The sequence below is a fragment of the Labrys neptuniae genome (genome assembly GCF_040797145.1).
Lineage (GTDB): Bacteria > Pseudomonadota > Alphaproteobacteria > Rhizobiales > Labraceae > Labrys > Labrys neptuniae.
In genome coordinates this window covers 115344-228173 of sequence record NZ_JBFNQD010000005.1, presented here as the reverse complement: position 1 = coordinate 228173, position 112830 = coordinate 115344, and the positions used below count along the sequence as shown (strand labels likewise).

At 63.3% G+C, this 112830-nt stretch carries 105 protein-coding genes and 2 pseudogenes (2 of these 107 running past the window's edge); 52 read left to right on the top strand and 55 right to left on the bottom strand.

All coding sequences use genetic code 11. From position 1 onward, the window contains the following. Together ABXS05_RS17070 and ABXS05_RS17065 are read right to left on the bottom strand one after the other, a co-directional pair. Positions 1 to 632: the 5' portion of an ABC transporter permease gene (locus tag ABXS05_RS17070; protein ID WP_311937025.1), read on the bottom strand. The gene continues 373 nt to the left of window position 1, outside the view; the window shows 632 of its 1005 coding nt (coding positions 1–632); it begins with the start codon at positions 630 to 632; its stop codon lies beyond the left edge, outside the window. Positions 633 to 675: 43 nt separating this feature from the next. After that, positions 676 to 2154, bottom strand: coding sequence for a sugar ABC transporter ATP-binding protein (locus ABXS05_RS17065; RefSeq protein ID WP_367624761.1), 1479 nt, complete (start codon positions 2152 to 2154; stop codon positions 676 to 678). Positions 2155 to 2332: 178 nt separating this feature from the next. Between ABXS05_RS17065 and derI the strand changes: the two genes are divergently transcribed. The 10 genes from derI to dhaL all read left to right on the top strand — a co-directional run bounded on the left by derI (position 2333) and on the right by dhaL (position 14609). Continuing rightward, on the top strand, positions 2333 to 2794 hold the full coding sequence (derI, locus tag ABXS05_RS17060; RefSeq protein WP_367624760.1) for a D-erythrulose-4-phosphate isomerase: 462 nt from the start codon (positions 2333 to 2335) through the stop codon (positions 2792 to 2794). 110 nt (positions 2795 to 2904) lie between these two features. After that, positions 2905 to 3894 (top strand): ABC transporter permease, encoded by a 990-nt coding sequence (locus tag ABXS05_RS17055; RefSeq protein WP_367624759.1) that lies wholly within the window; start codon positions 2905 to 2907, stop codon positions 3892 to 3894. Between the two features lie 91 nt (positions 3895 to 3985). Beyond that, positions 3986 to 4984: an autoinducer 2 ABC transporter substrate-binding protein gene (locus ABXS05_RS17050; RefSeq protein WP_311937013.1), complete on the top strand. Its 999-nt coding sequence runs from the start codon at positions 3986 to 3988 to the stop codon at positions 4982 to 4984. Between the two features lie 185 nt (positions 4985 to 5169). Next, entirely contained in the window at positions 5170 to 6738 is a 1569-nt protein-coding gene (locus ABXS05_RS17045; RefSeq protein ID WP_367624758.1) for a sugar ABC transporter ATP-binding protein, read from the top strand. 5 nt (positions 6739 to 6743) lie between these two features. After that, positions 6744 to 7766 (top strand): ABC transporter permease, encoded by a 1023-nt coding sequence (locus ABXS05_RS17040; protein WP_367624890.1) that lies wholly within the window; start codon positions 6744 to 6746, stop codon positions 7764 to 7766. Positions 7767 to 7819: 53 nt separating this feature from the next. Next, a complete protein-coding gene (locus ABXS05_RS17035; protein ID WP_367624757.1) occupies positions 7820 to 8764 on the top strand; it encodes a carbohydrate kinase family protein in 945 nt (314 codons plus the stop codon). 566 nt (positions 8765 to 9330) lie between these two features. After that, the gene (locus ABXS05_RS17030; protein WP_367624756.1) at positions 9331 to 10275 is read left to right on the top strand and encodes a substrate-binding domain-containing protein; all 945 of its coding nucleotides are present in this window, start codon (positions 9331 to 9333) and stop codon (positions 10273 to 10275) included. A 76-nt stretch (positions 10276 to 10351) separates the two neighbouring features. Next, positions 10352 to 11851, top strand: a complete 1500-nt coding sequence (locus tag ABXS05_RS17025) for a sugar ABC transporter ATP-binding protein (RefSeq protein WP_367624755.1) — start codon at positions 10352 to 10354, stop codon at positions 11849 to 11851. Next, positions 11841 to 12806, top strand: a complete 966-nt coding sequence (locus tag ABXS05_RS17020) for an ABC transporter permease (RefSeq protein ID WP_311936993.1) — start codon at positions 11841 to 11843, stop codon at positions 12804 to 12806. The genes ABXS05_RS17025 and ABXS05_RS17020 overlap by 11 nt, the downstream gene beginning before the upstream one ends. Before the next feature lie 36 nt (positions 12807 to 12842). Continuing rightward, a complete protein-coding gene (gene dhaL, locus ABXS05_RS17015; RefSeq protein ID WP_367624754.1) occupies positions 12843 to 14609 on the top strand; it encodes a dihydroxyacetone kinase subunit DhaL in 1767 nt (588 codons plus the stop codon). A 221-nt stretch (positions 14610 to 14830) separates the two neighbouring features. Here dhaL and ABXS05_RS17010 read toward each other — a convergent pair whose 3' ends face one another. The 6 genes from ABXS05_RS17010 to ABXS05_RS16985 form a co-directional block, all read right to left on the bottom strand. Beyond that, on the bottom strand, positions 14831 to 15811 hold the full coding sequence (locus ABXS05_RS17010) for a sugar-binding transcriptional regulator (RefSeq protein WP_311936986.1): 981 nt from the start codon (positions 15809 to 15811) through the stop codon (positions 14831 to 14833). 244 nt (positions 15812 to 16055) lie between these two features. Then, positions 16056 to 16487 (bottom strand): PPC domain-containing DNA-binding protein, encoded by a 432-nt coding sequence (locus ABXS05_RS17005; RefSeq protein WP_311936983.1) that lies wholly within the window; start codon positions 16485 to 16487, stop codon positions 16056 to 16058. 62 nt (positions 16488 to 16549) lie between these two features. Further along, on the bottom strand, positions 16550 to 16876 hold the full coding sequence (locus ABXS05_RS17000; RefSeq protein ID WP_367624753.1) for a MoaF-related domain-containing protein: 327 nt from the start codon (positions 16874 to 16876) through the stop codon (positions 16550 to 16552). 27 nt (positions 16877 to 16903) lie between these two features. Continuing rightward, complete coding sequence (locus tag ABXS05_RS16995) at positions 16904 to 18103, bottom strand: MFS transporter (protein ID WP_367624752.1); 1200 nt, start codon at positions 18101 to 18103, stop codon at positions 16904 to 16906. A 12-nt stretch (positions 18104 to 18115) separates the two neighbouring features. Beyond that, positions 18116 to 18940, bottom strand: coding sequence for an aldo/keto reductase (locus tag ABXS05_RS16990; RefSeq protein ID WP_367624751.1), 825 nt, complete (start codon positions 18938 to 18940; stop codon positions 18116 to 18118). A gap of 18 nt (positions 18941 to 18958) precedes the next feature. After that, entirely contained in the window at positions 18959 to 19942 is a 984-nt protein-coding gene (locus tag ABXS05_RS16985) for a TIGR03571 family LLM class oxidoreductase (RefSeq protein WP_367624750.1), read from the bottom strand. A gap of 88 nt (positions 19943 to 20030) precedes the next feature. Here ABXS05_RS16985 and ABXS05_RS16980 point away from each other — a divergent pair, with 88 nt between their 5' ends. Then, a complete protein-coding gene (locus ABXS05_RS16980; RefSeq protein ID WP_311936972.1) occupies positions 20031 to 20951 on the top strand; it encodes a LysR family transcriptional regulator in 921 nt (306 codons plus the stop codon). Between the two features lie 72 nt (positions 20952 to 21023). Here ABXS05_RS16980 and ABXS05_RS16975 read toward each other — a convergent pair whose 3' ends face one another. After that, positions 21024 to 21617: a Urease operon accessory protein gene (locus ABXS05_RS16975; protein ID WP_311936970.1), complete on the bottom strand. Its 594-nt coding sequence runs from the start codon at positions 21615 to 21617 to the stop codon at positions 21024 to 21026. Between the two features lie 390 nt (positions 21618 to 22007). On the opposite strand from ABXS05_RS16975, the gene ABXS05_RS16970 reads away from it, so the two are divergent. The 5 genes from ABXS05_RS16970 to ABXS05_RS16950 all read left to right on the top strand — a co-directional run bounded on the left by ABXS05_RS16970 (position 22008) and on the right by ABXS05_RS16950 (position 26731). Beyond that, positions 22008 to 23255 (top strand): NAD(P)/FAD-dependent oxidoreductase, encoded by a 1248-nt coding sequence (locus tag ABXS05_RS16970; RefSeq protein ID WP_367624749.1) that lies wholly within the window; start codon positions 22008 to 22010, stop codon positions 23253 to 23255. Between the two features lie 187 nt (positions 23256 to 23442). Then, entirely contained in the window at positions 23443 to 24189 is a 747-nt protein-coding gene (locus tag ABXS05_RS16965) for a 3-methyl-2-oxobutanoate hydroxymethyltransferase (RefSeq protein WP_367624748.1), read from the top strand. A 12-nt stretch (positions 24190 to 24201) separates the two neighbouring features. Further along, positions 24202 to 25245, top strand: a complete 1044-nt coding sequence (locus ABXS05_RS16960) for a sterol desaturase family protein (RefSeq protein ID WP_367624747.1) — start codon at positions 24202 to 24204, stop codon at positions 25243 to 25245. A 2-nt stretch (positions 25246 to 25247) separates the two neighbouring features. Further along, a complete protein-coding gene (locus tag ABXS05_RS16955) occupies positions 25248 to 25559 on the top strand; it encodes a MocE family 2Fe-2S type ferredoxin (protein WP_367624746.1) in 312 nt (103 codons plus the stop codon). A 236-nt stretch (positions 25560 to 25795) separates the two neighbouring features. Next, positions 25796 to 26731 (top strand): sugar ABC transporter substrate-binding protein, encoded by a 936-nt coding sequence (locus ABXS05_RS16950; RefSeq protein WP_311936956.1) that lies wholly within the window; start codon positions 25796 to 25798, stop codon positions 26729 to 26731. Positions 26732 to 26815: 84 nt separating this feature from the next. Here the strand turns inward: ABXS05_RS16950 and ABXS05_RS16945 are convergent, their stop codons facing one another. Continuing rightward, a complete protein-coding gene (locus tag ABXS05_RS16945; RefSeq protein WP_367624745.1) occupies positions 26816 to 27826 on the bottom strand; it encodes a LacI family DNA-binding transcriptional regulator in 1011 nt (336 codons plus the stop codon). 352 nt (positions 27827 to 28178) lie between these two features. Between ABXS05_RS16945 and ABXS05_RS16940 the strand changes: the two genes are divergently transcribed. From ABXS05_RS16940 to ABXS05_RS16930, 3 genes are read left to right on the top strand one after another with little or no spacing between them, the layout of a single operon-like run. Further along, positions 28179 to 29276: an ABC transporter permease gene (locus tag ABXS05_RS16940; protein WP_376717679.1), complete on the top strand. Its 1098-nt coding sequence runs from the start codon at positions 28179 to 28181 to the stop codon at positions 29274 to 29276. 2 nt (positions 29277 to 29278) lie between these two features. Continuing rightward, the gene (locus ABXS05_RS16935; protein ID WP_367624744.1) at positions 29279 to 30058 is read left to right on the top strand and encodes an ATP-binding cassette domain-containing protein; all 780 of its coding nucleotides are present in this window, start codon (positions 29279 to 29281) and stop codon (positions 30056 to 30058) included. A gap of 9 nt (positions 30059 to 30067) precedes the next feature. Continuing rightward, positions 30068 to 30421: a hypothetical protein gene (locus ABXS05_RS16930; RefSeq protein ID WP_311936945.1), complete on the top strand. Its 354-nt coding sequence runs from the start codon at positions 30068 to 30070 to the stop codon at positions 30419 to 30421. Between the two features lie 130 nt (positions 30422 to 30551). Here ABXS05_RS16930 and ABXS05_RS16925 read toward each other — a convergent pair whose 3' ends face one another. After that, positions 30552 to 31481: a LysR family transcriptional regulator gene (locus ABXS05_RS16925; protein WP_367624743.1), complete on the bottom strand. Its 930-nt coding sequence runs from the start codon at positions 31479 to 31481 to the stop codon at positions 30552 to 30554. Positions 31482 to 31659: 178 nt separating this feature from the next. Between ABXS05_RS16925 and ABXS05_RS16920 the strand changes: the two genes are divergently transcribed. The 5 genes and pseudogenes from ABXS05_RS16920 (at position 31660) to ABXS05_RS16900 (ending at position 37170) form a co-directional block, all read left to right on the top strand. After that, complete coding sequence (locus tag ABXS05_RS16920) at positions 31660 to 32649, top strand: aldo/keto reductase (protein ID WP_367624742.1); 990 nt, start codon at positions 31660 to 31662, stop codon at positions 32647 to 32649. Positions 32650 to 32799: 150 nt separating this feature from the next. Continuing rightward, positions 32800 to 33558 (top strand): annotated as a pseudogene (locus tag ABXS05_RS16915) (carboxymuconolactone decarboxylase family protein); the annotation flags it as partial. Between the two features lie 339 nt (positions 33559 to 33897). Beyond that, positions 33898 to 34905 (top strand): inositol 2-dehydrogenase, encoded by a 1008-nt coding sequence (iolG, locus tag ABXS05_RS16910; protein WP_367624740.1) that lies wholly within the window; start codon positions 33898 to 33900, stop codon positions 34903 to 34905. Positions 34906 to 34907: 2 nt separating this feature from the next. Then, on the top strand, positions 34908 to 36344 hold the full coding sequence (locus ABXS05_RS16905; RefSeq protein ID WP_367624889.1) for an NAD-dependent succinate-semialdehyde dehydrogenase: 1437 nt from the start codon (positions 34908 to 34910) through the stop codon (positions 36342 to 36344). A gap of 10 nt (positions 36345 to 36354) precedes the next feature. Next, a complete protein-coding gene (locus ABXS05_RS16900; RefSeq protein ID WP_367624739.1) occupies positions 36355 to 37170 on the top strand; it encodes an HpcH/HpaI aldolase family protein in 816 nt (271 codons plus the stop codon). A gap of 167 nt (positions 37171 to 37337) precedes the next feature. Here the strand turns inward: ABXS05_RS16900 and ABXS05_RS16895 are convergent, their stop codons facing one another. Next, entirely contained in the window at positions 37338 to 38339 is a 1002-nt protein-coding gene (locus tag ABXS05_RS16895; RefSeq protein ID WP_367624738.1) for a Gfo/Idh/MocA family protein, read from the bottom strand. 30 nt (positions 38340 to 38369) lie between these two features. After that, complete coding sequence (locus ABXS05_RS16890; RefSeq protein WP_367624737.1) at positions 38370 to 39563, bottom strand: Gfo/Idh/MocA family protein; 1194 nt, start codon at positions 39561 to 39563, stop codon at positions 38370 to 38372. 368 nt (positions 39564 to 39931) lie between these two features. On the opposite strand from ABXS05_RS16890, the gene ABXS05_RS16885 reads away from it, so the two are divergent. The 4 genes from ABXS05_RS16885 (at position 39932) to ABXS05_RS16870 (ending at position 43855) form a co-directional block, all read left to right on the top strand. Beyond that, positions 39932 to 40672, top strand: coding sequence for an ATP-binding cassette domain-containing protein (locus ABXS05_RS16885; RefSeq protein ID WP_311936928.1), 741 nt, complete (start codon positions 39932 to 39934; stop codon positions 40670 to 40672). 7 nt (positions 40673 to 40679) lie between these two features. Beyond that, positions 40680 to 41720, top strand: coding sequence for an ABC transporter permease (locus ABXS05_RS16880; protein ID WP_367624736.1), 1041 nt, complete (start codon positions 40680 to 40682; stop codon positions 41718 to 41720). Between the two features lie 80 nt (positions 41721 to 41800). Next, complete coding sequence (locus ABXS05_RS16875; RefSeq protein ID WP_367624735.1) at positions 41801 to 42817, top strand: sugar-binding protein; 1017 nt, start codon at positions 41801 to 41803, stop codon at positions 42815 to 42817. Positions 42818 to 42985: 168 nt separating this feature from the next. Further along, positions 42986 to 43855 (top strand): MurR/RpiR family transcriptional regulator, encoded by an 870-nt coding sequence (locus ABXS05_RS16870; RefSeq protein ID WP_322432915.1) that lies wholly within the window; start codon positions 42986 to 42988, stop codon positions 43853 to 43855. A 72-nt stretch (positions 43856 to 43927) separates the two neighbouring features. On the opposite strand, the gene ABXS05_RS16865 is transcribed toward ABXS05_RS16870, so the two are convergent. The 3 genes from ABXS05_RS16865 to iolD all read right to left on the bottom strand — a co-directional run bounded on the left by ABXS05_RS16865 (position 43928) and on the right by iolD (position 47595). Continuing rightward, entirely contained in the window at positions 43928 to 44746 is an 819-nt protein-coding gene (locus ABXS05_RS16865) for an SDR family oxidoreductase (RefSeq protein ID WP_367624734.1), read from the bottom strand. A 4-nt stretch (positions 44747 to 44750) separates the two neighbouring features. After that, complete coding sequence (gene iolE / locus ABXS05_RS16860) at positions 44751 to 45650, bottom strand: myo-inosose-2 dehydratase (RefSeq protein ID WP_367624733.1); 900 nt, start codon at positions 45648 to 45650, stop codon at positions 44751 to 44753. Between the two features lie 100 nt (positions 45651 to 45750). Next, a complete protein-coding gene (gene iolD, locus ABXS05_RS16855) occupies positions 45751 to 47595 on the bottom strand; it encodes a 3D-(3,5/4)-trihydroxycyclohexane-1,2-dione acylhydrolase (decyclizing) (RefSeq protein ID WP_367624732.1) in 1845 nt (614 codons plus the stop codon). 198 nt (positions 47596 to 47793) lie between these two features. On the opposite strand from iolD, the gene ABXS05_RS16850 reads away from it, so the two are divergent. From ABXS05_RS16850 to ABXS05_RS16825, 4 genes are all read left to right on the top strand, one after another. Then, positions 47794 to 48762 carry a hydroxyacid dehydrogenase gene (locus tag ABXS05_RS16850; RefSeq protein ID WP_367624731.1) on the top strand — a complete coding sequence of 323 codons (969 nt, stop codon included), beginning with the start codon at positions 47794 to 47796 and terminating at the stop codon, positions 48760 to 48762. After that, complete coding sequence (locus ABXS05_RS34865; RefSeq protein WP_437178675.1) at positions 48749 to 49876, top strand: Gfo/Idh/MocA family protein; 1128 nt, start codon at positions 48749 to 48751, stop codon at positions 49874 to 49876. Before ABXS05_RS16850 ends, ABXS05_RS34865 begins: the two co-directional genes overlap by 14 nt. 133 nt (positions 49877 to 50009) lie before the next feature. Next, positions 50010 to 50552, top strand: a complete 543-nt coding sequence (locus tag ABXS05_RS16830) for a Chromate resistance protein ChrB (RefSeq protein WP_367624730.1) — start codon at positions 50010 to 50012, stop codon at positions 50550 to 50552. A gap of 28 nt (positions 50553 to 50580) precedes the next feature. Then, a complete protein-coding gene (locus tag ABXS05_RS16825; protein ID WP_376717671.1) occupies positions 50581 to 51780 on the top strand; it encodes an MFS transporter in 1200 nt (399 codons plus the stop codon). Positions 51781 to 51788: 8 nt separating this feature from the next. On the opposite strand, the gene ABXS05_RS16820 is transcribed toward ABXS05_RS16825, so the two are convergent. The 12 genes from ABXS05_RS16820 to ABXS05_RS16765 form a co-directional block, all read right to left on the bottom strand. Further along, entirely contained in the window at positions 51789 to 52265 is a 477-nt protein-coding gene (locus ABXS05_RS16820; RefSeq protein WP_311936904.1) for a DUF2127 domain-containing protein, read from the bottom strand. A gap of 296 nt (positions 52266 to 52561) precedes the next feature. Beyond that, complete coding sequence (locus tag ABXS05_RS16815; protein WP_311936902.1) at positions 52562 to 52996, bottom strand: NUDIX hydrolase; 435 nt, start codon at positions 52994 to 52996, stop codon at positions 52562 to 52564. Then, complete coding sequence (locus tag ABXS05_RS16810) at positions 52993 to 53790, bottom strand: ABC transporter permease subunit (RefSeq protein ID WP_311936900.1); 798 nt, start codon at positions 53788 to 53790, stop codon at positions 52993 to 52995. Before ABXS05_RS16810 ends, ABXS05_RS16815 begins: the two co-directional genes overlap by 4 nt. Continuing rightward, positions 53774 to 54640, bottom strand: coding sequence for a 2-aminoethylphosphonate ABC transporter permease subunit (locus tag ABXS05_RS16805; protein ID WP_311936897.1), 867 nt, complete (start codon positions 54638 to 54640; stop codon positions 53774 to 53776). The genes ABXS05_RS16810 and ABXS05_RS16805 overlap by 17 nt, the downstream gene beginning before the upstream one ends. Next, positions 54633 to 55757 (bottom strand): ABC transporter ATP-binding protein, encoded by a 1125-nt coding sequence (locus ABXS05_RS16800; RefSeq protein ID WP_367624729.1) that lies wholly within the window; start codon positions 55755 to 55757, stop codon positions 54633 to 54635. Before ABXS05_RS16800 ends, ABXS05_RS16805 begins: the two co-directional genes overlap by 8 nt. Positions 55758 to 55786: 29 nt before the next feature. Then, the gene (locus ABXS05_RS16795) at positions 55787 to 56815 is read right to left on the bottom strand and encodes a 2-aminoethylphosphonate ABC transporter substrate-binding protein (protein WP_367624728.1); all 1029 of its coding nucleotides are present in this window, start codon (positions 56813 to 56815) and stop codon (positions 55787 to 55789) included. A gap of 282 nt (positions 56816 to 57097) precedes the next feature. Continuing rightward, positions 57098 to 58111 (bottom strand): C-terminal binding protein, encoded by a 1014-nt coding sequence (locus tag ABXS05_RS16790; protein WP_367624727.1) that lies wholly within the window; start codon positions 58109 to 58111, stop codon positions 57098 to 57100. Between the two features lie 7 nt (positions 58112 to 58118). After that, positions 58119 to 59465 (bottom strand): (R)-1-hydroxy-2-aminoethylphosphonate ammonia-lyase, encoded by a 1347-nt coding sequence (pbfA, locus tag ABXS05_RS16785; protein ID WP_367624726.1) that lies wholly within the window; start codon positions 59463 to 59465, stop codon positions 58119 to 58121. Positions 59466 to 59499: 34 nt separating this feature from the next. Next, positions 59500 to 60624, bottom strand: a complete 1125-nt coding sequence (locus ABXS05_RS16780; RefSeq protein WP_367624725.1) for a TIGR03364 family FAD-dependent oxidoreductase — start codon at positions 60622 to 60624, stop codon at positions 59500 to 59502. 6 nt (positions 60625 to 60630) lie between these two features. Then, positions 60631 to 62085 (bottom strand): phosphonoacetaldehyde dehydrogenase, encoded by a 1455-nt coding sequence (phnY, locus tag ABXS05_RS16775; RefSeq protein ID WP_367624724.1) that lies wholly within the window; start codon positions 62083 to 62085, stop codon positions 60631 to 60633. Next, positions 62082 to 63341 carry a phosphonoacetate hydrolase gene (gene phnA, locus ABXS05_RS16770; RefSeq protein WP_311936873.1) on the bottom strand — a complete coding sequence of 420 codons (1260 nt, stop codon included), beginning with the start codon at positions 63339 to 63341 and terminating at the stop codon, positions 62082 to 62084. The genes phnY and phnA overlap by 4 nt, the downstream gene beginning before the upstream one ends. A gap of 29 nt (positions 63342 to 63370) precedes the next feature. After that, positions 63371 to 64564 (bottom strand): 2-aminoethylphosphonate--pyruvate transaminase, encoded by a 1194-nt coding sequence (locus ABXS05_RS16765; protein ID WP_367624723.1) that lies wholly within the window; start codon positions 64562 to 64564, stop codon positions 63371 to 63373. Positions 64565 to 64701: 137 nt separating this feature from the next. Between ABXS05_RS16765 and ABXS05_RS16760 the strand changes: the two genes are divergently transcribed. The 4 genes from ABXS05_RS16760 to ABXS05_RS16745 all read left to right on the top strand — a co-directional run bounded on the left by ABXS05_RS16760 (position 64702) and on the right by ABXS05_RS16745 (position 67553). After that, positions 64702 to 65586, top strand: a complete 885-nt coding sequence (locus tag ABXS05_RS16760; protein WP_367624722.1) for a LysR substrate-binding domain-containing protein — start codon at positions 64702 to 64704, stop codon at positions 65584 to 65586. Between the two features lie 494 nt (positions 65587 to 66080). Next, positions 66081 to 66290, top strand: a complete 210-nt coding sequence (locus tag ABXS05_RS16755; RefSeq protein WP_311936865.1) for a hypervirulence associated TUDOR domain-containing protein — start codon at positions 66081 to 66083, stop codon at positions 66288 to 66290. Positions 66291 to 66299: 9 nt separating this feature from the next. Continuing rightward, complete coding sequence (locus tag ABXS05_RS16750) at positions 66300 to 66860, top strand: DUF488 domain-containing protein (protein WP_367624721.1); 561 nt, start codon at positions 66300 to 66302, stop codon at positions 66858 to 66860. Between the two features lie 21 nt (positions 66861 to 66881). After that, positions 66882 to 67553, top strand: coding sequence for a uracil-DNA glycosylase family protein (locus ABXS05_RS16745; protein WP_367624720.1), 672 nt, complete (start codon positions 66882 to 66884; stop codon positions 67551 to 67553). Positions 67554 to 67652: 99 nt separating this feature from the next. Here the strand turns inward: ABXS05_RS16745 and ABXS05_RS16740 are convergent, their stop codons facing one another. The 8 genes from ABXS05_RS16740 to ABXS05_RS16705 all read right to left on the bottom strand — a co-directional run bounded on the left by ABXS05_RS16740 (position 67653) and on the right by ABXS05_RS16705 (position 75653). Then, complete coding sequence (locus ABXS05_RS16740) at positions 67653 to 68453, bottom strand: 3-methyl-2-oxobutanoate hydroxymethyltransferase (RefSeq protein ID WP_367624719.1); 801 nt, start codon at positions 68451 to 68453, stop codon at positions 67653 to 67655. Between the two features lie 10 nt (positions 68454 to 68463). After that, positions 68464 to 69561, bottom strand: a complete 1098-nt coding sequence (locus ABXS05_RS16735; RefSeq protein WP_367624887.1) for a fatty acid desaturase family protein — start codon at positions 69559 to 69561, stop codon at positions 68464 to 68466. Between the two features lie 67 nt (positions 69562 to 69628). Continuing rightward, entirely contained in the window at positions 69629 to 70810 is a 1182-nt protein-coding gene (locus ABXS05_RS16730) for an aldose 1-epimerase family protein (protein ID WP_367624718.1), read from the bottom strand. Positions 70811 to 70812: 2 nt separating this feature from the next. Next, positions 70813 to 71595: an ATP-binding cassette domain-containing protein gene (locus tag ABXS05_RS16725; protein WP_367624717.1), complete on the bottom strand. Its 783-nt coding sequence runs from the start codon at positions 71593 to 71595 to the stop codon at positions 70813 to 70815. Beyond that, complete coding sequence (locus tag ABXS05_RS16720; RefSeq protein ID WP_367624716.1) at positions 71592 to 72599, bottom strand: ABC transporter permease; 1008 nt, start codon at positions 72597 to 72599, stop codon at positions 71592 to 71594. The genes ABXS05_RS16725 and ABXS05_RS16720 overlap by 4 nt, the downstream gene beginning before the upstream one ends. 54 nt (positions 72600 to 72653) lie before the next feature. Continuing rightward, a complete protein-coding gene (locus ABXS05_RS16715; RefSeq protein ID WP_367624715.1) occupies positions 72654 to 73592 on the bottom strand; it encodes a sugar ABC transporter substrate-binding protein in 939 nt (312 codons plus the stop codon). A gap of 18 nt (positions 73593 to 73610) precedes the next feature. Next, positions 73611 to 74525: a sugar phosphate isomerase/epimerase family protein gene (locus ABXS05_RS16710; RefSeq protein ID WP_367624714.1), complete on the bottom strand. Its 915-nt coding sequence runs from the start codon at positions 74523 to 74525 to the stop codon at positions 73611 to 73613. Between the two features lie 36 nt (positions 74526 to 74561). Further along, on the bottom strand, positions 74562 to 75653 hold the full coding sequence (locus ABXS05_RS16705) for a Gfo/Idh/MocA family protein (RefSeq protein ID WP_367624713.1): 1092 nt from the start codon (positions 75651 to 75653) through the stop codon (positions 74562 to 74564). Between the two features lie 271 nt (positions 75654 to 75924). Here ABXS05_RS16705 and ABXS05_RS16700 point away from each other — a divergent pair, with 271 nt between their 5' ends. Then, the gene (locus ABXS05_RS16700) at positions 75925 to 76947 is read left to right on the top strand and encodes a LacI family DNA-binding transcriptional regulator (protein ID WP_367624712.1); all 1023 of its coding nucleotides are present in this window, start codon (positions 75925 to 75927) and stop codon (positions 76945 to 76947) included. A 30-nt stretch (positions 76948 to 76977) separates the two neighbouring features. Here ABXS05_RS16700 and ABXS05_RS16695 read toward each other — a convergent pair whose 3' ends face one another. From ABXS05_RS16695 to ABXS05_RS16675, 5 genes are all read right to left on the bottom strand, one after another. Continuing rightward, entirely contained in the window at positions 76978 to 77859 is an 882-nt protein-coding gene (locus ABXS05_RS16695) for a dihydrodipicolinate synthase family protein (protein WP_367624711.1), read from the bottom strand. A gap of 30 nt (positions 77860 to 77889) precedes the next feature. Beyond that, complete coding sequence (locus ABXS05_RS16690) at positions 77890 to 79509, bottom strand: ABC transporter ATP-binding protein (protein WP_367624710.1); 1620 nt, start codon at positions 79507 to 79509, stop codon at positions 77890 to 77892. Further along, the gene (locus tag ABXS05_RS16685; RefSeq protein WP_367624709.1) at positions 79502 to 80425 is read right to left on the bottom strand and encodes an ABC transporter permease; all 924 of its coding nucleotides are present in this window, start codon (positions 80423 to 80425) and stop codon (positions 79502 to 79504) included. Before ABXS05_RS16685 ends, ABXS05_RS16690 begins: the two co-directional genes overlap by 8 nt. 11 nt (positions 80426 to 80436) lie before the next feature. Beyond that, positions 80437 to 81351, bottom strand: coding sequence for an ABC transporter permease (locus tag ABXS05_RS16680; protein WP_367624886.1), 915 nt, complete (start codon positions 81349 to 81351; stop codon positions 80437 to 80439). A gap of 86 nt (positions 81352 to 81437) precedes the next feature. Beyond that, a complete protein-coding gene (locus ABXS05_RS16675) occupies positions 81438 to 82928 on the bottom strand; it encodes an ABC transporter substrate-binding protein (protein WP_437178676.1) in 1491 nt (496 codons plus the stop codon). A gap of 241 nt (positions 82929 to 83169) precedes the next feature. Here ABXS05_RS16675 and ABXS05_RS16670 point away from each other — a divergent pair, with 241 nt between their 5' ends. Genes ABXS05_RS16670 through ABXS05_RS16660 form a run of 3 tightly spaced genes read left to right on the top strand, consistent with a single transcriptional unit; the run spans position 83170 to position 86441 of the window. After that, positions 83170 to 84366 (top strand): sialidase family protein, encoded by a 1197-nt coding sequence (locus ABXS05_RS16670; RefSeq protein ID WP_367624707.1) that lies wholly within the window; start codon positions 83170 to 83172, stop codon positions 84364 to 84366. Beyond that, positions 84363 to 85319 carry a 4-hydroxythreonine-4-phosphate dehydrogenase PdxA gene (gene pdxA, locus ABXS05_RS16665; protein ID WP_367624706.1) on the top strand — a complete coding sequence of 319 codons (957 nt, stop codon included), beginning with the start codon at positions 84363 to 84365 and terminating at the stop codon, positions 85317 to 85319. The genes ABXS05_RS16670 and pdxA overlap by 4 nt, the downstream gene beginning before the upstream one ends. A gap of 3 nt (positions 85320 to 85322) precedes the next feature. Further along, positions 85323 to 86441, top strand: coding sequence for an iron-containing alcohol dehydrogenase (locus ABXS05_RS16660; RefSeq protein WP_367624705.1), 1119 nt, complete (start codon positions 85323 to 85325; stop codon positions 86439 to 86441). 84 nt (positions 86442 to 86525) lie between these two features. On the opposite strand, the gene ABXS05_RS16655 is transcribed toward ABXS05_RS16660, so the two are convergent. From ABXS05_RS16655 to ABXS05_RS16640, 4 genes are all read right to left on the bottom strand, one after another. Continuing rightward, entirely contained in the window at positions 86526 to 87227 is a 702-nt protein-coding gene (locus ABXS05_RS16655) for a FadR/GntR family transcriptional regulator (protein WP_367624704.1), read from the bottom strand. A 3-nt stretch (positions 87228 to 87230) separates the two neighbouring features. Then, complete coding sequence (locus ABXS05_RS16650; RefSeq protein ID WP_367624703.1) at positions 87231 to 88256, bottom strand: four-carbon acid sugar kinase family protein; 1026 nt, start codon at positions 88254 to 88256, stop codon at positions 87231 to 87233. A gap of 8 nt (positions 88257 to 88264) precedes the next feature. Continuing rightward, positions 88265 to 88426, bottom strand: coding sequence for a hypothetical protein (locus ABXS05_RS16645; RefSeq protein WP_367624702.1), 162 nt, complete (start codon positions 88424 to 88426; stop codon positions 88265 to 88267). A 94-nt stretch (positions 88427 to 88520) separates the two neighbouring features. After that, positions 88521 to 89537: a LacI family DNA-binding transcriptional regulator gene (locus ABXS05_RS16640; protein ID WP_367624701.1), complete on the bottom strand. Its 1017-nt coding sequence runs from the start codon at positions 89535 to 89537 to the stop codon at positions 88521 to 88523. 148 nt (positions 89538 to 89685) lie between these two features. Between ABXS05_RS16640 and ABXS05_RS16635 the strand changes: the two genes are divergently transcribed. Next, the gene (locus ABXS05_RS16635) at positions 89686 to 90522 is read left to right on the top strand and encodes a phytanoyl-CoA dioxygenase family protein (RefSeq protein ID WP_367624700.1); all 837 of its coding nucleotides are present in this window, start codon (positions 89686 to 89688) and stop codon (positions 90520 to 90522) included. A gap of 23 nt (positions 90523 to 90545) precedes the next feature. Here the strand turns inward: ABXS05_RS16635 and ABXS05_RS16630 are convergent, their stop codons facing one another. Further along, positions 90546 to 91244, bottom strand: a complete 699-nt coding sequence (locus ABXS05_RS16630) for a GntR family transcriptional regulator (protein ID WP_311936804.1) — start codon at positions 91242 to 91244, stop codon at positions 90546 to 90548. A 440-nt stretch (positions 91245 to 91684) separates the two neighbouring features. On the opposite strand from ABXS05_RS16630, the gene ABXS05_RS16625 reads away from it, so the two are divergent. Then, the gene (locus tag ABXS05_RS16625; RefSeq protein ID WP_367624699.1) at positions 91685 to 93109 is read left to right on the top strand and encodes an amidohydrolase; all 1425 of its coding nucleotides are present in this window, start codon (positions 91685 to 91687) and stop codon (positions 93107 to 93109) included. Positions 93110 to 93176: 67 nt separating this feature from the next. On the opposite strand, the gene ABXS05_RS16620 is transcribed toward ABXS05_RS16625, so the two are convergent. After that, a complete protein-coding gene (locus ABXS05_RS16620; protein ID WP_367624885.1) occupies positions 93177 to 94064 on the bottom strand; it encodes a haloalkane dehalogenase in 888 nt (295 codons plus the stop codon). 121 nt (positions 94065 to 94185) lie between these two features. Between ABXS05_RS16620 and ABXS05_RS16615 the strand changes: the two genes are divergently transcribed. From ABXS05_RS16615 to ABXS05_RS16575, 9 genes are all read left to right on the top strand, one after another. Further along, positions 94186 to 95079, top strand: a complete 894-nt coding sequence (locus ABXS05_RS16615) for a LysR family transcriptional regulator (protein ID WP_367624698.1) — start codon at positions 94186 to 94188, stop codon at positions 95077 to 95079. A 331-nt stretch (positions 95080 to 95410) separates the two neighbouring features. Then, positions 95411 to 95920 (top strand): hypothetical protein, encoded by a 510-nt coding sequence (locus ABXS05_RS16610; protein ID WP_367624697.1) that lies wholly within the window; start codon positions 95411 to 95413, stop codon positions 95918 to 95920. Positions 95921 to 95962: 42 nt separating this feature from the next. After that, positions 95963 to 96511, top strand: coding sequence for a hypothetical protein (locus ABXS05_RS16605; RefSeq protein WP_367624696.1), 549 nt, complete (start codon positions 95963 to 95965; stop codon positions 96509 to 96511). A 507-nt stretch (positions 96512 to 97018) separates the two neighbouring features. Then, complete coding sequence (locus ABXS05_RS16600) at positions 97019 to 97525, top strand: RNA polymerase sigma factor (protein WP_367624695.1); 507 nt, start codon at positions 97019 to 97021, stop codon at positions 97523 to 97525. 149 nt (positions 97526 to 97674) lie between these two features. Further along, positions 97675 to 98637: a FecR family protein gene (locus tag ABXS05_RS16595; protein WP_367624694.1), complete on the top strand. Its 963-nt coding sequence runs from the start codon at positions 97675 to 97677 to the stop codon at positions 98635 to 98637. Positions 98638 to 98758: 121 nt separating this feature from the next. Further along, on the top strand, positions 98759 to 101152 hold the full coding sequence (locus ABXS05_RS16590) for a TonB-dependent siderophore receptor (RefSeq protein WP_367624693.1): 2394 nt from the start codon (positions 98759 to 98761) through the stop codon (positions 101150 to 101152). Between the two features lie 4 nt (positions 101153 to 101156). Then, entirely contained in the window at positions 101157 to 102092 is a 936-nt protein-coding gene (locus ABXS05_RS16585; protein ID WP_367624692.1) for an ABC transporter substrate-binding protein, read from the top strand. Then, on the top strand, positions 102085 to 104073 hold the full coding sequence (gene fhuB, locus ABXS05_RS16580; protein WP_367624691.1) for a Fe(3+)-hydroxamate ABC transporter permease FhuB: 1989 nt from the start codon (positions 102085 to 102087) through the stop codon (positions 104071 to 104073). The genes ABXS05_RS16585 and fhuB overlap by 8 nt, the downstream gene beginning before the upstream one ends. Continuing rightward, entirely contained in the window at positions 104070 to 104927 is an 858-nt protein-coding gene (locus tag ABXS05_RS16575) for an alpha/beta hydrolase (protein WP_367624690.1), read from the top strand. The genes fhuB and ABXS05_RS16575 overlap by 4 nt, the downstream gene beginning before the upstream one ends. 61 nt (positions 104928 to 104988) lie before the next feature. Here ABXS05_RS16575 and ccoS read toward each other — a convergent pair. The 8 genes and pseudogenes from ccoS to ccoN all read right to left on the bottom strand — a co-directional run. Next, positions 104989 to 105144: pseudogene (gene ccoS / locus ABXS05_RS16570) on the bottom strand (cbb3-type cytochrome oxidase assembly protein CcoS); the annotation flags it as partial. Beyond that, positions 105141 to 107390 carry a heavy metal translocating P-type ATPase gene (locus ABXS05_RS16565; RefSeq protein WP_367624689.1) on the bottom strand — a complete coding sequence of 750 codons (2250 nt, stop codon included), beginning with the start codon at positions 107388 to 107390 and terminating at the stop codon, positions 105141 to 105143. The pseudogene ccoS and the gene ABXS05_RS16565, both read right to left, overlap by 4 nt. Beyond that, complete coding sequence (locus ABXS05_RS16560) at positions 107387 to 108175, bottom strand: DUF2189 domain-containing protein (protein WP_367624688.1); 789 nt, start codon at positions 108173 to 108175, stop codon at positions 107387 to 107389. Before ABXS05_RS16560 ends, ABXS05_RS16565 begins: the two co-directional genes overlap by 4 nt. Before the next feature lie 10 nt (positions 108176 to 108185). Next, entirely contained in the window at positions 108186 to 108407 is a 222-nt protein-coding gene (locus ABXS05_RS16555; protein ID WP_367624687.1) for a hypothetical protein, read from the bottom strand. Beyond that, positions 108404 to 109273, bottom strand: a complete 870-nt coding sequence (gene ccoP / locus ABXS05_RS16550; RefSeq protein WP_367624686.1) for a cytochrome-c oxidase, cbb3-type subunit III — start codon at positions 109271 to 109273, stop codon at positions 108404 to 108406. The genes ABXS05_RS16555 and ccoP overlap by 4 nt, the downstream gene beginning before the upstream one ends. 3 nt (positions 109274 to 109276) lie before the next feature. Further along, positions 109277 to 109447 carry a cbb3-type cytochrome c oxidase subunit 3 gene (locus ABXS05_RS16545; protein WP_311936764.1) on the bottom strand — a complete coding sequence of 57 codons (171 nt, stop codon included), beginning with the start codon at positions 109445 to 109447 and terminating at the stop codon, positions 109277 to 109279. Position 109448: 1 nt separating this feature from the next. Further along, positions 109449 to 110204: a cytochrome-c oxidase, cbb3-type subunit II gene (gene ccoO, locus ABXS05_RS16540; protein WP_311936760.1), complete on the bottom strand. Its 756-nt coding sequence runs from the start codon at positions 110202 to 110204 to the stop codon at positions 109449 to 109451. Between the two features lie 4 nt (positions 110205 to 110208). Beyond that, the gene (ccoN, locus tag ABXS05_RS16535; protein WP_367624685.1) at positions 110209 to 111867 is read right to left on the bottom strand and encodes a cytochrome-c oxidase, cbb3-type subunit I; all 1659 of its coding nucleotides are present in this window, start codon (positions 111865 to 111867) and stop codon (positions 110209 to 110211) included. A gap of 250 nt (positions 111868 to 112117) precedes the next feature. Here ccoN and ABXS05_RS16530 point away from each other — a divergent pair, with 250 nt between their 5' ends. Then, positions 112118 to 112830, top strand: partial view of a caspase family protein gene (locus ABXS05_RS16530; RefSeq protein ID WP_367624684.1) — the start only. It continues 1375 nt past the right edge of the window; the window shows 713 of its 2088 coding nt (coding positions 1–713); it begins with the start codon at positions 112118 to 112120; its stop codon lies off the right edge, out of view.

The window sequence follows — 112830 nt, the reverse complement described above, 5'->3', positions numbered from 1 at the left end:
GCATAGATGTAGCGGCCGAAGCGCGTACGGTTCAGCACCCACCAGGACAGGGCGAACACCACGGCGAGCAGGACGACCGGCGCAGGAATGCCGAACAGGCTGCCGGTGCCGATCCAGCGGAATTCGGGCGTGAGCGCGGGCACGGGCCGGCCCCCACCATAGATGAGCGTCAGGCCCCGCGCTGCCGAAAGCATGCCGAGCGTGGCCACGAAGGCGGGGACGGCAAAGCGCGAGACGATGATACCGGCCACGGCGCCGCAGGCGATACCGACGAGGAGGCCCGCCGCCAATGCGAGATAGAACGGATAAGGCGCGCCCGGCAGGCCCGCCGTCGACGAGGTGGTGGCGAAGCTGGCGGCAATGATGCCCGTAAGCGCCGCCACCGATCCGACGGACAGATCGATCCCTCGCGTCAGGATGACGAACGTCATGCCCACCGCCAGCACGCCGTTGATGGCCGTCTGCAGCAATACGTTGGAGATGTTGCCCGCGGTGAGAAAGTACTGGTTGGAGACCGTAAGGACCAAGGCAAGCAGCAAGAAGGCGATGAAGATGCCGTATTCCTGGATGATGAGCCGACGATGCTCCCTGCCGGGCCAGATGCTGGTGGAAGGATTCTGGTTAGCGGACACGTGGATTTCCTTTTTGTGCCGGGCATACGCCAGGGCGCCGGTCTCAGGTGGACAGATGCACGAGCGACTGCGCGTCGGTTTCTTCACGCCGTTGGATCCCGGCGGACCGTCCCTGCCGCATCACCAGGATGCGGTCGGACATGCCGAGCACCTCGTCTATTTCGGATGAGATCATCACGACCGTGCCGCCTGCTGCCGCGAAATCGCAGATGATGCGGTAGATCTCGCGCTTGGCGCCGACATCGACGCCGCGCGTGGGTTCGTCCAGCAGGAGAAGCTTGGGCTGGCGCAAGAACCACTTGCCGAGCACGACTTTTTGCTGGTTGCCACCCGACAGGCCGGAAACAGGCATGGTATCGCGCGCAGCCTTGATGCCGAAACGCGCGATCATGTCTGCCGAGGCGGCCCGTTCCTGCCGGCGCTGCATGGTGAAACCCGGACTCAGCTCCGGCAGGCTCGCCAGACAGATGTTGTTGCGCACGCTGTCGGAGAGATTGAGGCCGGTGAGCTTGCGGTCTTCGGTGACGAGCGCGATGCCTGCGCGCATGGCATCGGCGGGACGGGAAATGGCCAGCGGCTGGCCGTCCAAAGTGATGCTGCCGGCCGTCGGCTTGTCCAGGCCAAACAGGCAGTCGAAGATCTCCGTACGCCCCGACCCCATCAGACCGTAAATGCCGAAGATCTCACCCCGTCGCACGGAAAATGAAATGTCGTCGATCTTGCCGGGAGCCGAGAGGCCCTTGACCTCGAAGCTTACCGTCTCCGCGGGGATGTTGGTCTTGACATATTCCTCCCCGAGCTCCCGGCCGACGATCATGCGGATCAACTCGGGACGGTTGATATCGGCCAAGGCGCCGCTGCCGACATAACTGCCGTCCCGGAAGACGGTGTAGGAGTCGGCGATCTGGAAGATTTCCGACAATCGGTGGGAGACATAGACGACCCCCTTGCCGGCGGCCTTGAGACGCTCGATGGCCGAGAACAGATGCTGAGCTTCCTTCTCGCCGATGGCGGAGGTCGGCTCGTCCATGAAGATGACCTCGGCATCGTGACTGAGCGCCTTGGCGATCTCCACGAGCTGCATCTGCGCCACCGAGAGATTCATCATGTATTGGCTGGCACGGATGTTGAAGCCGAGCTGATCGAACAGCGCCTGGGCCTCCCGGTTCATCTTGCGGAAATCGATGCCGCCGAAGCGTGCCGACGGTTCGCGCCCGAGGAAGATGTTCTCGGCCGCCGTCATGTGGGGAACCGGGCTGAGCTCCTGTTCGATGATGGCAATGCCGGAGGCAAGCGCTTCGGCCGGACTGGAGAACTCCACGGCCTTGCCGCGGCGGCGGATCGAGCCGGCGTCTCTGCGATGCAGCCCCATCAGGATCTTCAGGAAGGTGGACTTGCCCGCGCCGTTGCCGCCGCACAAGGCATGGACGGAACCAGCATGGAGCTTGAAGGCGCCATTTCGCAAAGCAGCAACGCCGCCGAAGGACTTTTTGAGCCCTTCCACCTCAAGCAAGAGATCCACGCTTCCTCTCCTCCTATGCGCACGCCGCCTGGCCGGCGGGCACGTCGACGTCACGAGAGCCAAGCTCGAGCGTCGATATTGACAATTGTCAAATAAGGATCGACAAATGTCAAGAACTGCAAAAACGAACAAGAACCATGGCCGTCGGGCAGCCGGCTTGCCTTGGGAGGGAACCACAATGAAGATTGCTCTTGGCGCGGACGGCGCAGGAAAGCCCCTGCTTGATGTCATCGCGCATCATCTGGCCGGTAGGGGTGACATCACGGTTACCGATCTGAGCCGGCCGGGCTACTACGCCGACATCTCGAAGGTCCTCGCCGAAAGCGTGGTCAACGGCGAATACGATCGGGGGCTGTTGTTCTGCGGCACCGGAATCGGCGTGTCGATTTCGGCGAACAAAGTGCCAGGTATCCGCGCCGCCCTGACCCATGACACCTATTCAGCGGAAAGAGCCGCAAGGTCCAACAATGCTCAGATCATTGCCATGGGCGCCCGTGTGATCGGTCCGGAACTGGCTAAAGCCATCGTCGACGTTTTCCTCGCATCCAGCTTCGATCCAAACGGGCCGTCGGCGGACAACGTCAAAGCGATCGATCGTTTGGATGCAGGCAAGGCAAATGCATCCGATGCTCGAGGCTGAACGATGGAGCGCGGCAATGAACTCTTGCACAACCGACAAAGAAGTTGCCCTGCCGGCGGACCTGGCCGGCCTCGCCGGAAAAACGCAGCCTTCGGAAACGGGAGGAAAAAGTGTCGTCATATAGCCTGAACCGGCAGGCGCCTTTTCTGCTGTTGATCAATTGCGCGGTGCTCGCTGCCGGGGCTCTGTTGGCGGGCTCCAGTTTCATCGACAGCTACAATCTGCAATCCATGGCGTCGCAGGTTCCCGAACTCGGCCTTCTGGCACTCGGCGTCATGCTGGCCATGATCTCGGGCAATGGCGGTATCGATCTGTCGGGTATCGCTTTGGCGAACCTTGCCGGTATCGCCGCCTTTCTGGTGACGAGCCACTTCATCGTCGCCGATGACGCGCCGACCCTGTTTTTCTGGAGTTTCACCGGTCTGGCGCTTCTCGTGGGCCTGGTCGGCGGCTTCGTAAACGGAAGCGTGATCGCCTATGCGCGGCTGACACCCCTGATCGCGACACTGGGGACGCAGCTCCTGTTTACCGGCATTGCGGTGTTCCTGACCAACGGCTCCGCGATCACCATGGGCTTTATCGAACCGCTGGATGACTTCGGCAACATGCCGGTATTCGGTATTCCTGTGTGCTTTGCGCTGTTTCTGGCGATCGCAGCCGGACTGGCATTTCTTTTGAAATACACGCCCTTCGGCATGAAACTTATGATGCTGGGAAGTAATTCCAAGGCAGCACGGTATGGCGGCATCAATGAAAAGCGCATGCTGCTTGTTACCTATACTCTATGCGGTGTGCTGTCTTCCGTTGCCGGGGTCATTATCGCGGCCCGCAATTCCTCGGTGAAATGGGATTATGGCGGCTCCTACGTGCTGATCGCCATTCTGATTGCCGTTCTGGCCGGCGTTAAGCCCGAAGGCGGATACGGCAAGGTGGTCTGTGTGCTGCTGGCTGCGACGGCGCTGCAGATTCTCTCGAGCCTGTTCAACTTCATGAACATTTCGAATTTCTTCCGCGACCTTGCCTGGGGCGTCCTGCTGTTGGCCCTCCTGGCCTTTTCGTGGGTGCACCTGGGCGTCTGGCTCAAGCCGAAGCGACGATAGCCCGGTTCGCGATCGGCTCGGCACCGTCAAGATCCCATAGAACCGGCAGTGCCGATCCTAGAAGACGATTTTGCTTAAAATGGAGGAAACTATGAGCAAAATTACCAAACTGGCAGCTTGTACGATGCTGGCAGGCGTGTTGATGGCCGGGGCTTCGTTTGCCCAGGACAAGCCATCCATCGTGACGGTGGTCAAGGTCACCGGCGAAAACTGGTTCATCCGCATGAATGAAGGCGTGGATGCGTTCGGCAAGGACAACCCAAGCTTAAGCGCCAGCCAGATCGGCCCCGCCAAGGCAGACGCGGCTCAGCAGGCCCGCATCATCGAAGATCTCGTCGCCAAGAAAGTATCGGCGATCGCCGTTGTTCCGATGGACCCGTCGGCACTCGAAGGCGTGCTTCGCCGAGCCTCTCAGCGTGGGATCAAGGTCATCACCCATGAGGGGGACAGCCTCAAGAATACCGATGTCGACATCGAAGCCTTCGACAACAAGGCCTTCGGTGCGCGTATCAACGAAAAGCTCTCCGCCTGCATGGGCAAGTCGGGCAAATGGACGTCGTTCGTCGGCTCGCTGGGCAGCTTGACGCATAACCAGTGGGTCGATGCCGGCGCGGAAAATGCCAAGAAATATCCGGGCATGGAACTGGTTGCCGCCAAGAACGAATCCTTCAACGACGCCAATCGCGCCTATGAAAAGGCCAAGGAGATTCTGCGCAAATATCCGGACATCAAGGGCTTCCAGGGCTCCTCTGCCATTGACGTGATCGGTATTGGCCGCGCCGTGGAAGAAGCCGGGCTTCAGGGCAAGGTCTGCGTCTACGGCCTCGGTCTTCCCAAGGATACCGGACCCTATCTGGAAAGCGGCGCCGTCAATCAGATCTTCTTCTGGGATCCCAAGGATGCCGGCTACGTCATGAACAAGGTCTCAGAGATGGTCTTGAAGGGCGAAGAGATCAAGGACGGGGTCAATCTCGGCGTGCCGGGCTACGAAAAGATGACCGTCATCAAGGGACCGGGCAAGGGCATCATCATGCAGGGCCAGGCCTGGGTGGATGTCGACAAGTCCAACTACAAGAAGTTCCCGTTCTGACAACGAGCATCGCTCGCCGATGCGTCTTCCGCCGGGCATCGATCCCGCGCCGGAAGGCGCGTCGGGGAGTTCTAGAGCAAGGCGCGTTCAGGTGTGAACACTTGTTTGCTCTAACTCTTTGGTTCGACGCGTCTTTGCGATTTGAAGCGATTCAATCAAATCGCAAAACGCTATAGGAATTTGCCATGCACGCGACCGATCCCACGCCGCACTCTGTGCCGCCGTTTCTCGAGGTCAGAAACGTCCGGAAGTCCTTCGGCGGCGTCGTGGCGCTGAAGGATGTCAGCCTCACGATCCAGGCGGGGCAGATCTATCACCTGATGGGGGAGAATGGCTGCGGCAAGAGCACGCTGATCAAGATCCTTTCCGGCGCCCAGCCTGCCGATGAGGGGCAAATCCTGATCGACGGCCAGTCGACCGGAAGCCGGGCCGGCGACCTGGGCGCGATCGGGGCGCTGCGGGCCGGCATCGAGACGGTCTATCAGGACCTGTCGCTCCTCCCCAACCTTTCTGTTGCCGAGAACGTCGCGTTTACCGAGCAGCTCGTCGAGGCGTCGGGGCGTCTGGTCCGCAGGCTGAATGTCAAGGCGCTGCATGAAACGGCGCGCCGGGCCCTGGCGGAAGTGCATCTTCCGACCAGCAGCGATTTTCTCACCCGCCGCACGGACACGCTGCCGCTTGCGACGCGCCAGTTGATCGCCATTGCCCGCGCCGTCGCCTCCGAAGCGCGCCTGGTCATCATGGATGAGCCGACGACATCCCTTACGCGCCAGGAAGTCGAAAATCTGCTGGGCGTTGTCGAGCGGCTGCGCGCCAAGGGTGTCGCGGTTTTGTTCGTCACGCATAAGCTCGACGAGTGCAAATTGCTCGGGGGCCGCGCAATCATCATGCGCGACGGGCTGAAGGTCGCCGAACTCGATGTCGCCGATCACAGCAAGGCTGAATTCAGCCGGTGGATGACGGGCCGCGAGATCGGCGAGACACGCTATCGCACCGACCCGAAACTTGGCGATGTCCTGCTCCAAGTCGAGAATCTCGATGATGGCCGGGCTTTTCGAAACATCTCGCTGAGCGTGAGAAAGGGCGAGATATTGGGCGTCACGGGGTTGCTGGATTCCGGCCGCAACGAGCTGGCTCTGGCGCTGGCCGGCGTGAAGCCGGCGATTGGCGGCAAGATACGCCTGGCCGGCAAGACGATCGCGCCTCAATCGACGCTGCAAGCCATACAAAACGGCATTGGCTATGTGCCCGAGGATCGCCTTACCGAGGGCTTGTTCCTTGAAAAGTCGATCCAGGACAACATAACGCTGCCGATCCTGGATCGTCTGCGCAATGCGCTCGGCATCGTCAGTTCCCGCAGTGCTCGTCGCACCGCGGAAGCCAGCGTCGCCGACCTGCAGATCGTCGCGCCGGACGTGGCGGTTCCGGTTCAGTCCCTTTCCGGCGGCAACCAGCAAAGGGTGCTCATCGGGCGGTGGCTCACCATCAACCCGAAACTGCTCATCCTGCACGGGCCGACCGTCGGCGTGGATGTGGGGTCGAAAGACACGATCTTCCGGATCATCCAGCGCCTGGCCGATGAAGGCATGGCAGTCATCATCATCAGCGATGATTTGCCGGAGCTTCTGCAGAACTGCGACCGCATTCTCGTCATGCGCCACGGCGGCATCGTGGCCGCGCACAAGGCCGAAGGGCTGACGGAAGACGCGATCTATCAATCCATGGCCGGCACGTCGAAGGAGATCGCGCAATGACCGAGATGGCATCGCCGACCGCTGCCGCCCCCCAGCGCCGCGGCTTCCTGCTCCGCGGGTGGGACTTGATGGGGCGCCGGCCCGAGCTCTTCACCTTGGCGCTGACGATTGCGACCTGCTTGGTCGTGATCGCCGCCAATCCCGACTTCCTCCAGATGAGCAATATCGTCGACATATTGCGCGCGTCGGTGGTGCGCGGGCTGTTTGCGATGGGGGTGCTGGTCGTGCTGGCGTCCGGGGGCATCGACGTGTCGTTCACGGCGATTGCCGCCTTCGTGATGTATGTCCTGACCATGGTCGTCACGAACTGGTTCCCGGGCATGCCGATGACGGTCATCCTGATCCTTGCGGCCCTCGGCGGCGCGGCCTTTGGAATCGTAAACGGGCTGCTCGTGCAAAAACTCCAGGCCCCGTCGCTGATCGTCACGATCGGCACGCAATATGTCATCCGCAGTTTCCTGCTGACCTTCATCGGGACCGCCCTGTTCATGAACATCCCGGCCGCGATGGATGCTTTCGGCAAGGCCTCGCTGTTCACCCACCGCGCCTCGAATGGCGTTGTGTCCGTGTTGCCCGCGACCGTTCTGGTGCTGGCCGTTGCCGCTTTCGTCACATGGTACATCCTGGAGCGCACGCTGATGGGCCGCGCCATCTTCGCCATCGGCGGCAATTCTGCGATTGCCGAACGTCTGGGCATCAATCTGTTTCGCGTGCGGGTGTTCGTGTTTGCCTATGCCGGGCTGCTCGCCGGCATTGCCGGTGTGATCCACGTTTCGAGCAATCGCCTCGCCAATCCGTTCGATCTGGCCGGCATGGAGCTTGAAATCATCGCGGCCGTCGTTCTGGGTGGCGCCCGCATCACGGGCGGCTCCGGATCGGTGATCGGGACGCTGCTTGGCGTGCTCCTGATAACGCTGGTCAGCAACGTGCTGATCTTCGTGGGTATTCCAAGCACGCTGCAACTGGCCATCGTCGGCATCTTCATCCTGATCGCGGGCACCATTTTCGCCTTGCGCAATCGTAGCTAGCAGGCGCCTGCAGCGCCGCCAGCCAATCATGTGTCTTATTTGATGAGGTTTCCATGTCTCACGACGTGTCGGTCATTGGGCTTTATATTCTCGACGTGCTCGGACGCCCGGTCGATGCCATTCCAGCCGGCGGCAATGTGGAGTTCATCGACGAAATCAGGCTGACCGTTGCAGGCACCGCCGGTGGAACGGTGGTGGATCTTGCAAAACTTGGGCTGAATTGCCTTGCAGTCGGTGCCGTGGGCGACGACGAGAAGGCAGATTTCGTTCTTGCAACTCTTCAGCGCTTCGGCGTCGATACGGCTCAGATGCAGCGCCTGACAGGTGTGCCGACATCGTCGACCATCTTGAATATCCGGCGCAATGGCGACCGGCCGGCGCTCCATGCCCGAGGGGCCTCCGATCACTTCGAGGTTGCCGAAAGCGCCCTAGATGCGGTGCTGGCTCCGGCGATCATCCACCTGGGTGGTACCGGATTGTTGGCCAGACTCGACGGAGAGCCGAGCCGCAAATTGCTGGCCGAGGCAAAGGCGCGTGGGCGGACGACAACGTTCGACCTGCTCGGGGCCAATGACGGCACGCTCGATCTTATTGCGCCCCTGTTTCCCTATATCGACTATTTCATGCCCTCCATCGAGGAAGCGCGGCAGATTTCCGGCGCGTCCGAGATCGAGAGTGCGGGCCGGTTCTTCCTCGATCGCGGCGTGAAGCATTGCGTATTCACGCTCGGCGGCGATGGCGTGTGCTTCATGGACGCTCACGGCGAGATCGTTCGCCAGCCGGCCTTCCAGATCGAGGTGGTGGACACGACCGGATGCGGCGATGCGTTCGATGCGGGTTTCATCACGGCCCTGCATCGCAGGATGGACCTGAAAACCGCTTTGAATTTTGCCCAGGCATCGGCGGCACTGGTGGCGACGGGGCTCGGCTCCGATGCAGGCATTCGGTCGTTCGATGACACGTTGGCCTTCATGAATACCGTGCCGATCAAGCACTGAACCGGAAGCGTCCCGCAAATCCGGCCCTCATGACCCAAAGGCGGGCGGCAGCCTCGGGCAACGACGCGCTTCGTTCGGCAGAGGAGGCACGTTTGCCGAAAGGCTGGCCGCGAGGCTTGGATCCCTGCGATCCAGGATCTGCAGACCGTCGGCCTCGCGCCTGCTGCGCAGGCGAGGGGATATAGTTCCGCGCCGCTCGGGTCAGCGGCCTGCGTGATCGAAACGGCTTCGCCCCATCCTGCGTTCGACTTGATCAGGGGCCGTTGCCCGGCGCTTCATGCCCGCCCCACGGCATGCCAGTGCGGCCAGGGAGACGTCAAACGCCGCCGCAAGGCCGCCGATCGAGCCAGACGATCCTTCTCCAGATCCTGCAACTCAAAGACCCGGCCCCCGGCCGTGAGGCGCCCGATGGCTCCCGCGGATGCCTCTATCCATACACTCCTATAACTCTTGTAAAAATGAAAATACATGTGTATCGATTGCCGAAGGTGGCCGGAACTGACTGCAGTCAGCCGGTACGCCGCAGGCGGACTTGTTCTGCCTGTCGACCATAGAGGGAGGACTCCATGAATAAGCTCGCGACGCTGATCGCATGTGCCGCTTTTGCTCTGCCCGCTACAGCCCTGGCTCAAAGCGCGCCCGGTACCGTCAAGAAGGATAGCTATCGCTTTGTCATCGTGCCGAAGGTCGTCCATCCCTGGTTCGACAAGGTAAATCAGGGCGCCCAGCAGGCTGCGGCGGCACTGAAGGCGCAAACGGGCGCCAATGTCGAAATCGTCTATTCCGCTCCCCAGTCCGCGGATGTCGTGCAACAGAACCAGATCCTGGACAGCGCGCTCGCCACGCATCCCGATGGCCTGGCGATCGATCTTCTGGATCCTTCGGGCAACCGCGCTTCGCTGGAAGAAGCCCAGGGCCAGAAGATCCCGCTCGTCCTGTTCGATTCCGTGCCGCCCGAGGGCATGTCGATCACCCATATCGGATCGGATTTCTGCGAACAGGCCAAGATTGCTTCGCGCCGCCTCGTCGAACTTCTCGGCGGCAAGGGCGAAGTCGCCATCATGATGGGCGTGCCGACCGCGCCCAACCATGCGATCCGGGCTGATTGCCATCGCAAGGTGTTTGCCGAAAATCCCGGCATCAAGGTTGTGGCCGAAGGGATCGACAACGACAGCATCCAGACCGCTCAGCAGCAGGCCGCCGCCATCATGCAGGCGCATCCCGATCTCAAGGGCTGGGTTGCCTCCGATGCCGCGGGGCCGATCGGCATCGGCCAGGCCATCGTCGAAGCTGGCAAGCAGGGCAAGGTCACGCTTGTCGGCCTCGATAACCTGCCGGAAATGCTCGATATGATCCGCAATGGCGTCGCGGAGAGTTCATCGGCGTCCCAGCCTGAACTGCAGGGTTACTGGTCTGTGATGATGTTGTGGGCAAAGGCGACCGGAGCGCCCGTTCCCGATTTCATCGACACCGGCAACGCCTTCCTGACCAAGCAGAATGTGGGCGGCTGAGCATCTTTCGCAAGTAGTAAACAGGCGCGGGTTCCTTGGCCCGCGCCTTATTCGTCCACAGTGAAAGACTTGGTCCATGGCCTATCTTGAAACCACCGGACTGGGCAGGGACTTTCCCGGCGTGACTGCGCTCAATGGGGTCGATCTCAAGGTCGAGCTCGGGCGCACTCATATCCTGGCCGGCGAAAACGGGGCCGGCAAATCGACCCTGGTCAAGATTCTCACCGGCACGGAACATCCCTCGCGGGGGACCATCAGGATCGATGGTCGCGATCCCACCGAAGAGCCCTCCCTTTATCGAAATATCGCCTATGTGCCTCAGGAGCTCACGCTGTTTCCCCAGATGAGCGTTGCTGAGAACCTCTTCATGCCCCTGAACCGCACGGGCCACGGTGGCATGCTGTTCAACCGTCGCGCCCTGATGGCGGAGGCGCAGGCCTATCTCGACCGTTTCGGCATCGAGGCCCGCCCCCAGGATCTCGTGGCCAATATTTCGGTCTCGGATCAGCAACTGCTCCAGATCGCACGCGCTTCCACGAACAAGAATATGAAGGTGCTCATCCTCGATGAGCCGACCTCCGCGCTTACCGGCGTCGAAGTCGAGCGTGTCTTCAAGGTCATGCGCGGCTTCCTCGATCGCAACCACGCGATTATCTTCATCAGCCACAAGATGGATGAGGTTTTTGCCATCGGCGACGACTATACGGTTCTGCGCAATGGCGAGAAGATCGAGAGCGGACAGATCGCCGATATTTCGGAGCCGGATCTCATACGCGCCATGTCCGGTCGTCATGTGGCGCTGGACGAGCATTTCCATCCTGCGGGCAACGCGACGGATACGATCATGGAAGTCAGGGGCCTGACCGGTCCGCGCTTCAGCGATATTTCATTCGATCTTCGCCGCGGCGAAATCCTTGGTTTCGCCGGCCTTGTCGGGGCAGGGCGCTCCGAAATCATGCAAACCATCTTCGGCTATCGCAAGGCGACCGCCGGCAAGGTCATGGTTGCCGGTAAGGACTGGCAGCTCAACGATACGTCCCGCTCGGTCGAGGCCGGCATGCTCTATCTGTCCGAGGAGCGCAAGCTTCACGGCATATTCCCGCAACTTTCGCTGCGCGAGAATATCGGCATCTCCATCCTGTCGCTCACCGTCGGCCCCTTGGGCATCAGCCAGAAGCGAGAGCGCGGTGCGGTCCAGACCATCATCGACGAGTACGGCATCCGCACCGCCGGCATGGGCAAGCGTATCTCGCATCTGTCGGGCGGCAATCAGCAAAAGGCGATCATCGGCCGCGCTTTGGCCACGCGGCCGCAGATCCTGATTTTCGATGAGCCGACCAAAGGCATCGACATTCGCACCAAGACCGAAATCTACCGGATCATGAAAAGGCTGGCCGAGGAAGGTGTGGGAGTCATTCTCATTTCTTCCGAGATCGCCGAACTGCGCAAATGTGCCAGCCGCATCATAACCATGCATAACGGGCGCCTGACCGGCCAATACGTCACGGCCGACACGGCCACGGAAACGCTGGTGGGCGCCATATTTGGAACCGAGATGAACGCCGATGTCGCCTAAATCACTTGCCACGGTCCTGCGCGATCCGCTCGCGGGAGTCCTTGCGGCCCTTGCGGTCATCTTCGCCTTGTCGGCGATCGTTTCACCTTATTTCCTGACCTCCTACAACATGTCCGTCGTAGCACGCGGCATCGCCTTCGTCGGGCTCATCACCATCGCGCAGTCCATGCTGATGGTGCTGGGCGAACTCGACCTGTCGCTGGGCGTGATAGGCGGCCTCTGCGGGATCGCCTCCGGTGTCCTGATGATGAAGTTCGGCATCGAGCCCTATACGGCAATGCTGCTCGCCATCGCCCTCGGCGCGACCCTGGGGTTTGCCAACGGGCTGCTTGTCACCGGCTTGCGGCTGCACTCGCTCGTCCTGACGATCGGCACGGCGGGCATTTATGGCGGCGCGAATCTGGTCCTGACGCGCGGCGTCGCCATCACCGGTATTCCGCAGCAGATCCAATATCTCGGCCGCGGCGACCTGTTCGGCGTGCCTGTTCCCTTCGTGGCGATGATCGGTGCCCTCCTCGTCGCCACCTTCGTCATGGTGAAAACGCCGTTCGGCCGCTACATGTATGCGATCGGCAACAACCGGGGCGCCGCGCGCATGCTCGGGATCCGTGTCGACCTCGTCCGGCTGATCGTCTTCGTGGCGGCCGGCGCTCTCGCGGCGCTGGCGGGTGTCCTCATGGTGGCGCGCCTGGGAACGGCCCAGCCATCCATCGGCGATACCTGGGTGCTGGCCCCCATCGCGGCGTGCGTGATCGGCGGCGTCGCCACCACGGGCGGCGTGGGCAGCCCGATCGGAGCCATTCTCGGCGCCGGTATCATTGCCATCATCGAAAATATCATCGTCCTGTTTGGCGTATCGCCCTACTGGCAGGGCATTGTCTCGGGTGCGATCGTCGTGCTGGCAATCTCCTTTGATGCCATCTCTCGTCGCTATCTGCGCGGCGAAGCAGCTTGAACGGACATGATTGAAGAATTCGCGGAACAAGAAACGATGAACGAACAAGTCTCCACCAAGAAGCTGATCAATGCGCCCGAACAGATCATCCAGGAAATGATCGAGGGCATGACGGGCGCACATCCCGACCTGCTGCGCGTGGACGGGCAAACAGGCCGCGCCATTGTCGCCGTGGACGGACCGCGCGCCGGCAAGGTCGGCATCGTGATCGGCGGGGGATCCGGCCATGAGCCTGCCTTTGCGGGCTATGTGGGGCGCGGCCTTGCGGATGCCGCAGCGGTAGGCAATGTCTTCGCTTCTCCGTCCCCGGCGCACATCGTCGAAGCGGCGCACGCCGCCGATGGAGGCGCCGGCGTGCTGCTGCTCTATGGCAACTATACCGGCGACGTGCTGAACTTCACCATGGCGGCGGAGGAACTGGCCGGAGAAGGCGTGAATGTGCGCCAGGTCGCCGTGGCAGACGACGTTGCCTCCGCGCCGCCCGAACGCAAGAACGAGCGTCGCGGCATTGCCGGCGATTTCTTCGTTTTCAAGATCGCCGGCGCTGCCGCCGATCTCGGCGAGCCCCTCGCACGGGTGGAAGCGCTGGCCCGCGCGGCGAATGACGCAACCTGCTCCATGGGCGTGGCGCTCAGTCCCTGCTCCCTGCCGCAAACAGCCAAGCCCAATTTCACCATCGGTGCCGAAGACATGGAAATCGGCATGGGCTTGCATGGCGAGCCGGGCATTCGGCGCCAGAAACTGGCGACGGCCGACGTCGTCACCGACGAACTGATGGACAATCTGGCCAGGGAGCTCGCACTCAAGCAAGGCGACCGGGTCAGCGTCCTGGTCAATGGCCTCGGCGCCACATCGCAAATCGAACTCTATGTGATGTTCCGGCGCGTCAAGCAGCGCCTCGATGCCCTCGATGTGAAGATCCACGCGTCCTGGGTGGGCGAATACGCGACGTCGCTGGAAATGGCAGGCGCTTCGGTGACGCTGATGAAGCTCGATGACAGGCTCCAGGCTCTGCTTGACCATCCCTGCCGGACTTTGGCCCTGACCGTCGGCGCAATGGAACCGGTCGCGGAGAAGGGCAGGGTGCGGCGCCAGCCGGAACGGACACCCGATCGCAGCGCGACGACAATGGAAGCCGCTCGTGAACTCATCGCCGATGGCGACATCACGCCCGCCCTGTTCCGGGCCATGATGCAGAATGTCGGCGACCAGATCATCGCGGAGAAGGATTGGCTCTCCGAGCTCGACGGGGTCATTGGCGACGGTGACCACGGCGTCACCATGGAAGTCGGCTGGCGGGCGGTGCAGAAGGCTCTTGACGATGGGCCGGACAATGAGGCGATCGAGGGCATATGCAAGCGCATGGCCAAGGCCTTTCTCGATGCCGTCGGCGCTTCTTCGGGGCCGCTTTACGCGACCGCTTTCCTGCGGGCAGGCACGGCGGTCGGCAATCGTCTCAATCTCGATTCCGAAGCCTTGGCGGCCTGGCTTTCCGCGGCCTGCCAGGGGATCCGCGACCGTGGACGCGCCGAGCCCGGTGACAAGACCATGATCGATGCCTGGGTGCCGGCCGTCTCCGCGGCTCTGGAGCGCGCGCAGGAAAAAGGCTCGACACTCGATATCCTGATTGCCGCAAGGGATGGTGCCAAGGATGGCATGGAGGCTACGGCGGCAATGGAGGCGCGGCGCGGCCGCGCCGCCAAACTCGGGAAGCGCTCCATGGGGCATATCGATCCGGGTGCGGCTTCGACCTATGTCATGTTGAGGGCCATGTCCGAAGCGCGCGAGCGCGCCGTCGGCTGAATACCGACAAGGCGGCGCGCACGTCCTGGTCAGCTTGGCCGAAGTGTTGAAAGAAACGGGACATTTGTCGCCGCCGGGCCTGCCCCGGCGGCCTAGCCAACGGCCACGATGTTTGGCCCGCTCGCAAGGACGATGCTTGGTCGGTCAAGCATTGATGCTGTAGGTTATCGTTGTCGCATCGCTTTTGCCGAAAACCGGCATCCACTTTTCGGCACGATGCTCTAGCGTGGCCCCTGCAGAAGGGCTCTGGCAACCGATTCATTGGTTACGAGGCGGTTGACATATCCTGCCCGCAGGATCGCCCGGATAATCGGGATCTTGTCGGTGCCTCCCGAAACCAGCACCGAGATCGGCTTTATCTTGAGCTTGTCAGGCGGCAGGGCGATGGTCGACTCGTTGAGAAAGTGGTCGACGGGGCGGCCTTGGTAATCCAGGAAGCACCCCATGAATTCGCCGACGGCACCCAGATTGAGAATGGCGTCGAGATGATCCTTCACGACCCGGATCTGCGTGAGCGAAGTGTCATGCGATAGCGGGCCGCAGGAAACGAGGCCGATGTCGGCAATTTCCGTGCGCGCCAGGACATCAGTCAACTCCTCGTTCAGAAGCACCGCGTTGCGGCTTTCCGGATTGGCGCAATAGATCGGCGCCGTCAAATAGTGGCATTCCACGCCGAGGGAGCGGGCGAAGGCCGTCGCCACCTCGAAGGTATTCGTCGAGGAACCGCTGGTGACACCGCCCGTCAGCCCGACCACCCAGCTCGTCGGTCGCAGCTTCGCCGTCAACGCGCGCACGGCATAGCTGAGCGTGCGGCCCGAACCGATGCCCACGCCCATGTCCTGGCCATTGATCAGGGAACTGGCGAGCATGCCGGCCGCCTCGCCGATGACGCGCTTCTGCTCGAGATAGTCCGTCACGTCCGGCACCACGACCGACTCGACCAGGCCGTATCGTGCCGAAACCCTCTCCGCGAGATCGATGCAGTCACTCAGCGGCAAGCTGACACGGATCTGCACCTTGCCTGTATCCCGGACCTGGCCGATGATCTTGTTCACCTTCAGCCGGGTGATGTTCATGCGCTCGGCGATTTCCTGCTGGGTCTGGCCTCCCACGAAATAGAGCCAGGCCACGCGGGCGCGCTCGAGTTCCTCGGCAAGATTCGCCCCGGCTGGCATGGTATCTTCGAACTCGCTGCTGGGCACGGGGCGATCCTGTAGAATGGGGCATCCGGTATAGCCGTGCGGCGTAAGCCGTTGCAAACCTTGTCACAGGTGATCCGGTGCCGAAACAGGGTTTTCCTCCCTTTCTGCCGAGAGCTGCGCCCCGGCTCGGCGCATCGTTTTGCGTCAGCTCATGCTGCCCTGCGCAACGCGTTCGGCGCGGAACGCCGCGTCCCGGGGAAAGACCGCCGATCGGGCCGCGAGTGCGGGATCCGCGATCTTTGCGTCAGAGCTGCAGCACATTCGCGCCGATCGACGGATCGAGCGCCCGCTCCAGTCGCGTCGGAAAGACCGACACATGGATCTCCAGCGAGCCACGACCGACCTCGAGCGCAAGCAGGTGGCCGCCGAAGGTTTGGAAGGTGCTGTCCGCCGCCACGCCGTGGGCGTGAATCGCGGGCTCGCCATCCTTCCAGGCCAGGGTGCCGGTCATGTTGGCGAGCTCCAGATTCTCGATGGTTTTCGGGCGATAGGCCTTGTTGTCGAAATCGAAGAACCCGAAGGTCGCTTGCCGGAGAAATCCGAAGCCGACAAAGCCGGCAGCCGGAACCGCTTCCTCCTTCATCAGGGCTTCAAGCCGCGCGAAGACGTCGTCGCCCTGCCGCAGGACCATGAAATAGCCGTCCGGCGTTTGAATGTAGCGCCTGTGCTCGAGCATTCCAGGCCTCCTGGACCGTTGCTGCAGGCCTGGTTGCGCCGTCGGCACCAGGCCTGCCACCCTTATGATGCAGCGAGCGGCCGCAGGCTGCCTTCCAGGCGGAAGAACGTGCCATCCGGCGTCGTGAAAAAGGCGAGCGAGCGCCCCGCTTCGAAGTCGTCGATATGGACGACCGTGGAGCCGTCGGCCTCCTGCCAGGAGATGGCATAGGACTGTCCGGCCAGTTGCCGCCATTCGAAGCCGACAGTCGCCTTGTTGCCGGTCAGCGGTCCCTTGGTGATCTCATAGCGGAGTGAGGGGCCATCCGATGCATAGGCATTGGTGGCGACGAGGTCGCCGTAGTCGACCTCGAACTGCTGTCCGGCCAGAGGAAATGCGATAGGATTCATGTTCGTTTCACCTTTGCGATCGTTGGCTCAGGCCTGGCAGGCCAGGGCAGTCCGTGTCCGGCCGAGCCACACCAGCGCCAGGCCGGCTGCGGCAAGCGCACCGCCGGCCACGGGAACCGCCGCGTAGCCCCAGCCAAGGCTGATGACCCCGCCGCCGACAGCCGCACCGACCGCATTGCCGAGATTGAAGGCGCCGACATTGATCGAGGAGGCTAGGCCGGGTGCTTCCGCCGCCGCCTGCATCACCCGCATCTGTACCGGCGGGACGATGGCGAAGGTTGCAGCACCCCAGGCGAGCAGCCCGATCGCCGCCCCGACATGGCTCGTCAACACCAAGGGCAACAGCACCATGATAAGCGCGAGGGCGGCGAGGAAGATCTTGGTGGCGCCGTCGAGAGACCAGTCGGCGAGGCGGCCTCCCAGGCCGTTGCCGAGGGTGAAGCCGACGCCGATCAGCACCAGCGCGAGCGTGACGAAGGTGTCCGAGGCGCCGGTGAGGTCCGCCAGCACCGGAGCGACATAGGTGTAGAGCGTGAACATGGCGCCGGCACCCATCACGGTCGTCGCCATTGCCAGCAGGACGGCCGGGCGGATGAGGACGCCGAGCTCGCGCTTGACGTCCGGCACCTTGCCGGGCTCTCCCTTCGGCAGCGCCAGCCACAGCGAGGCGATGGCGAGGAGGCCGAGCACGGCCGTACCGGCGAAGGCCATGCGCCAACCGATCTGCTGGCCGATCCAGGTGGCTGCGGGTACGCCGCCGATATTGGCGATCGTCAAGCCCATGAACATGGTCGCGACCGCGCTGGCCTGCTTCTCCTTGGGCACGACACTGGCGGCAACCACGGCGCCGAGACCGAAGAAGGCGCCGTGGTTGAGGCTGGTGACCAGCCGCGCGAGCAGCAGGGTGGCATATCCCGGCGCGAGCGCCGACAGGATGTTGCCGACGGTGAAAATGCCCATCAGCAGCATCAGGGCGGCGCGCTTGCCGAAACGACTGAAGGCGAGCGTCATGATCGGGGCGCCCAGCATCACGCCGATCGCATAGGCACTGACGAGCATGCCGGCCGTCGGGATCGTGACACCCACGCCGTCGGCGATGACCGGCAGCAGGCCCATGGGCGTGAATTCGGTCGTCCCGATGCCGAAGGCGCCGATGGCCAAGGCGAGCAGGGGCCAGTTGAACCCCTGCCGAAGCTCGTCGCCGGAAGCGACACCGTTCGTGCTCATCATCGATCCTCCTCAGGCGTCCCAGGCCGGGGCGAGACCCGGAGGGTTGACGAGGCGTCCATCCGGACGGGCGAGCGCGCCGATCACCGCCATGTCGTCCTCACTCAGGACGAAGTCGAAGATCGCGACATTCTCGGCTACGCGCTCGGGCCTGGCGGTCTTGGACAGTGCCACGAAGCCCTGCTGGACCAGCCAGCGTAGCGCAACCTGCGCGGCGCTCTTGCCGTATTTCGCGCCGATGCGCTGGAGCAGCGGATCGCGGGGCACAGCGCCGTCGGCCATGCCGTAATAGGCGCTGACGACCAGGCCCATGGACTTGGCGGCCGCGGCGAGGGCGCGTTGGTCGAGATAGGGGTGAAGTTCGACCTGGTTGGTGACGATGGGCGCCTGGCTCAGTGCTACCGTCTCCTTCATCTGGGCGATATTCTGGTTGCTCACGCCGATGAAGCGGGTCTTGCCGGCGGCCTGGACGGCGTTCAGCATTTCGACCTGATCGGCGATGGCGACCTTGTCACCCGGCCAATGCAGCAGCAGGAGGTCGACCTGGTCGACCTTCAGCCTGTCGAGGCTTTCATCGACCGAGGCCGCGAACCTGGCCCGGCTGTAGTTGTCGACCCAGACCTTGGTGGTCAGGAACAGCTCCTCGCGGCGGGCGCCGGCGGCCTGGAGGGCGCGGCCGAGCGCGGCCTCGTTCTGATAGATCTGGGCTGTATCGAAATGGCGGAAGCCGGCTTCGAGGGCAGCGGGAACGACGCGCTCCACTTCGGCATCCGACATGCGGAACACGCCGAAACCGAGGGTGGGGATCACAGCGCCATGGACACTGATGGTCTGCATTTTCGTCTCCTGGGATCGTCAGGCGGCCAGCGCCGCGGGTTTCCTGGTCAGCATCGGCATGACGTCCGATGCGAGTTCATCGAGGACTTCGGCAGGCGGGCGGGCCGACTGCCGCAGATTGATGGCGACGTGATCGACACCCGCCGCCGCCAAGGCGCGGAAATGCGCGACAAGGCCCTTGCGGCCGACACGGGCGCCGAAGCGGATCGGCGTCGCCGGTGCGTCGGCCTGGTCGAGCAGATCGAGGTGGAAAGCGCTGATGAAAGCGCCGTGCCCGGCCGTCGCATCGGTCCAGCCGCGCGCCTGCCGGGCGGTCTTGTCGAGGCTGCCCGGATAGACGAAGCGACCGTCCATATGGGCGGCGAGCCAGGCGTCGTCCTGCCGGGCCTGGCCGGCCACCACCAGGGGAATCGTCGGCTGCACCGGCCTCGGCAGCAGGTCCAGCGCCGGCGTACGCTCGCCATTCACCGGCAGGCCGCCGGGCTGCCAGGCCGCCCGCAGATAGGTGACCGCCTCCCGGAAGGCTTCGCCGCGGGCCTCGAAATCAAGGCCGAGCAGTGGATATTCGACCGGCCGGTCGCCCGAGGCCACGCCGAGGATCAGGCGGCCGCCGGAGAGGGCGTCCACCGAGGCCGCCGCCTTGGCCGTCATCAGGGGATGGCGGATCGGCAGGACGACCGCGGCGGTACCGAGGGCCACCCTGCGGGTCACGCCGGCGAGAAAACCGAGCAGGGTGAAGACATCGTAGACCGAGCCGGCATCGCCCATGTTCACCTGGTCGAAGACAGGCACGTCGCGCATCCAGATCGCCGAGAAACCGAGGTCGTCGGCCCTGCGGACAAGATCGGTCTGCGCGCTGAGATCGGGAACGCCGCGCGGGCGCCCTTGCGCCGCTCGCCGGGCCTCGCCGGCGGGCGACCAGTCATTGTCGAGCGGCAATTCGATGCCGAGGGTCATGTGATCCGGCTTGCGGATCAGTTCCAATGCGGAATTCTTTTTCATGAATGGTTAGATATGTGTTTGGATCCGGCTTGATAATCGCCTCACTTTCCACATTATCTGTGAAGTCAGTTCACAGATTGGGCGTCGCATGGACAATCGCGTCGGCGAAATGCAGGTCTTCCTGCGCGTGGTGGAGAGCGGGAGCTTCTCCGAGGCTGCCCGGTTGCTGTTGATGACGCCCTCAACGGTCAGCAAGCTGATCGGTCGCATCGAGGAGCGCCTGGGCGTGCGCCTGCTCGAGCGCTCCACGCGCCGGCTGTCGCTGACGGCCGAGGGCCAGATCTTCTATGAGAAGAGCCTCGCCTTGCTGGCGGAACTGGACGAGATCGAGCGCGGCCTGTCCCAGGGCGCGGCCAGTGCCGGCGGCACCGTCCGGGTCAACGCCTCGGTCGCTTTCGGCGTGCTGGGCCTGGAGCCCTTGCTGCCGGCGTTCTGGGAGGCTCATCCCAACATCGTCGTCGATGTCTCCCTCTCCGACGAGATCGTCGACCTCTATCTCGACCGTACCGATGTCGCCTTCCGGGTGGGCGCGCTGCAGGATTCCGCCATGATCGCACGCCGCATCGGCGTGGCCAGGCGCAAGATCGTCGCTGCTCCGCGCTATATCGAGCGCCGGGGGGAGCCAAGGACCGTGGAGGACCTCGCCGGGCACAATTGCCTCGGCTTCAATTTCCGGCGGGCCGCGCCGGTCTGGCCGCTGAGGGAAGGGGGACGCATCGTCGATCGCGTCGTCGGCGGGCCTCTGCTTGCCAATAATGGCGAGACCGTCCGGCGGATGGCGGTGGCGGGAGCCGGGTTGGCGCGGCTCGGCGAATACCATGTCCGGGCCGATATCGCAGCGGGCCGCCTGGTCGAGGTGCTGTCGGAGGCGGTCGAGGGGGACGAGGAACAGATCCATGCCCTCTATCTGGGCGGCCCGCATCTGCCCTATCGCGTCAGGGCCTTCCTCGATTTCGTCTGTCCTCGCCTGACGGCTTTCATCATGGGCAGACAGACGGCCGTGGCATGACGAAGAGGCGGCTGGGGATGCGCAAATACCCTTGATCGCCAGGCGCGGGATGAAGCTTCATCTCGGCGGGGGCTAAAGGCGCGTTACCCGACCAAGCCGAATGTAGCGATCCACGAGGGTCTTTTCGGCAGAAAAAGGGTGCCACTCCCACCCCTGATGGGTAAAGCCGACGAGAATGATGGGAAGGTGGGCGAAACGCTGGAGAACATAGTGGAGCGCCAGCATTCCGCTGCTTGGCACCACATAGGGCGGAGCCGCAAGATCAGCGAGGTCACGATCGACTTCGTCGTGGAGCTTGCGATCGAAAACCAGAAAGTCCTTGCCGACGACAGCGCAATAGGTGGCGAATCTCGACGTGTGATCATCGCAAAAATCGGTGAGGTCGGGCCACATATCGATGATGGCCGCCCTCAGATCCAGAAACTTGGCTGGGTTGCGTACGCACCATAGTTCGCCGGCTTCGCGGATCGCCGAATGAGATCGCCACTTGGTGGAGGTCGCCATCGCATAGCCAGGCCGACCCGTGTTGCAGATGGCCACGGCATGCGTAGGGCCCGGCAGGTCGGCATAGGACCGGCAGTCGTTGAAGCGGACAACGAAGCTGGCCTGATCGGCAAGGGACACTGCGTCAGGAGAGATGGGACCGTTGCCAACCAGCAGGATCATGCAGCAGCCAATCGAGACTGGAGAGTCCAACGGTCGGGAACACGACAATGCAAATTCACAGCTTCCCGAAATTACGCATTTGAGGGAGCTTTTAGCATGGGCATGGACCTATGGAACAGTGGGTTGCCGTTTGGCACGATGGGCCTTCTGCGGGACGATCGGGGCTGTCGCCAAGTGGATTTCGGCCTTGGCCACGTCGGTCCAGCCTGGCTGCCTGGATGCGAAACCTCCTTGCTGCTGCAATGCGCTGGCGTGCCGGCAGCCCGGACGACGGAGCGCTGATGACCGGCTGTGATCAAATCTGATCAAGACTCCTCGTTCAATCCGATGAATTTTCTCGCACATTTCGCGACGGAACGGAGACGCCATTGCGTCGCCGGTGAAGACGGAATGGAAACCATGAGCGAGCATATGGTCATAATCGGTGCGGGCGAGGCCGGGAGCAGGGCTGCCTTTGCATTGCGCGAGCTTGGCTTTGCGGGCTCGGTGACACTCATCGGCGAGGAGACGCATCTTCCCTATGAACGGCCGCCCTTGTCCAAGGATGCGCTGACCACCGAGGATGCGCCCGGTCCGAAGACCATCGCCACCGCCGCTCGCTTCGAGGCTTCTGCAATCACATGCCTGACCGGTATCAAGGTGCACGGCATCGACCGCGTGGCAAAGCAGGCGCATCTGTCCGATGGCCGGACGCTTGCCTATCACAGGCTCCTGCTCGCTACAGGTGCGAGTGCGCGGCGCATAATCCTTCCCGGGGACGGCGACGACCGCCACTGCGTAACATTGCGTCGTTTCGAGGACGTGGCGCGCCTGCGCGGCCATTTTCGTCCTGGCGCCAGGATCGCCATCATCGGCGGCGGTTTCATCGGGCTGGAGGTTGCAGCCAGTGCAATCCAGCGCGGCGCGGGCGTAACGCTGATCGAGGTCCAGCAACGCATCCTGAGCCGGGGCGTGCCCGAAGAGATCGCCCGTATGGTGGAGGCCCGCCATCTGGCGTCCGGCGTCGAACTGGTGTGCGGGATCTCCATCCTGTCCTTGCAGGACAGGGGAGGGCAGGCCGTGCTGCGCTTGGCGAACGGACGGGAGATCGCCGCCGATCTCGTGGTGGCCGGTGTCGGTGCGGTGCCATCGACGGAGCTTGCCGAGGCAGCCGGGCTGGCGATCGAAAACGGGATAGCCGTCGATGCCCAGCTTCGCACCAGCGACCCGTCGATCTTCGCCGCCGGCGATTGTTGTTCGTTCCCCCTGCCGGTCTACGACAACAGGCGGGTGAGACTGGAATCCTGGCGCAACGCGCAGGATCACGGCGCGCTGGCGGCCCGCAACATGCTCGGCGCCAATGACATGATTTCCGCCGTGCCCTGGTTCTGGTCGGATCAATACGATCTCAGCCTCCAGGTTGCCGGATTGGTCGATCAGGGATGCTCGATTGTGCGGCGAGACCTCGGACCGCATGCCGTTCTGCAGTTTCATCTGGATGGCACGGGCCGCCTGGTCGCGGCGAGCGGCATCGGGCCGGGCAATGCGGTGGCCCGCGATATCCGCCTGGCGGAGATGTTGATCGCCAGGCGTACCAGGCCCTCGGCGGCCGCCTTGTCCGCGCCGAACGTCAATCTCAAGAGCTTGCTTGCGGCGTGAACACACCGGGCAGCCTGCCGGGCCGAGGCGGTGACTTGCGAGCGGGCAGGTCGCCAGCGCTTGATCAATTCTGATCAAGTAATCCGGCGACGGACTCCGGCACGCCGGCTATCATCGATGCAAGAAAAAGGGAGAAAAGGCGATGGACCGTCGGCCGTCGGTTTATGATCTGCGGAGCCAGAAAGGCTTGCGAAAGTGGCTCCAGCTGCATGTCGATACCCCGGCCGAGGCTGCCGCCGCGCAGGCCGCTGGCATCGTGATCCTCTCCTGCGAGCCCGATCATCAGCTCGAAGCCCTGCGCAAGGCCGCGCCTGGTGCCTTCCTGTCGGCGGGGATGCCGCATGGCTCTGTCTCGTCGCCCCAGGAAGCCATCCGGCTCGGCTTCGAGATCCTTCGCCGCGGCGCCGATTCCATCTATTGTTCGCATTCTCCGTTTTTCATCGAAGCCATGGCGCGCGAAGGCATCCCGGTCACCGGCCATGTCGGCCTCGTGCCAAATCGAGCGACCTGGACGAATTTTCGCGCCATCGGAAAGAAGGCCGAAGAGGCGGTCCAGGTGATGCGCGCCGTCAAGGATATCGAGAATGCAGGAGCGGCTTTCATCGAGGTCGAAGTGGTCCCCGTGCGCCTCGCCGACTTCATCACGCGCTCGACCCCGATGATCACGATGGGCATGGGATGCGGATCGACCTGCGACACGCAATATCTGTTTTCATCCGATGTGCTGGGGACGAATAGAGGGCATTACCCCCGTCACGCCAAGAAATATGCCGATTTCGCTGTCCTCGAGGCGGAGCTGCAGCAAAAGCGCGTGACCGCGTTCCAGGCCTTCGCAGCTGATGTCGAGAATGGCGCCTATCCGCAGGCCGTGCACCAGGTCGACATGGACGACGACGCCTTCGAACGTTTCCTGACCCTTTCCAACAAGCTCTGAAAGGAGGCCGTCATGGACGACCTTTCCTATGGCGCGCGCAACAAGCGCGGCGACTGGGCTCCGAACGAGCCGGCCTCAACGGCGCCCGTCTTCACATTCCCGCCGCAGCCGCTGAAGTTCCTGAAGTGGCTTCCGCACTATTTTCTTCCCTACAACGTCCTGTTCGCGCTCTCGGCCGTTGCCTGGTGGTATTTTGTCCTGCCGGAGCCCGAGGTGATGAAGGCCTTGGCCTGGGGCTGGGTGTTGAAGCTCTTCGCCGCCAACGCCATCGCCGTCTTCCTGTTCTTCGGCGCCTTCGAACTGAAGCTCTATATTCTGCGTTCGCAGGGCAACCGCTTCAAATATAACGGGAAATTTCCGGCCGAGCAGTGTTCGAAAGCCTTCTTCTTCGAGCGTCAGAATGTCGACAACATGCTGCGCACCTTCGGAACCGGACTGCCGATCTGGACGGGTATCGAGGTGTTCGTGCTCATGGCCTTCGCCAATGGCTGGGTGCCGTGGCTCGCCTTCGCGCAGAACCCGGTCTATCTGTTCGTGCTCGCGCTCCTGGTGCCGATCATTCACGAGACCCATTTCTTCCTGCTGCATCGGGCGATCCATTGGGGACCGCTCTACAAATGGGTGCACTCCGTCCACCACAATTCGGTGAATCCCTCGCCGTGGTCGTCCCTCTCGATGCATCCCGTCGAGCAGTTCTTCTATCTCGGCACCATGTTCTGGCACCTGATCATCCCATCCAACCCGATCATGGCGCTCTACCAGCTGCATTTCGCCGGATTTGGTGCCATTCCCGGCCATGTCGGCTTCGACAAGGTGGAACTGGGCGAGGACACCGCCGTCGATAGCCACGCCTATATCCACTACCTCCACCACAAATATTTCGAGGTGAACTATGGCGACGGGCTGATCCCCTTCGACAAGTGGTTCGGCACGTTCCACGACGGCAGCAAGGAGGGGGAGAAGCAGATGCAGGTCCGCTACGAAAAGAAGAAGGCCCGCCTCAATGCGAAGGCCGAGGCCAAGAAATCCAATGAAACCGACCGGGCAGGAGCATAGAGATGGCCGACTGGATCACTGCCTGCAAGCTGGCCGACATCGAAGCCGAGGGTGTCATTCGCTTCGACCATGGCGGCAGGACCTACGCGATCTATCGCTCGCCGAGCGACGAGGTCTTCTGCACCGACGGGCTCTGCACCCATGAGGCCATTCATCTGGCCGATGGCCTGGTCATGGACTACGAGATCGAATGTCCGAAGCATTCGGGCGCCTTCGACTATCGAACCGGCGAGGCGTTGCGCATGCCGCCCTGCGTCAATCTCAAGACATACCGGGCCGAGACGGATGGCACCGATGTGAGGGTGTGCCTGTAGGGTCGGCAGCGCCTCGCACCTTTCCGTCGAACGATGACGGGCCGGCACCTTGCGTGACCGGCCCTTTTCAATGGCGCCGTCCCTTGCCCGCCGTCGGAACCTCCGGCAGTCATCCGGGCAAGATCAAATTTGATCAAATCATGCGTTGAGCAGCCTTGGAGCCCCTCTAAACTGAACAACAGAGCGCGGCTCCACACGGAACACAAGGCGAGCCGGCTGATCCAAGGGAGGGTTCAATGAAGGCATGGCTCAAGGCCACTCTCGGCGCTTGCGCGCTGTTGATGTCGACCGCATCCGGTTTTGCCGCGGAACGGATCGTGTTCGTCGGCCACTGGTCGGAATCGGATTCGTTCTTCAACGTCATCCGGAACTCGGCCCAGCTGGCCGCGGATCAGCTCGGCGTGAAGATCGAATTTCGCAATCCGACTGGCGGTGATCTCTCCGAAATGGGGCGCCTGATCGATCAGGCGGCGGCATCGAAGCCGACGGCCATCATCGCCACGGTTCCCGACGAGAATATCGTCAACGATCCGCTTTCCAATGCCGTTGCGGCCGGCATTCCCGTGGTGATCGTGAATTCCGGCTCGGCCGAGATCGCCAAGAAGATCGGTGCGCTGCGCTATATCGGCCAGGCCGAATATGACGCGGGCAAGGCTGCCGGCGAGCAGGCCAAGGCCGCGCAGGTCAAGAGCTTCCTATGCGTGAACCATTTCTACCAGCACCCGGTCTCGCACCAGCGCTGCAAGGGCTTCGCAGACGGGCTCGGTGTGCCGCTGGGCGACCAGGAGATCGATTCCGGCACCGATCCCAACGATGTCGTCAATCGTTCGGCGGCCTTCCTCAAGGCGCATCCCGACACCCAGGCCATCCTGACACTCGGCCCGACCAGTGCCGATCCGATGATCAAATGGGTGAAGGACCAGGGCGCCGGCGACAAGTATTTCTTCGCAAGCTTCGATCTCAGCAAGGACATCGTCGCGGCCATGAAGGATGGCACGGTCAAGGTCGCCATCGACCAGCAGCCCTTCCTGCAGGGCTATGATGCGGTCACCGTGCTGACCAACTATGCACGCTATGGCGTGCTGCAGGCGAACGACGTCGCCTCGGGCCCCGGCCTGATCACCAAGGCCAATATCGACCAGGTCCTGGCGCTGGCCGGCAAGTATCGCTGACAAGCCATCGCTGACAAACCATCGCGCAAAGAGCGGGGGCGCGTGATGCCCCCGTTTGATTTCGACCTCGCTCCACGCCTGGCGCTAAAGGTTCTCGGCAGTGATCGTATAGAAGCGCACGGGTTCGGAGCTAACCTCGACCGTGATGAAGCCGATCTTCCTCAGGACCGTATCGATGGCGCGCCGGGCCTGCGTCTCTGGGGCCTGATCCAGGACGATATCCATCAAGCCCGATCGCAGCCAAAGCCGGGATTCATCCGTCAGCTCATGGCCGACCCACATCAGGGGTTGGCCGGATTTGCGCCGTTCCAGGACGGAGGCCACGCCGGCATTGGCGCCGCCCGCATTGTAGAGGCCGATGATCCCAGGATCGCGCTTCAGCGCCGTATCGAGAACCTCGGCCGATCGCTGGTCCTGGTCGAGCCCGAACAGCGTCTGCGAGAACAGCAGGCCATCTCCCGCATGCTCGGCAAGGTAGTCCGAGAAACCGCGGATGCGCTCCCGGTGCACTTCGTAGACGCCGTTGTGGCAAAGCGCGGCCAAATGCCCGGATGCGCCTCTCAGCATCTTCGCCATCAGCATGGCGGCCGTCCGGCCCGCCGCATAATTGTCGATGCCGACGAAGGCATCGTGGGACCCGTCGATCCGGGACACGATCTGGACGATGGCGACGCCCTTTTCGCGCTCCTGGGCGAGCCTGGCCCGAACCTCCGGATGGTCGGGAGCGACGATGATCAGCCCAACCCGGCGAAAGCCGGGCTCCGCAATCCGCTGGGCCACGCTGGCAGGGGCGTTTTCGTCCACGAAGGTGCGGTGAAGCAGGATGCTCGGATCGAGCGATTCCGAGATGCGGATGAAGGCCTCGTTCAGCCGGGTGAAGAAGGGCGTCTCACGACGCACCATCAGGACCTCGACACGCAGGACGCCGCTATATTTCTGCGGCAGGGCCCGCGTGCTGCCGAGCTGGCGCATGGCCTGCACGACTTTCTCGATGGTGGCGGGCGTGACATTGCCGCGTGAGTTCAGGACGCGCTCGACCGTCGCGGTTCCGACCCCCGCCTCGCGCGCAATGTCCGCCAACGTCGCTTTTTTCATCCGCGCTCCCGGCATGGTCCGTGGCCCTGCTGTTCGATGACCTTGATCAAATATGATCATAATTGTTGTCGCCTGGAAAGGTGCCCCTGCCTACTATGATCCCATGCTCGGACAGGAAGATCCTGTCGGGCAGACTGCCGCGAGCCCCGCATCCATCGTGGGATGCGAGGATCCCGGAAGTTGTTTCGGGCTGACGTTTCGTACAGCTCCAAAGCAAACTCGACTGATTACAGCCAACCGCCGCTACGACCGGCATGAATTACAAGGCTGTACTTTCGAAGGTTCAGACGGCTTGTCCGGCTGATGGATCAGGGAGGAAGGAATGAACGACCCCAAAGGGGCGGCGCCGCTCATGGCCGACGCCCGACTGCGTCGTGTCTCGCCATTTCGCAAAGCCTTGATCAGACCCGAACTCGGGGCGATCTGCGGCACGATCGCCGTGTTCGTGTTCTTTCTGATGCTCGCGCCTGCCTCCGGCATGTTCTCCCTGGAAGGGGTGATGAATTGGGGCACGGTCTCGGCTCAGTTCATGATTATCGCCGTCGGCGCCTGCCTGCTGATGATTGCGGGCGAGTTCGATCTTTCGGTCGGCTCGATGATCGGCTTTTCCGGCATCGTGATCGCCTTGCTGTCGACCTCGTTCGGTTTTCCGATGTGGCTGGCAATTCTCTCGGCTTTCGCGGTGTCGCTGGCGATCGGGGCGCTCAACGGCTTCCTGATCCTGCGCACCGGGCTGCCCTCCTTCATCGTCACCTTGGCGGCACTTTTCATCCTGCGCGGCCTGACGACCTACATCCCGATCCTGACCAATGGCTCGACCATCATCGGCGGGCTCAAGGCCGCATCTGCCGGAGATTGGCTGGCGCCGGTCTTCGGAGGCAAGATCTTGCAGGGCCTGTTCGCCTGGCTGGCCGAGCAGGGGGTGATCGGCACCTTCAAGGCGGGCCCCAAGGCCGGCCAGCCGATCGTCGACGGCATTCCCATGCTGATGGTCTGGGCGCTTGGCCTGGCGATCGTCGCCCATGTCGTTCTCACCCGCACCGTGTTCGGCAGCTGGATCTTTGCCGCCGGCGGCGATGCCAACGCTGCGCGCAATGTCGGCGTGCCCGTCGGGCGCGTGAAGGTCTGCATGTTCATGCTCACGGCCTTCTGCGCCACGGTGCTGGCGACCTGCCAGGTCCTCGAATTCGGGTCCGCGGCTGCCGATCGCGGGCTTCTCAAGGAGTTCGAGGCCATCATCGCGGCGGTGATCGGCGGCACGCTGCTGACGGGGGGCTATGGCACCGTGGCCGGTGCGGCCCTGGGTGCCGTCATCTTCGGTGTCGTCCAGCAGGGGCTCTTCTTTGCTGGCGTCGAAAGCTCCCTGTTCCGGGTTTTCCTGGGGCTCATCCTGTTGGTGGCTGTCGTCCTCAACACCTATATCCGCCGCATCATCACCGGGGAGCGCTGACCATGGCGAAGACGATCCTCGAACTGAAGAACATCGAGAAGCATTTCGGCATGGTGATCGCGCTGGCCGGTGTCAGCATCGCCATCAACGAGGGTGAGGTGCACTGCCTGCTCGGCGACAACGGCGCGGGCAAGTCGACACTGATCAAGACGATGTCCGGCGTGCATCGGCCGACAAGGGGTGAGCTGCTGCTCGATGGCAAGTCCGTCGCATTCGCCGGTGCCCGCGATGCCATCGATGGGGGTATTGCGACCGTCTTCCAGGACCTGGCGATGATCCCCCTGATGTCCGTGACCCGCAATTTCTTCCTGGGCCGGGAACCCAGGAAGAGGTTCGGCCCGTTTCGCTTCTATGATTTCGAGATGGCCAATCGCGTCACCATGGAGGAAATGACGCGGATGGGCATTCGTCTGCGCGAGCCGGGGCAGGCGGTCGGGACGCTCTCGGGAGGCGAACGGCAATCGGTTGCGATCGCCAGGGCGGTCTATTTCGGTGCCCGTGTCCTGATCCTGGACGAGCCCACCTCCGCATTGGGCGTAAGGCAGACCGCGAACGTCCTGGCGACCATCGACAGGGTGCGGTCCAAGGGGGTGGGCGTGGTGTTCATCACCCATAATGTCCGCCATGCCCTGGCGATCGGTGACCGCTTTACGGTGCTCAATCACGGCAAGACCTTGGGTACCGCCCTTCGCGGCGAGGTCAGCCACGACGAATTGCAGAACCTGATGGCCGGGGGGCAGGAACTCGTCGAGCTCGAGAGCTCCCTGCGGGGCCGCGTCTGAGCGGGATCGATGTCGCTGCGCTTCCCTCGATCGCGCGCAAACAGTCAATTCGCGGGGCAGGACATGGAACGATCTGAGCATCCAAGAGACCTTGCCGAACTGTGCCAGCGGTTTGCAGAGATGCGCGTCGGGTTGAAACCCTGGGCGCAAACGGCCATGGACTATGCCCTCGACAATCGCCTTCAGGTCGCCTTGGGGTCGGCGCGCGACATGGCAAAGGCTTGCGGCATCCCGACCTCGGCCGTCAGCCGCTTGGTGAAACTGTTCGGATTCCGCTGCTTTGCGGATTTCCGCGACGTCTTCAAGCAGGAGATCCGCTTCCATCTCCGTCTTCGACGCCGATGTTTTGTCGAACGTTCCTGATCAGTCTCCGTCCGTCGACATCGATGGCCGCCAGGAGAATGCGTAAACAGGTACTTGGGTCGAGTTTTGGTGCCGGTGATGGCGTGCCCGCGCTTCGTTGCCGCTGCTCAGACCGCTCGACCTCCGCCGTCTAGGCCCGTGTTTCTGCTGCGAGGGGAAAGTCTCTCGGGCCTCGCCAGCGCAGCGCCTCGATAAAAAGGGTAAAAGCAGCCGAGTGTTGCCGCCGGCTCGGATAATAAAGGTGATAGCCGGGAAAGGGAGGACACCAGTCTTCGAGGACCCGGACAAGTTGTCCGGCACAGATGGGGTCTTTCACCATGTCATCCGGCAGGCAGGCAAGCCCAAGCCCATTCGATGCTGCGTTGATGATCAACAGAACGTCGTTACAGGTGAATTGCCCCTCCACCCTGACATTGAGCGGCCTGCCATTCTTTTCGAATTCCCAGGCATAGAGCCCGCCTTTGGTGGGCAAGCGCAGGTTGATGCAGTTGTGGCCGGTCAGGTCATGGGGTGTTTTGGGTTTGGGGTGCACTTCAAAATAACCCGGCGACCCCACGACCGCCATCCGCAAGTCCGGCGAGATCCGCACGGCAATCATGTCCTTCTCGACCTGCTCGCCCAGGCGGATGCCGGCATCGAAACCGTCCCCGACAATGTCCGTCAGCCTTTGGTCGATTGAAATCTCGATGTTGAGGTCGGGGTAATCCGCCATCAGCTTGCGCGCCGCAGGCATCAGGATGGCATCGGAGGCACTTCGACTCGAGGTGATGCGGATCGTGCCGGCCGGCTTCTCACGCAATTCGTCCAAGGCGGCCAAGCTGCCGCGAATATCGTCGAAGGCGGGAGCCAGTGCGGCATATAGCTTGGCCCCGGCCTCGGTCATCGAAATATTCCGGGTGGTTCGACTGAGGAGGCGCAGCCCCAGCCGTTCCTCCAAGCGCCGAACGGTATGGCTCAGCGCAGACTGGGACGTGCCCAATTGTGCAGCCGCGCGAGTGAAACTGCCTTCCTCGGCGACGGTCAGGAAAGCGGCAAGATCGCCGTATTCGCTGCGATGCATTCATGAAAATCCGATATAGACCTATGCACAATTTTGCATCTAACGGAGGCAATGCACCAGTCCTATTCTTGGAGAAACGGGAACGTGCTTCCACCTGCCGGCGGCCGAGCGGGCTCTTGCCATCGCGGCGGCCGAGCGCGGGCCAATGGCGCGTTCCCTTTCGAAAAGGAGAAAAGACATGCAAAAGCGGATGCTTGGCAAAAGCGGCCTTGAGGTTTCGGCTCTCGGCTATGGCTGCATGGGGTTGGATTTCGGCTACGCCCACAAGCTCGGCAAGCAGGAGGGCATCACCTTGATCCGCCAGGCGGTGGATCGCGGCGTCACCTTCTTCGACACGGCGGAGGTTTACGGACCATTCACAAACGAGGAAATGGTCGGCGAAGCGCTGCGTGCGGTTCGCGACCAGGTCGTGATCGCCACGAAGTTCGGCTTCAACATCGTCGATGGCAAGCAGTCGGGGCTGAACAGCAGGCCCGACCACATCAAGGCGGTCGCCGATGCATCCCTCAAGCGACTTGGCGTCGAGCAGATCGACCTCTTCTACCAGCATCGCGTCGATCCGGGCGTGCCGATCGAAGACGTGGCGGGCGCGGTGAAGGAACTGATCGCAGCCGGCAAGGTGAAGCACTTCGGACTGTCGGAACCGGGTGCGCAGACGGCTCGTCGCGCCCATGCGGTTCAGCCTGTGAGCGCCTTGCAGAACGAATATTCCCTCTGGACGCGGGGCGTCGAAACGAACGGCATCCTGGAGATCTGCCAGGAGTTGGGGATTGGCCTCGTGCCCTATAGCCCGCTCGGCAAGGGCTTCCTGACGGGGGCGATGGATAAGGACACCAAGCTCGCTGATGGCGATTTTCGCAGTATTTTGCCGCGCTTCACGCCCGATGCGATGGCAAAGAACCAAGCTTTGGTGGATCTTCTGAAACGGATCGCAGCCGACAAGAACGCTACGCCCGCGCAGGTTGCGCTTTCGTGGCTGCTGGCACAAAGGCCCTGGATCGTGCCGATCCCCGGCACCACCAAGCTCAATCGTCTCGAAGAGAATCTCGGTGCTGTCGATGTCGATCTGACGGCGGCAGACCTTTCCGAAATCCAGGCTGCCGCAGCCGCAATCCGGATCGAAGGCGAGCGCTATCCCGAGCAGCTTCTCAAGACGACGGGGCTTTGAAGGGCACCCTGCACAATCGAGCGGAGAACGGTCGTCGTCATCACGGGCGCTGCGAGCGGCCTTGGGAACAAGACCGCGCTCCACCCGCCAGGGCGGGCGTCGAGGTCGGCGTAGCCGGTACTCCGCATTGGATAACAACGAGGTCCTTCCATGAAGAAGATCGCCGCATCCATCGCCATTTCAGCGCTGGCCGCGACCGGTGCCGAGGCCCAGGAACCTCGTCGTGAGCGTGTTGCACCTGCAGCCGTTTACGAGGTCGCCCCGGGCCTCGGTCATTTCACGGACGACGTGTTGTTCGGCGAGGTCTGGAAACGTGGCGAACTGCCCCCGCGTGATCGTAGCCTGATTACGGTCGCGGCCCTGGTTTCGACTGGGAAGGCGGCGCAGATCGGTAGCCATGTCGCTCGCGCGCTGGACAATGGCGTGAAGCCGGAGGAGATCGGCGAACTCATCACCCAGCTCGCCTTCTATTCCGGCTGGCCGAATGCGATATCGGCCGTCGGCGAGGCAAAGGAGGTTTTCGACGCGCGCGGGATCGGCGCTGTCGCCAACAGCCACGCCGCACGGATTGAGCTCGATGCAGCGGCGGAAGCGGCTCGTGTCGGCACGGTGAACAGCGCGGTGGGACCGACCTCTCCAATCTTGGCTGAGTTGACCAACCGCGTCCTGTTCGGCGATCTGTGGCGGCGGCCCGATCTATCGCCGCGCGATCGCAGCCTCGTCACCATTGCCGCGCTCATCGCCGTCGGGCAACCCGAACAGCTTCCCTTCCACGCCAATCGCGCCATGGACAATGGCCTGACACAGGCGGAAACCGCCGAGATACCTGCGCATCTCGGTTTCTACGCTGGCTGGCCTCGCGCCATGTCTGCCATTCCCGTGCTGGAAAAGGTGTTTGCCTCTCGCCGGGAAGAGCAGCGCTGAGAGGCAGGGAAGGGCCGGCCGATCATGTTGCCGGACAGGTGCAAGCCGGGTCTCACCGAGGCTGCGGGCCCGCGAGACCCGCACTGGCTTCCTTGATATTGCCGCCGTCTCTCTTGGCACCGGTTTTGTGGATGCGTGCGTCCCGAATAAGGGCCTTGTCGCCCGGGTCCTGAGCCCGTTGCCCGGAAGCGACCAACGCATTCCGCCCTCTCTGCGGGAGGCTAGGGCAGGGCGGCACCGGCATGCCGCAAAAATAATCCGCATTGCTTGTTGACAATCTGTATTTTTTGCAATGATCATTGCAAAAAATCAGGGAGGATTTCCGTGCTCAGGATTGCCGTATTGGGATGCGGGCGTATCGGACGGATGCATGCTGCCAACATCGGGGCTCATCCCCGGACCCGGCTCGCCGGTGTCTTCGACGTTTCGAGAGAAGCTGCCGCCGAGGTCGGAGCCCGAGAGGCGACGCCCGTCTTCGCGACCGATGAGGAGGTCTTCGCCTCCAGGGAAGTCGACGCCGTGCTCATCGCCAGTTCCACCAGCACGCATGCCGACTATATCGAAAAGGCCGTGGCGGCCGGCAAGCCGGTGTTGTGTGAGAAGCCGATCGACCTGAGCCTGGAAAGGGTCGATCGCTGTGCCAGCACGATCGGCAAGACGTCCCTGCCCATCATGCTCGGCTTCGTCAGGCGTTTCGACCCCACGCACAGGGCGACCAAGGCTGCCATCGCGAATGGCGATATCGGTGACGTACACCAGATCGTCATCACCTCCCGCGACCCGGGAATGGCGCCGGCCGCCTATATGGAGGTGTCGGGCGGTATTTTCCGCGACATGACGATCCACGATTTCGACATGGCCCGCTTCCTGCTGGGCGAGGAACCGCAAACGGTGAGCGCGGTCGGAAGCCGGCTGGTCAATCCGGCTCTGATGGCCCGCTGCGAGGACTGGGATACCGTCTCGGTGGTTCTGACCACGCCGTCGGGGAAGCAGTGCGTGATCTTGAATTCGAGGCAGGCCGTCTATGGCTATGACCAGCGTGTCGAGGTCTTCGGCAACAAGGGCATGGCCATTTCGGAAAACCGGAGAGCACATGATTCCGTACGCTTCGCCGCGGAATTCACCGCCCGCGGAGCACCCTATCTCGACTTCTTCATCGAACGCTATGGGGAAGCCTTCAACGCCGAGATCGGCGCCTTCGTCGACGCGGTCGAAAACGCCACGGCGCCGGAAGTCGGGTTTGCAGATGGCCGTGCGGCCCTGGTCCTGGCCGAAGCGGCCGGCCGGTCGATCCGCGAGGGACGGCCGGTGAACACCAGCGAGGTCGGGTGAGCATGTATCAGGATTTCGGCCTTTTCATCGACGGCCAATGGCGCCAGGCCTCCGACAAGGGCAGCTCTGCGGTCATCAGCCCCGTCCACGAGCGCGCGTTGGGCGAAGTCCCGCTGGCGACCCTCGCCGATACGGAAGAGGCCCTGGACAGCGCCGCCAAGGGTTTTGCGCTGTGGCGATCGAAGACGGCGTTCGAGCGCGCAGATGCCTTGCATCGGATCGCCGATGAGATGCTCCGCCGCAAGGACGATGCCGTTCGCATGATCTCGAGCGAAACCGGAAAGCCCCTTGTGCAGGCCGAGCGTGAATGGGGCCTCGCCACCGACCAGTTCCGCTGGTACGCCGAAGAGGCGCGCCGCATCTATGGCCGCATCATCGAGAGTCGGGTCCCTGGTGGACGCTTCGAGGTTCTGCACGAGCCTGTCGGCATCGCTGCCGCCTTCACGGCCTGGAACTTCCCGGCGGCCCTGGTCGCGCGCAAGGCCGCACCGGCACTTGCCGCTGGCTGTTCGATCATCGTCAGGCCTTCCAGCCAGACGCCGGGGACGGCCATGCTCATGGTCGACTGCACCCGGGCGGCGGGTATCCCCGCCGGCGTGGTGAGCCTCGTCGTCGGCCCGACCGCCACGACCTATGGTCCGATCATGGCCTCCTCGGCGGTGCGCAAGGTCTCGCTGACGGGCTCGACGCGCGTCGGGCAGCAGATGATCAGGGATGCCGCCGAAACGGTGAAGAAGGTCTCGATGGAGCTCGGCGGCAACGCACCCCTGATCATCTATGAGGATGCCGACCTCGAACTGGCCCTCAACACCTCGGTGCCGACCAAATACGCCAATGCCGGCCAGGTCTGCGTGACTCCCGATCGCTTCTTCGTCCATGAAAGCCTGCATGATGCCTTTGTGCAGGGCTTCGTGGCCAGGGCGAGTGCCCTCAGGCTCGGCGACGGTCTCGATGGCGAGACGCAGATGGGGCCGCTCATCAATGCAAGGCGTCGTGGCGAGATCGAGGCCATCGTCGCCGAGGCCGAGAAGGCCGGCGCCAGGCTGGTTTGCGGCGGGCGCGCGCCTCCTTCCTTCAACGCCGGCTTTTTCTTCGAGCCGACGGTGCTTACCGAGGTCGAGGACGGCATACGCGTGTTCGCCGAGGAGAATTTCGGGCCGATCGCCGCCATAGCCTCGTTTGCCACCGATGACGAGGTCATTGCGCGGGCCAATGCCAGCGACATGGGATTGTCCGCCTATGCCTTCACGCGCAGCCCTGCGCGCGCCAGGCGGACCGTCGCCGAGCTGAAGGCGGGCATGGTCGGTATCAACAGCTTCGCCCTGGCCGCTGCCGAGGCTCCCTTCGGCGGCACCCGATATTCGGGAATGGGCCGGGAGGGAGGCACTGAGGGCATTGCCGATTATCTCGATACCAAGCTGGCCCAGATCGTATTTTGAGGAGGCGGCCTTGATCAGGAACAAGCTGAAGCAGAGTTGGGCCGAGGGACGGGCCACCATCAACGGATGGCTCTCGATCGGCAACCCGTTCACTGCGGAAATCATGGCGGCGCAAGGCTATGACAGCCTTACGGTGGACGTGCAGCACGGGGCTCTCGACTATTCCATGCTGCTGCCGATGCTGCAGGCCATGCGCGCATCCGGCGTCGTGCCGATGGCGCGCGTGCCCTGGCTCGAACCCGGTATCATCATGAAGGCACTGGACGCGGGCGCCTATGGCATCATCTGCCCGATGGTGAACACTGCCGAGCAGGCGGCCGAGTTCGTCAGCTATATCCGCTATCCACCGCACGGCCAGCGCAGCTTCGGCCCGACGCGGGCCAACTTCTCGGCCGGCGCCAACTATGCGGCCGAAGCCAATGACGAGATCCTCGGTTTCGCCATGGTCGAAACCGCCCAGGCCATGGCCAATCTTGAGGCGATCGCCGCCACGCCCGGACTGGACGGTATCTATGTCGGGCCGGCCGATCTCACCTTCAGCCTGCACCAGGGGCGCCTGGCGCCGGGTTTCGACCGCGAGGAACCGGAGATGATCGAAGCGCTGCAGGCGATCGTCGCGGCATGCAAGAAATCGGGGAAAATCGCCGCTCTGCATTGCGGTACGCCCGACTATGCCACGCGCGCCATCGCCTGGGGTTTCGACATGACCACGGTGTCGGGCGATTCCAGGCTGCTCGCCGCCGCCGCGCAGGCCAGCGTCGCACGCTTTCGCGAGCTCAACGGCAAACCGCCGACGGCATCCCCGGCCGTGAAACCGGCCTATTGATCGCGAACCTGCAAAGGCCTCATACCAGGGCACATAAAGGCTGACCCCTCATTGCGAGCGAAGCGAAGCAATCCAGGGACTTGAAGGCACAAAGTCTACGGCCCTTGGATTGCTTCGCTTCGCTCGCAATGACAGAGGTGGTGAGCGAGGCTCTATGCAAGTTGGTATCAGCCATAGAGGCCGGGCATGGGCGTAGTGGATATCTCTTCCCGACGCCCGGATCCGAGCGACCGCAAGCCTGCCTCGGCCACGAGAGTGGCGGTATATCCATCCCAGGCACTCGCGCCGGTAGGCCTGCCGCTCCTGATGCTGTCGATCCATCCCTGTGCCTGCAGGCGGTAGGCATCCTGGAAGCGCGGGCGCCAGTCCAGCGGATAGCTCGCCCCCTGCGACAAGGCGTGGTTGACGAGCGCATGCACCGGCCGCTGCAGCTCGATCGTGCCCTTCTCGCACACGAGTTCGCCCCTGACGTCGTAGCCATAGGCGGCATCGTTGAAGACCTCGATGGTCGCCAGGGTGCCACCCGGCCCGTCCAGCACCAGAAAGACGGGCGCGCCGGGCGTTTGGGTGGAAACTTCGCCGGGCCGGAACACCGAAATGGCGGTCAGGTCGCCGGCGAGCATCCAACGCACGATATCGAATTCATGCACGGCCGAATTGGCAATGGCCATGCCGCCATCGAACCACGGTGGCGCTGCGACATTGCGATGAACGCAATGAAACAGCAGAGGCTTGCCGAGCCTGCCCGCCGCGAGCTGGGCCTTCATCGCGGCATAGGATGGGTCGAACCGGCGCATATAGCCGACCTGGACGAGGCGCACGCCTGCGGCCATCTCGGCATCGATCAGTTCGAGGCATTCCTGCGAGGTCGAGGCCAGGGGCTTTTCGCACAGCACCGGCTTGCGGGCCATGATGCAGGCGAGGGTCAACTCCTTGTGGGTACTGTCCGGCGAGGCGATCAGCACGGCATCGACCTGGGGATCGCCGATGAGATGAAGGGGGTCGCTGGCGACTCCGGTGGCACCCACCTCGTCGGCAATCTGCTTGGCGCGCTCGGCATTGGCATCGTAGATGCCGCGGATGCTGGCTCCCGCCACCTGCGATGCGATCGTGCGGGCATGATCGGCGCCCATCACGCCAACGCCGACGATCCCCAATTTGACGCTCATTTCTTCCTCCCGATTTTCGATAGCAGGGCGCTAGGTCAGCCAGCACGGCGTCCAGACACCGCCCTTTTCATGGGATTCCACCGCGGCCTGAATGAAGTTCACGCCGCGGGCGCCATCCTGCACGGTGGGAAATTCGAGCATGCCCGCCGGCAGTGAACGCTTGGCGGCTCTCGCCTCGATCGCCACCGCAAATTCGGTGTAGAGATTGGCCCAGGCATTGCTGAGCGCCTCGCCATGCCCGCTCGGCAGCGTGGACATTTTCCCGACACCAGGCAGCATCGCCCCTTCCTTGCCGCGGACGATTACCTCGTCCGGTTGCCCGAGGGAGCTGACCCGCAGATATTCGGGCTTCTCCTGGTCCCATTCGATGCCGCCGCGCTCGCCATAGACCCGCAAGCGCAGCGCACAATAATTGCCGGGCGCGACCTGCGTGACCAGGAGCGTGCCGGGGGCGCCGCCGGCAAGGCGGATATTGATGAAGGCCGTGTCCTCCAGGCCGCGCGCGGGGCCGCACACATGCAGATCCGCTCTCAGTTCGACGATCGGTTCGGCCGTGACATAGCTCGCCAGATGAAAGGCGTGCGTGCCGATGTCGCTGATCGCCGACGCCCTGCCGACCCTTGCCGGATCCTGGCGCCAGGGCAGCTCTCCGCCAGCCGGCTTTTCTTCCAGGCAGGACCATTCCTGGAAATACTCGACATGGACCTGGCGGACCCGCCCGATCCGGCCTGCGAGGATCATGTGCCGCGCCTGCCGTACCATGGCGTGAAACGCGAAGGCATAAGTCACGCCGAAGACCAATCCCGTATCCCTCTCGAGGGTCATCAGGGCCTTGGCTTCGTCCAGGCTCGTCGTCAGGGGCTTGTCGCAGATGACGTTGACGCCCGCCTCGAGGAAGGCACGGGCGATGTCGTAGTGGGTGTGGTTGGGCGTACAGATCGAAACTGCATCGATGCCATCAGGGCGGGCTGCTTCATGCTGCGCCATGGTGCGATAATCGTCGTAGATGCGGTCGTCGGCCAGGAACCAGTCCCGGCCCGATGCCCGGGCCGTGGCCGGATCGGCCGAGAGCGCTCCTGCGACGATGTCCCACCGGTTGGAGAGACGAGCGCCGGCGGCGTGCCAAGCGCCGACCTGGCCACCGCGCCCGCCGCCGACGAAGCCAAGCCTCAGTCGACGATCGGCCCTGGGATAGGCCTCCATCCGAGATTGCCTGGCTGTCATGGCTTCCTCTCCCTGCACCTACCGGTGCGATTTTTGCAATGATTATTGATAAAAATAATTTTAGTCAATTATCATTTCAATAGCCCTTGACGGCCGCGCCGGCTCTGCAATAATTGTTGCAATCATAATGAAAATGAAATAGAAATTGCAAAAAAGAAGCAAGCACCAGCGGCAGGACGGGGAAATTCGCAATGCGTGCCAGGCGTCACGAAAGCATCCTTGCTTGCAGCAGGATCGCCGGGCGACGGATCTTTCGATCCCAATGAAGTCGATGCTCTTCCAGCGCGGGCGGCCGCCTTTTTTCCGGTGGCATCTGCCGGCCGATGCGTCATGAATAGAGCAACAAGAAAAGAAAGAGGGAGCGAGGCATGACATTGCTGCAGCTGAAGTCAGTCTCAAAGAGCTTCGGCGCCATCAAGGCATTGACAGACGTCGAATTGACGATTGGCAGGGCCGAGATCGTCGGTTTGATGGGCGACAACGGCGCCGGCAAATCCACCTTGGTCAAACTGATCGCCGGCAACTTCCCTCCCACTTCCGGTGAAATCAAGCTCGACGACGAGGTGGTGCATTTCCACAAGCCGGTGGAGGCCCGGGCCAAGGGGATCGAGGTCGTCTATCAGGACCTTGCCCTGTGCAACAATCTCTCGGCCGCCGCCAACGTATTCCTCGGCCGCGAGATCAAGAAGGGCGTCGGTCCTTTACGCTGGCTCGATCACGGGGCGATGATCAAGAAGGCCGGTGAGCTCTTCGCCGAGCTCAAATCGGAAACCCGCCCCCGCGACCTGGTCCGACAGATGTCGGGAGGGCAGCGCCAGGCGGTGGCCATTGCACGCACGCGCCTGTCGCAGGCCAAGATCGTGTTGATGGACGAACCCACCGCCGCCATCAGCGTGCGGCAGGTTGCCGAGGTCCTGGGGCTGATCCATCGTCTGCGCGACGCCGGCATTTCGGTGGTGCTGATTTCCCATCGCATGCCCGACGTCTTCGAAGTCTGCGACCGCGTCGTCGTCATGCGGCGCGGCCATAAAGTGGCGGACAAGCCCATAGCCGCAACCTCGCCCGAAGAGGTTACGGGTCTCATCACCGGCGCAATCCAGGCAGCGTGAGGTTGCGATGACGGATGCTTCCAACCATTCCAAGCAGGCCAATGCGCCTGCGTCCGCCAATGTTTCCATCGAGTCGGTCCTGACGACGAAGGAAAAGTCACTGTGGCAGTCGCTCGTCTCCAGCCAGGCCTTCTGGGTGACGGTCGCACTGCTCGTCATCTGCATCGTGATGTCGATCCGCGAGCCGCGCTTCGCCACCGAGGACAATTTCTACAACATCACCCGCAACTTCGCCTTTATCGGCATCATGGCGCTCGGTGCCACCGCCGTGATCGTCACCGGCGGTATCGATTTGTCCGTCGGCTCGATCATGGGCCTGGTCGCAGTCGTCTGCGGATTGACGCTGGAGGCGGGTAATCCCTGGTATGCGGCCGTGCTGGCCGGCCTCGTCGCCGGCGGCATAGCCGGTGCCGTGAATGGCGGGCTCATCGCCTATGTCGGCCTGTCCCCCTTCGTGGTGACGCTCGGCATGCTCTCGGCCGCCCGCTCGGTCGCCGTCGTCCTGTCCGGCAACAAGATGCTCTACAATTTCGGTCCCGGCGGTCCCACTTTCAAGGCCATAGGCGCCGGCGCGATTTTCGGTATCGCCAATCCCGTCTGGGTGCTGCTCGTACTCACTTTCGCGCTCTTCGTGGTCATGCGCATGACGACATGGGGCCGGCATCTGATCGCCATAGGCGGCAATGAACAGGCCGCCAACCTTACAGGCGTCCCGGTCAAGCGCATCAAGCTGCAGGCCTATGTCGTTTCCGGCGTCAGCGGTGCCATCGCCGCGATCCTGAGCGTCGGCTGGGCCGGTTCGGCCATCAACTCCCTGGGCACGGGCTATGAACTGCGCGCCATCGCCTCCACGGTGATCGGCGGCGCCAATCTCATGGGCGGAGAGGGCGGTGCCTTCGGTGCGCTGATCGGCTCGGCTTTGCTCGAAGTGATCCGCAATTCCCTGCTCATGGCCGGCGTCGATTCCAACTGGCAGGGCGTTTTCGTCGGCAGCTTCCTGGTTCTTGCGGTCCTGCTCGAGCGGATCCGCGGCAAGAGACGCGAATGACCGGTCGAACCGGCATCGTGTGAACGCCCCAAGGGCGTGTCGCGGACACGTCCCGGAGGGCACAACATCCGGAGGAGACAATGCTCAAATATCTGCTGACCTCGGCGGCCCTCGCCGTTGGTCTTGCCGCGACGGCCGGTGGCGCCCATGCCGCCGACAAGCTGACCTTCGCGCTCGTCCCCAAGAACACCAACAATCCCTTCTTCGACCAGGCGCAGGCCGGCTGCAAGAAGGCGGAGAAGGAACTCAACGGCGCCATCGAATGCCTCTATGTCGGCCCGGGCGAACATGGCGGCGGCGACGAACAGGCGCAGATGGTGCAGGACCTCATCACCAAGGGCGTCGACGGCATCGCCGTCTCGGTGGCCAATGCACCGGCGATCGCCGCTGCGCTGCAGGGCGCGGCCGGGGCCAAGATTCCGGTGCTGACCTGGGACTCCGACCTGCTTCCCGACGCCAAGGGCGAGCGGGTCGCCTATGTCGGTACGCACAATTACGAGATCGGCGTGAATCTCGCCAAGATTGCCATGAAGATCAAGCCGAAGGGCGGCAAGATCTGCATCCAGTCCGGCGGTGCGGCAGCCGCCAACCACAATGAACGCATGCAGGGAATTCGCGATACCCTTGCCGGCAAGCCGAGCGCCCAGTCGCCGGGCGATCGCCTGACCGGCCAGAACGGCTGGACCGAAGTCGACGGGTGCCCGCTCTATACCGATGACGATTTCCCGAAATCGGTGCAGCAGCTCGAAGATACGCTCGGCAAATATCCCGATCTTGATGCGTTCATCCCGACGGGCGGCTTCCCCGAATTCCTGCCCGACGCCTATCGGCAGGTGGCGACCAAATATAAGAGCAAGATCGCCTCCGGCGCCCTTGCCCTGGTGGTTGCCGATACGCTGCCCGTGCAGATCGACCTTCTCAAGGAAGGCCTGGCTTCCGGCAATGTCGGCCAGCGTCCCTTCGAGATGGGCTATAAGGCGATGTATTTCCTCAAGGATATCAAGGACGGCAAGGCCCCGCCCAAGGATCCCAGCTATACCGGCCTGGACGTCTGCACACCCGAAAACGTCGCCACCTGCATCGGCGGTGGCAACTGACGGAGCTAGGTCGCTCCATACAGCCTGCAAGGCCCGTCGATCTTCCGGGCCATCCTGCGGGCAGTCCGGACATGCCGCGTGGCTAACGCTGCGCGGCATACCTGTGATAAAGCGCGATTTGCATGCGGCATTTTCCCAAGCTGCCGGTGATTGGAGAAGGACATATTCATGGGCGCCGACAGTGTCCCGCAAGACTACGAGGACCTAATTCGGGTCATCCACGACAAGTATGACGGGATGAGCAAGGCCTATCAGAATATAGCCGTTTACCTGACCCAAAATCCCAATGATGTCGCGGTGATGTCGCTCAACGCCATCGCGGACACCTGCGGCATCCATGCCTCCAGTTTCGTTCGTTTCGCCCAGATGCTGGGCTATAAAGGCTTCAAGGAGGTGCAGGCGGTCTTCCAGCGACGCCTGTCGACGGCCGCGCCCGGTTTCCAGGCCAGGATCAAAGCCCTGGAGTCGGAGCTGAGCGACCGGGAGAATGTCGGCGGCTGGGGCTTCCTGCACGATCTGGTCCTGCGCGACATCGACGCCTTGCAGGAGCTGCTGAACCTGACGACGGGAGAGACCATCGAAAAGGCCGTCGACCTGATGGAGAAGGCCGACACCATCTATCTGGTCGGCCAGCTTCGCTCGGCGCCGATCGTCGATCTCACTCGCTATATCCTGACCATGCTGGGAAAACGCACCGTTCTCCTCGATGCGAGCGGAGGCCTTTCCACCCATATCGCCGGCACCATGCGGCCCACGGATCTGCTCTTTGCCGTTTCTTTCCGGTTTTATGCGACCGAGGTCGTCAATATCGTCGAGCAGGCGGCGGCCCGAAAACTGCCGATCCTGGCGATAACGGACTCGACCCTTTCGCCCCTCGCCAAGAACGCAACCGTTCTGTTCGCAGTGCCCGAGCATCAATATACGTTTTCACGATCCCTGGCGGCTCCCATGTGTCTGGCGCAGTCCCTGACGGCGGCGCTGGCGGCACGCCTGCAGAAGGCTCCCGACCCCCGCATCCCGATCGTGACGCAACCCTAGGCGAGTGTTTGCACAGAGCAGCGGCCCACGAGGGGCCGCTTCCGGTTGCCAATACACCTCCGCGTGGGGCGATCATGCCAGGGAAAGGGCTTCATTGGGTACCGGCATCATGCCGGCTGATCCGCCCCACACCGTCTGGTCATAGTTGATGACGGCACCCGTCATCAGCCCGGCATCGTCGGAGACGATGAAGTTGACAGCCCTGGCCGCCTCGGCGGGATCGACGAGCCGGCCGAAAGGCAGTGCCGCCGCGGCCTTGGCCTCCCAGTCGGGATCGCCGGTGGAGGCCGCCTGCAGCTCGCGTTCATGATCGGACGACATCCAGCCGACATTGAGCTGGTTCACGCGGATACGGTTCTTCATCACCGAGAAGGCCGTATTGCGGGTCAGCGTCGCCAGGGCACCCTTGGAGGCGCAATAGGCGTTGATGAAAGGCTGTCCAGCATGTTCGGAAATCGAACCGATATTGCAGACAGATCCCGCAATGCCGTCGCGGATCATCAGCTTCATCGCCTCCTGCATCAGGAAGTAGGGGCCGCGGACATTGGTGGCAAAGAGCTGGTCGAACAGCTCGGGCGAGGTATCGAGGATCGTGCCGCGATCGGTGCAGGCGGCGGCGTTCACGAGGACATCCACCCGGCCATGGACGCGGTCGGCTTCGGCAATGGCGTGCCGGCACTGTCCGACATCGGCGACATCGGCCTTGACGAAGTGAACGGGAACGCCGGTCCGCGCCCTGATTTCATCGGCCACCGCCTGGCCCTTGGCGGCATTGCGGCCGAGCGTGACCAGGCCGGCGGCCCCGGCGGCGGCGAGCTCATGCGCGATCGCAGCCCCCAGCCCCTGGGTCGAACCGGTCACGACGCAGATCTTTCCATCCATGCGGTTCATGGCATCAATTCTCCACCGAATAGCCGGCTGCGGCCATCACCCGCAGCAATTCCTTGTGCCCGATCCTGGCCATCTGCAGCGGCGGGCTCTTGACGGGGTCCTGCTCCGCCTCCACGACGAACCATCCCTCATAGCCGTGGCCGGCCAGCCGCTTCACGATCGCCTCGAAATCGAGGGATCCGTCTCCGGGAACGGTAAAGGCCCCCCTCACCACCGCATCGAGAAAACTCTCTTTGGTACGGTCGAGGCTCTCGACCACCGCGGCGCGGATATCCTTGGTGTGGACATGGGAAATGCGGGCATGGTGCTTGTCGATCACCCGCAGCACGTCGCCGCCGGCGAAAGCCATGTGACCGGCATCGTAGAGCAGGGGCAAGGCGTCTCCCGAGTGCTTCATCAGGAGATCGAGTTCGGCTTCGGTCTCGATCGGCGCGGCCATGTGATGATGGTAGCTGATCGGCATGCCCTGTCCGGCGCACCATTCGGCGAAGATCGTCATCTTGCGCCCATAGGCCTTGACCTCTTCCTCGCTCAACCGCCTTTTGGTCGACAGGGGCGCCGAGCGATTGCCCTGGATGGTACCGGCGGTTTCGCCATAGACGATGCACGGCGCCCCGACCGCCTTGAAGAGGGCCATCTGTCCGGCGATGCGTTCCTTTTCCACCTCGAGATCGCCGTCGAGCAGCAGGCCCGAGAACCAGCCGCCGCAAACGCTCATGCCGTGTTTGTCCAGGACGGGCTTGAGCGCCGCGGGATCCATCGGAAAACGACGGCCCGTCTCCATTCCTGTAAAGCCCGCCTCGCGGGCCTGGCGCAGGCACTCGTCGAGCGACACGTCGTCACTGAGTTCGGGCAGGTCATCATTCCACCAGGCAATCGGTGCGATGCCAAGTCGGGCTTTCATGAGGTTCTCCAAATCTGCATCGATGGAAATCGAGGTCGATCACATCCAAAGGACAGTCCTGGGAAGCAGGATAGTCCCGGCTGCTCGCAATATGCGTCCGTCATACCCCGACACGCTGGCGCTTGCGCCCGTCAAGCTGAGAGGCATGCGCCTCGCGTACCTCGCTCCTCTCGCTCGTGGCGGGAACCCCGACATCCCACCAGGCATCGCCCGGCGTCCAGGTGAAGGCGTCCGACACGATGGAGATGACCGTGGTCCGGTCGTTGTTCTGCGCCCATTCGATGGCGGGGCCGAGATCGGCGAGGCTGTCCACCTGCCGGGTCAGGGCGCCCATCGCCTCGGCGTGCTTGGCGAAGTCGACCGCAAAGGGCTCCTTCACCCGGCAATCCTTGATCAGATTGTTGAAGGAAGCTCCGCCCTTGGCATTCTGCAGCCGGTTGATCACGGCATAGCCGCCATTGTCGCAGACGATCACAATGATCTTGTGGCCGCTCAGAACGGTCGAATAGATGTCCGAGTTCATCATCATGTAGGTGCCGTCGCCGACCATGACGATCGGCGTGCGCATCGGATCGGCCATTGCCGCGCCCCAGCCCGCGGCGATCTCATAGCCCATGCAGGAAAAGCCGAACTCGCAGTCGAAGGTGTTGGGCTCCTTGACCCGCCAGTTCTTCATGACTTCGCCGGGCAGGCCGCCGGCAGCGGTGATGAGCAGATCCCGGCTGCGGGCGTTGGCATTCACCACCCCGACGACCTGTGCGTAGGTGGGGACCGGCTCGTTGGTAGGCTTTTGGAAGCCATCGAGCATGGCATTCCATTTGGCGAATTCCGCCACGCCCTTCTGCGTCCAGGCCGCCGGCGCCGTCCAATCGCCAAGTGCATCCGCCAATTCCCCGACGGTTTCCAGGGCATCGCCGACCACCGCCAGCGCCCGATGCTTGGTGGCATCCCAGCGCGCCGCGTTGATCGAGATGAATTTCGCCGTCTGCGAGAAGGCGGTCCAGGAGCCGGTGGTGAAATCCATCAGGCGCGTGCCGATGGCGAGGATCACATCGGCCTCGCTGGCCAGGGCATTGGCGGAAGTCGAACCGACGATGCCGATCGGCCCGACATGGGCGGGATGGTCATGGGTGAGCGCGCCCTTGCCGGCAATGGTCTCGGCGAGCGGAATGCCCCGCTTCGCGGCAAACTCGGCCAGGGCCTTTTCGGCGCCGGAATAGCGCACGCCGCCGCCTGAAATGATGAGCGGCCGCTTTGCCTGTTGCAGGATCTTCACGGCTTCCTGGAGGCGATCGCGATCCGGGCGCGGCCTTGGGATCTTGTGCACGGCAGGCTCGAAGAACGCTTCCGGATAGTCCCAGGCCATTTCCTGGACGTCCTGCGGCAGCGCTATGAAGGCGGGCCCGCAATCGGCCGGATCCAGCAGCACGCCGACGGCCTGCGGCAGCGAGGAGATGATCTGCTCGGGATGGACGATGCGGTCCCAATAGCGCGTCACGGCCTTGAAGGCGTCGTTGACGTTGATGGTGGGGTCACCGAAATGCTCCACCTGCTGCATGACGGGATCGGGGCGGCGATTGATGAAAGTGTCGCCGGAGAGCAGCAGCACCGGCAGGCGGTTGGAATGGGCGACGCCGGCCGCGGTGACCATGTTGAGCGCACCGGGGCCGATCGAGCTCGCCGCCACCATGATCTGGCGTCGGCGTTTGGCCTTGGCGAAGCCGATTGCCGCCAGGGCCATCGATTGCTCGTTCTGGCCGCGCCAGGTCGGCAAAGTGTCCTTGACCGCCTCCAGGGCCTCCGACAGGCAGGTGACGTTGCCATGCCCGAAGATCGCGAAAACACCCGGAAAGAGCGGAACTTTCGCGCCCTCTACGACTGTAAACTGATTGCACAGATAACGGACCAGGGCCTGGGCCATGGTGAGGCGAAGTGTTGCCGGCATCGTGTTCCTCCCACGCAACCGCGATTTTTCCATTGCTTACGAAATGATTATTGACAATACAACATAATTGCAATCACCATTGCAAAATGTCTCGCAGGAGGCAGGCTCCCTCTCATGAGCGAGCATGACGGCGCTCCCCCCATCGCGGGCATGAAACGATCGACAGAACCAGCCACCAGCGCTGGGCCGGAGGAAACGATGCCGCACGTACTCGTCGCCGGCAAATTGCATCCGAGCGGAATCGCATTGCTGCGTGACGCTCCCGAGGTGACGTTCGACTATGTCGAAGAGGTCTCGGAGGAAAGCTACGCCCCTTTCATCGCCGCTGCGGACGGCCTGGTCATTCGCACGCAACCTCTCTCGGCCCCCATCATCGGGCAGGCCGACAGGCTCAAGATCGTTTCGCGGCACGGCGTCGGCTATGACGCCGTCGACCTGCCCGCACTGAACGGCAGGGGCATCGCGCTTGCGATCGTGGGCGATGTCAATTCGGTCTCGGTGGCCGAGCACGCGATGCTGCTGCTGCTCGCCTGCGCCAAGAAGCTGCTGCGGGCCGATGCCAGCGTGCGCGAAGGCAACTGGACCTGGCGCAACAGGCTCGAAGCGACCGAACTATCCGGAAAACGCCTTCTCATCATGGGATTTGGCCGGACGGGGCGCCAGCTTGCCCGATATGCCGGAGTCTTCGGCATGGAGATCAGGGCATATGACCCGTACCTGCAGGCCGCCGGCTGGCCGGAGGGGCCGGTTGCTCCCGTCGATGACCTTGCCGTCGGATTGGGCTGGGCCGACGCCATATCGGTGCATGTGCCCAAGGCCGCCTGCCCGACGATCGGTGCCGGGGAACTCGCGGCAATGAAACCCTCCGCAATTGTCGTCAATACTGCGCGCGGAGGCGTGGTTGACGAGGCGGCCCTGCTGGAGGCACTGCGCCAGGGAAGGATTTCGGCCGCCGGTCTTGATGTTTTCGATGACGAACCTCCTCTTGCCGATCACCCCTTGTTCGGGCTCGATGAGGTCATCCTGACGCCGCACATCGCCGGCCTGACGGCTGAGTGCGCCGAGCGGATGGCCATTTCTTCGGTGCAGAACGTGCTCGATTTCTTTTCCGGCACCATCGACCCGGCCCTTGTCGTCAACAAAGAACAGCTCAATGCCAACTCCTAAGCAGCAACTCAGAATCGGCCTCATCGGCACGGGTTTCATGGGCAAGACCCATGTTTTCGGCTTTGCAGCCGCACAGCGGGTCTTCGACCTCGACTATGACATCGTGCTGCACACGGTCGCCGACCGCAGCGAGGAACTGGCCGCCGCTGCGGCGCAGACGCTCGGCTTCAGCACGTCGTCGGGCGACTGGAAAACCCTGATCGCCGATCCCGATATCGACGTGATCGACATCACCGCTCCCAATGCGCTGCACAAGCGGATGGCGCTCGCCGCGTTGGCGGCCGGCAAGCACGTCTATTGCGAAAAACCCCTTGCCACCACCGCGGCCGATGCCGCCGAGATGGCGCAGGCCGCACAAGCTGCCGGTGTCCGTACCCAGGTCGGCTTCAACTATCTGTGCAATCCCTTGTTCTCGCTCGCCCGCGAGATGATCCGTGGCGGTGAGTTGGGCGAGATCCGCAGCTATCGGGGCATTCACGCCGAGGACTACATGGCCGACGCCGAAAGCCCTTTCACCTTCCGGCACGATCCGGCCGGCGGCGGAGCCCTGGCGGATCTGGGCAGTCATGCGTTGGCGACGGCGGAGTTCCTGCTCGGACCGATCGAACGTGTGCAGGGCGACAGCGTCACCGTGATCGCCAGCCGGCCCGATGGCAAGGGAGGCCGACGGAATGTCGAGGTCGACGATCTCGGCCGCGCCTTCCTGCGGTTCGCCAGCGGCGCGTCCGGCAGTCTGGAGGCGAGCTGGATCGCCACGGGCCGCAAGATGCAGCATGACTTCGAAGTCTATGGCACCAAAGGAGCCCTGATTTTCAGCCAGGAGCGCTTCAACGAGCTCCATTTCTTCGATACGTCCGACCGGCAGGGGCGCCGTGGCTTCCGCCGCATCGAGGCCGGCCCAGACCACGCCCCCTATGGAGCGTTCTGCGTTGCTCCCGGCCACCAGCTCGGCTTCAACGATCTCAAGGCGATTGAGATCGCAGGCTTCGTCGACGCCATTGCCGGCAAACGGCCCGAGCCCTTCGGTTTCAGGGCCGGCCATCGCATCCAGTCGCTGGTCGAGGCGATACAAAGATCCGGCGTCGAAGGGCGCTGGATCGATACGTCCCAATGATTGCGGGCGGAATGGCCTAGGCCGGCCATGGTTGCCTTCCTCCCGTGAGCCATCCAGCAGCGGTTCCGGCGGAGAAGCGGCACCATTGTGATTGCAGTTGAAATGTTACGACTGTTTCATCACAATGAGTTCCATGGTTTCGCATTCCTGGTTGTTGCTGACGTACAAGGTGCCACCCGAACCGGCTGCCCGGCGTATCGCGCTCTGGCGGCGGCTCAAGGGGATGGGGGCGGTCTATCTGCAGAACGGCGTGTGTCTCCTGCCCAAGACCAATGACCACATCCGCCGCCTGAAGATGATCGAGAACGATATCGCCGACCTGTCGGGGGATTGCGTGATCCTGGAGACGGTTGCGCTCGATCAAGGGCAGGAAGAGAAAGTCGTAAGCCGCTTCAAGGACGATCGGGACGAGCAATATCGCGAATTCCTGGGGCGATGCGCCGATTTCGAAAAGGAAATCGCCAAGGAAATTGCGATCAACAAGTTCACCTATGCCGAACTGGAGGAAGAGGACACCGACCTCAAGAAGCTCCAGGGGTGGCTCGAGAAGATCAGGAAACTCGATTTCTACGGTGCGTCGCTCGCCGGGGAGGCGGCCGAGCGCCTGCGGGCCTGCGAGGCTCTGCTCGACAGCTACGCCCAGCGCGTCTTCGAGGCACAGGACGAGAACCGCTGAGATGGCCGATCGGAGGACAGCCCAAACCATGACGCCTTCTCCCTCGCGCAGCGGTATTCCAGCGGGCATCTGGGCGCTCGGCTTCGTGTCGCTGCTGATGGATGTCTCGTCCGAGATGATCCACGCGGTCCTGCCGGTCTACATGGTCACGGTGCTCGGCGCGTCCACGCTTGCCGTCGGCCTCATCGAGGGCATCGCGGAAGCGACGGCCTCGATCACCAAGGTGTTCTCGGGCGCTCTCAGCGACTGGCTGGGCAAGCGAAAATTCCTGGCTGCTCTCGGCTATGGTCTGGCCGCTCTCACCAAGCCGGTCTTTCCCCTGGCGAATTCGATCGACTGGCTGGTTGCGGCGCGGTTCATCGATCGTATCGGCAAGGGTATCCGGGGTGCACCCCGCGATGCCCTGGTCGCCGATCTTGCGCCGCCGCATCTGCGCGGCGCGAGCTTCGGTCTGCGCCAATCACTGGATACCATCGGCGCATTTGCAGGCCCGCTCCTGGCGATCGGCCTGATGTGGCTGACGGCCAATCACTTCCAGGCCGTGTTCTGGATTGCCGTCGTGCCGGCGTTCCTGTCCGTCGGCCTCCTCTTGGTCGCGGTCAAGGAGCCCGAGCGACCGCAGGACCTGCGCCGTGTCCGCATGCCACTGCGGCGCGACGAGGTGCGCCGCCTCGGAACGGCTTATTGGTGGGTGGTTGCCGTCGCGGCGATCTTCACGCTTGCCCGCTTTTCCGAAGCGTTTCTCGTCCTGCGTGCCCAGTCGGCCGGTCTGCCCCTGGCGCTTGTGCCGATCGTGCTGGTGATCATGGCCTTTGCCTATTCGCTCTCGGCCTATCCGGCCGGCATCCTTTCCGATCGGATGGACCGGGTGGCGATCCTCGCCATCGGCCTCGTGCTGCTGGTTGTTGCCGATCTGGTGCTCGCCTTCGCTTCCGGCGTCATGGGCGTGTGCCTGGGTGTGGCGCTCTGGGGGCTGCATATGGGGTTCACTCAGGGGCTGCTGGCCACCTTGATTGCCGAAGCCGCGCCTGCCGAACTGCGCGGCACCGCCTTCGGCCTGTTCAATCTGGTTACCGGCCTCGCGCTGCTCGTCGCCAGCGTGATAGCAGGAGCCCTATGGGACCTGGCCGGACCGCAAGCCACTTTTCTCGCAGGAGCTGTTTTCTCGCTTGTGACCCTCATCGTCTTGCTGCCGGTTCGCGCGCAGCTCTCCGGGACGCGTGAATGATCGGAGCTTTATTGGGTGGGCATATGGCGACGCATGAGACGGTATTCGTGCCAGATCAGCCCCATCACCACGACGTCCAGGATGGTGAGGACGATCAGCCCGGCACCATGCGTGTAGGAGAAACGATAGAGCTGGTAGACGATGAAAAGCCCGAGCACGATCAGCGATGCCGGATACGACCAAAGCTTGCCCTTCAACAAGCCGATGACCAGCGCCAGTTTCACCACGCCATGGCCCAGTAGATAGAATGCGTAGAAATGCTTCGTCTCGATGGAAAAATTCTGGGCGAAGGCGGATAGGTGGCCCGCGATGAAGTCATGCGGGTTTTCGATCAGCTCCTCTTGCGTGACCCAGTTGACGAAAGCCCGAATTGTATTGGTGCTGATCAGAGCAAGGGCGATGCCGCCGACGCATTCTATCAGTGCATGTGCCCCTTTCAGGAGAATGCCGATCTGGAAGATCTTGTGAACCTGATGTTCATTCATGAGATGGTCGAGCCAGCATCAGCAGGGAGAATACGAACAGACACATGCGAGCTGCAATTCGAGCCTGGTCGTTGGCGGTCGCGTGGATCACCAGCTCTGTCGTGCACGAGGCGGCAGCATCGCCTTGTTGTAGTCCTCGATCATGGCGGCGGATAGAGGACTGGCATCTGCGCGCGTGGCGGGCCCAGGAGACCGGCGCTTTTGAGGTTCGCGCTCTCGCTGCTCATCCTGCGGATCGGTTGGTGGTGGCCTGGAGCAACGTTCGCAGTCTTGGCGAGGCAGGGGACCGCGCATAGTTAGGCTCGATGGGTCAGGTCGCGCAGCAAGCGGGCAAGGCCTGGTTCGGCGACGAGAAGCGCCGCTTCCTCCAGCGGCACCCATTGAACCTCGCGTTGGCCCTGCTCCTTCCATTTCTTCAAGGTCGCCTTGACCTCGACGCGATAGACGGTGGTTTCGACCAGGGCAAAATGGGTATCGAGGCGTTTCCAGTAGGGATAGGTGCCGATCGGCTTTTTGTCGGCCTTGCCGACAAGGCCGGCTTCCTGCTTTGCTTCGATCCTTGCCGCCTGGGGATCCTTGCGCCCTTTGATCGGCCAGCCCTTCGGCAAGGTCCACCGCCTTGTCGTGCGGGTCGTCACGAGGCAGGTCTCCAGGCGTCCGGCCTTGATCCGGACGGGCAGGGCCGCCACCTGGCGCAATGAGGGCGAGGGCCTTGCAAGGTCCTGCGTCACCTCGACATCACCCTGCTCGAGATACGCGTCAGGGTGATCAGCACGATCAGGGTCGCGGCACCCAAGATCGTCGTCAGCGTGGCAGCATCAAAGATCGCGCCGCGGTCCGATAGCGAGAAGATGCGAACCGGCAGGGTGACCCAGCCCGGCGGATAGACCATGACGGTTGCCCCGAGCTCTCCCATCGACAGGGCGAAGGAGAGGCTAAAGGCGGCGATCAGATAGGGCGTGAGCAAGGGCAGCGTCACGCGCCGCAGTCGGTAGAAGGGGCGGGCGCCCAGGCTCTCGGCAACCTGTTCGCAGTCGATCGGAAGGCGGGCAAGGCCGGCGGTGACCGTGCCGTAGGTGAAGGCCGCAATCAGCATGAAATGTGCGATCAGCACGATCAGCCGCGTGCCGTTGAGCAGGAAGGGCGGCTGGCTGAAGGCGACCAGCAGGCCGAGGCCGATGGAGACGGAGGGAACCGCGCTCGGCACGAAGAAGAAGAGGTCGAGCACGCGCTTGGGCAAGGGCTTGAAACGGCGAAGCGCCAGGGCCGCCCAGGTGCCGCAGACGAGCGCCGCCAGGCTGGCGATGATGCCTGTGAGGATGCTGGCCTTGAGCGAAGCGAAGGATGCCGTGCGAAAGGCGTCGGCATAATGCTGGGTGGTCAGGTGCGAGGGCAGGATGTCGTTCCACTGCCCGCTGAAGCTGGCGAGGACGATCACTCCGATCGGTAGGCCGTAGACGAGGAGGAAGAGCGGCACCACGGCCGCCCAAACGGCCCCACGCTCGGCTTTAGACCACACCAGCATTGCTGCCTCCGAAGTGAGCGACGATGATGCGATAGAGCGTGTAGAGGCCGAGCGAGAGCGCGATGTTCACCACGGCAATGACGCAGGCGGTCGCATAGTCGAACTCCTGGATCGCCTTGCTGTAGATCAGCAGCGGCAGGGTGATGACGTCCTTGGCGCCGATGAACAGCACGATGCCGAATTCATTGACGGTGAGCAGCAGGCACAGGCTCCCGCCGGCGACCAGGGCCGGCAGGGCGGCCGGGAAGATGACCTTCCGCACGATGCGCAGGGGCCGGGCGCCGAGGCTGCTTGCCACCTCGATCTGGGCATGATCGATCTGCGAGAAGGTGGCGAGGAGCGGGCGCATGACGAAGGGCGTGTAAACAGTCACCTCCGCCAGCACGACCCCCCATTGCGAATAGAGAAAGTCGATGGGTGGCAGCTGCAGGGCGAAGGCGTGCATCAGCGTTTCGTTGAGAATGCCGGCCGAGCCATAGATGAAGGTGAAGGCAAGGGTAACGAGGAAGGTCGGCAGTGCGATCACCGTGTCGATCAGACGGCCTGCAAGTTTGGCGCCGGGAAAGGGCACGAAGGCGAACACCACTGACAGGACGAAGCCCAGCAGCAGGCAGCCGATGGTGGAGCAGATCGCGATGACGATGGTGTGGTAGAGCCCGTCGACGAACTGGCGCGAGCCGAGGACCTGCTCGAAGGTGGCGAGCGAGGGCGGACCGTCCCCGAGCGAGGCGCGGATGATGAGGGCGAGGGGGTAGAAGAACAGCAGCGCCAGCACGAGAAGAGGCGGCAGGATCCAGAACCCGTCGAGATTGCGCCGCGCCGGGGCCGCGCCGAGCGCAATGTCAGCCATGGGCGGGATCCTCTGGAACCAGCGTGACGTCACCGGGCTCGAAATGGATGCGCACGCTCTCGCCGGCCTGCGGCGGATCGGCCATCGGTGGCGTCGTCATGCGAACCGTGTGCCCGCCCGTTTCGAAGGTGATGTTCTGGACATCGCCCTGCCATTGCACGCTCAGTACGGTAGCCTTGAGGGCATTGGGCTCGGAGGTCGCACGGGTAAAGCGGAAATCGTGCGGCCGGACGCAGAGCAGGCAATCGCTACCGCCGGCGAGACGGTGATGGTTGCGGGCGAAGAGAAAGGTGTCGCCGAAACTCACCCGGGCATGTCCGTTCTCGGTCGGCTGCAGGTCCTTGACCGGCATCAGATTCGCCCGGCCCAGGAATTCCGCCGCAAAACGGTTCGGGGGATTGCGGAACAGGGACTGGGACGTGCCGAAGGCGCGCAATTTGCCGTCCCGCATGATGCCGATATGGTTGGCCAGCGTAAGGGCTTCGGACTGGTCATGCGTGACGTAGAGCACCGTCAGGTTGGGCAGGCTGGTATGCAGCTTGGCGATTTCGTCGATCATGGCGCGGCGGATCTGGGCATCGAGGGCCGAAAGCGGCTCGTCGAGCAGCAGGACCTGCGGCCGTGGCGCCAGGGCACGGGCGATGGCGACACGCTGCTGCTGCCCGCCCGAAAGCTCGCGCGGAAAGCGCCGCGCATAGGCGGACATGCCCACCATCGCCAGGCATTCGGGCACGCGCTGGCGGATGACGTCTTCGCGGGCGCCATGGGCCCGCAGGCCGAAGGCGACGTTCTCGTCGACGCGCATATGCGGGAACAGGGCATAGTTCTGCACCACCATGCCGATCTTGCGATCATAGGGGGCGAGATGCGTCACGTTGCGCTCGCCGATCATGATCCGGCCCGAGGAGGGCCGGACGAAGCCTGCAACGGCGCGCAGCGCCGTTGTCTTGCCTGAGCCCGAGGGGCCGATCAGGGCGACGACCTCGCCCGGATTCACGGTCAGCGTGAGGGAATGCAGAACCGTCAGGTTACCATAGGTAACCGAGACGTCCTCGAAGCCGATGCGACTGCCGCCGGTAGCGGCGGTCTTGGCTTCGGTGCCCGGACCGGTTTTCAACTGCGCGCTCGCCATCGCCCTGTCGGCTCTCAATTGCTCGAAATGGCTGAATTGTAGGCAGCGACATTGTCCTTCAATCCGGACAGCACGCCCACCCAGTCCGGGCTCCAGATCTCGACACCCTGCAGCATGGCCTGGAGCTTCTTGTAGTTCTCGTCCTCGGGCTTGACGTCATTGCGCACGGGCAGGCCCTTGGCGACGACGCTGACCTGCTTCTGCGCTTCCGCGGACAGCAGGAAGTCGATGAGTTTCTTGCCATTTTCCGAGTTGGGCGCGCCCTTCACCAAGGCGATGTAATAGGGCAGGGCGAACAACGTCTTCTTGCCGTCGGGGCCTGCCGGCACGAAGATCTGGATGTTGGGATTGTCAGCCTGCTGGGACAGGTTCATCTGCATGTCGCCATTGGCGACATAGAGTTCGCCCTTGTTGACCAGCGCCGTCAACTTGCCGGTCGAGGCGGAAGGCCCGAGATTGTTGGCCTGGAGCTTCTTGAGGAAGTCGAGTCCCTTCTCCTTGCTGCCGAAGGCGTGGAAGGTCTGCAGCATGAAGGCCGTGCCGTCGCCGGCCTGTCCCGGTGTCGAATATTGCAGCTTCTGCTTGAATTTGGGATCGAGGAGATCCTCGTATTTCGCCGGAGGCTGCTTGAGGACCTCGGCGTTGTAGATGAAGTTGGGGTAGTTGTTGACCAGGGCATAGAAGCGGCCGCCGGCGTCCTTGTCGCGGGCCTCGATCTTGTCGGCTCCGGCCGGGCTATAGGCTTCGATCAGGCTGTCGGCAGCGGCCTTCTGCATGAAGGGCGGCAGCGTCACCAGCACGTCGGCCTGGGTGTTGGACTTTTCCTTGGCCAGGCGATCGACCACGCCGCTCGATCCCGCTTCGACATATTGGACCTCGATGCCGGTCGCCTTGGTGAAGGCTTCGAACTGATCGCCGAACCAGCTCGGCGTGCCGTCGTGCAGCCCATCGGCGCTGTAGATGGTGACCACGCCATCGGCATGGGCCGGAACGGCCATGCCGGCTAACATCAGGGCTGCAATCAGGGCGAACCTGGATTTCATGACGTTCTCCTCTCGGGACGGATGTGAGCGTTTGGCGGCTTTCTTCGCTTTTGCCTGTCTCTTGCCGCGGCCGGAGCCGAACGCCTTAGCGAAATGTGTTTTCAAGCGTCCGATAAGTAAAATCTATTTATCTTATGCAATGAAAGGTCAGGCTTATGGTTGGGTCGAGGCCGCAATTTCACGCGTTTCCACGAGCAAGGCACGCCCCAGCACGAGCGTGCTCTTGCCCCCAACTCTTTGTTTCGACAGGTCTTTGCGATTGCCGCCGGATCGCAAAATGCTTCAGGCAAACCGAATGCCGGCGCGCTGTGCTCGCAGGCGGGGGTCGTTGGAACGAACCGTCACCGGCCGGCCCTGAAGGATCTCCTCGCAGCGGGTCAAGGTGTCCGCTTCCAGGCGCTGCATGGCTTCGACCGTGAAGAAAGCAAGATGCGGAAGCAGGATGACGTTGTCATGACGATAGAGCGGGCTCATCGGGTGGCCGGCCTTGCGCAAGGGTTCGAGCGAATAGGTATCGAGGCCGACGCCGCCCAGGCGCTCTTCCATCACCGCATCGACCAGGGCCGCTTCGTCGACCAGCGCACCGCGCGACACGTTGATCAGGATGGCGGTCCGCTTCATGCAGGCGAGTTCCGCCGCTCCGATCATGCCCCGCGTGCTCTGGTTGAGGACGCTGTGGATCGAGACGAAGTCGCTGGCGGCCAACAGGTCTTGCAAGGCATCGACTTTCTCGATACCGGCCTCGCGCATGGCTGTGGCGTCGAGATAGGGATCATAGCCCAGGACGCGTGCGCGAAAGCCGGCCCCGGCCATGCGGGCGAGGCTGCGGCCGATCCTGCCGCAGCCGACCAGGCCCAAAGTCGCTCCGGCGATGTCGCGCCCGAGCCAGCGCGCCTCGGGCCAGATCCAACCTTGTTCGGCAACCGCATGGGTGATGGCCGGCAAGCGTCTGGCGAGCGCGATCATCAGGGCGAAGGCGGCTTCGGCCACCGTTTCCTCGGCATAATCGGGTATGTTGACCACGGGGATGCCGCGCGCCATGGCCGCCGGGATGTCGATCGCATCGATGCCGACGCCATATTTGACGATGCCCTTCAGCCGGGGCGCGGCTTCGATCACCCGGGCGGTGATCGGCGTGTAGCACATCAGCAGGAGGTCGGCGTCGGCCACGGCCGCGCATAGATCGCCTTCCGAAATGCCTTCCGGCAGGATGGCGAGCTCGACGCCATGAGCCCTGAGCCCCGCATCGACGGCGGGGCATTCGAGTTCCCCGTCGGTCCTGATAGCCTTCACCATCGCGCCCTCATCCCGCCAGGACCGCCTCTTCGATGATACCGAGCGCGCGGTCGAGGTCTGCCCTGGCGATGGTCAGCGGCGGCGACAGCGTCAGCACATTGCCCTGGCTGATCTTGAAAGAGAGGCCGTTTTCCAGGCAGCGATAATAGACCCGCTCGGCCAGGGCGTGATTGGGCTGAAGCCCCTGCCGGTCCTCGACGAGCTCGACGCCGAAGATCAATCCTCGGCCGCGCACGTCGCCGACATGCGGGGAGCGGGCCATCAGCTCGCGCATGCGGTTCATGGCGTGATCGCCCAGTTCCCTGGCGCGTTCGGGGAGGCCCTCCTCGCGGATGATGGCGATCGTGGTCAGCGCGGCCCGGGTGGTGACCGGGTTCTTTTCATGGGTGTAGTGGCCGATCGCATAGTCGCCGGCGACATCGAGGCCGCGACGGGCGATGACGGCGGCGATGGGCAGGATGCCGCCACCCAGCGACTTGCCGAGCACCAGGATGTCGGGGGTGACGCCGTCATGTTCGGAGGCGAAGAATTTGCCGGTCTTGCCGAGGCCGGTCGGAATCTCGTCGAAGATCAGCAGCGTGCCATGCCGGTCGCAGGCTTCGCGCACGCTTTTCCAGAACCCCGGCGCGGGAACGAGCGGGGTCGCGCGCATGGGTTCGGCGATGAAGGCGGCGATGTCGCCTTCGCGGGCCAGGACATAGGAGATCATGCTGGCGCAGGCGCGGGCCGACTCCTCCAGCGAATTCGTGCCATAGGGGCAGTGATGCGGGGCCCAGGGCGCGACATGCTCGCTGCCCGGCAGGAGGGGCCCGGCAATACCCGAACGGAACGTCGCCTCGCCGCCGACGCTGGAGGCACCGAAACCGGCGCCGTGGAATGCATCCCAGAAGGACAAGGTCTTGAACCGGCCGGTCGCGGCACGTGCCAGCTTGAGCGCGACCTCGATGGCATCCGAGCCGCCCGTGGTGAACAGCACCTTGCCGAGATCGCCCGGCGTGAGTTCGGCCAGCGTTTCGGCCAGTTCGACCGCCATCTCGCAGGTAAAGCGCCGGGGGGCGAAGGGCAGCTCATCCATCTGCGCCCGGATCGCTTCCTTGAGGCGCGGATGCCCATAGCCGATGTGATGGACGCTGTTGCCGTGGAAATCCATGTAGCGCCGGCCGGCGAGGTCCTCGATCCAGATGCCCTCGGCCTTGGCGATGGTCGACACGCAGGGGCTGGACAGGCTCTGATGCAGGAAGACGTCGGCATCGCGCTGCAGCAGCGCGGCCGAGGCAGCGTGATGCTGCCGGGCGTTCCAGTCACGCCGCGCCTGGGCGGTATTGGATTCGCCCTCGGTATGGATCAGGGTCATGGCGCTTCACAGCCGGGCCGAGCCCGCTCCCTCTTCAGTCTCCAAAAAGCTCGGCAATCGTCTCCTCGCCGAGAGCAAAACCGGTGCTCGCACCCGTGCCGCTGGTCACGATCACCAGCCTTACGCCGTCGCAGGGGTTCAGGCGCAGCGCCTCGTCTTTCGACGAGGACGCGTAGGTGCCGACCCAATGGGCGGTGACACGGGGAGGCGACGCGCGGAACAGAGCCTCGTATTCGGCCAGGATCAGGGCGTCGACTTCCGTGGAGGCGAAGGGATCCGGCGTGGTGCCGTAATGATGTGAATCGCCCACGACCAGGGAGCCATCGGCCGATTGGGTGACGATGAGATGAACGCCATTCTCCAGGGCGCTTGCCCGCTCGCTTTCGAGCCGCCGGCGCAGCGCCGCCGTTTCCGGCATTGCGGCAAAGGCACCGTAGCGCAGGAGGCTGAGATCGGACATCAGCGCCGAATTGAGCCTGAAGCCGGGATCGGCGAGGCGCAGCATCTGCAGCTTGCAGCGCCGCACCCTGTATTCTGCGATCGTCTCGCTGAAAAGGGTGGCAAGATCATCGCCCGGGCAGATCGCGATGCGCGAGGCCGCAATATCCCCCACGCTGGTGCGAAGCCGGCCGGGTTCGACCCCCCGTACCGCCGTGCCGAAGCGGAAGCTGACGTCGTGACGCGTCCGGAGCCATTCGACGAGGCGGGGCAAGGCGAGGGAGGATTCGACCCGCAATTCATGCGGGCTGAAGAAGCCGCCGATTGCGCCGGAACCGGCGAGGGAGGGCTCGCGCTCCGCCAGTTCGGCTGCCGTCAAGGCCTGGCATGAGGCGCCTTCGGGCGTGGTGCAGAACGCCGCGATGGCGTCGAGCGCCTCGGGGCGCTGGGCGGCGATCACCATGCCGCGATGGAGGATGTCGATCCCGGCCTCGGCCGCCGTCGCAAGCCAGACCTCCCGGCTGCGCCGGGCGCGTCGATAGGAAAGACCCGGCGTCTGGCCGCTGACGACGACCAGGCCGAAATTGCGGATGGAGGCACCATTGGCCGCGCTGTCGCGATCGACGACCACGACCCGCAGCCCGCGCCGGGCGGCTGCCAGCGCATGGCCGAGGCCGACAATGCCGGCCCCGACCACGGCAAGATCAAAGGTCTCGGGCATGAAGCGCTACCACGGCAATGAGAAGGTCTTGACGTTGGTGAAGGACTTCATCGCCTCGATCACGCCTTCCTTGTAGCCGTTGCCCGAATCCTTGATGCCGCCGAAGGGGCTCATCTCGATGCGATAGCCCGGCACTTCCCAGATATTGACGGTGCCGACCCGGAGGCCGGTGATGAAGGCCTGCATGCGCCGGAAGTCGTTGGTGCATACGCCCGAGGACAGGCCGAAGGCCGTCGAGTTCGACAGTGCGATCAAGGCCTCGTCGTCATCGGGGGCGCGAATGATCGGGACGATCGGGCCAAAGGTTTCCTCCATGACGAGCTCGCTCGCATGCGGCACCCTGTCGACGACGATCGGCGGCAGTAGCGCGCCCTGGCGGCCGGGATCGTAGAGGATCTCGGCGCCGGCCTCAGCCGCCATATGGACGCGCTTTTCGAACAGGGCGGCCGCCTTCTCATGCACCACCGTGCCGAGCTGGGTGGCTGGATCGAAGGGGTCGCCGAAGCGGATGGCCTTGGCGCGTTCGAGCACCAGGGGCACGAAGCGATCGGCGACCTTCTCCTGCACCAGGATGCGCTTGACGGCGGTGCAGCGCTGGCCGGAATTCTTGGTGGCGCCGGCGACGGCGAGATCTGCCGCCCTGGCGAGGTCGGCGTCATCGAGATCGTTGAGGATGATCAGCGGGTCGTTGCCGCCGAGCTCCAGGACCTGGCGCTTGTAGCCGGCCTTGGAGGCGATCATCTTGCCGACGGGCACGCCGCCGGTGAAGGTGATCAGGTCGATATGGGGATTGGTGATCATTTCATCACCGATCTCGGCGGGCCATCCCGTCACCACCGAGAGCATCTGCGGCGGCAGGCCGGCCTCGTAGAGGATGTCCGCCAGGACCAGTGCCGTCATCGGCGTGAGTTCCGTCGGCTTCACCACCACGCAATTGTTGGTGGCGATGGCCGGTGCCACCTTGTGCGCGACCATGTTGAGCGGATGGTTGAAGGGCGTGATCGCCGAAATCGCCGTGAGAGGCTCGCGCTGGGTGAAGATCCGCCTCTGCTTGCCATGCGGAGTGAGGTCGCAGGAGAAGATCTGGCCATCGTCGTGGATGCACATCTGGCCGGCGAGGGTGAAGACGTCGAAGGCGCGCCCGACCTCATAGAGCGAGTCCTGCTTGGAAATGCCGAGTTCGCTGGTGACGAGATCGGAAATCTCGTCCTTGCGGGCGTTGATGAGCTCGGCCGTCTTCAACAGGATCTTCTGGCGGTCGTAGCGCGTGAGCTTCGACTGGTAGCCGGCTGCGATCTCGAAGGCCTGGCGGGCATGTTCGGCGCGCCCGGCAGGAACGGTGCCGACCACCGTGTCGGTATAGGGATAGCGCACCTCGAGGGTCGCCTCGGCCTCGACCAGGCGGCCGGCGATCCGCATTGGTTCATGGCGGACCTTGATGGTTTTCTCGGGTGTGTTCATTTTGGCTGAGCCGCTGCGAGGGTGGCGTAGTAGAAGGCGTCGAAATTGCGCAGGGCCGGCGCCTGCGGCAGGTCGGGCAGGGGGCGGTTCACGATGAAGGGTACCGCCTGCTCGGTCAGGCCGCCATGCGAGCGTAGCGGTTCGTCGAGCGCGGCAAGGTCGTGGCGGTGCTCGGATGTGCCGATCGTCTTGTTCTCGCCCGAGACCATGACGATGTCGCCGATGCGGTCCTCCGGCAGTTCGAAGCGCCGGCAGCCCTCCTCGCGCCCGAGCACCAGCGTCATGTCCTGGATAGCACGCAGCCTGGCGATGATGGCCTCCCGGTCCGCGCCCTTGGGCAGATAGGCGGTGGCGAACGAGCCCAGTGCGCCGTGATGCACCACATAGGGGTCGGTGATCGGCAGGATGACGCGGGCGGCATCCTTGCCGAGCCATTCATCCAGCAGGTCCTGGACATAGACCACGTTGGGCGAGCCGTCCGCATGATGCTTCGGCTTCATGCCGTGGTCGGCAGTTACGACGATGGCGGCACCCAACGCGTCGAGCTCGGCGAGATATCTGTCAAACATGGCGTAGAAGGCGTTCGCCTGCGGCACGCCGGGGGCGTATTTGTGCTGAATGTAGTCTGTCGTCGTCAGATACATGACGTCGGGGCGGAATTCGCGCAGAAGCTTGACGCCGGCGGCGAACACGAATTCCGACAGTTCCGCCGAATAGACGTCCGGCACCGGGCGCCCCAGCCATTTGGAGGCATCCTCGATGCCGTTGGCAGCCTTGGTGGTGGTGCTGGCCTTTTCCGAGGAGAAGCAGACGGCACGGTCGTCGTCATAGGACAGGCCGTGGCCCAGGAGGGCGCGCAACTTGTCCTTGGCGGTGACCACGGCAACCTTGGCCCCGGCATCGTAGAATGCCTTGAACACCGTCGGCGCGCGCAGGAATTTGGGATCGTTCATCATCACCTCCTCGCCCGTTTCGGGGTTGTAGAGGTAGTTGCCGCAGATGCCGTGCACGGCGGGCGGGCGCCCGGTGACGATCGACAAATTGTTGGGGTTGGTGAAGCTGGGAATGACGCTGTGCGCGGTGCTGGCCGTTCCCTTCCGCAGGATGCGCTCGAGGGCCGGCATCAAGCCGGCCTTGATGGCTTCGTCGAGATAGGCTGGCTCGCAGCCGTCGAGACAGATGGCGATGGCCGGCACGCGCGGCCAGGCGTAATTGCGCTCGTTGGCGGAGACCGAGACGGGGGACATTTGGTTCATCGAGGATCGATCCTTCAATAAGGGCCGCCTCAGGCGGCGAGCTTTGCGCGTTCGGCAATGGCGTCGGCGGGCGGGGCGGCGGAAGCAACCTTCATCTCGGCGAGGGACTGGCGGGCCGCCTCGACCACCTTGCGCATGACATGCTCATCCATCCGTCCGATGCAGCCGACGCGGAAGGACTCGACCACCGTCAGCTTGCCGGGATAGATGATGAACCCCTTTTGTTTCATCTGTTCGTAGAAGCGGCTGAAAACGAAATTCGGATCGGCGGGGCAGAAGAAGGTCACGATGATGGGCGAGAGCCAGGTGTCGGAGAGCAGCGTCTCGAAGCCGAGCTCGCGCATGCCGGCTACCATCACATCGCGGTTCCTGATATAGCGGGCACCCCGCCCTGCCACGCCGCCCTCGGCGGTATGCATGCGCAGGGCCTGGAGGAAGGCCGCGACCACATGGGTGGGTGGCGTATAGCGCCACTGCCCGGTCTTTTCCATCGTGGCCCATTGCGCGTGGACGTCGAGGCTGAGCGAGTGGCTGTTGCCCTCAGCCGCCTTCAGCGCATCCTTGCGGGCAATCACGAAGCCGAAGCCCGGCACGCCCTCGATGCATTTGTTGGCGGAGGACACCATGGCCTCGAAGGCGATCTCGTTGACGTCGAGGCGGATGGCGCCGAAGGCACTCATGGAATCGATGAGGAGTTTGCGTCCCTTGCTCTCGACCACGGCGGCGATCTCGGCCACCGGGTTGAGAATGCCGGAGGAGGTTTCGCAATGGATGGCGAGGACGTGGGTGATCCCCGGATCCGCGTCGAGCGCGGCCGCAACTTCCTCGCCGCGCGGAGGCAGGTAGTCGCCCTTGTCGATCAGGGTGTAGGGGCGGCCAATATAGCGCATGGTTTCGGCGGCCCGCAGACCATAGGCGCCATTGGCCAGGACAAGGACCTTGCCGTCCTTGGGGACGAATGAACCGAGCATGGCCTCGACGCAGAACGAGCCGGACCCCTGCATGGGCACGCAATCATAGTCGCCCCTGCGGTCGCCGGTCAAAGCGAGCAGGCCCCGCCGAAGCTCGACGGTCATGGCACGGAAATCGGCATCCCAGGAGCCCCAGTCGCGCAGCATGGCCTGTTTCACCTCGGCTGAAGTGGTCAGCGGGCCGGGGGTCAGCAGATAGGGCTCACCGAGCAGGGGAGGGGCAAAAGCTTGCGTCGACGCACCATCGTGCATGGGCCGGTCCTCATCAGATGCCGTTCGTTCGGCGACCATATAGGACCGGCACAATCTATTCTAAAAATCGTTATTTTGTATCCGTATATAAGCTGTGATTATATGTGGACGATATCGAGCCCTGGGGATGATTGCCGATGCGCTATGTTCAACTCCGCGCCTTTCACTATGTGGCGATCTCGGGCGGCTTTTCGCGGGCCGCCAGCGAATTGCTGCTGACCCAGCCGGCGATCTCCGACCAGGTTCGCAAGCTGGAGGAGGAATATGACACGCTTCTGTTCAATCGGCAGCGCAAGCAGGTCGTGCTGACGGAGGCCGGAGAACGACTTCTGGCTGTGACGCGGCGCATGTTCGAAATGGAGAATCAGGCTCTCGAGCTCTTGTCGGAATCCCGTTCTCTTCGGGCCGGGACGCTGCGCATCGTCGCCGATGCGGCCCACCACGTGCTGCATATCATGGGCGAGTTCCGCCGGCGTTATCAGGGGGTCCACGTCACCGTCCGGTCCGGCAACACCGAAACGGTCATCAAGAGCCTATTCAACTATGAAGCGGATATCGGTGTCGTGGGGGAGGTGCCGGCGGGCCGCGACTTCGAGATCATCGCCCTCAACGCCACGCCGATCGTCGCCTTTGCCGCGGCAGATTTCGACCTTGGTGGACGCAAGAGCCTTTCCTTTGCCGATCTGGCCACGATGCCCCTCGTCATTCGCGAGCGTGGCTCCAAGACCCGCAAGCGCCTGGAGGACGGGGCGGCCGATGCCGGCATCAGGCTGAAATATGCCATCGAGGCGGAGGGACGCGAAGCTGTCCGTGAGATCGTGGCTTCGGGCGCCGGCCTTGGTTTCGTTTCCGAGGCCGAGTTCGGCAACGACGGCCGGCTCATGAGAATCCCGATCTCGGGCCCTCCAATGCTGATGGAAGAGGCGCTGGTCTGCCTGAGCGAGCGAAGCGATGCCAAAGCCATCCGCGCTTTTCTGGGCATTGCGAGGGAACTTGCCAACCGGATCCCAATGAGCGGTTAGGCCCTCCTTCTTCTCGACAGCGGCATTGGCCGGCCGCGACGAGGCATCGCTCCGGGGACGCGTCAGGAAAATCGCTGTCGCAGAGCCAACTCGACGTTTTCCGGCAATCGGACGGTGCGGTGGCAGGTGGCCCGGTCGCTGAGGTTTGGGTGGGGCGACCGGGCCTGTTGACCAAGCGTTGCGGGGCTCGGTCGATTTGGCTTCCGCTGGGGGCAGCAGAAGCAGGGAACACGCTAGGCCGGCTTCTTGCTGATCAGAAGTTTTGTTATGTTAAATGTTGTTTCGCGAGGCCAGGAAGCGAGGCTTCTTGTGGTCGTGGAGCGTGATTCAGTCGGCCTGTCGTCGAGCGCTGTCTCGGTGGAGAATGGCAGCATGAATGCGCGGCGGGATCAGGTTGACTTCGCCGCAAGCCGCCAAAGCAGGCGAGACTGCCTCGGCCGTCCATCAAGCCCATGACCAGGATCGAAATGACGCGCGTGCGAGGAGTTGGCGGGATGACCAAACGATTTGAGATCGGCGATCACGTGACCTGGAATTCCGAGGCAGGCCGCGTATCGGGGACAATTATCGCGATCCACACACGTGATTTCGACTATAAGGGACATACCCACCGTGCGACGGAAGACGATCCCCAATATGAGATCAAGAGCGACAAGACCGACCATGTCGCCGCTCACAAGGGCAGTGCCCTCGACCATGTGTGAACCAGGCGCGTGAAGCCGCCCTTCTTCACCATCGGCCATTCCAACCGGCGCATCGAAGAGTTTGTCGACCTTCTGCGTCAGGCGCAGGTTGAGCTGCTCGTCGATATCAGGAAGATCCCGATGTCGAGAGCCAACCCGCAATTCAATCAGGATCGCTTGCCCGGCTCCCTCTCGGCTTTCCAGATTTCATACGATTACATTGCTGCGCTTGGTGGCCTTCGCGGCAAGTTCGGAGCATTCCCTCGGGATCGCAATGGCTTTTGGACAAACGAGAGCTTCCACAATTACGCCGACTATGCACTTTCGGGTGAGTTCCACGAAGGCTTGGAGCGCCTGCGCAGCGAGGGACACAAGAAGCGCTCGGCGATCATGTGTTCGGAAGCGGTGTGGTGGCGATGTCACCGCCGCATCGTTGCGGACTATTTGATCGCCGAGGGAGAGATCGTTTTCCACATCATGGGAGGGGGGCGCCTTGAGCGTGCGCAACTCACGACGGGTGCCATGGTCGAAGCAGACGCGACGATTATCTATCCGGCACCCCGCAATAGCCCAGCCGCGGAGCAGCCATGAAGGCCGTGCGGTGACCATTCAATGAAATCAGTGACGCCCCTCGAGCCCCACGTTTCAAAGACGAGCGACCAGGCCTCCCCGTTTGAGGCACTGCTGAGCAGTATCCGCGCCTGCCGCATCTGCCGCGATGACCCCCGGTACGGCATGCCGCTGGCTCATGAGCCAAGGCCGGTCATTCAGGCATCGCAAGACGCGCGTATCTGCATAGCCGGCCAGGCACCGGGAACCAGAGTGTACAAGAGCGGTCGTCCCTTCGATGACCCGTCCGGCGTGCGTTTGAGGCGGTGGCTGGGAGTTGACGAAGCCAGCTTCTACGATCCGTCGAAGGTTGCCATTCTGCCGATGGGATTTTGCTTTCCGGGATTGACGTCGAACGGCGGCGATCTGCCGCCCCGCCGGGAGTGCGCAGAGCTCTGGCGCTCCCGGCTGTTCTCTCAAATGCCGAATGTGAGGCTGTTGCTGGTCATCGGTTCCTATGCCCAGCGTTGGCACCTCGGACCGGAAGCCGGACGATGGGGTGTCAATGAAACGGTCAGGCGGTGGCGCGAGGTCTATCAAAGCGACCCGCGGATGCGCAGGTTTCCGTTGCCTCATCCGTCCTGGCACAACAACAAATGGCTGAGCCAGAATCCGTGGTTCGAGACCGATGTGTTGCCTGTGCTGCAGGCGGACATACGGGATGCTCTGCTGTGATGATGGAATACCGTGACCCAAAATGGATACGGGCTTCCAGCAGCAAGCGAAGCGATAGCGGGGACTCTTACGGCATCAGGCCTGATTTGGAGGCCAGCCTCAGCTCACCTCAAGCTTCGTCATGAACGCCTTCAATTCATCTGGCGGCATATGCACGATGTGCCGTTCCTGCGGATAGGCATTGGCGCCCACATCCGACACATATTCGCGGAAGGCCGCAACGCGCTCGGCCTGCAGGCGATCATATTCGGCAGCGAAATTGCGATAGACCTTGGAGTGCCTGGGCATGTGGCCGCGATTCATGCCGAGGATATCCTCGGCGAACAGATATTGCGCGTCACAGCCGGCGCCGGCCCCCATCGACAGCATGAAGAGGCTGGTGCGCTGCGCGATCGCCTCGGCGACCTCCACCGGCACCACCTCGATCTCGGCTCCGAAGGCGCCGGCCGCTTCGAGCTGCTTGACGGCCTCGAAAATTTGCAGGGCGCTGTCGGCCGTCTTGCCGACGGCTTTGAAGCCGCCTGTCCAGGTCTTGCGCGAGGGGATCAAGCCGACATGGCCGATGACGGGGACCGCCTCGTCCGCCATGCGCTTGATCGTGGCATAGGAGGCGCTGCAATAGACCGCATCGGCGGAGGCCTTGATCATGCGGAACGACCAGCGCACGAAGTCGTCCGCCGTGCCGATCTCGTAGAAGTTCTCGCCCGGCATGGAGAACAGGCTCGGCGCGGCATCGCGATAGCGCGGGTCGAGGATCAGCTCGGGCGGAATGGAGACGATGTCCACGCCCGCCCGCTCGGCGGCCTCGGCCTCCTCCAGCGTGGTGACGCGGAGCATGGTCAGCTGCTTACGGCCCTTGAGGGCGCGCAGGTCGGCAACAGTGGGTCTGGTGCGGGTCATTGCGTGGTTCTCACTCGGCGGCCGCGGCCGCGGCCACGGCCAATTCATGGAATTCGGCGCGATAGGGCCGGGCGGTGGGCGGCAGCTCCCGCAGCAGGAAATAATCCTCGTTGCGAAGCTGGCGCAGCACGACCGGAAACACCTCGCGATAGGCGTGCCACATCGACGGGTTCGGTGCGGGTAGGTCATGCTTGATCAGGTCATGCAGCCTGGGCAGGGCATGATAGGGCACCATCGGGAACATGTGGTGTTCCACATGGTAGTTCATGTTCCAGTAGATGAAGCGGCTGATCGGGTTCATGTAGACGGTGCGGGTGTTGAGCCGGTGGTCCGTCACATTGTCGGCAAGGCCGATATGCTGAAGCAGGCCGGTCATCACCATGTGCCAGCAGCCATAGAGGCGCGGCAGGCCGATCAGCATCAGCGGCAGCCAGGACCAGGCGGCGAGCGCAGCGACGATGGCGGCAAGATAGATCGCCATATGCCAGCGTGCCGCCGTCACGGCCTTGTGCCGCTCCATCTCGGGAATGAAACTCTGCTCGTCGGGCGTCAGGATGCCCAGCGCGTTGCGGCCGAGGGCGATCAGCGAATACCAGGCGTCGATGATGCCGATGAAGTTCAGCACCAGCCGGATCAGGTCCGGCGGCCTCATCACGGCGATCTCGGCATCGCGCCCGACGATGATCGTGTCGGTGTGGTGGCGGGCGTGGCTCCAGCGCCAGGTGACGGGATTGCGCATCAGCATGAAGCTGGCGATCTGGTAGACCACATCGTTCATCCAGCGGGTGCGAAAGGCGGTACCGTGACCGCATTCGTGCCAGCGCGAGTCGCTGGAGGAACCGTAGAGCACGCCATAGACGAAGAAGAAGGGCAGGCACCACCAGCTGCCCCAGAACCAGATGCCGCCGGCCGCGGATAGGAGGATGGCGGCAATCCAGATCACGGTGTCGCGGATGGCAGGTCCATCGGAGCGCTGCATCAACTCCTTCATGACCTTGCGGGGGATGTCGGTGTGGTACCACTCCGCGGATGCCAATCCCGTCTCGATGGCCTGGCGCGTGCTGTCGCCGACCAGGCTGTAATCCCGTTTCCTATGCATCGTCGCCATGGCCATGCCGTTCATTTCGTGTGGTTTTCCGGGCCTCGGCCCACATCTTTCCCGCTTGATCCCCTCGTCACGAGCGTCCCTCCAGGTGCGGGAACAGTCCGGATGGCGGGGGGAAGTCCTCCGAGGGTTGGCGGGCGATACCGGTGATGAGGCCTTCCGCCGCCACGATCTCGGCGCTGCCGTCGAGGACCTTGAAGGTCGCCTGGTAGCGGCGCTCCTCGCCATGCTCCAGCCAGATCATCTCGCCGCGCTCGCGCGCGGCGAGATCGCCGAGAACGTGATGCGTCGAGGGTTCGATGCCGAGGACATATTCGCCGGGCTGGAAGTTCTGCCATTGATAGAGGCAGGGCAGTTGGTCCTGCCGCGTCACCACCATCAGCCCTAGGCCGATGCGGTCATTGACGAGGGCCACCGGTTGTTCGCCAGCGGCATTGGCAGCGAGCCTGTGCTGCCAGACCTGCTCGCGGAAGCCGGCCTGGGGGGCGGGGGCCACGCGATAGCCGATCTCCTGTTGGCGATAGGCCTCGCCGTCATGGGCAGCCCAGGCGACATCCTCGATGGGGGCGAGGTAGCGCGAGCCCTCGTCGAGCACGGGATGGCCGATATTGATATGATAGAAATACATGTGCGGCGTGCGCCGGAAGCCGTGATTGACCACGCGGTCGCGGATGCGGATCTCGTTGCCGCCGAGATCGGCCTCGATGCGCCGCAGGAGATGCAGGTCCTCGCCGAACACGGCCGATTGCTGCACGATGCCCTCCGCCCAGAGCACGCAGTGCTCGCCGTTCCAGCTCTCGCCATAGCCGGTCAGGCGGGCGGGAATGGTGCCGATGCGGCCATGCAGCGAATGCTTGATGCTCTTCTTGCCGGGATAATTGTAGCTGTCGGCCGGCGTTTCCTGCGGCCCGAGGATATGGTCGAGGCCGCAGGTCACCATGAGGCCCGAGAAGGAACGGGCCCAGGCAAGGCCGTTCTCCCCCTCATATTCATGCAGGGCTGGATGCCGGAAACCGGTCGGGGAATGCCAGCCGATGGATTGCCCCCGATACTCGCAGTCGGCGATGTCGAGCGCGCGGTCGACCAGCACGGTGAAACGCAGGCCCGTGCCGGTGCGGAATTCCAGCATGCGGATGCCGCGCTCGACGCCGTCGCCCAATGTCATCAGCCGCACGCCGGCGAATTGCGACAGCATGCCGGCCCGTTCGCCGATCTGGCGGCGCGTGAGGGAGCGTCCGAACAGTTCGACCATTCTCAATGCGCCTTCGCATCCTTGAGCAGCGCCTTGATGTCGACGCCCATGATGATGCCCTCGACCGTGAGGAGATCGGTCTCCGCCACCGTCTTCTCCGCGACGACCTCGCCGCGACGCATCACCACCAGGCGGTCGCAGACTTCGAAGACGTGGTGGATGTTGTGGGTGATGAACAGCACGCTGTGGCCGGCATCGCGCATGTCCCTGACGAAGCGCAGCACGCCATGGGTCTCCTCCACGCCGAGATTGTTTGTCGGCTCGTCGAGGATGATCACCTTGGCGGCGAACTGCATGGCGCGGGAAATGGCGATGGATTGGCGCTCGCCGCCGGAGAGCGTGGAGACCAGGGCATCGGCGTCGAGCTTCTTGGAAATGCCGACGCGCTTGAGAAGGGCCGCCGCCACCCGGCGCAACTCGCCGAAGTCGATGGGGGCGAACACGCCGAGCCAGCTGAGATTCACCGGCTCGCGGCCGAGGAAGAGGTTGCGTGCGATGCTCAGATCCGGCGCCAGGGAGGTGTCCTGATGGATCGTCTCGATGCCGAGATCCATCGCATCGCGAGCCGAGCGGATGGAGGCCTTGTCGCCGCGCACATAGATGGCGCCGCCATCGCTCGGATGGACGCCGGAGATCGCCTTGATCAGGGTGGACTTGCCGGCGCCATTGTCCCCGAGCAGGGCGACGACCTCGCTTTCGCGCAATGTCAGCGAGGCGCCCTTGAGGGCCTGCACGCTGCCGAAGGATTTCCGCAGGTTTTCGAGCCGCAGCACTTCTCTCGTCATCGGCGCCTCCCGCCATTCTTCTGCAGCAGAGCATGCAGGATCAGCATCACCAGGATGATGCCGCCGAGAAAGATGTTGTAGGCCAGGCCCGGCACGCCGATCAGTACGATGCCGTTGCGGATGGCGCGCAGCATGAGCACGCCGACCACGGTGCCGAAGATGGTGCCTCGTCCGCCGGTGAGGGCGGTGCCGCCCACCACGACCATCGCGATGACCTCGAGTTCATAGCCGGTGCCGGCCACCGGGGAAGCGGCAGAGATGCGGAAGGCGCTGATCATGCCGGCAAGTCCGGCGAGCACCGAGGTCAGGATGAACAGCCAGATCTTCACGGCGTCGGCCGGCACGCCGCGGGCAAGTGCGGCATTGCGGTTCGAGCCGATGGCGCTGATCCAGTTGCCGAGCTTGGCGTAGTTCAGCAGATAGATGCACAGGCCGGTGAGGCCGATGAACCACCATAGCGAGGTGTAGAGTTTGAAGGCTCCGGCCTGGAAGCTGCCGGCCAGCAGCGTCACCCAGGGACCGGGCTGGTCCCACGATTTCAGGGGGAAGCCCTGGGTGATGTAGAGGGCCACGCCGCGCAGGATCAGCAGCATGGAAAGCGTGACGAGGAAGGAGGAGATGCCAATCTTCGTCACGATCACGCCATTGACCCAGCCGATCGCGAAGCAGAGGAGGAGGCCGACCAGCAGGGCCGGACCGATATCCATCACGCCCTGCTGCACCAGCAGCATCACCAGCACCGGCGCCAGTGCGAAGACGGCGCCGACCGAAAGGTCGAACTCGCCTGCCGTCAGCAGCAGCGTCATGCCGAGCGCGATGATGCCGAGCTCGGGCAGGAACGCCATCATGTTGGTGATGTTGAGCGGGGAAAGGAAATTGGCGTCGGCCACGGCGAAGCCCGCCAGGGCCACGAGGAGGATGACGAGCGATGCCATCTGGGGCGAGCGCGGCAGGCTCGCCCGCAGGCTCCTTCCGGGAGTGTTGTTTTCCACGACCAAAGCCATGACGGTCCCATTCGCTGCGAAAAGGAGGGTTCCGGCCGAGGCCGGCCCCTTCGGTTACTTGCCGGCGTAGAGCTTCAGGATCGGCTCGACGCTGGAAGCGTCGTAGAGGCTGAAGGTGTGCACGTCGTAGCCGATGGGCTGGCCCGAGGCGGCAAGGTTGAGGAGGGCGACGGGCATGAAGCCTTGCGCCGAAGGATATTGCCAGGCGGCGGCGTTGACATAGCCGGCCTTCACCGCCTCGGCCGTCTCCCTCGAATTGCCCCAGCCGACGACCGGGATCTGGCCGGCCGAAACGCCGGCGCCCTCGAAGACGCGCTTGACGCTGGCGGCCACGGAGTCGCCCAAGGCGATGATCGCCGGCGGCTTGTTGGCGACCATGTAGTCGGTCATCTTGGCGATGATGCCGGCCGGATCGGTGCCGCAATCGACCACGTCATATTTGATGCCGAGCGGATCGAAGACGCTGGCGATGCCCGCCGTCTCCAGCTGCTGGTAGCTGGCGCCGGGCACCTCGACGGGCAGGAAGACCTTGTCGCCCTGCTTCACCAGCTTCTTGTCGACCAGATATTTCGCCCAGGTGACGCCGGCCTCCTTGAGATCGGCGCCGACATAGGCCTGGCGGCCGGTGGCGACGTCATCGGTGTTGTAGAAGATGATGGGGATGCCGGCTGCCTTGGCCGCCTTCACCTCCTCCGTCCACAGGCCCGGCTGCGCCGAAGTGGTGGCGATGCCATCCGGCTTGGCGGCGATGGCCGAGTTGAAGGCCTCCTTCTGGGCGGCCATGTCGCCGCCGCTGAAGGAAATCTTGCAAGTGACCTTGAGCTGATCGCAGGCCTTGGCGGCGCCGGCGTTCCAGTCGATCCAGAACGCGTCGGACGGTCCGCCATGGGAGAGAAGGTAGAAGGTCTTCTGTTGCTCCTGCGCCTGCGGCGCGGTGATCGCCATGGCCAGCAAGGCGGCTGCGGCGGCAAGCTTCAGTCCGAATTTCAACATGTTCGCCTCCCTCGACCTTCAAAGACCGTTGTCGCGGAACTTGCCGTCGAGGAATTTTTTGGCGCGGGGCACGTCCTCCTCGGACAGATGCTCGATGATCACCGGAATGTTGGGGTGCTTCTGGGCAAGACGCTGCAAATAGAGATCGTAATTGAGGGAGCCGAGGCCGGGGGCGGGCAGTTCGATCTCGCCGACACCACGGAAGGTATGGCTTTCGAGGGCATCCGCGTCGCCGATATCGGCATGTTTCTCGCTCTTGTCGTCGCCCGAACGCTTCACGTCCTTGGCATGGGCGATCCGGATCTTGTCACTGAGCGTGTCGAAGACCTGGTTGAGGATCTGGTCCATCCGGTCGATGTTGTGGGTCTCGAAATAATTGGTCGGATCCATCAGCAGGCCGAGGCCGGGATGGTCGACCTGGGCGAACATGCGCACGGTTTCCTCGACCGAGCCGACGACATTGTTCACATAGGTTTCGAGCAGGAAGACCGCGCCGTGGTCATAGGCCGTCTGGGCGAGGTCGGCGATCACCTTGCGGCATTCCTCGAAGCCTTCCTCGGTCTTGTTCCTGGGGTGATGCACCCAATCGGACTCGGTGTTGAAGGTTCCTGTCTCGGAAATCACATAGGGCGAGCCGAAATGGCGCGCATTGCGGATGATCTCCTTGAGATAGCCGACGCGCTTCTCGCGCTCGGCTTTGTCGGGATGGATGATGTTGGTGTAGCCGGAGATGCAGCAGATCGGCAGATGGTGGTCGCGGAAGGTATCGCGCACCTTCTTCGCCTTGTCCTTGGTGATCTGGCCGGCGGAGAGGTCGACATCCTTGAAATGCAGGTCGAGCTGCACGGTGTTGAAGTCGAGCGAACGGATCTTCTTCGCCGTTTCCTCCAGGCTATAGGGAAAATAGCCGGTGAAGATACCTGCCTGCATCATGGTCGATTTCCTTCCCGTATCGATATTTCTTGATTTTCAATGGATGGGTATTTCGCTGAGCCTGACGGTGCGGCTTTCCGTGATGGAGCGGTATCCCGCCTCCACCAGCGCCATCGTCCTGACATTGTCGGCGACCGAAAGGGCCGGGGCGGTTCCGGTTTCCACCGCATGCTGAAGCTGCTCCATCACGCCGATGAAGGCGTGCGGGAACCACATGGTCTGCCATTGCGGCGTGACCCACTCGCCGCCCGTGGCCTTGGCCGATGCATAGCTGAAGGTGGACGGGGCGCCTGTGGGCCAGCCGATGCTGCCCTTGGCCACGCCTTCGGTTCCCTCCACGCGCCAGGTTATGTGCTGGTCGTCGCGATAGCCTTCCTGCCTCGGGCCCGACCAGACGTCTTCCAGCGACAGCGCCAGCACCCCCGAGGGAAAGCGCAGGGTCGAGACCGTGATGCCGTCGCGATGGTCGAAGGCGGTGCGGGGGTCCTTGCGGGTGAGGGTGGTGATCTCGTCGGGATCGCCGAACAGGAAGCGCAGCACATCAAGGTGATGCACGCTCATATTGGCGAGCGTCAGCCGGTCGTAATTGCGCAGGAAGGGCTGCCAATGGGGGATTGCATGCATGTCGATCTGGGCGAACACCACCTGCCCGAGGTCGCCGGCGTCGAGGACCTGCTTGAGCACGCGCATCGACTGGTCGTAGCGCATGTTCTGGTTGACGGAGAGGATCTTGCCGGCGGCCTCGGCCTCGTCCCGCAGCTTGATGGCTTCCGACAAGGACAGGGCAAGCGGCTTTTGGGCGAGGATCGCCTTGACGTGCCTTTGCTTGAGGGCATGGCGGATGAGGGCCGGCTGCTGGTCCGGCGGAAAGGCAAGATCGAGGATCTCGACGTCGGTATCCTCGATCAGGGCCTCGGGCGTCTCATGTACGGTCGGGATCTGCCAGCGGGCGGCAACCTTTTCGGCATTCGTCTTGGTGCGGGACGCGATGGCGACGACGGGGAAGCCCGCCTCCTTGTAGGCCGCCAGATGGCATTCGGCCATGATCATGCCGGCACCGATGCAGCCGATCGCGTAGCGCCTGGTGCGCACCGGGGCATCCGGCGCGAAATGCCTGGGTTCGTTCATGCATCCTCCCTAGGTCTGTTTGTCCGACCTTTCGGGCGATATTGATGTTGATGGATTTTGATGTCAACATCATTTGAAATCATTGTAAATCATCCGGCTTGGAAAACTTGAAGAAGATGTCGAAAACACAAGCTAAAACAGGTGGATAAATAGCGGCCGGCAATTTCCGGGGCCTGGGTGTCGCTTGCACTCGGCCCGCAAAAAATCCATCATTTTCAATCAGAATCACAAAAGGCGGCATCCGTGCCGCATTCGGAAGGCGAGTTCCAGATTGCGTGCCACCCTGTCAGACGTTGCGCGAGAGGCCGGTTTCTCGTCGGCAACGGTCGATCGTGTCCTGAACGGGCGCCCCGGCGTACGCGGCCGGACCCGCGAGATCATTCTGGAGACCGCCCAGCGCCTCGGTTATGTGCTCGATGATGGCGCGGCGCAGGATGCGGGAAGCGGGCGCAGCCTGCGCCTCGATTTCGTGCTGCCCTCCCGTTCCAACGCCTTCATGCGCAAGCTGTGCGAGCAGATTGGAGAGCAGGCGGCCTATCGCGCCGGTGTCGACGCGCGGATCCACACGGTCGACGACTTCACGCCGGACAGGCTCGCCCGGGCGCTCTACGACCTGCAGGGGGAAACCGACGGAGTAGGGGTGATCGCGCTGGATCATCCCACCGTGCGCGAGGCGATCCGGTCGCTGGCGGCCACCGGCGTCAGGATCGTGACGATCGTTTCCGACATCCAATCCGTGCCGCGCGTCGCCTATGTCGGTATCGACAACCGGGCGGCGGGCCGCCTTGCCGGCTATCTCGCCGGCCGCTTCATGGGCGCCGGCAGGACGGGCAAGGTCGGGCTGCTGGCCGGGTCACTGTCCTATCGCGGCCATGAGGAGCGCGAAATGGGCTTTCGCCATATCCTCGCCGAGGAGAATCCCGGGCTGCGCATCGTGGAGCTTCGCGAAATGGGCGACGACAACGAACGCGCCTATGCGGAAACCAAGGGGCTGCTGCAACATCATCCGGACCTCGCCGCCATCTACAATATCGGTGCCGGCATTCCCGGCATCGCCCGTGCCCTGAAAGAATGCGGCCGTGCGAACTCGGTCGTCTTCGTCGGGCATGAGGTCACCGAGGACACCAAGCCGTTGCTGCTGGACGGTACGCTCGATGCGGTCATCGACCAGAACCCGCGCGTGGAGGCGCGCGAAGCGCTGAATACGCTGATCCACTCCTTGCGGGATCAGCCGATCATTGCCCATCCGCCGCGCCTGCAAGTGGTGTTCAAAGAGAATATTCCGGAGGTCTGAGAGGCGCAGCCACCCGGAAAGCCGGCCAAATCAGAGCATGCCATATTGGCGCAGGAGGTTGGCGACTTGCGCATCCTGCTCGTCATTGGGCAGCAACGCCGGCTGGCGGCTGGCGCCAACCGAGGCGTCCTGCAGATAGAGCGCGCGCTTGACCATGGCGGGAGCAAATCCGAGCGCGTAGAGGTCGGTGCGAAAAGCGGCGAAAATAGCCTGCTGTCTTTCCGCCTCGGCAACATTGCCGGAGTTGAAGGCGCTCAAAATGCCGGCCAGGACATGCGGCATCGCATTGCCCAGGCCCGATATGCAGCCGGCTGCGCCATTCTGGAGCGCCCACAGCACCAGATGATCGGGCCCGGAATAGACCTGGAAGCCATCGACTTCCTTGGAAACCTGAAGGTAGGCCTCCAGCGTCTCCTTCGCGCCCCCCGAGTCCTTGATGCCGGCAATGTTGCCGTGGCTGGCAAGGGTCCGAGCGGTCTGGGGCTCGATGTGGTTCTGTGTGCGGGCAGGGATGTCGTAGAGATAGACCGGTGTCTGCACGGCATCGGCGACGGTCGAGAAATGGCGGACGAGGCCGTCCTGCGTGCAGGCGATGAAGAAGGGCGTGATCACGGCGATGCCATCGACGCCGATGCGGTCGAATTCGCGCGCCAGCTTGATCGTTTCGAAGGTCGCCGGCATGCCGGCATTGACGATCACCCTGACGCGGCCGCCGACCTCATCGACCAGCTCTTCGGTCAATCGGACCTTTTCCTCGAAAGTGAGCGCCGTGAAATCGCCGTTGGTGCCGGCGCACATGATGTTGTTGCCGGCCTCGACCTGGCGGCGAACCTGGGCGCGCGTCGCTTGGTAGTTGACGGTTTCGTCCTCGTTGAAGCAGGTCACGAGGGCCACGAAGGCTTGTCTGGACATATGGGGTCTTCCTTGGATGGGACCGGTGTTTCAGGAGGCTGTCCGCAGACGGGCGGCGCGATGGGCGGCCTGGGTGTCCGGATCGGGGTCGAGCGCCGCTGCAAGAAGGGCGCGGGTATAGTCCTGGCGCGGGGCCTCGAACACCTCGCGGACCGTTCCGAGTTCCACGATGCTGCCCTTGTGCATGACCATGACGTGGTCGGCAAAGTCGCGCACTACCGGCAGGTCATGGGCTATGAAGATGAAGGCGATCCCCAGCCGTTGGCGCAGCCTGTCGAGCAGCGCGATGACCTGGGCCTGCACCGAGACGTCGAGAGCGGACACAGCCTCGTCGCAGATGATGAGCTGGGGTTCGAGCGCAAGGGCCCTGGCGATGGCGATGCGCTGGCGCTGGCCGCCGGAGAATTGGTGCGGATAACGGCCCATATGCTCGGGGCCGAGCCCCACCTGCATCAGGAGTTCGGCCACGCGCTCGCGCCATCTCGCCTTGGGCAGGATATCGGGATGGATGGCCCATGCTTCGGAAATGAGCTGGTATACGGTCATGCGCGAATTGAGCGACTGGGTGGGGTCCTGGAATACCATCTGCAGGTCACGGCGCAGCCTGTAGAGCTCGGCCGGCGGCATGGTGAACAGATCGCGTCCCTTCCACAGCGCGCTGCCGCTGTCGGGTTCGTCGAGGCGCAGCAAGATGCGGGCGAGCGTGGACTTGCCCGAGCCGCTCTCGCCGACGACGGCCATGGTTTCGCCGGGCATGAGATCGAAAGAAACGCCCTTCAGGGCCTCGAAGGCGCCATAGCGCTTGCGCACGTCGCGCACCGAAAGCACGGGTTCGGCGCGGGCGACCGGTTCGTGCATCTGGCCCCTGCCGGGTGCGGCGGCGATGAGTTTCCGCGTGTAGGGGTGCTGGGGGTTCTTGTAGACTTGGCTGACGGTGCCTGCTTCGACCAGTTCGCCTTTTTCCATCACCACGACCCGGTCGGCGATTTCGGCGACGACGCCGAGATCATGCGTGATGATGAGGATGGCCATGCCGGTTTCCCGCTGCAATTCCTTCAGCAGGGCGAGGACTTCCGCCTGGACCGTGACGTCGAGCGCGGTGGTCGGCTCGTCGGCGATCAGAAGGTCCGGTCGAAGCGCGAGCGCCATGGCAATCATCACGCGCTGGCGTTGGCCACCCGAGAATTCATGCGGGTATTTGCCAAGCGAGAACTCGGGATCGGGGATGCCGACCCGCGTCAGCAGGCGCAGCGTCTCGGCCCGGGCCGCGGCCGCGTCGGTGCCATGGGTGGTGAGGGCCTCGCGGATCTGCCAGCCGACCGTGTAGACCGGGTTGAGGTGGCTGAGCGGATCCTGGAAGATCATGGCGACGCGGCGCCCGTTCACTTCGCGCCTTACACGTGCGGACATCTTCAGGAGATCGACGCCATCGAGCAGGATTTCGCCCGAGGCTATGCGTCCCGGCGGCATGTCGATCAGGTTCATGATGGCGGATGACGAGACCGACTTGCCCGACCCGCTCTCGCCGAGGATCGCCAGCGTTTCGCCACGGTCGAGATGGTAGGAGACGTTGCGGACTGCCTTGACCACGCCCATCGCCGTATGAAACTCGACGGAGAGGCCGCGCACGTCCAGGAGATGATCAGCCATGCTTGCGTGCCTTCATTTCGAGGCGCCAGCGCTGCGTCGGATCGAGCGCGATGCGCAGCCAGTTCGACAAAAGGTTCAGCGACAGGGTCGTCACTATGATCGCAAGGCCGGGCCAGAAGGAAAGCCACCAGGCATTGGTCAGATATTGCCGGCCCTGCGAGATCATCAGGCCCCAGGTGATCTCGGGCGGCTGAATGCCGATGCCGAGGAAGGACAAGGCACTCTCGGCCAGCATGACATAGGCAAAATCCAGCGTGGCAAGCGTGGTCAGCGTCGGCAGGACGACGGGCAGGATATGGCGGAAGAGGATGCGCGTCCTGGACGCCCCCATCACCCTGGCCGCCTGCACGAACATGCGTTCGCGGATCTCGAGCACTTCGGCCCGCGTGGTTCTGAGGTAGACCGGAATGCGGGTGATGGCCAGCACCAGCATCAGGTTCAGGATCGATGGCCCCAGAATGTAGAGCACGATCACGGCGATCAGCAGCGACGGGAAGGACATGATGACGTCCGCAAGCCGCATGATCACCTGGTTGACGCGAGGGGAGGAAAAGCCGGCCAGAAGCCCAAGCAGAGTGCCGACACTAGCCGACAGGACAACGGCGCCGGCGGCCACCAACAGCGTGTTGCGCGTGGCGACGACGATGCGCGCGAGCAGGGGGCGACCGAGCGCGTCTGCGCCCATCCACCATACCCAGCCGCGTTCCCAGTCAAAGGGAGCTGCGTTGCGGCCGCGGAGGTTTTGCTTGGTCGCCAGTTCGCCGAGCCAACTCGGTCCTATGATGGCGAGGACTACGAACAGGAGCAGCAGGATGGCGGCGCAAAGGGCGAATTTGTCGGCCAGCAACATGCGCGCCATGCGCGTCGCGAAAGAAGGCTCGGCTGCGATCGTGGTATCGGCCGTGGGGTGGGTCATGGCCGCTGTCCTCAGTGACGGATCCGCGGATCGAGCAGTGCGTAGGCAAAGTCGATCAGGAGATTCATGAGGAAGATCGCCAGCGCCGTGACGAGGATCGCCGCCAGCACGACATTGAAGTCACGCTGCAGGATGGAATCGATCATCAGCTTGCCGATGCCCGGGAAACCGAAAATGGTCTCGACGATGACGGCGCCATTGAGCAGGCTCGCGGCCTGGTCGCCGATCACGGTGATGACCGGGAGCATGGCGTTGCGCAGGGCATGGATGAAGATGATCGGGCCCGATTTGACGCCCTTGGCGCGGGCGGTCTTCACATAGGCGGAGGAGAGGGCGCCGATCATCGATCCGCGTACCACCTGCACGATGATGCCGAAGGGGCGGATGAACAGCACGCAGATCGGCAGGATCCAGTGGAGAAGGGAACCTGTGCCCGACGTCGGCAACCAGGCCAGCTTCACGGAAAAGACGACGATCGCCACGATCGCGATCCAGAAATCGGGAACCGAGGCGCCGAGCAGGGAGATCAGGGAGGAGAGCCGGTCGAAGAAGCCGCCGGCGCGGAAGGCGGCAAGCGAGCCCACGACGATGGCGGCACTGGCGACCAGCGTCATCGTAATGGCGGCAAGCCAGAGCGTCCACACGAAGGCTTCGAGCACGACGTCGAGGGCGGGTCGGGCCTTGCGCAGGGACTCGCCGAAATCGCCGACCGCCACGTCCCCGACATAGCGCAGGAACTGGACCAGCAGAGGATCGTTCAAGCCGTGCAACTGGCGGAACTGCTCCTTCATTTCAGCCGAAGCCTCGACCGGGAGGAACAGGGCGGCAGGGTCGCCGGTCAGGCGCGACAGGAAGAAGACCATGACGATCAGTCCGACCAGGGAGATCAGACTGGCCATGGCGCGTTTTCGAATGAAGCTCAGCATGGCGTCCTCAAGGCGGCAGGCGGCAGGATGACCCACCGCCTCGATGGCTGTTGCGACTGGCAAGCCTGTCGTTCGAGCGGACAAGTCTACTTGATCTTGATCTCGGAGAGCTGGAGCATGGAATTGGTCGCCATGGTCGGCTTGTAGTCCAGGCGCTCGGAAACGCGCGAGAAGCCGACCATGTGGAACAGCAGCACGTCGGCGACGACGTCGTCATGCAGATAGGCGAACAGCTCCGACCATAGCTTGGCCCGCTCCTCGCCGACTGCAGCGGAAGCACGCTTGATCAGGTCGTCGACCTTCGGATCGGAAAAGCCGGACTGGGTGCCGTTTGTCGCGTATTTGAAGAACATCGAGAAGGAAGGGTCGCCTTTGGCATTGTCATGCATGGCGGCGACGATCTGGGGCCCGCGGCCTTCCTTGAAGGGTTTGGAATAATACTGCTCGTGCTCGGCGACCTCGACGAATTTTAGGTCGACCTTGAAGCCCACATCCTGCAATTGGGCCTGGATGGCCTCCATGATCTCGGTGACATTGGGAAAATTGGCAGAGCGGGCGATGATGGTGATCGGCGTGTCGAGGTTGACGCCATCCGCCTTGGCCTCTGCCAGCAATTTCTTGGCGCCATCGGGGGCGTAAGGGAAGACCTTGACGTTCGGATTCCAGCCGAGCGTCGGCGGGGGGACGATCGCGGTGGCGAGCAGGGCATCCTTGGGAACCAGCGTGCCGAGGAAGGCCTGGCGGTCGATGGCCAGATTGAGCGCGCGGCGGATGCGGACGTCGTTCAGCGGCGGGATATTGTGGTCGATGCGCAGATAGACCGTCTCGCTGTCGAGATAGGAGAAATCGGTGGCCGGATTGGTGGCGTCGAGCTGCGAGATCGACGGCGACAGATCCGCTTCGCCGGTCTGGACCATGGCGGCACGCACCGAGGGATCGGCGCGGAACAGATAGGTCGCCTGCGTCACTTCCGGCTTGGTGCCCCAGTAGTCGTCGCGGCTGGTGAGGACGATCTGCTGGCCCGGCGTCCAGTTGGTCAATTTATAGGGACCCGTGCCGACCGGCTCGCGTACGAATTCGAGTGGCGTCTCCTCGGGCACGATGGTGACGAGAGACATCAGCAGCGGCAGGATCGGCTGGGCGGGATCGGCCTTGAAGTCGATGGTGTAGTCGTCGACGATGGCGGGGGTCACGGTCATGCCGCCGAAATAGCGACGTGATTCACAGGCGTTCTTGTCGCTCATGATGCGATCGAAGCTGTGCTTGACGTCCTTGGCGTCGAAAGCCGTGCCGTCGGAGAATTTGACGCCGTGGCGCAGATGAAAGCGCCAGCTGCCATCGGGATTCTGTTCCCATTTTTCGGCGAGGCGCGGCATCAGGCCCTTATGGTTGCGAACATCGAGCTCGGTGAGTGTCTCGCTGACGTTCTGCATGATGACGCGGCCGATATTGGAGCGGGTTGCCATGCAGGGCTCCAGCAGATCCGCTTCCTCGGCGAGCACGATCTTGATGGGCCCAGATCCGGCGAAGGCGGGCGAGAGGGCCGAGCCCAGCATCAGCGCCCCCAAGACAAGCATTTTCTTCACGGCAGTCCTCCCTCCGACGTCCTTTCGCCGGTTGCCCAGACCATCGCCTTTTCCTATAAATTTGTCAATTTATTTCACAATGTAAATTCAATTGCCGGTATTTTAAAAAAATTTTTGATTAAAAATCAATTAGTTAATAAAAAAAACTGCATTCTTTAATCGGAATCGTGACATTAGAAAACTTGACAACTTTGTGTTTTTTGCGATGGTGGCCTCAGATGGGAGGGAACGAATGGACCCCGAGGAAATAGCCCGGAACATGAATGGCCGGCTCCAAGGCGTGTCGCCGGGGCGCCAGGAGGCTTTGCTGCCTTCGCCCATGATCCAGAATCATGCGGCCTTTCTGCACCTGCTTCACGATGGCACCCTGCTCTGCGCCTGGTTCGGGGGCACGCTCGAAGGCAAATCGGATATTTCCATCTTCGCCTCGGTGCTGCCCAAGGGCGCGCCGTGCTGGGGCTTGCCCCAAAAATTGAGCTTCGACCCTGCTCATTCGGAGCAAAATCCCGTGTTCTTCACGGCACCGGACGGAAGGCTGTGGCTCTTCCACACTTCGCAGCCTTCCGGCAATCAGGACGAATGCAGGATCCGCATGGCCGAGATCCGCCGCGGCATCTCGGAACCGCCGGCGCTCACGGCCGAGGAGGGCCGTTATCTCGATCTGCCACGTGGCTGTTTCGTGCGGGCGCCGGTGACGGTGCGCGATGACGGGGCCTGGCTGTTGCCCATCTTTCGTTGCGTCCAGCGGCCCGGCCAGAAATGGAACGGCAGCCATGACACGGCCGCCGTCGGCATCAGCCTCGACCAGGGGAGAAGCTGGCAGCTTGAAGATCTCGACCAGTCGATCGGCTGCGTGCACATGTCGCCGGTCCGGCTGGGCGCGGATCGTCTTGCCGCCTTCTTCCGCCGGCGGCAGGCGGATTGGGTCTTCAGGACCCAGAGCATGGATGGGGGCAGGTCCTGGTCCGTGCCGCAGGCGACCGATGTGCCGAACAACAATTCCTCCATTGCGGCGATACGCCTCGGCGACGGCAGGGTTGCGATGATCTGCAATCCCGTGAACGCGGCGCAGTCCGCGGACCGGCGCGCCTCGCTCTATGACGAACTCGGCGAGGACGATCGTCGCCCGGATGCGGATCCAGCCGGCGGCTGCACGCCCATCTGGGGCGTGCCGCGGGCACCGGTCTGCCTGTGCCTGTCGGAGGATGGCGGCGAGACGTTTCCGGTTCGTCTTGTCATCGAGGATGGTCCCGGTACCTGTCTCTCCAACGACTCGACCGACGGCCGCAACAAGGAAATGTCGTATCCCTGGCTGTTGGAGGAACCTGACGGTACCATGCATCTGGCCTACACCTATCATCGGCGCGCCATCAAATATGTCCGGCTGGCTCCAGGCTGGGACAAGGCTGCCGTTCGGAGTCCTTCATGAGCAACATCATCGGCATAACCATGGGCGACCCTTGCGGCGTCGGCCCCGAAATTTCGATCCGGGCACTCGCCGGCATGTCGCCCCAGGAGCGCGACACGATTCGCATCTACGGCAATTTGCCGACGCTGGAGGCTGCACGAGCGGCCGTCGGCCTCGATGTCGATCTTGCCGCCCATGTCGTGGACCTGCCGGTCGAGGGCGCGCCGCTGCCCTGGGGGAAGCTGAGCCCGGTCGCCGGCGATGCTGCGTTCCGCTTCATCGAGAAGGCAGTGCGGGATGCCGAAGCCGGAACGATCGGTTGTATCGTCACCGCACCGATCAGCAAGGAGGCCTTGAACCTCGCCGGCCATCACTATGATGGACATACCGGCATGCTGCGCAGCCTGACCGGGTCGAAGGCAGCCTACATGCTGCTGGCCTCCGAGCGTTTGAAGGTCATTCACGTCTCGACGCATGTGTCGCTGCAGGAGGCGATCCGTCGTTCCACCACCGAGCGCGTGCTGGCAACCATCCGCGCCGGCGACGCTCATCTCAGGCGCATCGGTTATGCCGCACCCAAGATCGCGGTGGCCGGCATCAACCCGCATTGCGGGGAGAACGGCTTGTTCGGCACCGAGGATGACGATCAGATCGCACCCGCGGTCAGGGCGGCTCGGGCCGAAGGCATCGATGCCCATGGTCCGATTTCCGCCGATACGGTGTTCCACCGCGCCTATTCGGGTGTGTTCGACCTGGTCGTCGCCCAATACCACGATCAGGGGCACATTCCGGTCAAGCTCGTCGCCTTCGACACGGCCATAAACGTTTCGGTGGAATTGCCGATCGATCGCACCTCCGTCGATCACGGTACGGCCTTCGACATTGCCGGCAAAGGCATTGCCAATCACGGCAACATGATTTCGGCCATTGCCTACGCCCGCAAGCTGGTGTCAGGCGCGGCCAGGCGGGGATGACGCATGACCATCGCTCCAATCATTCTTCATCAGCCTCGCCGTCTTGCCGTCGGTGCCGGCACGGTGGCTGAGGTCGGCAACTGGGCCGGTGATGCCAGGTCGGTGCTCGTGATTGCGACACCGATCACGGCGGGTTTTGCCGATCGTCTGAAACCGCCCGGCCGCGTCACCGTGTTCGATGCCATTCCCGGCGAGCCTGATACGAAAACTCTGGATGCCGCTCTCGAAGCCGCGCGCCGCAGCGAGCCGGACCTGATCGTCGGTCTTGGCGGTGGTTCGGTTCTCGATGTCGCGAAGCTGGTGGCCGCGCTCTGGGATTCACAGCAGACGCTCGCCGATGTCGCCGGGCCGAACCGGGTGGCGGGCCGCCGGACGCGCCTCGCGCAGGTCGCCACCACGGCGGGCACGGGCTCGGAGGCGGGCATTCGTTCCTTGATCACCGATCCCGGCAAGGGCAACAAGATTGCGGTCGAAAGTCCGCATATGATCGCCGATCTCGCCGTACTGGATCCGGAACTGACCTATTCCGTGCCACCGGCGGTGACGGCGGCAACCGGTGTCGACGCTATGGCGCACTGCGTCGAAGCCTTCACCAATCGCCGCGCCCATCCGATGATCGACGGTTTTGCCCGCATGGGCTTCCAACTCGTCGGCAAATATCTCGCGCGCGCCGTCAGGGACGGCAGCGATACCGAGGCGCGCGAAGGGTTGATGCTCGGCTCCTATTATGGCGGCATCTGCCTGGGACCGGTGAACACCGCTGCCGGGCATGCCATCGCCTATCCGCTCGGTACGCGGCTCGGCCTGCCCCATGGCTTGGCGAACGCGATCATCTTCCCGCATGTGCTGGCCTTCAACCAGCCGGCAGCGGCCGGTAAGACGGCCGAAGTGGCGCATGCCCTCGGATTGGGACAGGATCTCTCCAGCACCGAACTGGTCGAGGCCGCCCATGATTTCTGCCGAGGCCTCGGCATCGAGATGTCGCTTACCGCCCATGGTGCCAAGAAGGACGACCTGCCGCTCTATGCGAGCGAGGCGCATGCCAACCGTCGCCTGATGGACAACAATCCGATCGACATGAATGTCGATGACGTGCTCGGAATCTACCGGGCTGCCCTTTAGGGCATCACGCAAGAAAGCCGCCGGTTTTCGGCGAGGGCAATGAGGAAACCCCGGACCTTGCCGGGGTTTTTGCATTCGGGCGGCTTATTTGCTCGCCTGGAACAGGCGGTCGCGAGACCCGGTCAGATGATCATGCATGAGCTGTCTCGCCTTCGCCCCATTGCGGGTGGCAATGGCTTTGGCGATGGCTTCATGCTCGGCGAAGACTCGCGTGAGGCCGGTCGCCTCGCGCTTGACCGAGGCGCCGTGGAAGCGCATCCCGACGGCGATGTGGTCCTTCAGGGCTTCCATGGCGGTGAAGAAATAATTGTTCTGGGCCGCTCGCGCGATGGCGAGGTGGAACTGGAAATCGGCATCTTCCCGATGGGATTGCCGGTTGGTGGCATCGCGCATGAGTTCCAGGGCCTGATGAATGGCGGCCAGATTGGCTGCGTCGTGGCGCTCCGCCGCCGCGGCCGCCGCGGCCGGCTCGACGGTGAGCCTGAACTCGTAGCAGTTCAGCAGGTCGGCAACGTTTTCCAATTGTCCGAAACCGAGCGGTTCCCGCATGCCGACGGCGCGGACGAAACTGCCTGCCCCTCGCCGCGAATAGATGAAACCCTGCTCGCGAAGCCGGCGCAGTGCCTCCCGAATGATCGGGCGCGAGACCTCGAATTCGATGGCGAGGTCATGTTCGGTCGGCAGGCGCTCGTCCGGCTTGTATGCGCCGGACTTGATGGCACGATGCATGCGCTCGAAGACGAGATCGCCGAGGCTCCTGCGCGCTGTTCCGTTTTGCAAACCCATCTGTCATCCCGTCCTGCGGAGGATCTGGCCGGCGATCCTGCTCAGCGCATCCGGCTGCCCGAACCCCCCTGATTTTGCAATGATGCAATGGCCCTGGGCGTGGGCCAAGCCCAGTCCCGGCAGGCATTCGCCCAGGAGCCGAAAACGTCTGATCTGCATTTTTTCCAGCACGGTCTGTGCCGTTTCTCCACCTGACAGCAGCAGTGTCGATGCCCTTGCAAGGCCCGAAAATACACTGTGTGCGAGGGCATGGGAGACCTCCTGCGAGGTCGCGGCCTCCGTGCCCGGCACCGCCTGCACGAGAGTGATGGCGCTGCCGTCGACGATGGCTTCCGCCAGGCGGCCATTGGGCGCCGGCAGGTAATGGGGATCGAAGGCAGCCTTGAGCGCATCGACCTGGGCGAGCGTGATCGGATCGCGAGATCCAATCACGAACAGGGCGGGTCCCTCAGCAATCTCGACCGTGCTCCCGGAGGCGCGCCGGCTGAGCCGTTCGGCAAGCGCTTCCGCCAGGCCTCGTGCGCCGATCAGAAGGTCCACGCCGGCCTCTTCCGACCGGGCGAGCCAGGCGCGCATCTCGTCCTGATCCGAAATGTCCGGAATTGTGGCACGTGTGGCATGCCGCCCAAGCGCCTCGGCCAGGCAGATCGGTGCGTCCACGCCGAACCCGTGGACATGGCCGGCTTTCACCACCCGTCCGAAATCGGGAATCGCTGGGGCCGCCAGTGCAGCGCGGAAGGGCAGGGCATCGAGCTCGGCGGCGATATGTCCTTTGAGGCGCGAGTCCACCTTCTTGAACAGGCGGGCCCCGGCTGGCAAGGCGGCCAAGGCCGCGGCGGTCAGACACCGCGCTGCATCGGCGGTCAGTTCGCGGGAGGCGAGATTGATCGAGACGACATCCGGCCCTTCCCGGACGGCTTCCTCAATGGCATCGATCGTCAATGCCACCTGCGCATGCATGCCCCGCGCCGCGAATGGTGCGGCGGTGTCCAGCGCTCCTGTCAAATCGTCGGCAAGAATGGCCAACATCACGTTTCTCAAATTGTTGTTATCTTTTTTCCTCTATTTATCATTGAAATGTCAATGTTTTTTGTAAAAATATTACAAATATAACCAGGCGGGAGCTTGGCGGGGTGGGTTTGAGACATGCCGCCGGAGACAAGCCCGATCGGATCGCCCGTGCTGCTTGGTGCGGACATCACAAGATCCTTCGCCGGGGGCTGTTTGGATTGCCGGCAGCCACGCGCGGACCCGTTTCCAGCGATCAGGATTCCAGGCCGGCGACGTACGAATTCATCTTCTGCGGACAGCTGGACGGTCCGAAGAGGCTCGCTCGATCAACGTGCATCCGATCTTGTGAATGCGGCGAGCCGACGATGCGGACTTCCTTGCAAGTTGCTCAATGGCCCAGGCACCCATGGCTCGATGCGGAAGCTCGAGCGTCGTCAACTGGGGCCGCAAGTGACGTGATAGCTCGTCATCATCATATCCGACGACGGACAGATCCGCCGGTATCCTCAGGCCAGCTTCGACGATCGCGTTGAAGCATCCCATTGCCATCTTGTCGTTCTGGCAGAAAATGGCGGTCGGCGGCTCCTCGAGCGACAGGAGCCTTTGCGTCGCCTCGAAGCCGGAGGTCGGCGTCCAGTTCCCCTCGGCGACCAGATGGTCGTCATAGGGAATGCCAGCCTCCATCAGCGCCTGCCTGTAGCCGGCGAGCCGGTCCTGGGCCGCCTCCATGAAGCTTTCTCCCACGATCGTGCCGATGCGCCTGTGACCCTTTCTTATGAGGGAGACGGTCGCCATTCGCCCGCCTGTCGCCTCGTCGGGGACCGCCGCTGGAAAGCGGTCATCGCTCGTATAGCAATTGAGCAAGACCAGGGGGACAGGAAGGTTGTCGAAAGTTGGATCCAGTGAAACGCGGCGGGTGAAGATCGACATATAGACGATACCTTGTGCGCCCGCCTGGAGAAGCCGGGCCACCGCCTTGCGTTCGTGCTCGGCACGGCCTTGGGTCTGCGCCACTAGAATGGTGACGTCGTTTTCCCAGGATGCCTGTCGGGCGCCGTCAATGGCATTGACGGCTTCCGGCGTCGTCGCCAACTGGTCCACGATGAAGCCGATGCAACTGCCCCGCAGTTCTTCGAAGTTCGCCCGCCGAATTGGACTTCCCATTCCATAACCGAGGGAACGCGCCGCATTCTGCACCCGCATGCGCAGGTCGGGAGAGATCTTGATATCCGTGATGCCGTTCAGGACGACGGACACCGTAGCCTGCGAGCAGCCCGCTGCCTTCGCTACGTCCATCATCGTCACGCGCTTCTTGGTTTTCCGGCTGTTCACAAGTCCCCCATTCGGGATCCGACCCTACGCAAGCTACACAAGCTAATAAAATTCGACCATTGACTAATAATTATTAGCTGCGATAGCGTCTCCGCAAAAGGGAGGAGACGGCCGGATGACCACGCACCCCTCGTTCAATTACGATATCGCCTCCCAGGCGGCGCAACTCGTCGAGGATGGCATCATTGGATTGAAAGGCGCCTTCAGCCCTGAATGGGCCGACGACATGCGCGAAGATATGATGACGGCTTTCTGGGCAGCCATTCAAAGGCCCGGCGGCGCCGTCGGTCGTGGTCCGCGCCGCTGGTATGTCGAAATACATCCGCAGGCCTTTCGCGGTTTCGTGGGCCTCATTACCCATCCCTGGGTCGTGGATGTCTGCGCCCATGTACTCGGACCCGATTACCAGATCGTGGAAATCGGCTTCGACGTGCCGTTCCAGGGTGCGAAATACCAGCCCTGGCATCGCGATTTCCCGTCACCGGCCGACACTTATCGCGATCTGAAAATTACCTCGCTCGCCTTCAATCTCACCGGCGTCGATGTCACCGAGGACATGGGGCCTTTCGAAATCGCGCCCGGCACGCAGTATGACGACGGCCGCGAATGGAAGCATGAGATGTTTCCGGACAAGCCGTTCTGGGGCCGCTTCCAGGAGCGGGCGACCCGCAAATATCCGCAGCGTGGTGATATTTCCTGCCGGTCTGCCCTGACGGTCCATCGAGGAACGGAGCATCAATCGCCGATCGCGCGGCCCGTCATGGTCCTTGGCGTCGATGCGCCGGGGGCAGGGCATGCCGATCTGCACGACATGATGGTCACGCATGACTGGTACGAAGCCTTGCCTGATATTGCGAAACGGCATCTTGTTTGCAGGGTCGTGGACGAACTGGTGCCGATCAGCCAGAAGCACGACATCGAAGGTCTCGTGATGGGCGCCGACCCGACCTGAGGATGGCTCTCCATGGATCGGCGCTAGGCCAGGCCCTCGGCGACCGCATAGGCATGAAGAGCGTCCGCGAGGCTGTCTTTCCGGGGCAACAAGGCGCGCGTCGTGATCGAGTCGAGGTGGTGTGTCATCAGGGCGACCGCCTCGTCGGTCTTGCCGGCGATCAGCTTGTCCAGCAGTTCCCGATGCTCCGATACGGCGCATTCGGAGGAGTGCGGCCTGCCGTAGAGGGCGAGGATCAACGAACTGCGCGCGACCAGTTCGTTCACATAGCGTATGAGACTGGCATTGCCGGTCATCTGGGCCAACAGTGTGTGGAATTCGCCGGCCAGGCGTATCGACGCCGCGTGCTCGGTCCTGGCAGCCTCCTCGGCGGCGATATGGGTCGATAGCGTGTCTATCTGTTCCTGCGTCAGGCTTCCCGAAAGGGTCTCGACGACCAGGCGTTCCAGTGCGATGCGCGTGAGATACAGGTTCCGGCCTTCCTCCAGGCTGGGATGGGAGACCACGGCTCCCTTGTTGGGTCGCAGTTCGACAAGCCCTTCCTGGCTCAGGCGGACGAGCGCCTCACGGACCAGCGTGCGGCTGACGCCCAGCCGCTCGCCGATCGAGTCCTCCGGCAGTTTCGATCCGGGCGGCAGCGCTTGGTCGAGGATGGCTCGCTTCAAGGCTCGGTGAACGGCCTGGGAGCGGCCACCGCCGATGTCGCTCACCTTCTTTGCCATTCGAGATCTCCGGCTCCAACGCTTCTCTCTTGGAATTGCATGCGAATATTGTGGGTGTCCAGTCGCTTGTCATCGCCGTGAACATGCATTTGCCATCGCGAGGGTTTGCCAACTCGTTTGATGGATGCCTGATCCTGCGGCCCGGGCATGCGAGGTGCGTCCTTGAGGATAATTCTGTACGCATATTTCCTATATTTTACATACAATAATTGCATTCGAAAATCGAAAGTGATTTTCGATAGGGGTGCCATTCAAAAGATATGTGAATTTTTCCAGCCTGATCGCATGTGGTTGCCTTTCATAAGCGGCGCGACAGTGCAATCGAGCGCCCGGGGCCTCTCCCCTGGCTTGACTCGGGCGTGTCATATAAGTATGCAATTTATCATAAATAATGCATACAATTAGTGAGCGCGGCTCGCTGGCTCGGGAGGGCAGGAAATATGAATGGCTCACAAGTGGAATTGTCTCGACGCGGCTTTATGGCGGGAGCCGGTGCCGGCAGTTTGGCGCTGGGTCTTGGCCTGGCGGCGGGCGCGAAGGCGGCAGACGGGAAATCCATGATCGATGTCGGTGCCGTCACGACACCCGTCAGCGATGTGACGAAATTGCCGGATGCCTATCACCTGCTCAACGTCCGCCTCGAGACGGGCTTTGTCGAGGAGAAGAAGTCGTGGCTCGATGCTCCGGTCATCGCCCACACCAGTACCGAGTTGAAGACGCTGCGCATCGCTGGCGGTAAGATCGCCGAGATCCTCGACAGCAAGGCCGCCATCCCGGCGGGCACGGCGACCTATGACGCGCAGGGCCAGTTGCTCTTGCCGACCTTCCGCGACATGCACATCCACCTGGACAAGACCTTCTATGGCGGTCCGTGGGAAGCGACGCTGCCAAGAGAGCATGGCCGAGCCGATCGCATCGCCCAGGAACGCGAGATTCTGCCCAAGCTTCTACCGCTGGCCGAGGAACGTACCGCCGCGATGGTGCGCCTGATGCATTTGCACGGCACTACGGTCTGCCGCAGCCATTGCAATGTCGATCCTGTCAGCAAGCTCGGCAATCTCGAGCACCTCAAGGCGTCGTTCGAGCGCTTCAAGGATACGCTGGACTCCAAGATCATCATTTTTCCCCAGCATGGCCTGCTCGCCTCCAACAGTGTCGAACTGATGCGCGAAGCGCTGAAATCAGGCGGCGTCAGCTATGTCGGCGGTGTCGATCCTTCCGCCTTCGACAATGCCATGGAAAAATCGGTCGACACGACGGTCCAGCTCGCGATCGATTTCAACGTCGGGATCGACATCCACATCCATGAGCCGCGTCAGACGGCCATTCCCGCCTTCAACCGCATCATGGATCACATGGAGAAGAACAAGCAGCTGCAGGGTAACGTGACCTTCAGTCATGCCTATTCGCTGGCCGAACTCTCCAAGGAAGAGCTCAGCGACATTGCTGCCCGCATGAAGGCGCTGGGCGTTACCCTCGCCAGTGCAGTTCCCCTGGGCAAGGATGCGATGCCGCTGCGTGAACTGCACGAAGCCGGCATCAAGGTGATCTGCGGTACCGACAGCACCATGGATTGGTGGGATTCGTTCGGCAATTGCGACATGCTGCAGAAAGCCAACGAAATCGCCCGCATCCAGTATCGCAGCACGGAGTTCGAGATCAATCGCACGCTCGGATATGCGACCGGCTTTGTCACCCCGCTCAACGACAAGGGCGAGCAGGTCTGGCCGAAGGTGGGTGACGAAGCGAGCATGAATCTCCTCCCCGCCAGCTGCTCGGCCGAGGCCGTCGCGCGCTTGCCTGTCCGTAATGCCGTGTTCCACAAGGGTAAGCTCGCCTACGGCACGCTCCCCAAGGCCGGCTGACCTTGTCCGTATAGGCAAGCGCGGCGTTCTCGTGAGATCGGCCCGGCTATTCGGCAAGGCCGATTTGCTACCCGTTATGGGCTTCGTCGAGAGACTCTAGGAAGCGGCGCAGAGCTTCGCCGATCTCCATCGGCGAATCTTCCTGGAGGTAGTGGATACCCTTGACCGTCACTTCGCGCTGGTGAGGCCAGCTGCGGCATGTCTCGCGTGTCCGGCCGGTAAGGATTGCGCCTGGCTCGGCATTGATGAACAGCTTCGGGATAGCTGCCCTTGCCAGCCAGGCGCTGTATTGCCGGACAATGGCCAGCACATCCGCCGGCTCACCCTCGATCGGCAGTTCACGCGGCCATATGAGGGTTGGCAACCGGGCCTGGCGTTGCACGAATGGCTTGCGATAGGCGTCCATTTCGGTCTCGCCCAAGGGGCGGATGATGCTCTTGGGCAGGACGGTTTCGATAAAGAAGTTCTGGTCGAGCACCAGCGCCTCGCCCTGTTCCGAGCGCAGGGCGCGAAAGAATTTGTCGCGCCCTGCAGGGAAATCCGCCCAATGGCGTTCAGCGACGATCGCCTCCATGTAGACGATGGCGCGTATCTGTTCGCTATGCCGGAAAGCGCGATAGAAGCCGAGCGCCGACCCCCAGTCATGCAGCACCAGAGTGACATTGGCGGTAAGGCCGAGTTGCTCGAACCATGCATCGAGATAGCGCGACTGATCGATGAAGCGATAGGCGCCGGATGGTGACGGGCTTGATTGTCCCATGCCGACGAGGTCGGGAGCCAGGCAGCGTCCAAGCCCGCTGGCATGGGGAATGACGTTACGCCAGAGGTAGGATGAGGTCGGGTTGCCGTGCAGGAAAACGATCGGGTCGCCCGTGCCGACGGCCACGTAGCTCATTTCGCTGTCGAGTACCTTGATCCGTTCGCGCGGATGGGGATCTTCCGGATTGATCATCATATTCAAGGTCTTGCTCCCTGTCTGGAGAGGCCGAAGCGCCTGTTGGTGCCATTCGGCATCGCTCTCATGGGGGGCAAATTAGGCCGTCGCAGCCTCTGCGAAAATTCGCTAATATTGCGCAATGCATGATCATTTTCGCACAGGCCGGATCGATTGGGAGGATGTGCGCTTCTTTGCGGCGCTGGCACGCCATGGCAGCTTGTCGGCAACCGCTCGCACCTTGCGGGTCAATCACGCCACGGTCTCACGCCGTATTGCCGCCCTCGAAGCCGCCGTCCAGGTCAAGCTCTTCAAACGCGATCCGAATGGCTACCAGCTGACCGATGCCGGCCGGCAGGCGTTACAGGCTGCCGATACCATGGAAAGCGCGGCGGCCGCCCTGTCGCGGCTGGAGCCCGAAACCGCGCTGACCGGTCTCGTCCGCGTCACCGCGACGCCTAGCCTGGCCGAAAGCTTCGTCATTCCCAAGCTGGCTGCCTTGCAACGACAGCACCCGCTCCTCGAACTCGAGATCAACGCGGAACGCCGGCCGCTCAGTCTCAGACGGCACCAATCCGACATTGCGCTGCGCATCGGTCGGCCGGAAAAAGGGGAACTGAGGGCACGCCGGGCCGTCAGCCTTGCCTATCGGTTCTATGGAACCCCGGCATGGCGCGAACAGATCTTCGCCGGTGCCTCACCGCGTTTCATTGGCTTCGACGAGGCGGGCGCCGATTTTCCCGAAGCGCAATGGCTCGCGGCACAGTTCGAAAACGCGCCAATGGCTTTGCGCTGCAATAATATCACGGGACAGATCGTAGCGGCGCGTGCGGGCTTTGGCATCGCCTTGCTGCCGCATTTCCTCGCAGCGGATGATCCCGATCTTGTAGAGATAGATTTGTCCCGCACGCCCCCATTGCGTGAGCTGTGGCTGTTGACCCGTCATGGTGCGCAACCGCCGCAGCGCATCCGGGTCGTGGCCGATTTCCTGTTCGATGCCATCCGACAGGAACGCCTGCGCTTCGAAGGCGTATAGAAGCGATAAAGCAGTCCTGGCGCTATGGGCTGCAACCCGGCCCCTGCGGATCTGCAAGTCGCGACCCGGTATTCGTCAGGCGATGCCCAGGATTTCGGGGAGCACGGCCAAGGCCGGGAAACGATAGCCGGCCGGTTTTGTTTGGTGTTACGCTCGACACAACAGATCCAATAAATCGCCTGTAGGATAATCAAGGTCCTATTTCGGTTCTGCTGGAATGATCTGACAGTCGAGCCAACCATTAGCGATCACCCCCAAAGGGAGCAGCGCGATGGAAGACGATCCGAGATCTGCCTTTTCAGAAAATCGACCGCATCGAATCCGTGGGTTGTTGGCCGCCGGCGTTACGACTTGGATGGTGCTGACGGGCTTTTCCTTGCTGGTGCCTTTGCTCCTGGGATGGACCAGGGAGCTGGCGGCCGGCCGCGGGCTTTCCCTTCCCGCCTATGAGGCGTTTACCATCGTTTTCCTGGCAGTCTACGTCATTCCGATCGCCGCGATGGTTTGCCTTGTCGTGGGCTATCCCCTGTGGAGCCTCGCGGGTGCGGCCCGAATGACCCGGCGGCGACATGCATTGGGGTTCGGCGCGGCCGCCGGCGGCATCATCGCGCTCCTGATGCTGCAATCACACAGTCTGGCAGGGTTCCTCATCGGCTTCTTCCTGGTGCCTCATCTGGCAATGGGGGCCGCTTTCCGCCTGCCGGATTGGCTGAAGGGTCTATCGATGCCCTACATCGTCCTGGCCTTTGCTTTTGCCGGCGCGGTCGCGGGTCTCACGGCCCTGTGCATCGGCCGCCGTGGTGCTGCAGGCCTTCGCTGCCTGTTTTGCCGGCCGGCTTGAGCGAGAGTTCCGGACGTTCCCGACATTTGTTTGGAGATCGCCATGATCAAGCAACTCGTCCTTGCCGCTTCGTGCTGTGTCGCTGCTGCCGTGAGTGGCCTTCCGGCGCCCGCCATCGCCACCAGGATCGGGAAAGGAGCGAACGAGGATCTTCCGACCTATTGCGCCCGGGTCGGCACCGACGACACCGTCCGCGAATACACACCGGACCTGCGCGATCGGACGCTGCGTGCCTATGAGACATTCCGGGGCGGAGGCGACGCGTCCCGGGAGAATCCGAGCGAACTCGACGCCCATTTGAAGGTCGACGCGAATTATCGCTGCATGGATGGCAAGGTGATGCTCTGTTCCATCGGTGCCAACCTGCCCTGCGTGAAGATCAACATGGCGCGCAACATTCCGCAGATCACAAAGTACTGCCTGGAGAATCCGGGCGCCGACGACGGCCGCGACCTGGCTCTTGCGATCACGGGTCATGACACCGGGCATAGTTTCCAATGCCGTCATGGCCGCGCCGTCGTGACCGGCACGACCTGGGCGCTCGACAAGCGCGGCTTCGCCAAGAAGATATGGTACGTTCTTCCCGACTAGAGCAAAGCGCGTTCACGACTGAACGCTTGTTTGCTCTAGCTCTTTGGTTCGACGCGTCTTTGCGATTCCAGATACCCCCGTCGAATCGCAAAACGCTGTAGGAGCCGTCCCACAGCTGGGAATTCGGGCGCGCACCAGTCTTTGCAAACCACGGACGAAACAACGAGGCGGGCCGCCAGATCCTCGTTGCCTCCTCACCGCCCGACGGCATCAAGTCCAGGCAGGTCTCGGAAAAGGGCTGCGGGTTTGAAGAAGAACATCCTCCGAATGTAGTCGGCGCACAGTCTAGAATCTGTATAAATTATTGTTATTGCGAGAGAATTCAGAGAGTGGCAAAGGGGATTGAGTTGTCCTCTTTCATTGGCTGCCGTCGTGCCTCAAGTCCTGTGCTTCTTCCTCCTCCGCTCCAGGACAGCCTGCCGGGGCGCATGCAAACGGGTGTCCTCGCCGACCATGGCGCGTGGCCCGATCGCAGCCAGGCAATTCGGCCTCGTGGAGGATTGCTAGATGGTGCTGGACATCCACGCGCTGTTTCTGCGCCACGCCAAGGAGATCTCCAATACGCTGCGGCGTAGGGGGGTTACGGCCGACAACGCCGCCGATTTGACGCAGGAGACTTTTCTCAGGCTGCTTTCGGCGGACTCGCATGCCGAGGTGCATCACGCCAATCCGCGAGCCTTGCTCCATCGCATCGCGCGCAATCTACGCATCGACCAGCAGCGTCGTGAGCGCTTGGTGCTCAAGGACGACCTCGCCGACGAGGCCTTCGCCGCGATCTCGGACGACAAACCATTACCCGAGACGATCGTCATCGATCGCCAACGCCTTGCGATCGTCACGGCCGCGCTCGCGGACTTGCCGGACCGCACGCGCCAGGCTTTCCAGATGCATCGCCTGGGCGAAAGGACCATCAGCGAGATTGCCCAGGAACTCGGCCTGTCGACGACCAGGACCTGGACGCTGATCCGGGAAGCCTACCTTCATGTCCGGGCTCGGCTGCACGAGAAGGCCTAGGCAGGCCGAAAAGGTGTTGCGGTCGCAAAGTATGGCCGGGCATCGGCATGCAACCCTTTGAACGTTTGGAAAAATGTTTCCGCTCATCCGTTTGATTGATGTAGTCAGGGTGGCTGGCAGGTGCCCGGTCGCCTGCCCAAGGAACGTCGATGAACGAAACTTCGCCACAGGAAGATCGGCTGTTCGAAGAAGCGGCCGATCTCATGATCCGTCTTCAGAATGATCCGGGCAATCCGGTGTCCAGGGAGATGGTGAAGCGCTGGCGTGCCAGGGGCCCGGCCTATGAGAGGGCGTGGCTCGAAGCCTTGGAAATCCATGGCTTGACAGGCAGGGTTCTTGCTCCCGCCGATCAGGTCGAACCGCGCCCCAAGCAGGGGTTGACCCGTCGTAGCCTCGTGGCCGCGGGAGTGGTTGGAGCAGGGGCCATGGCCGGTGGTTATCTTGCGTTGCCGGGCCTGATCCTCCGCGCCCAGGCGGATCATCTGACCGGAACGGCCGAAATCCGCCGTGTCACGCTTCCCGATGGCGGCACGGCGACACTGGGCCCGGACAGTGCCATTGCCCTGCATTTCGACGATCGCCGGAGGGCGGTTGCCTTGCTGGCCGGCATGGCATTTTTCGAGGTTGCCAAGGATCCTTCGCGCCCCTTCCGGGCTACGACGTCCGAACTGGCTGCGACCGCCCTTGGCACGGCCTTCGACCTCAGCAACGATGCCGGCCTCGTTTCGGTTTCCGTCGAACATGGGTTGGTCGAGATCGATGTTCCCGGTTCAGCTTCCGTCGATGGCGCCCGGCTGGCGGCCGGGCAATGGGCGACCTTTGACGAGGGCACCCGCCTTACCACCCGCGGCAACCGGGATGCCCGCCAGATCGGCGCTTGGCGCAGTGGCCAGATCCTGGTCGAAAACGAGCCGGTGCGAGCCGTCGTGGCGAAGATCGCACGCTGGCAGCCGGGGCGCGTGATGATCGCCGATGCAGGTCTTGGCGCCAACCGCATCAGCGGTGTTTTCGATCCCGGCAATCCCCTGCGCGCTTTGGAAGCCGTGGTTCACCCCTTCGGGGCCCGCGTTCGTTCGCTCGGTCCCTACCTCACCGTGATTTCGTCGCTGTAAAAAAGCTTCGCAGAAGGGAGAAATTTCGCGGCTCCCATTCGTCTTCACTCAAGGGGCAGGCTTGCGATGCAGTCATCGAGCCCTGCAGCCCCGCGGTGTCGGTGAGTGAGGAGGATTGTCGATGGAATTGGCTCGAGGCTTTCGTGGGAGCCTGTCTGGCTGGGCGCTGAGTTCGGCCCTGATGGCTTCGAGCGTTATCGCCTCCATGCCGCTCCTTGTCCCGGCAGGTGCGCAGGCCGCGCAGGTCCAGTTCTCCATTCCAAGGGGACCGCTCAGTCAGGCCTTGGCGGCGTTTGGACGTCAAAGCGGCCTGCAGATCACCTATCTGCCCGCAGTCGCGCAAGGCAAGTCATCGCCCGGTATTGCCGGTTCGGCCACGCCGCAACAGGCGCTGTCGCGCCTGCTGCGCGGCACCGGCCTGTCCTACAGCTTCACCAATTCGAGCACGGTTGCGATCACGGCGCCCATCATCCGCGACGGGACGGCCAGTATCTCGGGTGCCATCGAACTCGATCCGGTCGTGGTCGAGGGCAATGGCGAAGGCAGCACCGGTTATGTTGCCACGCGCAGCGCGACAGGCACGAAGACCAACACGCCCCTGATCGAGACCCCGCAATCGGTGACGGTGCTCACCCGCAAGGAACTGAACGATCGCAATGTGCAATCCTTGACGCAGGCCGTGGCCTACACCCCCGGCGTGCGCACGGAGTCCGCCGGGTTCGACTCCCGTTACGATTCTTTCTCCATCCGTGGCTTCGACGTCACCTATAACGGCATTTATCGCGACGGGCTGCGCTTTCCGGGCGCCAACATGGCGGTCTTCAAGATCGATCCCTACAATGTCGAGAACATCTCGGTGCTGCGCGGTCCGAGTTCGGCTCTCTACGGATTGGGATCGCCGGGCGGACTGGTCGACGTCACTTCCAAGCTTCCTGTCGACAAGTCTTTTGGCGAAGTGGCACTGGAAGGCGGCAACAGGAACCACATCCAGGGCAATTTCGATGTCGGGGGACCGATCGATGCCGATGGAACCTTGCTCTATCGCCTGACCGGAACCCTACGGGACGGCAAGACGGCCAACGTCCTGGGCGGCGGCGACGACAAGCTTGCCAGCCTGGCGCCGGCCTTCACCTGGCGCCCGAACGACCGGACGACGCTGACCATCCTCGGCGAATATCTTCAGGCCAAGACACCAGCCGCCTTCCCATATTACGAGTGGTTGGGTTCGCCCTCCAACCAGTATTCGCAAAGCGATCCAGACTATAACAGCCTGGAGCAGAAGCAATATCGCATCGGTTATCAGTTCGAGCACAAGTTCGACGACATTTTTACTTTCAGGCAGAAGCTTCGCTACGGCGGCGTCGACACGAAAGTACGCTTCACCGGTGTCAGCGACATCGACGCAAATGCGATGATCGCCAAGCGCTATACCGGCTACGTCCACGACAGGTTGAAGGCCCTGGCGATCGACAACCAGCTGCAGGCCGATTTTTCGACCGGCCCCATCCAGCACAAGACCCTGGTGGGCCTGGACTATTCCAACCTCACGCTGCGCAGCGGCCTCGGCTATGGAACGGCGCCCGATCTCGACCTCACCACGGGCGCCTCGCTCGGGGCATTCACCGATCCGCCCTTCAATACCTCCAACATGTCCCAAAGGCAGAACCAGCTCGGGCTCTATGTGCAGGAGCAGGCCAAATATGACAACTGGATCCTGACCCTGACCGGCCGGCAGGACTGGGTCCAGACCAAGACCTATGAGCGCGTTGGCGAAACCACCGAGCGCGCTTCCGACAATGCCTTCACCGGGCGCGTGGGCCTGACCTATCTGTTCGACAATGGCCTTGCCCCCTATGTGAGCTATTCGACCTCCTTCAATCCCAATCTCGGTTCCGCCGATGGCGTTGCATTCAAGCCCACGACCGGCCGGCAGATCGAGGGTGGCGTCAAATACGCCCCCACTTGGTTCGACGGCATGTTCACCGCTTCCGTCTTCGACGTCACGCAGGATGGCGGCATCGTATCCATCAACAATGTTTCGACGCAGCGCGGCAAGATCCGCGGGCGTGGCCTCGAATTGGAGGCGGTGGCCAATCTCGGAGCCGGCTTCAGCCTGCGCGGCGCCTATACCTTCCTGGATCTGAAGACCATCACCGGCGACGTCGGCACCGTCGGCAAGGTGCCGACCGCGACGCCGCGCAACAGCTTCTCGACCTGGGTCGACTACCAGGCACCCGGGGACATTGCCCTGGCAGGCTTCGGCGCCGGCTTCGGCTTGCGCTATATCGGCGAAAGCTACGGTGACGCCAAGAACACCTTCAAGAACGATGCGGTCGCGCTGGTGGATGCCAAGCTCAGCTACGACCTCGGACAGATTCGGCAAGGGTTGAAAGGCTGGGACGTGCAAGCCAATGCCCGCAACCTGTTCGACAAGAAATATGTCACCTGCGAGTCTGGTTTTTGCTATCAGGGCGCTCGCAGGGTGATGACCGCCAGCTTGCGTTATCGCTGGTGACGCCTTGGAATCCGGCAAAGCTTCCTGTCTCTCGCCCAGCCGGCGGATCGTCCTGACCGGCGGGCTGGCCGCGCTCGCATCTGGCCTCGGTTCCGCCTCGGCAGCGCCAACGGGTTTGCAATCGGCTCCCTATCCCACGCGCATTGTTTCGCTCGACGATGGCTTGACCGAAACCCTGCTCGGCCTGGGCGTGACGCCGGTCGCCATGCCGCAGGTCGAAGCCTGGAACGATTGGGTGGTCGAACCACGCCTGCCCGCGGGCATCACCGATCTGGGGACCGACCGAGAGCCCAATCTCGAGTTGTTGGTGCGGCTTGCGCCGGACCTCATCATCACGACGCCTTACCTGGCTGCGATCGAACCCGTGATGGCGCGTATTGCCCCCACACAGACCTTCTCCATCTACGCCCCGCCGGGGGGGCACCCCTATGAACTGAGCATCAAGGAGACGCTCCGGCTTGGCGCCGTGCTCGGACGCGACAGCCAGGCACAAGCCCTGGTTGCCAGGGGGGCGGCGACAATGGCGCAACTGCGTTCCCGTCTTCGCAAGGCAGCCGACAGGCCGGTGCTGATCGTCAACTTCCTCGACGAGGGGCATCTGCGCATCTACGGCCAGCGCAGCCTGTTCCAGGATGTGATCGACCGTTGCGGCCTTGCCAATGGCTGGACACGGCCGACCAATTATTGGGGCTTTTCCACCATCGGGCTGGAGGATCTGGCCGCCAGTCCCGAAAGCCGATTTTTCTATTTCGAACCGGTTGCTCCGGGCATCCTCCAAAGCCTCGAAACCAACCCCGTGTGGAACAGCCTGCCGTTCGTTCGCGCCGGGCGCATCCATCGTCTGCCTGCCGCATCGGCTTTCGGAATGCTGCCTTCCGCGATGCGCTTCGGCACGTTGCTGAGCAGCCATCTTGCAGATGTCGAAAACATCAATGGGTGAGGTCGCACGGCGGGCAGGCCCTGCCACCCTTACCGCCAGCCTGCTTGCGGCAGCAGCAGCCTTGAGCTGGTGGCGCGCGGCCGAGTACTTGCCTTTGGGGGCCTGGCTCGATGCCTTGTCGATGCGCAACGTCACCGATACCTCCCAGATGCTGTTTGCCTACAGCTTCCTGCCGCGCCTGGTTGTCAGCCTCCTGTGCGGGGCTGCCCTGGGCTTGGCCGGCGCGCTGTGCCAGCTTTCCCTGCGCAATCCCATCGCCTCTCCCACCACGCTCGGCATCGAGGCCGGGGCGAGCCTCGCCCTGAGCGTGGCGATGCTATGGGCCCCCTGGCTGTTCGCTTTCGGGCGGGTCTGGCCCGCTTTGGCTGGCGGCGCGCTGGCGGCGGCAGGCGTTCTGGCCCTGTCGTGGCGACGGGGCCTGGCGCCGATTTCCGTCATTCTGGCCGGGCTTGTGACAGGGCTCTTCTGCGCGGCCTTCGCGGCCATGCTGACCCTGTTCAAGACCGAGTATCTCGCCGGGCTCTTCATCTGGGGCAGTGGCTCGCTCAGCCAGCAGGGTTGGACGGCGGCTGCCAAGCTCGCCCCTGTCTTCGTGGCTGCCGCGCTGGCCGCCGGTATGCTCGCACGTCCCCTGGCATTGCTGGGACTGGATGACGCCAAGGCGCGAAGTCTCGGGCTTTCCGTCGCCACGGCAAGGCTGGCTGCCCTGTCGCTTGCCGTCGTGCTCAGCGTCAATGTCGTCAGCGCGGTCGGTGTCATCGGTTTCGTCAGCCTTGCGGCTCCCGGGCTCGCCCGCGCTCTCGGTGCCCGGCGCGCACAGCATCAACTGGCCTGGTCGACGGCGATGGGGGCCGGCCTGCTGTGGCTCGTGGACCAGGCCGTCCAGTCGGCAGACGCCTTGTCGGGCCTGAGCCTGCCGACGGGAGCCGTCACGGCCCTGCTCGGCGCGCCTCTGCTCATCGTCCTGCTCATGCAGCAAAGGAGCGTTCCGCTGGTGCCCCCGCCTGCCGCGGTGGAAAAGGCTCTGCTGACGTCCACGACCAGGAGCCGTCTCATTGCCCTCGGGCTCCTCGGGGTCATCCTCCTGGCGCTGTCCACGACGGTTGGGCGCGACGGCGATGGATGGCATCTGAGCCTGGGGCAGGAGCTCGACAGGCTTGTGGCGCTGCGCCTGCCGCGCGCGATTGCAGCCCTGGCCGCAGGCGTGATGCTGGGCCTGGCAGGGTGCCTGCTTCAGCGCCTGACGGGCAACCCCATGGCCGGCCCCGAGGTTCTCGGGGTCAGCGCGGGTGCGGCCTTCGGCCTTGCCATTGCCCTGTTTTCCCTGCCCGCGGTCGGGCCGGGCCTGCAATTGCTTGCAGCCTCGGTCGGCGCCTTTGCCGCATTGGCCGCCATCCTGGCGCTCGATCGCAAGGCAAGCCCCGACAGGGCCCTGATCGCGGGCATCGCGTTCGGCGCCATGTTCGATGCCGTGATCAACGTGTTGATGGCCGGCGGAGACCCGCGTGCGATGCTGCTGTTGAACTGGATGATGGGTTCGACCTATGCGGTGGATGCCACGGCGGCTCTCGTGAGCATCGCGGCAGCGCTCCTCCTCTTTGGCGGATTGTTGCTGACGGCGAGAATGCTGACCATCCTGCCCCTTGGCAGGGGCGTGTCGTCCGCTCTCGGTCTCAATCCCACGCACAGCCATATCCTCACCCTGGCCCTGAGCGCCCTCCTTGCCGCCGCGGCGACCCTGATCGTCGGGCCATTGAGCTTCGTAGGGCTGATGGCGCCGCATCTGGCGCGCCGTCTTGGCATGCGCCAGGTCTTGGCCGAATTGGTGGGGGCAGCCATCCTGGGCGGACTGGTCATGGTCGCCGCCGACTGGTTCGGCCGCACCATCGTATTCCCACGGCAGATTCCAGCCGGTCTGGCAGCCTCCCTGATCGGAGGCCCCTGTCTGATCTGGCTCCTAGCGCGAAGGCCATCCTCATGAGCTCACCAGCCCTTATCGCAGACACCATCCATTTCGATCTGGTTCCGGCGTCGAAAATGCCGCCCTATCGCATTTTCCTGCGCATTCCCAAGGAAACGCCGCCGCCGCAGGGCTGGCCGATCCTCTATTTCCTCGATGCCAACGCCATTGTCGGGACGGCGGTCGATATCCTGCGTGTCCAGTCGAGCTATCCGCGCGGCACCGGCATCATGCCCGGGGTCCTCGTCGGTATCGGCTATCCGACGCCGGAAGCCTATGACAGCGTGCGTCGATCCTGGGACATGGGGCCGCCGCCCGGCAAGACCTATCCGCCCCACACCGAGGGCGGCCCGGACGTGCGAACCGGCGGCGCCGACGAGTTCCTGGCGTTCATCGAGGACGAACTCAAGCCCCAGATCGCGTCCCGCGCGCCCATCGACGGCAAGAGACAGGCTGTGTTCGGGCACTCCTTCGGCGGCCTGTTCGTCCTGCATGCTTTGTTTCGCAAGCCGGAAGCCTTCTCGGCCTGGATCGCGGCAAGTCCAGCGATCTGGTGGGAAGGGGCGGGTATCGTGGCTGAAGCGGAACGTTTCGCGGCGGGCGCGGATGCGAAACCTCCGGGGCGCGTGCTAGTGATGGCGGGCGAGTACGAACAGCGCCTGGCACCATTCCAGGTCGGCGCGAGCGACGCGGTCGAACGCGCGCGAAGCTATGAGGAAAGCCGGATTGTCGACAATGCGCGAGCCATGGCCGAGCGCCTGGCGAGCGTGCCGGGTCTCGCGGCCTCCTTCCACCTGCTGGAAGGCGAAAACCACATGTCGGTCCTGCCTGGCTCCGTCAATCAAGCGATCCGCCTGGCGTTCGGTCCATCCTGAGCCCTGCGGAACGTGCAACGGGGCCTTTGGCCTCCAGGCTCCCCAGTCGCAACGGGGCGGAGCCTGCCGCGGGCCTGTCGTCGTCATGGAAGAGAATGCGCTCGCCGGCCCCATCGAGATCCTCGTACTGGTCGCTGCTCATCGACCAGAAGAAGGCGCCCAACGCGGCTGCGCCGAGGATGAGCGCGATCGGGACGAGGAAGACGAGGCTGTTCATTTTGCTGCCACCATGCGCAGGCGTTCGGCGCTCGGCGCGACCTCCTCTTCGATCGTGTGGCCGGCAGGGCGAAGACGAAGCGCATTGGCAACGACGATGACCGACGAAACCGACATGGCGAGCGCGGCCAGCAAAGGCGTGACATAGCCGGCCATTGCGACGGGGATGGCGAGTGCGTTGTAGCCGATGGCGATCGCGAAATTCTGCCGGACCAGGCGGCCGGCCTTGTGCGCGATGTCGAGGGCCGCGGGAATGGCTGCGAGGCTGTCGTAGAGAAAGACGAAATCGGCTGTGCTGCGTCCGATGTCGGCCGCGGTTGCGGGGGCCATCGAAACATGAGCAGCCGACAGGGCAGGGGCATCGTTGAGACCATCCCCCACCATCAGCGTGCGGCGCCCCTCGGCCTTTGCCTGGGCGAGACGGGCCACCTTGTCACCCGGCAGCAGGCCGGCAGCGAAATCCTCGATGTCCAGGGCCTTGGCGATACCGGCAACGGCACTCGATCTGTCGCCGGACAGGATCGTGACGGACAGTCCCGCATGGCGCAGGAGCTTCACCGTTTCGACGGCTCCCGGGCGCAAGGTTTCCGCGATCGCGAAGCGGGCGATCTCCTTGCCATTGCACGAAAGGACCGTGCCATCAGCGGCGCTCTGTGCATCGAGAGCCCAGCTGGCCCGGCCCAGTCGATAGCGCTGGCCGTCGAGATGGGCTTCGAGGCCGAGCCCGGCCTGCTCGCTCACCTCCGAGAGATCGGCGTGCCGTCCTGCGGCGCCGGGGGCTGCCATCGCGATGGCCTGGGACACCGGATGGCTCGAATGCCGCGCCAGCAGGCCTGCGATCTCCAGGGCCTCGGGAGCGACGCCGCGAAGATCGGCGCGGGGCGTGCCGATGGTCAAGGTCCCGGTCTTGTCGAAGCAGACGGCCTCGACCTCGGCGAGGCGTTCGATGGCCGATCCGTCCTTCATCATGATGCCGGCGTCGAACAGACGCCGCGCGGCGACGACCTGGACGATGGGAACGGCAAGGCCGAGCGCGCAGGGGCAGGTGATGATCAGTACGGCGATGGCGATGCTGGTAGCATTGTGCCAGTCCCCGTTCACGGCCATCCAGCCAAGAAAGGTGAGGAAGGCAGCAAGATGCACCACCGGCGAGTAGAGGCGGGCGGCCCGGTCCGCGATCCTGCGATAGCGGGCCCGCCCGTCTTCGGCGGCTTCCATCAGGCGTGTCATTTCGGCGAGGAAGGAGTCTCGCGCACGCGCCGCTGCGACGAGCCTGACGGGCGCACTCAGATTGAGCGCGCCGGCCTGGACGAAGGAGCCGGTCGTCACGGCTACCGGCATGCTTTCTCCTGTCGCCAGGGCACAATCCAGGCTGGAGGTTCCGGACACGACCCGCCCGTCCACCGGGACGCGGTCGCCAACGGCGAGGATGATCGCCATGCCCGGCTCGATCTCGCCGATCGGCAGATAATCCCGGCTTCCGTCGGAACGCTCCACGGTCGCGCCGCGGGGAGAGAGCCGTATCAGGGAGCCTATCACCCCTCGCGCGCGTTGGCGCATGGCATGGTCCAGGGTACGGCCGATCAGCAGGAAGAAGATCAGACTGGTGGCTGCGTCGAAATAGGCCTGGTGGCCATGGTGAAGCGTGTCGTAGAGGCTGAGCCCGAAGGCGAGCGTGATGCCGATGCTGATCGGCACGTCCATATTGGTGCGGCCACGCCTCAGCGCGGCCCAGGCCGAGCGGTAGAAGATGCCGCCGGAATAGATCAGGGTGGGCAAGGCCAAGGCCGCCGATATCCAGTGGAAGGCCTGCCGGGTTTCCGCCTCGGCCCCGGACCAGATCGAGACCGACAGCATCATGATGTTCATGGCCGCAAAGCCCGAGACGGCCAGGGCACGGATCAGGCGGGCCATTTCCGGATCGAAGGTCCGTTCCTCGGCCTCGTCGAGATGCGCCTTGTAACCCACGGCCGCCAGGGCGGCGATCATGTCGGGCGGCGCCGTGCCGCGCCAGGTGACGGCAACGCGGCGGGTGGTCAGGTTGGCGCGGGCGCGTTCGACTTGGGGAAGCCGCGAAAGGGCCTCTTCGACGCTTTGGATGCAGGTGCCGCAATGCATGCCGGGAACGGACAGGCTGGTCTGCCAGGATCCGTTGCCCAGATCACGGCTGGCCAGCGCAATCTCGTCCTGGGAACTCGCCCGCCCGATGGCCGCGGTGAGCTCGACGCCATGGGCACAGCAGCTCATTCGATGGCCCGGTAGCTGTGCCAGGTCGCGTGGCCGAGCAGGGGGAAGATCACGATCAGCCCCAGCATTCCCGTCGCGAGGCTGACGAGAAAGAGGACCAGCACAATGGCGCCCCACATCAGCATGACCGGCAGGTTGCGGAACACCATGGAGATCGACGTGCCCATGGCCGTGAAGGCGTCGACCGGTTTGTCGAGCAGCATGGGAATGGAGAAGGTACTGATGGCGAAGGCGAAGGCGGCGAAGAGGCCGCCGATGGCAGTACCGGTCAGCAGCATGGCCCAGCCGATGGGCGTGGTGAACAGCATTTCGGCGACGTGGTCGAGACCCGGGAAGGGGCGATAGCCGAAGAACAGGGCGTAGATGATCACCGCCGCTCGCATCCAGACCAGCATGAGCAGGCACAGGATCGCTCCGGTATAGAGCACCTGGCCGCCGGAGCGGGCCTTGACGAACATCATGCGGGAGAGCGTGAACGGGCTTCCGGTTTCGATGGCGCGGCTCTTCTCATAAAGACCGATGGCGAGCAGCGGGCCGAGCACCATGAAGCCCGCCAGCGCCGGGAAGAGGATGTAATCGAGGCCGAGCGCGCCGAGTGCCCATACGATGGCGATCGAAACGGCGAAGACGACAAGGCCATAGGCCAGGCTGGGGCCGGGCCGTTGGATGAGGTCGCGCCAGCCGGCGACGAGCCAGCCGAACGCCGCCGATGCCGGCAGATGCCGCCGGCGCCTTTCCGCCGCCGAGGGCAGGAGGGTTTCGAGCTGGCCGTTGGAACGTATCATGGAATCCCCCTCAGCATGAGGATTGGGCGGCGCCGAACGAGCCGGCATCGCGTGCTTCGCCCGTTGCCCTGTCATGGGCGACGCAATCCGGCCGCGAGGCGAAGGCCACGTAGATCAGATGCGCATTGGCGCCGACGAACACGGCGACGATCAGGGCGCTCAGCATGATTGCTGCCAAGCGCCAGGGGCGGGTATCCAGGCGGGACTGCGGGCCGGTCGATCGTCCGGTCATGGCTTGGCCGCCTCGAGCGTCGAGACATAGAGCGCCAGGATCTTGCGATTGGTCTCCGACAGGCGGCCTTCCCACTGCGGCATATATCCCTGCCGGCCGGCATAGATCGTGGTGTAGAGGGCCTGGCTGTCGCCGCCATAGATCCAGAACCGATCGGTCAGATCCGGCGCTCCCACATCCGTCTTGCCTTTGGCGTTGGCGCCGTGGCAGGCGACGCAGTTGGCGGCGAACACCTCTTGCCCTGCCTTGATTTGCGTGCTGTCGCCTTGCTTGCCGGAAAGGGACTGCACATAGGCGACGACATCCTCGATCTTCGCCGCATCGAGGACGTGCTGGCGGCCGAAGGCCAGCATCTGGGAAACCCTTGTGTCGGGGTGGCCCGAATTGATGCCGATGCGAATGGTCTCGGCGATGGTTTCGGGCGAGCCGCCCCACAGCCAGCTCTTCGAGGTCAGATTGGGAAAGCCGGGGCCGCCGGTCGCCTTGGCGCCATGGCAGGCCGCGCAATTGTCGCGGAAGAGTGTCTGGCCGGTTTCCCTGACCTTTTGCATCAGGGTGAGATCAGCCTCGATTGCGGCGAAGTCCCTGGAGGCGATCTCCGCCTCCCAGCTGCTGCGCTCGACGGCTGCCTGCTTGACCTGGTCGGTCACCAATTGCTGCTGGTCGATGCCGAGTAGGCCCTTGGTATAGGTCGTGACCAGCGGAAAGGCCGGATAGAGCAGCCAGCAGATCAGCGAAAACACAAAACCAAGGGCGAGAAAGACGAGCACCACCTTCGGCACAGGGGTGTCGAGTTCCTCGATGCCGTTCCATTCATGGCCGGTGGTCATGCGGCCGGTGACGCCGTCGCGTTTGCCTTCCTGCATGGCTTACCGTCCCGGCTGATCGGTCGTATCGAGGATGCTGTTTGCGGCCCTGTCGAATTCCGCCTTCTTGCCCGGCCACAGGGCGTAGATCGTGACCGCGATGGAAAGCCCGACGAGGTAGAAAAGGCCCCAGCTTTTGGAAAAGGCGACGACGCTCTGGTGATCGAAATCCATCTCACTTCTCCGCGACGGTCGGCGGCGGCTGCTTCGCGCCAGCCGCCGGCTTGTAGGGAATGTCGGTCTGCCGGCCGAGGATCTGCAGATAGGCGACCAGCGCGTCCATTTCGGTCAGCTCGCCCGGATTGCCGTCGAAATCCCGGACATTGGTGGCCTCGCCATAGCGCTCCTTCACGCCGGTGGAAGCATCGGCATCCGGTGAGGCCTGGCCATAGGCATCCGCCGTGGCGTTCTTGACCATGGCGTCGGTATAGGGAACGCCCACCGTGCGCTGGGCGGCGAGATTGAGCGACAGACCGTCGATCTTCAAGGCGTTGGCTGCCAGCCAGCCATATCTAGGCATGACCGACTCCGGCACCACGGCCCGAGGGTTGATGAGATGGGCCACGTGCCAGGCATCCGAATATTTGCCGCCGAGACGCGCGATATCGGGACCGGTGCGCTTGGATCCCCACAGCATCGGGTGGTCGTATTTCGACTCCACCGCAAGAGAATAGGGGCCGTAGCGCTCGACTTCGTCGCGCAGGGTGCGGATCATCTGGGAATGGCAGGCATAGCAGCCTTCGCGGATGTAGATATCGCGCCCTGCCAGTTCCAGCGGCGTGTAGAGGCGCATGTCCGGCGCCTTCTCGACCGTCTGATCGATGGTGAAAAGGGGAGCGATCTCGATGAAGCCGCCGATCGATGAGACGACGAGGATGGCAGCCAGGAAGGCGATGGAGTTGCGCTCGAGCTTGCGGTGAATTTCAGGCATGTCGTTACTCCGCCGGCATCGAGGCAAGGCTCGGCACATCTTGGGCCGGCACGTCCTGTTCGCCGCTGCGCCCGGCTTCGGCCTGGCTTGCGCGAATGGTCATCCAGACATTGAGGGAGCCCACCACTGCACCGGCCAGGAAGAACAGGCCGCCGATTGTGCGTGCGATGTAGTAGGGATGCATCGCAACCAGGCTTTCGACGAAGGAATATTGGAGCGTGCCGCTGTCATTGTAGGTGCGCCACATCAGGCCCTGGATGATGCCCGAATTCCACATGGCGAAGACGTAGATGATGGTGCCGGAGAGGGCGAGCCAGAAGTGCAGCTCGATGAGCCTGGGCGACCACATGGCCTCGCGCTTCCACATCCAGGGCACCAGGGCGTAGATCGAGCCGAAGGTGATCATCGCCACCCAGCCGAGAGCCCCGGCATGGACATGGCCGATGGTCCAGTCCGTATAGTGCGACAGCGCGTTGACGGGGCGGATGGCCATGAACGAGCCTTCGAAGGTCGACAGGCCGTAGAAGACGGCGGCGACCATCATGAAGCGCAGCGTGGCGTCGTCGCGGACCTTGTGCCAGGCCCCGTTCAGCGTGGCGAGCGCATTGCCGGCAGACGCCCAGGAGGGGACCAGCAGCATCACCGAAAAGGTCATGCCGAGGGTCTGCACCCAATGGGGAAGGGCGGTGTAGTGCAGGTGGTGCGACCCCGCCCACATATAGAGGAAGGTGATGCCCCAGAAGCTGATGATCGAGAGGCGGTAGGAGAAGATCGGCCGGCCCGCACGCTTGGGCAGATAATAATACATCATGCCCAGGAAACCGGAGGTCAGGAAGAAGGCTACCGCGTTGTGGCCGTACCACCATTGCGTCATGGCATCCTGAACGCCGGAGAACAGCGAATAGCTCTTGGTCGAGCCGAGCGAAAGAGGCACGGCGAGGTTGTTGACGATATGCAGGACCGCCACGACCAGGATGAAGGCCATGTAGTACCAGTTGGCGACGTAGATATGCGGTTCCTTGCGGCGCGCCAGCGTGCGGATGAAGATCGAGAAGTAGACGACCCACACGACGACCAGCCAGAGATCGGCATACCATTCCGGCTCGGCATATTCCTTGGATTGGGTCACGCCCATCAGGTAGCCGCTGGCGGCGACGATGCAGAACAGATTGTAGCCGAGCAGCACGAACCAGGGGCTGACCTGATCGGGCAGCCGGGCACGCGAGGTGCGCTGCAGGACGTGGAAGGAGGTCGCGATCAGAGCATTGCCGCCGAAGCCGAAGATGACCCCGCTGGTATGGACGGGGCGAAGCCGGCCGAAGCTCGCCCAGGCGGCATCGAAGGTCAGGTCCGGCCAGGCCAGGAGTGCCGCCACCCACACCCCGACGAACATGCCGACGACGGCCCAGATCATGGTGAGGACGATGCCGACCCGGGTGGGATCGTCATAATATTCCTCCAGCTGCGAAGCCGGCGGCTCGGGATCGAAGTAATGCCCGATCAATGCGAAGATGAAGCCCAGGGCCGCGACCAGCACGATGAAGCCGTGGACCCCCAGCGGCTCGCCGCGGCCGCCGATCGCCATCGCCAGGCCGAAGACGCCAAGCAGGACTACAATCGCCAGGGAAAGCTGGCGTTCGCTCAAGGTGAGGCGGGAGATCATGCCATCGGCTCCATCGGCCTTCCACTCCGTTGCCGGACCGGTGGGTCAGGCTCGAGGATTGACGCTTGGCAGATCGCCGGCAGTTCTCCCTTGATGTAGATCAAGGTCGAGGCGAGGAAGTGCGCCGGTTCACAGGATTGCAGCTTGATCGCGGCGTTGATCGGTGGTCCGAGAAGGGGCGGCTGGAACAGGCGGTCCAATTCCGGCTATAGAACGTCGGGGGCCTCATCTGATCGATCGACTGCAGAAAATGCCCAACCTGCTCATCCGCCTGTGCCTGCTTGTATGGATCCCGCTCCAATTCGGCGTCATCGCGGGGGCACACGCTGCCATGCCCGAGGCCGGCGTTTGCCGTGAGATTCCGGCGGGCCGCGACAGCGGCGACAAGCGCGTGGCGCTGATCGTGGGCAATGCGGCCTATCGGCATGGCCTGCCGGCGCTCGCCAACCCCGCCAACGATGCCGCCGCGGTCGCCAGGACGTTGAGCAGGCTCGGCTTCGAGGTCCTCCTCGTCACGGATGCCTCGGACCGGCAATTGCAGGCCTGCCTGACGCGCGCCAGCGCCCGGATGTCGCAGGCAGCGATTGGCCTGTTCTATTATTCGGGCCACGGCATCCAGGTCGATGACGAGAACTATCTCGTCGCTGTCAATGCGCGGGCGGGAAACCTCAAGACGGGCTTTGTGCCCGTGCAGCCGATCGTCGACGAGATCCAGCGTCGGGCCGCCGCGACACTCGTGTTCCTCGACGCCTGCCGAAACAATCCGCTGGCGCCCAGGGGCCGGGAAGGCCTGTCGGTATCCACCGGCCGCGGCATCCAGGTCGTGGCAAGCAAGGCGCCCGTCCCGAGGCCCGCTGCGCCGCAGGCCCGCGGCCTGATGGTGGCCTATTCGACCTCGCCCAATTCGGTCGCCGTGGACGGCGACGGCGATCTCAGCCCCTTTACGGATGCTTTCATTCACAG

What these genes read in the sequence shown, in the direction of transcription:
- derI (WP_367624760.1), top strand. Translation starts at nt 2,333, where the DNA reads ATGAAGATTGCTCTTGGCGCGGACGGCGCAGGAAAGCCCCTGCTTGAT.
- ABXS05_RS17050 (WP_311937013.1), top strand. Translation starts at nt 3,986, where the DNA reads ATGAGCAAAATTACCAAACTGGCAGCTTGTACGATGCTGGCAGGCGTG.
- ABXS05_RS17045 (WP_367624758.1), top strand. Translation starts at nt 5,170, where the DNA reads ATGCACGCGACCGATCCCACGCCGCACTCTGTGCCGCCGTTTCTCGAG.
- ABXS05_RS17040 (WP_367624890.1), top strand. Translation starts at nt 6,744, where the DNA reads ATGGCATCGCCGACCGCTGCCGCCCCCCAGCGCCGCGGCTTCCTGCTC.
- ABXS05_RS17035 (WP_367624757.1), top strand. Translation starts at nt 7,820, where the DNA reads ATGTCTCACGACGTGTCGGTCATTGGGCTTTATATTCTCGACGTGCTC.
- ABXS05_RS17030 (WP_367624756.1), top strand. Translation starts at nt 9,331, where the DNA reads ATGAATAAGCTCGCGACGCTGATCGCATGTGCCGCTTTTGCTCTGCCC.
- ABXS05_RS17025 (WP_367624755.1), top strand. Translation starts at nt 10,352, where the DNA reads ATGGCCTATCTTGAAACCACCGGACTGGGCAGGGACTTTCCCGGCGTG.
- ABXS05_RS17020 (WP_311936993.1), top strand. Translation starts at nt 11,841, where the DNA reads ATGTCGCCTAAATCACTTGCCACGGTCCTGCGCGATCCGCTCGCGGGA.
- dhaL (WP_367624754.1), top strand. Translation starts at nt 12,843, where the DNA reads ATGAACGAACAAGTCTCCACCAAGAAGCTGATCAATGCGCCCGAACAG.
- ABXS05_RS17005 (WP_311936983.1), bottom strand. Translation starts at nt 16,487, where the DNA reads ATGCTCGAGCACAGGCGCTACATTCAAACGCCGGACGGCTATTTCATG.
- ABXS05_RS17000 (WP_367624753.1), bottom strand. Translation starts at nt 16,876, where the DNA reads ATGAATCCTATCGCATTTCCTCTGGCCGGACAGCAGTTCGAGGTCGAC.
- ABXS05_RS16995 (WP_367624752.1), bottom strand. Translation starts at nt 18,103, where the DNA reads ATGAGCACGAACGGTGTCGCTTCCGGCGACGAGCTTCGGCAGGGGTTC.
- ABXS05_RS16990 (WP_367624751.1), bottom strand. Translation starts at nt 18,940, where the DNA reads ATGCAGACCATCAGTGTCCATGGCGCTGTGATCCCCACCCTCGGTTTC.
- ABXS05_RS16985 (WP_367624750.1), bottom strand. Translation starts at nt 19,942, where the DNA reads ATGAAAAAGAATTCCGCATTGGAACTGATCCGCAAGCCGGATCACATG.
- ABXS05_RS16980 (WP_311936972.1), top strand. Translation starts at nt 20,031, where the DNA reads ATGGACAATCGCGTCGGCGAAATGCAGGTCTTCCTGCGCGTGGTGGAG.
- ABXS05_RS16975 (WP_311936970.1), bottom strand. Translation starts at nt 21,617, where the DNA reads ATGATCCTGCTGGTTGGCAACGGTCCCATCTCTCCTGACGCAGTGTCC.
- ABXS05_RS16970 (WP_367624749.1), top strand. Translation starts at nt 22,008, where the DNA reads ATGGAAACCATGAGCGAGCATATGGTCATAATCGGTGCGGGCGAGGCC.
- ABXS05_RS16960 (WP_367624747.1), top strand. Translation starts at nt 24,202, where the DNA reads ATGGACGACCTTTCCTATGGCGCGCGCAACAAGCGCGGCGACTGGGCT.
- ABXS05_RS16955 (WP_367624746.1), top strand. Translation starts at nt 25,248, where the DNA reads ATGGCCGACTGGATCACTGCCTGCAAGCTGGCCGACATCGAAGCCGAG.
- ABXS05_RS16950 (WP_311936956.1), top strand. Translation starts at nt 25,796, where the DNA reads ATGAAGGCATGGCTCAAGGCCACTCTCGGCGCTTGCGCGCTGTTGATG.
- ABXS05_RS16945 (WP_367624745.1), bottom strand. Translation starts at nt 27,826, where the DNA reads ATGAAAAAAGCGACGTTGGCGGACATTGCGCGCGAGGCGGGGGTCGGA.
- ABXS05_RS16940 (WP_376717679.1), top strand. Translation starts at nt 28,179, where the DNA reads ATGGCCGACGCCCGACTGCGTCGTGTCTCGCCATTTCGCAAAGCCTTG.
- ABXS05_RS16935 (WP_367624744.1), top strand. Translation starts at nt 29,279, where the DNA reads ATGGCGAAGACGATCCTCGAACTGAAGAACATCGAGAAGCATTTCGGC.
- ABXS05_RS16930 (WP_311936945.1), top strand. Translation starts at nt 30,068, where the DNA reads ATGTCGCTGCGCTTCCCTCGATCGCGCGCAAACAGTCAATTCGCGGGG.
- ABXS05_RS16925 (WP_367624743.1), bottom strand. Translation starts at nt 31,481, where the DNA reads ATGCATCGCAGCGAATACGGCGATCTTGCCGCTTTCCTGACCGTCGCC.
- ABXS05_RS16920 (WP_367624742.1), top strand. Translation starts at nt 31,660, where the DNA reads ATGCAAAAGCGGATGCTTGGCAAAAGCGGCCTTGAGGTTTCGGCTCTC.
- ABXS05_RS16905 (WP_367624889.1), top strand. Translation starts at nt 34,908, where the DNA reads ATGTATCAGGATTTCGGCCTTTTCATCGACGGCCAATGGCGCCAGGCC.
- ABXS05_RS16895 (WP_367624738.1), bottom strand. Translation starts at nt 38,339, where the DNA reads ATGAGCGTCAAATTGGGGATCGTCGGCGTTGGCGTGATGGGCGCCGAT.
- ABXS05_RS16890 (WP_367624737.1), bottom strand. Translation starts at nt 39,563, where the DNA reads ATGACAGCCAGGCAATCTCGGATGGAGGCCTATCCCAGGGCCGATCGT.
- ABXS05_RS16885 (WP_311936928.1), top strand. Translation starts at nt 39,932, where the DNA reads ATGACATTGCTGCAGCTGAAGTCAGTCTCAAAGAGCTTCGGCGCCATC.
- ABXS05_RS16880 (WP_367624736.1), top strand. Translation starts at nt 40,680, where the DNA reads ATGACGGATGCTTCCAACCATTCCAAGCAGGCCAATGCGCCTGCGTCC.
- ABXS05_RS16875 (WP_367624735.1), top strand. Translation starts at nt 41,801, where the DNA reads ATGCTCAAATATCTGCTGACCTCGGCGGCCCTCGCCGTTGGTCTTGCC.
- ABXS05_RS16870 (WP_322432915.1), top strand. Translation starts at nt 42,986, where the DNA reads ATGGGCGCCGACAGTGTCCCGCAAGACTACGAGGACCTAATTCGGGTC.
- ABXS05_RS16865 (WP_367624734.1), bottom strand. Translation starts at nt 44,746, where the DNA reads ATGAACCGCATGGATGGAAAGATCTGCGTCGTGACCGGTTCGACCCAG.
- iolE (WP_367624733.1), bottom strand. Translation starts at nt 45,650, where the DNA reads ATGAAAGCCCGACTTGGCATCGCACCGATTGCCTGGTGGAATGATGAC.
- iolD (WP_367624732.1), bottom strand. Translation starts at nt 47,595, where the DNA reads ATGCCGGCAACACTTCGCCTCACCATGGCCCAGGCCCTGGTCCGTTAT.
- ABXS05_RS16850 (WP_367624731.1), top strand. Translation starts at nt 47,794, where the DNA reads ATGCCGCACGTACTCGTCGCCGGCAAATTGCATCCGAGCGGAATCGCA.
- ABXS05_RS34865 (WP_437178675.1), top strand. Translation starts at nt 48,749, where the DNA reads ATGCCAACTCCTAAGCAGCAACTCAGAATCGGCCTCATCGGCACGGGT.
- ABXS05_RS16830 (WP_367624730.1), top strand. Translation starts at nt 50,010, where the DNA reads ATGGTTTCGCATTCCTGGTTGTTGCTGACGTACAAGGTGCCACCCGAA.
- ABXS05_RS16825 (WP_376717671.1), top strand. Translation starts at nt 50,581, where the DNA reads ATGACGCCTTCTCCCTCGCGCAGCGGTATTCCAGCGGGCATCTGGGCG.
- ABXS05_RS16820 (WP_311936904.1), bottom strand. Translation starts at nt 52,265, where the DNA reads ATGAATGAACATCAGGTTCACAAGATCTTCCAGATCGGCATTCTCCTG.
- ABXS05_RS16810 (WP_311936900.1), bottom strand. Translation starts at nt 53,790, where the DNA reads ATGCTGGTGTGGTCTAAAGCCGAGCGTGGGGCCGTTTGGGCGGCCGTG.
- ABXS05_RS16805 (WP_311936897.1), bottom strand. Translation starts at nt 54,640, where the DNA reads ATGGCTGACATTGCGCTCGGCGCGGCCCCGGCGCGGCGCAATCTCGAC.
- ABXS05_RS16795 (WP_367624728.1), bottom strand. Translation starts at nt 56,815, where the DNA reads ATGAAATCCAGGTTCGCCCTGATTGCAGCCCTGATGTTAGCCGGCATG.
- ABXS05_RS16790 (WP_367624727.1), bottom strand. Translation starts at nt 58,111, where the DNA reads ATGGTGAAGGCTATCAGGACCGACGGGGAACTCGAATGCCCCGCCGTC.
- pbfA (WP_367624726.1), bottom strand. Translation starts at nt 59,465, where the DNA reads ATGACCCTGATCCATACCGAGGGCGAATCCAATACCGCCCAGGCGCGG.
- ABXS05_RS16780 (WP_367624725.1), bottom strand. Translation starts at nt 60,624, where the DNA reads ATGCCCGAGACCTTTGATCTTGCCGTGGTCGGGGCCGGCATTGTCGGC.
- phnY (WP_367624724.1), bottom strand. Translation starts at nt 62,085, where the DNA reads ATGAACACACCCGAGAAAACCATCAAGGTCCGCCATGAACCAATGCGG.
- phnA (WP_311936873.1), bottom strand. Translation starts at nt 63,341, where the DNA reads ATGAACCAAATGTCCCCCGTCTCGGTCTCCGCCAACGAGCGCAATTAC.
- ABXS05_RS16765 (WP_367624723.1), bottom strand. Translation starts at nt 64,564, where the DNA reads ATGCACGATGGTGCGTCGACGCAAGCTTTTGCCCCTCCCCTGCTCGGT.
- ABXS05_RS16760 (WP_367624722.1), top strand. Translation starts at nt 64,702, where the DNA reads ATGCGCTATGTTCAACTCCGCGCCTTTCACTATGTGGCGATCTCGGGC.
- ABXS05_RS16755 (WP_311936865.1), top strand. Translation starts at nt 66,081, where the DNA reads ATGACCAAACGATTTGAGATCGGCGATCACGTGACCTGGAATTCCGAG.
- ABXS05_RS16745 (WP_367624720.1), top strand. Translation starts at nt 66,882, where the DNA reads ATGAAATCAGTGACGCCCCTCGAGCCCCACGTTTCAAAGACGAGCGAC.
- ABXS05_RS16740 (WP_367624719.1), bottom strand. Translation starts at nt 68,453, where the DNA reads ATGACCCGCACCAGACCCACTGTTGCCGACCTGCGCGCCCTCAAGGGC.
- ABXS05_RS16735 (WP_367624887.1), bottom strand. Translation starts at nt 69,561, where the DNA reads ATGGCGACGATGCATAGGAAACGGGATTACAGCCTGGTCGGCGACAGC.
- ABXS05_RS16730 (WP_367624718.1), bottom strand. Translation starts at nt 70,810, where the DNA reads ATGGTCGAACTGTTCGGACGCTCCCTCACGCGCCGCCAGATCGGCGAA.
- ABXS05_RS16725 (WP_367624717.1), bottom strand. Translation starts at nt 71,595, where the DNA reads ATGACGAGAGAAGTGCTGCGGCTCGAAAACCTGCGGAAATCCTTCGGC.
- ABXS05_RS16720 (WP_367624716.1), bottom strand. Translation starts at nt 72,599, where the DNA reads ATGGCTTTGGTCGTGGAAAACAACACTCCCGGAAGGAGCCTGCGGGCG.
- ABXS05_RS16715 (WP_367624715.1), bottom strand. Translation starts at nt 73,592, where the DNA reads ATGTTGAAATTCGGACTGAAGCTTGCCGCCGCAGCCGCCTTGCTGGCC.
- ABXS05_RS16710 (WP_367624714.1), bottom strand. Translation starts at nt 74,525, where the DNA reads ATGATGCAGGCAGGTATCTTCACCGGCTATTTTCCCTATAGCCTGGAG.
- ABXS05_RS16705 (WP_367624713.1), bottom strand. Translation starts at nt 75,653, where the DNA reads ATGAACGAACCCAGGCATTTCGCGCCGGATGCCCCGGTGCGCACCAGG.
- ABXS05_RS16695 (WP_367624711.1), bottom strand. Translation starts at nt 77,859, where the DNA reads ATGTCCAGACAAGCCTTCGTGGCCCTCGTGACCTGCTTCAACGAGGAC.
- ABXS05_RS16690 (WP_367624710.1), bottom strand. Translation starts at nt 79,509, where the DNA reads ATGGCTGATCATCTCCTGGACGTGCGCGGCCTCTCCGTCGAGTTTCAT.
- ABXS05_RS16685 (WP_367624709.1), bottom strand. Translation starts at nt 80,425, where the DNA reads ATGACCCACCCCACGGCCGATACCACGATCGCAGCCGAGCCTTCTTTC.
- ABXS05_RS16680 (WP_367624886.1), bottom strand. Translation starts at nt 81,351, where the DNA reads ATGCTGAGCTTCATTCGAAAACGCGCCATGGCCAGTCTGATCTCCCTG.
- ABXS05_RS16675 (WP_437178676.1), bottom strand. Translation starts at nt 82,928, where the DNA reads ATGCTTGTCTTGGGGGCGCTGATGCTGGGCTCGGCCCTCTCGCCCGCC.
- ABXS05_RS16670 (WP_367624707.1), top strand. Translation starts at nt 83,170, where the DNA reads ATGGACCCCGAGGAAATAGCCCGGAACATGAATGGCCGGCTCCAAGGC.
- pdxA (WP_367624706.1), top strand. Translation starts at nt 84,363, where the DNA reads ATGAGCAACATCATCGGCATAACCATGGGCGACCCTTGCGGCGTCGGC.
- ABXS05_RS16660 (WP_367624705.1), top strand. Translation starts at nt 85,323, where the DNA reads ATGACCATCGCTCCAATCATTCTTCATCAGCCTCGCCGTCTTGCCGTC.
- ABXS05_RS16655 (WP_367624704.1), bottom strand. Translation starts at nt 87,227, where the DNA reads ATGGGTTTGCAAAACGGAACAGCGCGCAGGAGCCTCGGCGATCTCGTC.
- ABXS05_RS16650 (WP_367624703.1), bottom strand. Translation starts at nt 88,256, where the DNA reads ATGTTGGCCATTCTTGCCGACGATTTGACAGGAGCGCTGGACACCGCC.
- ABXS05_RS16645 (WP_367624702.1), bottom strand. Translation starts at nt 88,426, where the DNA reads ATGTCCGCACCAAGCAGCACGGGCGATCCGATCGGGCTTGTCTCCGGC.
- ABXS05_RS16640 (WP_367624701.1), bottom strand. Translation starts at nt 89,537, where the DNA reads ATGATGGACGTAGCGAAGGCAGCGGGCTGCTCGCAGGCTACGGTGTCC.
- ABXS05_RS16635 (WP_367624700.1), top strand. Translation starts at nt 89,686, where the DNA reads ATGACCACGCACCCCTCGTTCAATTACGATATCGCCTCCCAGGCGGCG.
- ABXS05_RS16630 (WP_311936804.1), bottom strand. Translation starts at nt 91,244, where the DNA reads ATGGCAAAGAAGGTGAGCGACATCGGCGGTGGCCGCTCCCAGGCCGTT.
- ABXS05_RS16625 (WP_367624699.1), top strand. Translation starts at nt 91,685, where the DNA reads ATGAATGGCTCACAAGTGGAATTGTCTCGACGCGGCTTTATGGCGGGA.
- ABXS05_RS16620 (WP_367624885.1), bottom strand. Translation starts at nt 94,064, where the DNA reads ATGATGATCAATCCGGAAGATCCCCATCCGCGCGAACGGATCAAGGTA.
- ABXS05_RS16615 (WP_367624698.1), top strand. Translation starts at nt 94,186, where the DNA reads ATGCATGATCATTTTCGCACAGGCCGGATCGATTGGGAGGATGTGCGC.
- ABXS05_RS16605 (WP_367624696.1), top strand. Translation starts at nt 95,963, where the DNA reads ATGATCAAGCAACTCGTCCTTGCCGCTTCGTGCTGTGTCGCTGCTGCC.
- ABXS05_RS16600 (WP_367624695.1), top strand. Translation starts at nt 97,019, where the DNA reads ATGGTGCTGGACATCCACGCGCTGTTTCTGCGCCACGCCAAGGAGATC.
- ABXS05_RS16595 (WP_367624694.1), top strand. Translation starts at nt 97,675, where the DNA reads ATGAACGAAACTTCGCCACAGGAAGATCGGCTGTTCGAAGAAGCGGCC.
- ABXS05_RS16590 (WP_367624693.1), top strand. Translation starts at nt 98,759, where the DNA reads ATGGAATTGGCTCGAGGCTTTCGTGGGAGCCTGTCTGGCTGGGCGCTG.
- fhuB (WP_367624691.1), top strand. Translation starts at nt 102,085, where the DNA reads ATGGGTGAGGTCGCACGGCGGGCAGGCCCTGCCACCCTTACCGCCAGC.
- ABXS05_RS16575 (WP_367624690.1), top strand. Translation starts at nt 104,070, where the DNA reads ATGAGCTCACCAGCCCTTATCGCAGACACCATCCATTTCGATCTGGTT.
- ABXS05_RS16565 (WP_367624689.1), bottom strand. Translation starts at nt 107,390, where the DNA reads ATGAGCTGCTGTGCCCATGGCGTCGAGCTCACCGCGGCCATCGGGCGG.
- ABXS05_RS16560 (WP_367624688.1), bottom strand. Translation starts at nt 108,175, where the DNA reads ATGATACGTTCCAACGGCCAGCTCGAAACCCTCCTGCCCTCGGCGGCG.
- ABXS05_RS16555 (WP_367624687.1), bottom strand. Translation starts at nt 108,407, where the DNA reads ATGACCGGACGATCGACCGGCCCGCAGTCCCGCCTGGATACCCGCCCC.
- ccoP (WP_367624686.1), bottom strand. Translation starts at nt 109,273, where the DNA reads ATGCAGGAAGGCAAACGCGACGGCGTCACCGGCCGCATGACCACCGGC.
- ABXS05_RS16545 (WP_311936764.1), bottom strand. Translation starts at nt 109,447, where the DNA reads ATGGATTTCGATCACCAGAGCGTCGTCGCCTTTTCCAAAAGCTGGGGC.
- ccoO (WP_311936760.1), bottom strand. Translation starts at nt 110,204, where the DNA reads ATGCCTGAAATTCACCGCAAGCTCGAGCGCAACTCCATCGCCTTCCTG.
- ccoN (WP_367624685.1), bottom strand. Translation starts at nt 111,867, where the DNA reads ATGATCTCCCGCCTCACCTTGAGCGAACGCCAGCTTTCCCTGGCGATT.